Here is a 96200-nt window from a genome sequence, read left to right as displayed (position 1 = left end):
AGCGGCACGCCAGCCGCAGCGGCGCGACGCGCCAGCGACAGCAGCCGTGGTTCGCCCAGCCAGCATCGATGGGTCAAGTAGTGCGCCTGAATCCGATATTTACCGATCAGCTTGCGCGCAGCGCGGCGCGAACGCACAGCTACTGGTCTGGTTCGCCGCGCATGACCCGAGGCCGCCCCCGAACCGGCTGCGAGCACCGCGTTTTCGTAGGCGCGCCAGGCCAGCGCGACCGCATGCTGCCGTGGTGTGTTCGAACGGTTCTGCAATGTGGCGGTGCAGCGAGTCAGCAACGTCTGAGGTTGCGCGCAGCGCGCGGCGGCGCGCAGCCGCTTCCACGCATTCGGTGCACGCCGTCGTGAGGTGATGAAAAGGCCGCGCACTTCGCGAACCGACGTGAGAAAAAGTCCGCGCAGCACGACACCGCTGACTGACTCCGGAAAGCGTCCCGCATAAGCGAGCGCAAGTGCCGCGCCCCACGAGCCACCGAACACTCCCCACTGTGCGAAACCAAGTCGCTTACGAATGGCTTCCAGATCGTCGAGGAGGTTTTCAGTGCGGTTGTGACGCACGCTGCCATAGGGAGTCGAGGCGCCGGTGCCGCGCTGATCGACCAGCACCACCCGGAAGCGCGTGAGGTCGAAAAGCCGCAAGACCCCCGGCTGACTGCCGCTGCCTGGGCCGCCGTGCAGCACCACCACGGGTACGCCATCCGCAGCGCCGGCCACCCCAAAAGCCACGTGGTGGCCATCACGTGTATGCAGCGCATCGAACCGGAGTGGCGGCAATAGCTGCGGCGAAGCGCTGCGCATCATGCGTGTCTTCCTTGGTGTGCGACTGGTTGACGGACCGACAACGGCGGCGCCAGGGTTGAGTGCGCCACTTCATACGAAATGCTTTTCGCCCCCAATATAAGTTGAAATGGCGCGCCGTGCCAACCGCGTTGCATGGCAAAGTCGCGTGTCCATGGCGCATGCCGATGCTTCTCTGCGTGAAAGAGCGTGGCGAGAAAGGTGTGAAGGGCGAGGAGGCGCGGTTCGCCTGCGCAGCGCGCAAAGCGTAATGCGCCACGAGCACGGCGAGCGCAATGCCTGGGAGGACGAAGCCGGTTGCGCAGCGCTGCCGCCACCGTGGCCGGGCGATCCAACTGCCCGTAGCCAGTGTGGCAGCGCCGCGTAGCCAGGCAGCGCCGAGGTTGGCGGGAATGATTGCAACGCCGCGTAGCGCGGTTTAAGCGTGCTTAACGCGTGGCGATATACATTGTGATTTCAAAACCGAAACGCATATCGATGTAGCCAGGTGTCGTCCATTGCATAGTCGTACCTCCTTTTCGTGCCAGGACCTGATGACACCGCCGCAGTCCTGGACGCGGCGTCGGCGGACTTGAGCCATCGCGCCCGCGAATGGCACGCGTGCCCCGGGGCTAAAGCGCCGAGCAGCGCGTCGACAGCCGAACCACGCGGCCGCGACGCATTGCGAACCGCTCGATAATGCGCGCAATTTGCCGCCCGGTAAACCATCTGCGAGGCTGCCCAAAGGCGGATCGTCAAAATGCGCCATTCGCGCTAAAGACAGTCTGGAAAAGAGGGTCGCTTTGGCCTACGCTTAAATGCGCCGGCTTTTTGGTGAGAACGATTAGAGCATTGCCATCCCCACAACCGGCCCGCACTGATCTGCAAACGAAGGTGTGAAACTGGACGCGTTCTGCCCGGAACGCCGCCGACAGGGTTGTGCCATCCCACGCTCGACGCCGCCCGCGAGGCGAGCGATGCTGCGTTCGCATGACGAAAACCCTAAGCAATAAAAAAACAGGAGACTGTCATGCAATTCACCCGCACTACCTTCTCGATTTGCGTATGCGGCATGGCGCTGCTAACCGGCGCGCCGCTCGCGTTTGGCGCAGACGAGGTGCAAAACAGCGCCACGACGACGTCTGCATCAATGCCGGACGTACTGACACCCGTGAGCCAGCAGCAGCTCGATGCCGCCGGGGGGGCTACCGCTAACTGGCTCCATCCAAACGGGTCGTACGCCCAAACGCGCTACTACCCGGGCACGCAGATCAACAAGACTAATGTCGCGCGTTTAAGGCCGGCTTTCATTTTCCAGACGGCGGTGAACGAATCGATGGAAACCGCGCCGATTGTCGAGAACGGCGTCATGTTCATTACCACGTCGTTCAATCACGTCTACGCGGTCGATGCGGTAACCGGCAAGGAATACTGGCACTACAAGCATAAGATGGGCCCGATCACGACCTTTTGCTGCGGGCCGAACAACCGCGGTGTCGCGATCTCCGGCGACCGGCTCTTCATGGGAACTTTGGATTCCAAACTGGTTGCGCTCGATGCGAAGACCGGCAGCGTGATATGGGAAAAGCAGATCGCGGATCCTGAAGAGGGCTACTCCGAAACGATGGCGCCGACGGTGGTCGACGACAAGGTGCTGATCGGCACCAATGGAGGCGAGTACGGCATTCGCGGCTTTGTCAAAGCGTTCGATGCGGCCTCGGGCAATCTGCTATGGACCTTCTACACGATTCCGGACAGCGGCCAGGAGGGCGTCTGGGCGACCAGGGACGCAACCGGCCGCGACATGAAGCGCGATATCTCCGCCGAGAAGCAACAGCTTGCCGCCAAGGGCGGAGACTTCTACAAGACGCTGGGCGGCGGCATGTGGATGACGCCTGCGGTCGACAAGGCGTCGCGCACGGTGTTCTTCGCGGTGGGCAATCCGTCGCCGGACCTGTATGGGGCCGTTCGTCCTGGAGACAACCTCTACACCGATTCGCTGGTGGCGATCGACCTCGACAGCGGCAAATACAAATGGCACTACCAGTACATTGCGCATGACCTGTGGGACCTGGATGCGGTGAGCCCGCCGATTCTCGCTGACGTGCGCGACACCGACGGCAAGATGATCCCAGGCGTGCTGCAGGCGGGCAAGACCGGTCACGTGTATGTGCACGACCGCAGCACGGGCCGCCTGATCCGCTATTCGGAAGCAATGATTCCGCAGGAGAACATGTGGACGCTGCCGACGGCCGAAGGCGCGCGCATGCTGCCGGGCGCCAACGGCGGAGTGGAATGGTCGCCCATGGCCTTCGATCCGAAGCGGCGGCTCGCCTACGCGGCCAACCTGCATCAGCCAATGACATATCAGGTCGAGGACGCCTCCTATCCGGGCGGCAGCAAGCTGTGGCTTGGCGGCGCTTTCAAGACCATTCCGAGCGAGGCGCAGTGGGGCAAGCTGGTGGCGGTCAACGTCGACACCGGCAAGATTGCCTGGTCATATAAAACGGACCAGCCGCTGATTGGCGGCGTGCTCGCCACCGCGGGCGGTCTGGTGTTCAACGGCGAGGGCAACGGACTGTTCCGCGCCTTCGATTCGTCGACCGGAAAAATGCTCTGGCAATTCCAGTGCGGAGCGGGTGTCAACGCGCCGGCAGTGTCGTACATGGTCCACGGCAAGCAGTATGTAGCCGTGGCCGCAGGTGGCAACACGCAACTCGACTTCAAGCGCGGCAACACCGTTCTTGTGTTCGCGTTGCCGTGAGTCGCACTATCGCTCTCATTCTGCAACCCGTCCGTTCACGTCGCCGCCTGGCTGCGACGCGGACGGCCATGCTGCTCGCTTGCACGAGCGTCGCGGCGCTGCTCGCCTCGCTACCCGTCGATGCCCGTGCAGATGCAGCGGCAGGGCAGACCAAGGCACAGGTCTGCGTGGCCTGCCATGGTCCCATGGGTAATTCCACCAACTCCGACTATCCGATACTTGCCGGACAGAGCGCGCGCTACATTTACCTTGAGCTGAAAGATTTTAAGGAAGGACGCCGAAGCGATCCACGCATGTCGCCGATAGCGGCGACCTTGTCGCGCGACGACATGATGGACCTCGCGGATTATTTCGCAGCACAAAAACCCGTGCCGGTACAGTTCAAGGCCGATCCGGCCAGGATTGAAGCCGGACAGAAAAAGGCGGCGGAAGTGCTCTGCACGATGTGCCATCTAGGCGGCTTTACCGGCCAGAACGAGATTCCGCGCGTGGCAGGTCAGCACTATCAGTACATCGTCAAGGAGTTGCAGGATTTTCGCGCCCACAGGCGTACCAATGATGCGGGCAATATGACCAGTGTGACCAAAGGGCTGTCCGACGAGGACATCGAGAACCTGGCGGCCTATGTCGCCAATTTGCAGTAATGGCATTGTTTGACGGGGGAATAACCATCATGAGACGCACCGCAGGACTTCTCTTAGGCGTTGCGCTAGTGGCGAGCACTTTGGGCGCCATACCGGCAAGCGCACGCGCCGCGGATAGCGCGCTCAATCAGCAGCTGCTCGCCGCGGCGCGCAGTGGCGATGACGCCGGCGTGCAGGCCGCACTCAATGCGGGCGCGATGGTGGATTCACGCAACCGCGTCGGCGATACCGCGTTGATCACCGCGTGCAAGAACGGTAAGTCGGAGATGGCGCAGACCTTGATTGCTCATGGGGCGAATGTGCTGCAGGCCGACGTCGCAGGCGTCACGCCGCTGATGGCGGCGGCCTATGGCGGATACGACGATCTGGTGGCCTTGCTGCTGGCGCGTGGCGCAGATCTGAAGGCAACCGACCGGATTGGCAAAACAGCAATGGAATACGCGGCGGGGCAAGGGCACACCGCTGTCGTGCAGCGCTTGCTGGACGCCGGGGTGGAAGTGAATCGGCTTTACAAGAACGATCTCACGGCGCTCATGTGGGCTGCGGGCTACGATCATCCCGATACCGTAAAGCTGCTGCTGGCGCGCGGCGCGGACCCGTCGCTGCGCGACAACCGCGGCATGACGGCGAGCGATATCGCCACGCAAACCGGGTCACACCAGGTGGCGACGGTGTTGACGTCGCATTAGCGAAGCCGCTTAAGCCAGGCGTTCGATCATCGCTTTTGCAGCAGCCGGATTACGCTCCTTAAAGCCGCTGATGATGTAGAGATAGACATCGTGTGCGCCTTTTTTCGCAGCGGTGCGGACCTCGACCGATTGCAGATCGTGCGGCACCGCACCTGCCGCCAGCTGCCGCGCGCGTTCGGTCCAATCATCTAGCGCCTTTTTCGCGTAGCCTTGCGCCTGCTTGTCCGTGGTTCCCATGATGCGCGCATACACGAACGGCGCCGTGAGATTCGCGATCTGCGGGTATTCGCTGTCACCGGCAAGCACAATTGCTACGCCGTATTTATGTGCGAGCGCAACGAACGTTGCGTCGCGAAAGCTTTCGTGCCTGACTTCGACCGCATGCCTGAGCGTGTGTCCGTCAAGTTTCGTGGGGAGCAAAGCCAGAAACGCCTCGAAGTCTTCCGCGTCGAATTGCTTGGTGGTGGCGAATTGCCAGTTGATGGGACCGAGCTTTTGCTTGAGGTGCGTGAGGCCGCTGGCAAAGAAACGCTCGATACTATCGCCGGCCTCCGCCAGCACGCGCCGGTTCGTCGCATAACGTGGGGCCTTGAGCGAGAAGACGAAATCGTCCGGCGTTTCGTCATGCCACTTCATATAGCTCTCGGGTTTCTGCAAGCCATAGAAGGTGCCGTTGATTTCTATCGTGGTTAGCTGACGGCTTGCATATTCCAGTTCGCGCTTTTGCGTGAGGTCCTGCGGATAAAACACGCCTCGCCATGGCGCATACGTCCAGCCACCGATGCCGATCCTGATTCGCGGTTTTGTGCGTGTTGCCATGTGTCGTGTTTCCCTGATGTTCCCGTTTGCCTGAATAACCAGCTAGCAAGTACGATGCCGCGCGGGCGAGGGTGCGGGCGTTATCGCGGCCATGTAGCTCACTTGCGGCTTCGGGTTGTCTTCGCCTCCACTTCCTCGAACCGTCGGCTCGCCTCCGCCACTTCGTGCCGAAACTGCACCAGCGCGACAAGCGACGTATCCGGCGGCTGTAGCGCAGCCCACAGTACCTCAATCAGGCTGTCCGCGGTGGCCTCGATATCCGTGCGCCGGTTTGCAAGCGTCGCATCCCACAACACGTGCTCCATTGGGCCGAACACCATCGAACGCAGCAACCGCAGCGGCACGTCCGCGCGAATTTGTCCCGTCTCCTGGCCGCGTGCAAGCACGCGCATCAACGGGGCGGTGTAACGCCGCTGCAATTCCGTGAGCGCCTCGCTGAGCTCGTGATGCCGCGCGCGGCCTTCGGACAATACCAGTGCGCACAGATCCGTGCCGTGTACCAGCATCAACCGCAAGTGCATCCGCACAATGAACGCGAACTGCTGCCGCACGCTGCCGTCCCGTGGCAGGCCGGTTTCGATCGCGCCGATGATTTCGTCATACCAGTCGCCGATCACCCGCGCGCACAACTCACGCTTGCCGCGGAAATAGCTGAACACGGTGGCCTCGGAAATGCCCAGACGCTGCGCGATCTCGGCCGTGGTGGCGCGCTCGTAGCCCTTTTCGGAGAACACGTCGCGCCCCGCCTGAAGAATCTCCTTCACGCGCTGCTGGGACTTGCGCCCTGCCGGCGCACGGCGCGACGCCGGCAGTTGAGCCCGGGCGGCGGTCGGGGTTTTGGCTTTCAGTTCAGCCACGCTTTGGCCTTGATATGAGTGAAGTTCAGATTTGTAAGCGGGAAACTCCTTTCGGGTCGAGTCTATCATGTCAAATGAAGCATAAAAGGCGCTGAGACCATATCTGAGTGTCACTCAGAAATACCTATTGACGTATACGTAAATCTAGCGTGAAATTCGGCTTGAGACAGAGCAATCGCTGGTCGCCGCATCCGCAGGCGGGGCCTGGCGCGAACGAATTCCTGGAGACACCGCAATGAGTAACCTGCCCGGTTTGCAATTCCCCCTTGGCGAAGAAATCGAAATGCTGCGCGACAGTCTCGCGGGCTTTGCGGCGAAAGAAATCGCGCCGCGCGCGGCGGAAATCGACCGCACAGACCAGTTCCCGATGGACCTGTGGAAGAAATTCGGCGATCTGGGCGTGCTCGGCATGACGGTGTCGGAGGAATACGGCGGCGCGAACATGGGCTATACCGCCCACATGATCGCCATGGAAGAGATTTCACGGGCGTCGGCTTCGGTCGGGTTGTCGTACGGCGCGCACTCGAACCTGTGCGTGAACCAGATTCATCGCAACGGCACCGAAGCGCAAAAGCAGAGGTACTTGCCGAAACTGGTGTCGGGCGAACATGTCGGCGCGCTCGCCATGAGCGAGCCGAACGCCGGTTCTGACGTCGTCAGCATGAAGCTGCGCGCCGACAGGAAAGGCGAGCGCTACGTGCTGAACGGTACCAAGATGTGGATCACCAACGGCCCGGATTGCGACACGCTGGTGGTCTACGCCAAGACCGATCTCGAAGCGGGTCCGCGCGGCATCACCGCGTTTATCGTCGAAAAAGGCATGAAAGGCTTTTCGGTCGCGCAGAAGCTCGACAAGCTCGGCATGCGCGGCTCGCATACCGGTGAACTGGTCTTCGACAATGTCGAAGTGCCGGAAGAAAACATCCTCGGCCAGTTGAACGGCGGCGTGAAGGTACTGATGAGCGGCCTCGACTATGAGCGCGCCGTTCTGGCAGGCGGTCCCACCGGCATCATGGTCGCCGTGATGGATGCCGTGGTGCCGTATATCCACGATCGCAAGCAGTTCGGCCAGTCCATCGGCGAATTTCAATTGATTCAGGGCAAGGTGGCCGATCTGTACACCACGCTTCAGGCGTGCCGTGCGTATCTGTACGCGGTCGGCCGTCAACTCGACACGCTCGGCTCCGAACACGTCCGTCAGATGCGCAAGGACTGCGCGGGCGTGATTCTCTACACCGCGGAGAAAGCCACGTGGATGGCCGGCGAAGCCATCCAGATTCTGGGCGGCAACGGTTACATCAACGAGTACCCGGTAGGGCGTCTGTGGCGCGACGCGAAGCTCTACGAAATCGGCGCGGGCACGAGTGAAATTCGCCGCATGCTGATCGGCCGCGAACTGTTTGCGGAAACGGCCTGACTGACGCAAGCGGTCATGCAGCCATGACCGGGCGGCGAACCAAAACTGCGGCGAACAGGAGAGCCTCGTAATGCCGATCATCGAAACAAAGCTGAATCCGCGCTCGGATGACTTTCGCACCAACGCGGCCGCGCTCGAAGCGCTGGTCGCCGACCTGCGCGACAAGGTGGAGAAGCTTGCGCTAGGCGGTGGCCAGGCGGCACGCGACAAGCACGTCGGACGCGGCAAATTGCTGCCGCGCGAGCGCATTGCGCAACTGCTCGATCCGGGCACCCCGTTTCTGGAGCTGTCGCAACTGGCGGCGTTCGGCATGTACAACGACGACGCGCCGGGCGCCGGCGTCATCACCGGCATTGGCCGGATTGCCGGGCAGGAGTGCGTGATTGTCTGCAACGACGCCACCGTCAAGGGCGGCACGTACTATCCGGTCACCGTGAAAAAGCACGTGCGCGCCCAGGAAATCGCCGCGGAAAACCGCTTGCCGTGCGTGTATCTGGTGGATTCCGGCGGCGCGAATCTGCCCAATCAGGACGACGTGTTTCCTGATCGCGATCACTTCGGGCGCATCTTCTTTAACCAGGCCAATCTGTCGGCGGACGGCATTCCGCAGATCGCGGTGGTGATGGGGTCATGCACCGCTGGCGGCGCGTATGTGCCGGCCATGAGCGATGAGTCGATCATCGTGAAAAATCAGGGCACGATTTTTCTCGGCGGTCCGCCCCTGGTGAAGGCCGCAACGGGCGAAGTCGTGAGTGCCGAAGACCTGGGCGGTGGAGACGTGCATACGCGGCTGTCGGGCGTGGTCGATCATCTCGCGCAAAACGACGCGCATGCACTGGCGATCGCGCGCAGCATCGTCGGCAATCTGAATCGCACGAAGCAGGTGCCGGTTGCGCTGCAGGAGCCCAAGCCGCCACGCTATGACGCAAAGAGCATTTACGGCGTGATTCCCGTGGATACGCGCAAGCCTTTCGATATCCGCGAAATCATCGCGCGGATCGTCGACGACTCCGCTTTCGACGAATTCAAAGCCCGCTACGGCACCACGCTCGTCACCGGTTTCGCGCATATCTGGGGGCATCCGGTCGGCATCATCGCGAACAACGGCATTCTGTTTTCCGAGTCGGCGCTCAAGGGAACACACTTTATCGAACTGTGTTGTCAGCGCAAGATTCCGCTCGTGTTTTTGCAGAACATCACCGGCTTCATGGTGGGGCGCAAATACGAAAACGAAGGTATCGCGCGTAACGGCGCAAAGATGGTGACGGCCGTGGCTACGGCGAAGGTGCCGAAGTTTACGATGATCATCGGCGGCTCGTTCGGTGCGGGCAACTACGGCATGTGCGGCCGCGCGTATTCGCCGCGCTTCCTGTGGATGTGGCCGAACGCGCGCATTTCGGTCATGGGCGGTGAGCAGGCGGCCTCGGTGCTGGCTACGGTCAAGCGCGACGGCATCGAAGGCAAGGGCGGTTCATGGAGCGCCGAAGAGGAAGAGGCGTTCAAGCAGCCCATTCGCGACCAGTACGAACATCAGGGTCACCCGTACTATGCAAGTGCGCGTCTTTGGGATGACGGCGTGATCGATCCGGCGCAAACGCGCGACGTGCTCGGCCTGGGCCTATCCGCTTCGATGAACGCGCCGATCGAAGAGACGCGCTTTGGCGTGTTCAGAATGTGACGCCAAGGCCAGCGAAGGAGTCAGTCCAGATGCAATACGAATCCTTGAACGTCGCCTTTGCGGGCCAGGTGGCAACCATCACGCTCAACCGCCCGGATGTGCGCAACGCGTTCAACGAAACCATGATCGCGGAACTCACCGCCACTTTTGGCGCGCTGAACGAGCGCGATGACGTGCGCGCGGTGGTGCTGGCGGCAAACGGCAAGGCGTTTTGCGCAGGCGCGGATCTGAACTGGATGAAGAAGATGGCCGGTTATTCCGACGAGGAAAACCGCGCCGACGCGCTGCGTCTCGCCGCCATGCTCTCGGCCATTTACGGTTGCAACAAGCCGGTGATTGCGCGCGTCAATGGCGACGCCTACGCGGGCGGCTTGGGCCTGATCTGCGCATGCGACATGGTGGTGGCCGTGGATACCGCACGCTTCTGTCTGTCCGAAGCGCGTCTGGGTCTGATTCCCGCCACTATCGCGCCGTACGTGATTCGGGCATTGGGCGAGCAGGCGTCGCGCCGCTACTTCATCACCGCCGAGTTGTTTGAGTGCGCAACGGCTTTGCGTTTGGGGCTCGTCAGTGAAGCAGTCAGTGAAGCGCAACTGGATCAGGCCATTCAGCAACTGGCTGATACGCTCTGCGCAAACGGTCCGCACGCGGTACGCGCCTGCAAGCAACTGGTGCAGGATATCGCGGGGCGTGAATTGAACGAGGCGCTGATCCAGGACACGGCAGCACGCATCGCCCGCGTGCGTGCCAGTGCGGAAGGCCGCGAAGGCGTGGCATCCTTCCTCGAAAAGCGTACGCCCGCCTGGCGCAACGGCTAGAACAACAGTCCCACTACGAGACATCTCATGTTCAACAAGATCCTGATCGCGAACCGGGGCGAGATTGCCTGCCGCGTCGCTGCCACCTGCAAGCGTCTCGGCATTGCGAGCGTGGCCGTGTATTCCGATGCGGACGCCAACGCGAAACACGTGGCGGCATGTGACGAGGCGGTCCATATCGGCGGGTCGACGGCGGCCGAAAGCTATCTGCGCTACGAGCGCATCATCGCGGCCGCGCGCGCGACGGGTGCAGAGGCGGTGCACCCGGGCTACGGTTTTCTTTCCGAAAACGAGGACTTTGCGCAAGCCTGCGAAGCGGCGGGCATTGTATTCATCGGGCCGCCGGTCGAAGCCATTGCCGCGATGGGGTCCAAAGCGGCCGCCAAGGCGTTGATGCATTCAGCCGCAGTGCCGTTGGTACCCGGCTATCACGGCGACGATCAGGACGCGCTCGTGCTGCAACGCGAGGCTGATGCGATCGGCTATCCGGTGCTGTTGAAAGCGAGCGCGGGCGGTGGCGGCAAGGGCATGCGCGTAGTCGGGCGCAGCGAAGAATTTGCGGCAGCGCTTGCTTCATGCAAGCGCGAAGCGGCGAGCAGCTTCGGCAACGACCGGGTGCTGATCGAAAAATATCTGACGCGTCCGCGTCACGTGGAAGTGCAGGTATTTGCGGATCAACACGGTGGTGCCGTGTATCTGTTCGACCGCGATTGCTCGGTCCAGCGGCGCCATCAGAAGGTGCTCGAAGAAGCGCCTGCGCCGGGGCTCGCCGCGGAACTGCGTCATGCGATGGGCGAGGCGGCGGTCGCGGCTGCACGGGCGGTGAATTATGTCGGTGCGGGTACGGTCGAATTCATCATGACCGGCGCGAGCAACTTCTACTTCATGGAGATGAACACGCGCTTGCAGGTCGAACATCCCGTCACCGAAATGGTGACCGGCCTCGATCTGGTTGAATGGCAATTGCGTGTCGCGGCAGGCGAGCCATTGCCGCTCACGCAGTCGCAATTGAAGCTGGACGGTCATGCGATCGAGGCGCGCATCTATGCCGAGCATCCGGCACGCGGCTTCCTGCCTTCCACCGGCACGCTCAAGCATTTGCGCATGCCGGAAGGGGTCGAATTTACGATTGGCGCGGGCGCGATGAGAGCGCCGGTGCGGATCGATAGCGGCGTGCGCGAGGGCGACACCATCACGCCGTTCTACGATCCGATGATCGCGAAACTGATCGTGCACGGTGCGACCCGTGACGAAGCCCTGGCACGCATGAGCCGGGCCTTGCGCCTGTGCGAAGTGGTCGGGCCGCATACCAACGTGGAGTTCTTGCAACGCATCGTGACGAGCGAGCCGTTTTCAAGCGGCGATCTGGATACAGGTCTGATCGAGCGTCATCATGACGCGCTGTTCGCGCCGCTCGGCAAGCCGTTGCGCGAGGCTTTCGCGCTGGCCTGTGCCGCGTTGCTCACGCGTGAAGGCGGCGTCGCGCACGGTGCGTCACCGTGGGATGCGTTGTCGCATTGGCGCCTGAACAGCGGCTATACGCAGACGCTTGCATGGCGCGACGTGGACAACGACGAAGCGTTTGTCGCGACATTTGCGCGCGATGGCGCCACCCAGACCCTCGAATTTGCGGGCCAGCGCGAGAGCTTCACGTGGTGGAGCGGTGCAGGCGCGCATGAGTTCGGCGCGGCAATCGGTGATTCGCATGTGACGGGCCGCGTGTTTGTCGATGGTGACGTGTTTCATGTGTTCTGTCTGGGTGCGGCGCTCGCGTTCGAATGGCAGAACCTGCTGGCGCATGCGGCGGATGCGGAACACGGCGAAGGACGCCTGACTGCGCCCATGCCGGGCAAGGTCATCGCGGTGCTGGTTGAACCGGGCACGGTGGTCGAGAAGGGGACGCCGCTGCTCGTCATGGAAGCCATGAAGATGGAGCATACGATCGGCGCGCCGGCAGCGGGCACGGTGACGGAAGTGCTGTATGCGGTCGGTGATCAGGTTGCGGATGGCGCGCAACTGCTGGTACTGGATGTCGAGTGAGACCGCTCGACGTCAGGCGAGCCGCGCATAGCCGACGGCTCGCGCTTCGTTTTCCAGTTGCGTGATGCGGGCGTAGTCCTTCAGCGTCAACGTCGAAAAGCCCTTCAAACGCAGGCGTTTTGCACGTTCGGGTTGCGCGGCTCGAGCTTCCTCAAGTGCTGAGCGCAAGGCTTCGACTGTTGGCGCAGGCACCTGGCGCGAGGCGATCAAAGGCAAGCCGGGTGCAGCCGCGGTCGAGCCAATCGCACGCACCTGTCGGGCCAGTTCCGGCAGTCCATCGCGGATGAACGCGAACGTCACGCAGTCGATCGCGGCCACGTCCGCACGATTCTCGGCAACCGCTCGCAATGAACCCAGATGCGAGCCCGTGCGCAACACAGCACTAAAGAACCTGCCGCCTTCGGCCAACGGCGCGACGGCGTGCCGGAACACATTCATCCCGCTATTCGAATCGTCCTGGTTGTAAGCAGCGCGTGCGCCACGACAATCCGCCAGCGTGTTGAACGCCGCGTCCCCGCGCGTGATCAATACGCTCGAATAGTTTGCATCTGTGCAACCCGGTGCATCGAACTGCGGTGTCGCAATCAACTGGACGTGTTCGTACAGGCCGCTCACCAACGGATAACCGCAGGTCTGCGAGACGAGCAGGTCAGGGCTGCGCCATAGCGCGTGCAGATCGTCACCCGCCTCGACGCTTCGCGCGTGAGGATCGACCGCGCGCAATACGTCGTCCAGCAGGGCTCGCCAGTCGGCGGCGAGTGCGGGCGTCACGTTGTACATCGGGAGCGCGGCGAGGCGGTTCATGCCTGCGATTCTGGCATATCAACCGGTCAGGCGGGCGGAGACGTCGTTGCTGACAGCAACCGGAGACTCGACTGTGTGCAGGGCCGCGATGGCAAGCGCCGGATCCAGATCGTCGAATGGGTGCACGGCGGGGACGATGGGCGTCACCGCATAGCGCGTGAACCACTCCGAGTAACCTTGCACGAGAAAGCCGCCGTTGCGCGCCAGATAATCCCCGCGACGTGCGCGATAAACGCTGCCCAGCGCAAACCATGGCACGTGCGGCAGATCGTGATGCACGGCGTGAAAATTGTTGTTCAGGAACAGCAGACGCCAGAACCAGGATGCTTCGTTCAGGACAGTGCGATGTTCGACGGCTTCCACGGCGCGATGCTCGTGAAACGAGCGGATTGAACTGAAGGCCAGCGCGGCGTAACCGATTCCAGATATGAACAGCCAGGCCGGAATGCCGCACTCGGCATCGAGCCACGAGGCAAGCACGATCACGGACGCGACGTGAGCCACCCAGACCGGCACATCGCGCCAGTCGCCGCGCATGACCTGACGCACGGCTTCGACCAGCGTCGCGGCGATCGCGAACGCGGGTCCCACCAGCAGCCGGCCTACGAAGGTATTACGCAGGATCAACAGTGCGCGGGTCACGCCGCTCGCGCGATGCCACGTGTTTTCAGCAATGAAGTAACTCTCCGGATCATGCTCGGGCCGCGTCAGATGCGGATCGTCGTGATGGCGCAGATGCGACTCGCGGTAAATGCCATAAGGAAACCACACCGCGAGCGGCGCGAATCCGAGCAAGCCGTTGATGAAGCGTGAACGCGTCGGATGACCATGCAACAACTCATGCTGCAGGGACAGGTACCACGTGCTCAGCAGCGCAAGCAGCGCAGTCGTGAGCGGCAAGCCGAGGCTGCGCGCATGGGTCGCCACGCCGAACCAGCCGCCATAAATCGTCGCGATCAGCACCCAGGTCGGCCATTCTGTCCGCCACGTCCAGCTTACGCCGAGACGGGCGAGGGCTTTGCGTTGGGTGTCGTCGAGATAGATCGCCATCGGCTGGAGCAGTGGGGCCGGAAGACCGGTGATTAAACGCCAGGTGGCGCGTTAAGACCGATCGTACGGGGCCCCAGGCTCGCGACGAACCATTTTCTTTCGAAAAGCATCTGCAAAAAAGCGCAAAGCCCCGCCGGACGGGCGACGGCGAGCCTGCTACTGCGTGTCGGCCAGATGGCACCCGTGATCCAGCAGACCTTCGGCGGTGCCGCTGCCGTTGTCCACATCGAGCCCGCTGTTGACGACCAGCCAGCCGTCCTCAGCCGTGGAGGGCCCGGCGCCTGTGACGAGGATCGTCTGCGTCGCCATATCCTGCGAGTCCGGATGATCGCGGGCGACGATGCGAAACGGATTGTCGTCGTGCGTCAGACCGGTCACGCGCATGACGCGGTAGCGCGCGCCGTCGAGCGTGGTCCATTGCCATTGGCCGGGCGGTGCATGACGCCAGGCGCTGAGGGCATCGGTCACATCGACGCGCATGCAATCCATGTGGATATGCAGTTGCTGTTGCGAGCGGCGGTACTCCGAATTGATTTCGAGCCCGAACTGATTGGCGGCGAGCGTCCGTTTGAGCGAGCCTTCGACCGCCTTGCGCTCGTGCCAGCCGTCGGCCCAGTAGTCGGGCGCGTTGGCCGCCAGGATTTCCGGGCTTTCGATGCCGCTCACGCGCTCAGTCGGAATCAGCAGATGCTGCGTATGACCGCTGATGTCCTTGAGAATCGCGTAGCGGCCTTCAAGGTTGACGCTCGTGCATTGCCCGGGCCGGCCCAATGACTGCTCTTCGGGCACGCATTGTCCGCCGACGATTTTCCACAGCGCGTCGGGATCGAGCGCGGCGATGTGCGCACAACTCGTCGCCGCGATGGCGATGACCAATGCGCCCGCCGCGCGGCGCAAGACAAGGCGGGTACGATCGACCGGCCTTGGGGACACGGCGGCTGCAACGCGTGATCCGCGAAGCACGCGCTGCACAACCTCACGCGCGCCCATCAAAGGGTCGGCCCAGCCAGTACGCCGAGCCATTGCTCGAAGGCCACGCCTATTGCCAGCAGCCGCCGGTCGCTACCCAGCGGACCGTCCAGTTCGAGGCCGACCGGCAAGCCGTCGGCGGTCAAGCCGGCCGCTAGCGACAGACCTGGAATACCGGCATTGCTGGACGGGTCGGTATTGCGCAGATAGGCGTTCATTTCATTGATGGGCGCGCCGCCGTTGATGGTCACCGCCGACGAGCCGTTGATCTCGTCAATCGGCACCGCGCTCAGGCGCGTCGTGGGAAACAGCAGCGCGTCGAGCCGATGCGTCGCGAAGGTCTGCGCGTAATGTCGCTGAAGCTGCGGCCGCAGCACGGTGAGGGCGGTCTGATACTGATTGACGAACGGAGCGGCAAGGATCGCGTCATAGGCTTCGCGCACATCCGGGCTGGCGATGCGGGCCGCGACTTGCGCGAGGGTCGTGACCGGCGCCTGATTGGCGATGAGCCATGCGGGCACATCGTCGCGCGCCTCGTGAATCGCAATCACCGAGCCGACCCGCGCGTTCAGATCCAGCAGGTCGGGCATATCGACGGGTATCAGCGTCACACCGGCCGCTTCGAGTCGAACCAGCGCGGCGCGCGCCACGTCTTCGAGCGCGTCCTCCAGGCCGTCCCATAACGGCGTGGGCAGGCCAATGCGCAGGCTGTCCAGCTCCACGGTCGGCAACGGACCGGCGCCGGTGATGACGCCGTCGAGCAGCGCAATATCCGCTACGGTGCGCGCCATCGGGCCCACGGTGTCGCGTGTGTGGCTGATCGGTACGACCGCGTTCGGATCGTGATAACGGCGCTCGGCGCCGCCGTCGCCGACCGACGGGCGAAACCCCGCGATCCCCGTCAACGCGGCCGGAATGCGCGTGGAGCCGGCCGTGTCGGTGCCGAGTCCGGCGGGCACGATGCGCGCGGCGATCGCCGCGGCGGTGCCGCCCGACGAACCACCTGGAATCAGAGACGCGTCATACGGATTGCGCACCGGCCCCGCATGCGACGCAAAGTTGGTACTGGTGATGCCGAGGGACAGCTCATGCATGTTGGCCTTGCCGAGCACGATGGCGCCGGCGTCGAGCAGCCGCTGCACGGAGGGCGCGTTGGTCTGGGGCGCGAAGCCGTCCAGCGCGGGCGTGCCTGCGGACGTCAACAGTCCGCGCGTGTTGATGTTGTCCTTCACGACGATGGGCAGGCCCGCGAGCGGCAACGCCGCGCGTGCGGCGTCGGGCAGCGCGTCGATCTGTCTGGCGGCAGCCAGCGCGCCCTCCATGTTGAGCGCTGTCAGCGCGTTGAGCGTCGACAGCGCCGCGGCGCGGGCAAGCAGGGTGGCGATATAGTCCGTGGCTTTCAGGCGGCCGGTCTGGATTGCAGCAACGGCTTCGATTGCCGTCAGGGCCAGCTGTTGGTCGACGGTCCATGTCATGCGCGAGATCTCCTCATCTGCCAGTAGTACCTGCTCGGGCGGGACGCTTCTTCATTAAGCGTAACGCGAAGCGTACCAGCCTTGGCACCGCCGTGGGTCTGAGCAGTCGCGGATCGTAACCGCTCATGCGCCGCTCGTTTTCAGACAGGCACAGTTCGAAGAGTTCGCGCGCATCGAGCCCGTCGCCGAAGGTGTCGCTGCTGGCGGGCAGAAAATTCGAGTCCTTCTTGCCGCCGTCTGCATCCATGCCTTTGGCAATGCTCAGGCGCTCCCATACCAGATAGATCCAGATCGCGAATACGCGCACGGAATGCCACGGCCTGCGCCACCAGGGCATGGTGCGCCGATACCACGCGACCCAGTTGGCGAAAAACAGAATGTGGCGTGCCTCTTCCTGAATCACCGGTTCAAACGTCTCGACGAGTTCCGAGGGGAAGTAGCCCGATTGCTGAGCGGAGCGAAACAGACCAAAAGCAAAAAAGCTGTCAATGCACTCGCTGTAGCCCGTCAACATCCAGGCCCATTCGGCGTCGGGTGGCGGCAGATAGGCCGGCTCGGGAGCAAGTTCAATGCCGTACGCGGCCACCAGCTTCGACAGCACGAGCTTGTGGCGCGCTTCTTCGGCGGCGTCCATCTCGAGCGCTTCACGCAGCAGCGGATCGGTGATCAGCGTCGCATAGGTGGCCACGCGGATGGTGGCGCGGCCCTCGGTCTGCACCGCCATATCCCAGATGGGCAGCGTCGTGAGACGCGCGAGCACATCAGGCGGCAACGGCGGCCAGTCGATCACAGCGGGCTTATAGGGATTGTGGGTTTCGAGAAGCATGCGGCAGAACATCTGCTTGTGCGCTTCCGAGCCAACTTTTACGCTAGCGGGATCGCGAAACTTCCAGTGGCGCAAGGCGCGATCTTCGGCTGCATCTGTCAGGGTATCGGACATGGCGGCGAAAAAAGGACGAGCGGGAGGGGTCGCCCATTCTGGCACAGCCTTTTAAAACGCGCGTCGAGCGTGCGTGCGCCGCAGGCCGGGCAGTTTCGCCGGGGCAATTGCGGATAGACGCGCTGTTGCGATTCAACGCCTGAGTTGCAACGATGTGTGCGTATCAATACGACGCTGGCGCATTACTGATGACTATCGATCCAGATGCGTCCCCAGCGGAACGCATAGGCGAGGGCATGCTCTTCGTCGAAGAAAAAGTCGAGCGCGTCGAACGAATAGGCGCGGCTTCGCTCGGCGCTGGCTTTTTCGATGGTCAGATTGGCGGCAAACAGCCCGTTCGGAAGCCGCTGCGCCATGGGCGCGACCTCGTAGCCTTTGTACTGGATATGTTGAGTCATAGTGATGACGATGATCGTGCCCGCGTGCGTTGCGAAAAATCAGACGCATAGTGCCGATCGGAGAGTGAGCGGGCAGAGACAAGCGTAGGCCTGGCGGCCATGCGCGTGAACCAATCATTCGTCGCAAGCAAATCACGGTGGACCTGGAACGGTCAGCGCGGATTTAGATGAGGCGGTCCCGTATGCGTTTGCAGTGACTATCCGCTGCGCGGCAAAGCGAGTCTGTTGTTTGGCACACCAACGGTGCGCGATAGCGTGAAGGGCCGCGCGGCTGCTGGCTGTGCGAGCCGTTTTGAGCGGACGGCAAAAGATGGCAAAAGGCCCGTCGCCGGATGTTTCCGGAGACGGGCCTGGCTGTTTCGTGAAGCGCTCGACGCGCTCAGCTTGCGAGCGTCAGAACCTTGGCGGTGCGTGCTTCGGGCGCGGCCTTGCTGGGCGTCTGGGAAGGCTGCGCGCCGAATGCGAGCGCGAACTGCGCGGCCTGCTGGCCGACCGTCGCGAGCTGGTCGGCCACCTTCGGGTCGGAGCAGGTGTCGACGCTTTCGAAACGCGTCTCGAGCGTGTTGATACCCGCGCCAAACGGCGTGGGCCAGCCGCGCAACGCGTGGACAATCGAGCGCAGCGACGTGAGCACCGAACCGGCGGCCTGCCAGCCGTACGCGGTGACGATACAGCCCACCGCGCGGCCATCGAGGTAGGGACGCTCGTCGGCGCGCAATTCTTCCAGTGTGTCGAGCGCGTTCTTCACGAGACCGGACACGCCGCCGTGATAGCCGGGCGTTGCGATGATGAGCGCATCGGCGTAGCGCACGGCTTCGATCAATTCGGTCTGTTCGGCCGTGCGCTGCGGATCTTCAGGCGCGTAATGCGGCAGGCTGTGCAAAAAGGTGCCGCCGAACAGGCGGGTGCGGGCGCCCGCGGCTTCCGCGCCGCGCAATGCAAAACCCAGGGCGCGCTCGGTCGACGACGCAGCACGCGTGGTGCCGCCAATGCCAATGACGAGCGGGCGGCGGTGATGATCGAAACTGGTCAACGAAATGCTCCTTCGGTGGCGGCTGTCGGACGATGCGCGCAATGCGCGCAGACTGCCCGACGCAAACAGAACTCGAACCGCCATCTTAGTGACCGATGCGGGCAGCACGAAACGACTTTTCGTTCTAACGATATACGCGGCGAGGGGTATCGCCCGGCTACGCCCGTATTCCCGGCCTGAAATGCACCTCAGGGCGGCTTGGATAAGCATAGCTAAATCGCTTGGTTTGCGACGGCATGGGGCACGGCTATGATCGGCTCGTCTCCTCCATGACTACTCCTTGACATGGGACTCGGCCCCGATATCGCAAGATGTCGGGGCCATTTTTTTTGCGGCTGGGAAGCTGGAGACGATGCACTTGCGGCTGGGCGGGCGTGCCACAACTTACCGTCTTTTTGAAAGTCCCTCGCCGGCGGACGGTAAGTATTGCAAGATTACTTCAGGTCGACCGGTTTCTGTCACATCAATCTGGTAAATGGATAACAACAACCCGCGCAGGAGACTGATATGAGCACCCGAACGTCTGAGTTGCGCGCCACGCTTGCCAGGCATCCTTTCGAGAATTGCTTCGTGGATCTTGGCGGGCATTCGGCGGACAAGGCGCTGATCGCGCTGACCGACGCCGTCCACGCCGCACAGCGGGACATGAATGCGTATGACTGGATTACCCAGGCGCTGCCCGGCGCCACGCTGAAACCGGCGCTGGCGTTCGGTACGGTGGGAGAACTGTACCGCTCCTACACGCGGCCGGCCGAGCTGGGGAGATTGAAGGAAATCTGGCGTTCGTGAGCAAGGCGCGTCACGCGCGGCCGGGCAGCGCCCGACCACGCTCGATGCGCTCATGCATTGCTCAACCCTATTCGACGCTCACCGGCACCCGTTGCGTCACCGCGCACATCAGCTCATAGCCGAGCGTGCCGGCGGCGTGCGCGACGTCGTCGACGGGAATCGTTTCGCCCCATAGTTCGACCGGCGCGCCGAGGCCCGCGTGCGGGCAGGGCGTGAGGTCGACGGTCAGCATGTCCATCGACACGCGGCCCACCACGCGCGTCTTGACGCCGTCGACGGCGATCGGCGTGCCGGTTGGCGCGGTACGCGGATAGCCGTCGGCGTAGCCGCACGCGACCACACCGATGCGCATGGGTTGTTCCGCGACGAAGCGCGAGCCGTAGCCGACGGCGTCACCCGTCTTGAGCGTCTGCACTTCGATCAGTTTGCTGGTCAGCGACATCGCGCCGCGCAGACCGGTGCCGGCAATATCCGCCGTGACGCCGGACGGCGAGCCGCCATACAGTACGATGCCAGGCCGCACCCAGTCCAGATGCGACTGCGGATGCCAGAGCGTGGCGGCGGAGTTCGCGCAGCTTCGCTCACCAGGCAGCGCAGCGGTCGCGCGACGAAACGCGGCATACGGTTCTTCTATGCCCGCCGGGCCATCGGCATTGGCGAAATGCGTCATCAGCGTAATGGACCCCACATTGCGCATTTGCCGCGCATGTTCCCACTGATGCGCGGCGCGTTCCACACCGAAGCCGAGGCGGTTCATCCCCGTGTTGATCTTGAAGTAGAGCGAGATCGGCCGGGTCACATCGGCCAGTTCGATCATGCGCAATTGATCCGCGTTATGGACGGCCGTGGTCAGACCGTAACGGTCGATCAGCGCGAGATCGGCGGGTTCGAAAAAGCCTTCCAGCAGCAGAATCGGACCTTGCCAGCCGAGTTCGCGCACCTGAACGGCTTCCTGCAGATCCAGCAGTGCAAAACCGTCCGCCGAGCGCAAAGCCGGAAAGGCGCGGGCGATGCCATGACCATAAGCATTCGCCTTGACGACAGCCCAGACCTTTGAATGGGGCGCCTTGGCCCGCACGACGGACAGATTGTTCTGCAGTGCCTCTTGCGAGACGCGAGCGAGGATAGGACGCGGCATCGTAGTGGAATCTTTCTGGATGAAGAGAGGAAAACATCGCGGCGCAATGCACCGGCAGTGCCGCCCGGAACGCCTTGTACGATAAGGGAAGGCCGGAAGTTTTAATTAATGATTTTGTTGAATTTTTGGTTGAAAGTACGGGTAGCGGATGCCCAAAGCCTGACTCCGTCACGCGTCCCACCAGATGCCTTCGATCCGCTTTTGTTATCGCACCTTCCAATACTCGGATTGTTGAGGTATCAGCCGCGCCGTATATTCGCTGAAACAGGAGACAAAGCAATGAACCGAATCGATCTGGACGGGCGTGTCGTCGTGATTACTGGCGGCGCACGCGGAATCGGCTATGCAGTGGCGCAGCGCGCCTTGAACTCGGGCGCGGAGGTGGCGCTGTGGGATCTGGATGCCGCCCGGCTCGAACGCAGCCAGCGCGAACTGGCCGAGTTGGGCAAGGTCACCTCGGCGACCGTCGAGCTGACGGATGAAGCCTCGGTGAACAAGGCCGTCGCGCAGACGCTCGCCGCACACGGCAAGATCGACGTGCTGATCAACTGCGCGGGCATCACCGGCGGCAACGGTACGACGTGGGAGCTGGAGCCGGACGTGTGGCGCCGCGTGATCGACGTCAATCTGATCGGCCCGTATCTGACCTGCCGCGCAATCGTGCCGCAGATGCTCAAGCAGGGTTATGGCCGGATCGTCAATATTGCCTCGGTGGCGGGCAAAGAGGGGAATCCGAATGCCTCGCACTACAGCGCGTCGAAAGCCGGCTTGATCGGGCTGACCAAATCGCTCGGCAAAGAGCTGGCCACCAAAAACATTCTGGTCAACGCCGTTACTCCAGCAGCCGCCAAAACCGAAATCTTCGATTCGATGGCGCAGCAGCACATCGACTACATGCTCTCCAAGATCCCCATGAACCGCTTCCTGCTGCCGGAAGAGGCCGCTTCGCTGATCTTGTGGCTGTCGTCGGAAGACTGCGCGTTCAGCACCGGCGCGGTGTTCGATCTGTCCGGCGGACGCGCGACGTACTGAGGTCGCAGCGAGCGCGCAGCATGGCGCGTGGCCGTCATCATCAAGGTGATGGCCTGCTCAGCCCGCCGGCACACGATAAACCGGCGGCATAAATCAAACCGGCAACGAGCACGCCGCACGCCCGTATGACCGGAGCAGGAGCAGGAGACGTGATGAATCCGCATTCGCCCGCATCGATCGAGGCGATCAACAGCAAGGTCATGCGCAGGCTATTGCCGTTCCTGCTGCTGATGTACGTGCTGGCTTTTCTCGATCGCGCCAACATCGGTTTTGCGCAAAAGGCGCTGCAGCATGACACCGGTTTGTCGAATGCGGCATTCGCCTTCGGCGCGGGCGTGTTCTTCGCAGGGTATGCATTGTTCGAAGTCCCGAGTAATTTGCTGCTGCATCGGGTCGGCGCCCGGCTATGGATGTGCCGCATCATGGTGACATGGGGGCTCGTGTCGGCGTCGATGTGTTTCGCGCACACGCCCACGGCGTTTTACACGCTACGCTTTTTGCTCGGCGTCGCCGAAGCGGGTTTCTTTCCTGGCGTTATCTATTACCTCACTCACTGGTTTCCGCAGTCGGCGCGTGCGCGCGCAGTCGGCGTGTTCTATTTCGGTGCGCCGCTCGCGTTTATCTTCGGCAGTCCGCTGTCGGGTCTGCTGCTCGATCTGCACGGCGTGTTTGGCCTCGTCGGCTGGCAATGGCTGTTCCTGATTGAAGGCTCAATGGCGGCAGCGGTCGGCGTGTGGGCGTTCTGGTATCTCGACAATCAGCCGGAAGATGCGCGCTGGCTCGATGCGGCAGAACGCTCCGGCTTGCGCGCCGCCTTGAACGAAGACGCTCTGAGTGCCTCTGCGCACGGCCCGAAGCATATCGTCGCCGCGTTGCTCGATCGGCGTGTGTTGCTGCTGTCGGGCATCTATCTGCTGATCCAGATGAGCGTGTATGGCGTGATCTTTTATTTGCCGCAGCAAGTGGCGGCGCTGCTCGGTACGACGGTGGGCTTGCGCGTGGGTCTGGTTGCCGCGTTGCCGTGGCTGTGCGCGCTGGCGGTGACGTGGAGCGTGCCGCGTCGCGCAGACCGCACCGGCGCTCACCGCCGCTGGGCGGTCGCGCTGCTGGTGCTGGCGGGGCTGGGCATCGGCGCTTCGGGTCTGTCGCATAGCCCGTTGGTGGGGCTCGTCGCGCTGTGTTGCGCCGCGAGCGGGTTCATCGCTGCGCAGCCGCTGTTCTGGACTTTCCCGACGCGCTATCTGAGCGGCGCCGCTGCCGCAGGCGGCATTGCGCTGATCAACTCGCTCGGTGGCCTGGGCGGCTTTATTGCGCCGTCACTGCGCACCGCTGCGGAGCATGCGTTCGCGTCGACAGCGGCAGGGCTGCTCGTGCTCGGCGCCGCGAGTCTGCTCGCTGCCGTGCTGATCGGCACGCTGTTGCGCCGTGAGCGCACGCCGGCGGCGCAGCCCCTTTCGCCTCTTGTACACCACACCCGCTAATCCACTCGACGTACATGAACGGCAGCACTTTGCTGCACTAAAACGGAGCCCTTCTCATGGCCATGCCTACCATCAAGCACGTGCGCGCCTTCATTGTTCGTGGCGGCGGCGCGGACTATCACGATCAACCCGGCGGTCACTGGATCGACGATCACGTGTCGACGCCAATGGCGCGTTATCCGGAGTATCGCCAGAGCCGGCAGTCATTCGGCATCAACGTGCTCGGCACACTGGTGGTCGAAATCGAAGCGAGCGACGGTACCGTCGGCTTCGCGGTGACGACCGGCGGCGAGATCGGCGCGTTCATCGTCGAGAAGCATCTTGCGCGTTTTCTCGAAGGCCAACTGGTCACCGACATCGAGAAGATGTGGGATCAGATGTACTACGCCACGCTCTACTATGGCCGCAAGGGCGTGGTGCTGAATACGATTTCCGGCGTCGATCTGGCGCTGTGGGACCTGCTCGCCAAGATTCGCGAGGAACCGGTGTATCAGCTGCTAGGCGGTCCGGTGCGCGATGAGCTGGTGTTCTACGCGACTGGCGCGCGGCCCGACCTGGCCAAGGAGATGGGTTTCATCGGCGGCAAGCTGCCTTTGCAGCACGGGCCGGCGGAAGGCGAGGCTGGGCTCAGGCAGAACATCGAACGTCTGGCGGATATGCGCGGCAAGGTGGGCGACGACTTCTGGCTGATGTACGACTGCTGGATGAGCCTCGACGTGACCTACGCGACGCGGCTCACGCAGGCGGCGCATGAATACGGCCTGAAATGGATCGAAGAGGCGCTGCCGCCGGACGATTACTGGGGTTACGCCGAACTGCGCCGCAACGTGCCACGCGGCATGATGGTCTCCACGGGCGAACATGAAGCGACACGCTGGGGTTTTCGCATGCTGCTCGAAATGAAATGTTGCGATCTGATTCAGCCGGATGTGGGCTGGTGCGGCGGTATCACCGAATTGATCAAGATTTCGGCGCTCGCCGATGCGCACAACGTGATGGTGGTGCCACACGGCTCATCGGTGTACAGCTATCACTTCGTGGTCACGCGCCACAACTCGCCGTTCGCGGAGTTTCTGATGATGGCGCCCAAGGCCGATGAGGTGGTGCCGATGTTCACGCCGCTCCTGCTCGACGAACCGGTGCCGGTGAATGGCCGCATGAAGGTGCCGGACACGCCGGGCTTTGGCGTGCGCCTCAATCCGGAGTGCCCGCTGGTGCGGCCTTACCCGCGCTGAACTTCAGTCGCGCTGCGTGAGCCGCGATGAGCCACGATGAGCTAACGGCTCAAACGAGACGAACAAGGAGAAGGACGTGCTGCTGAAAGACAAGGTGGTGATCGTAACGGGCGGCTCGCGCGGCATTGGCCGCGCCATCGCAGTGGCGAGCGCGCGCGAAGGCGCCGATGTCGCGATCAACTACTGGGGTGATAACGACGCGTCGTACGGGCGCCGCTCCGCCGTCGAAGAAGTGCTGGGCGAAATTGAAGCGCTCGGCCGGCGCGCGATTGCCGTCGAAGGCAACGTCGCGGCGCACGAGACGGGCCAGGAACTGGTGCGGCGGACGGTGGAGGCGTTCGGCAAAGTGGATGTGCTGGCGAGCAACGCGGGCATCTGCCCGTTCCATGCTTTTCTCGACATGCCGCCCGAGGTGCTCGAGACGACGGTCGCGGTGAATCTGAATGGCGCGTTCTTCGTGACCCAGGCCGCGGCGCAGCAGATGAAGGCGCAGGGCACGGGCGGCGCGATTGTCGCGACCAGTTCGATCAGCGCGCTGGTGGGCGGCGGCATGCAGACGCACTACACGCCCACCAAAGCGGGCGTGCATTCGCTGATGCAGTCGTGCGCGATTGCGCTTGGGCCTTACGGGATTCGCTGTAACTCCGTCTTGCCCGGCACCATTGCAACGGATCTGAACGCCGCAGACCTTGCCGACGAAGCCAAGAAGGCTTACTTCGAAAAGCGTATTCCACTAGGCAGACTGGGGCGGCCTGACGACGTCGCGGATTGCGTGACGTTCCTCGCCTCGGACCGGGCGCGCTATGTGACCGGCGCGGCGCTGCTGGTGGACGGCGGCCTGTTCGTCAACCTGCAATGAGCACAGGCACGCCAGCGTCGGCTTCAGTGCGCGGGCAGCGACGCGGCGGCAACCGTGCCGGGAGCACCGGTGACGTCGCCGGCTGGCGCGGCGCTGGTAGCGGATTGCGCAGCCTCGGCAGGTGCGAGCTGGCGCGAGACGTTGTGCAGCAGGTCGATGAAGTGCTGCGCCGGTTCCGCGAGTGGTTCACCCTTGCGCGTGAGAATGCCGAAGCCGGGCAGGCTCTTGCCGATTTCGACCGGCAGCGCGACCAGCAGTTTGCCGCGCACATGATCGCGCACGACCGACTCAGGCAGCATCGCGACGGCATCGTAGTTTTCGAGCAGTTGCAGCGTGGCGAAGATCGACGCGCATTCGGTCAGGTTCACCGGCGTTGCCAGACCGGCCCGCGCGAGTTCTTCTTCGAACAGCACGCGCGCCGGACTGGTGACAGGCTGGGCAACCCACGGCCAGTCGATCAGCTCGCGCAACGTGATGGCCGCGCGCTGCGCCAGCGGATGCGCGCTGCGCACGACCAGCAGCAAGGTCTCGCGAGCGAGCGGCACGAAGCTGAAGTCGTTGTGTTGCAACGGGCTGGTCAGGCGGCCAAGGGCGAGGTCCACTTCGCGGCGGTGCAGCAATTGCAGCACCTGGTCGCTGGTTTCGCCGAGAATGCGCACATTCAGCAGCGGCCGCTCGGTTTTCAGCGCGGCCACGGCCATGGCCAGCAGGTCGGGCGCCGCGCCCATGATGGCGCCGACCGTCAACTGACCGTGTCCGCCGCGGCGTTTGACGTCGAGATCTTCCGCGAAGCGCGTCAGCTCGGCCAGCGCCCGGCGCGCGTAGGCAAGCGTGACGACGCCAAGCGGGGTGGGCTGCATGCCGCGCGCGTTGCGCTCGAACAGCAGAAAGCCGAAGGCTTCTTCAATGTCGCCCAGCATGCGGCTCGCGCTGGGCTGGGCCACATTGACGGCGTCGGCGGCTTGATGGAGATTGCGGGCATCGTCGAGCGCGACGAGCAGCGCGAGATGCTTGAACTTGAGCCGGTTGACGAGGGCGACGGTAGCTGCGTTCTGGCTCATTTTTGATGGTGCGATTCGGTTTCTGGATCGCCCAATCCCAACAACGGATTGAGATGCTATCGACGCAGGAATTATAGTCCGTTCAGACGCTTCGCCTGAAAAGCGCCCGGACTATAAGACTCGCATCGACGGGAGACAGGCTGCAATGGAGACAATCGCTTTCCGGATGATGCTCAACCCCGGCATGCACGAGGAGTACGAGCGCCGCCATCGGGAGATCTGGCCCGAACTGGTTGATGCATTGCGTAACGCCGGCGTGCGCGACTATCGGATCTTCTTCGACCCGCAAACGCACCACCTCTTTGCCATTCTGACGCGCACCCGCGATCATCGGATGGACCACCTGCCCGAGCTGCCCGTCATGCGCAAATGGTGGGATTACATGGCGGACATCATGCAGACAGCGCCGGATCACACGCCTGTGCAACAGGCACTGGAACCGGTCTTCCATTTGACAGCGCCGAACTAGCCGACGGACACGGAGAACATCTCATGCAAGTTGTCGACCCGCATATCCATCTGTGGGATCTGAAGACGCATCACTACCCGTGGCTTGCGAATCCGGGCGTGTCGTTCGTCGGCGACGCGCGCGAGTTGCAGCACGACTATCTGATCGGCGATCTGCTCGCCGATGCCGGTGAGATCGAAATCCTGAAAACGGTGCACGTCGAGGCGAATCACGATCTGACCGATCCGGTTGAAGAAACGCGCTGGTTGCAGAGCGTGGCGAGCGAGGCGAAGGCGCGCGGCATGCCGAACGGTATCGTCGCCGCCGTGGATCTGGCGGCGGCCAACGCGCCGGAGATTCTCGAAGCGCATGCAAGCTTCGCCAATACGCGCGGCGTGCGGCAGATTCTCAACGTGCATCGTGACCCGCTATTTGATTACATCGGCCGTCATCTGATGCGCGAACCGCTGTGGCGGGAAAATTTTGCGCTGCTGCGCCGGCATGACATATCGTTTGATCTGCAACTGTATCCGTCACAGATGGACGAAGCGGCGGCGCTCGCCTGCAAGCATCCGGATACGCAGTTCGTCATCAATCACGCCGGCATGTTCGTGGACCGCTGCAGCGTTCCCGGTTATCGTGCGTGGCGCGACGGGATGCGCAAGATGGCGGGATGTCGAAACGTGGCCGTGAAAATCAGCGGCCTCGCGATGTTCGATCATCAGTGGACCGTGGAGAGCCTGCGCCCGTATGTGCTCGAAACCATCGACACGTTCGGCGTCGAGCGTTCGATGTTCGCATCTAACTTCCCGGTCGACCGGCTGTTCGGCACGTATGAGAAGCTTTGGCACGCCTATGCGTCGATCGTCCGGGACGCGAGCGAGGCCGAACAGGACGCGCTGTTTCGCCGCAATGCGGAGCGCGTCTACCGGATCTGAAGTTATCCGAAGCAAGTGAATCAGACAAAGCAGCATCCCCGGTAAAACGCGGCGCGCCTATGACGCCGCACGATGGAGGAGACAGGCTGTGCAGGAACAGACAACCGCTGCGCCCCGCCTTGAATTGCGGCATGCGAGCAAATCGTTTGGCCGGGTCCGCGCGTTATCCGATGGCGATCTCAAGCTGTGGCCCGGAGAAGTGCACGCGCTGCTCGGCGAGAACGGCGCGGGCAAATCGACGCTCGTGAAGATTCTCGCCGGCGTGCATCAGCCGGATACCGGCGAGATTCTCGTCGACGGTATCGCGCGCCACTTTGCGACACCCGCCGAGGCGCGCGATGCGGGGCTGGCGGTGATCTATCAGGAACCGACGCTGTTCTTCGATCTGTCGATTGCCGAGAATATTTTCATGGGGCGTCAGCCGGTGGATCGCATCGGCCGCATCCAGTACGACGCGATGCGCCGCGAGGTGGACGGCCTGCTCGCTTCGCTCGGCGTGGATCTGCAAGCGGATCAACTGGTGCGCGGCCTGTCGATTGCGGACCAGCAGGTGATCGAGATTGCCAAGGCGTTGTCGCTGAATGCCAACGTGCTGATCATGGACGAGCCGACCGCGGCGTTGTCGCTGACCGAAGTGGAGCGGCTCTTTGCCATCGTTCGCAAGCTGCGCGAGCGCGACGTGGCGATCCTCTTCATCACTCACCGCCTCGACGAAGTGTTTGCGCTCACGCAGCACGTCACCATCATGCGCGACGGCGCCAAGGTGTTCGACGGTCCAACCGCCGAACTGACCACGGCGTCGATCGTCGCGAAGATGGTGGGACGCGATCTGGAGAGCTTCTATCCGAAGGCGGAGGTCACGCCGGGCGAGGTGCGTCTGTCGGTGCGCGGCCTGACGCGGATTGGCGTCTTCAAGGACATTTCATTCGAGGTTCGCGCCGGCGAGATCGTCGCGCTGGCGGGCCTCGTGGGTGCCGGGCGCAGCGAAGTGGCGCGGGCCATCTTCGGTATCGATCCGCTCGATGCGGGCGAAGTCCGCATCGCGGGCAAACCGCTGGCGCCGGGACGACCCGCCGCAGCCGTGCGGGCGGGCCTCGCGCTGGTGCCGGAAGACCGCCGCCAGCAGGGCCTCGCGCTGGAACTGAGCATCGCCCGCAATGCGTCGATGACCGTGCTTGGGCGTCTGGTCCGGCACGGGCTCATCTCCGCGCGCAGCGAAACGCAACTGGCCGCGCAATGGGGCACGCGCTTGCGTCTGAAGGCAGGCGACCCGAACGCGCCGGTGGGTACCCTGTCGGGCGGCAATCAACAGAAGGTCGTGCTCGGCAAGTGGCTCGCGACCGATCCCAAGGTATTGATCATCGACGAACCGACCCGCGGCATCGACGTCGGCGCAAAAGCCGAGGTCTATAGTGCGCTGGCGGAACTCGTCAAGGGCGGCATGGCCGTGTTGATGATTTCGAGCGAACTGCCGGAAGTGCTCGGCATGGCCGACCGCGTGCTGGTGATGCACGAAGGACGTATCAGCGCCGACATTGCACGCGCCGATGCGAACGAAGAACGGATCATGGGCGCCGCGCTCGGCCAGCCCGTGGCCCCACTAGGGCACGCAGCATGATGCGCCACTCTCATACTCATCCCCATGCTGCGCCGGTGCAGCCTCCCGTCAGCGGCTCGCCCGCTAAAAGCGGCGGCCTGGCCACCACCCTTGCGAAAAGTCGCGAAACCACGCTGTTCGTCGTGCTGGTGCTGCTGATTGCGGGAACGGGTCTCGCACGGCCGCAGTTTCTCAACCTGCAGAACCTGCGTGACGTGCTGCTGAATGTGTCGATCATCAGCCTGTTGACCGCCGGCATGACGGTGGTGATCCTGATGCGCCATATCGATCTGTCGGTGGGATCGACGGTCGGGATCAGCGCGTATGCGGTCGGCAGTCTGTATGTCGCGTTTCCGCATATGCCGGTGCTGGTGGCGCTGGCGGCGGGGCTCGCCATCGGTCTGGTCGCGGGCGGCATCAATGCATTGCTGGTGGCCGTGGGACGGGTGCCGTCGCTGGTCGCGACACTCTCGACGCTCTATATCTTTCGCGGCGCTGATTACGCATGGGTCCACGGCGGACAGATCAACGCAACGAGCCTGCCGGACGCGTATTCGAAGCTCGCGACCGGCGTGATCCTCGGCGTGCCGACGCTTGCGCTGATTGCGATCGTCGTGCTGCTCGGCCTGGCTGTGTACCTCAAGCAGTTCCGCGGCGGCCGCGAGCACTATGCAATCGGCTCGAATCCCGAAGCTGCGCGGCTTGCCGGTGTGAATGTCGAAAAGCGCGTGATGTCGGGCTTTTTGCTGTCCGGGGCGATTGCGGGCTTTGCGGGCGCGTTGTGGCTTGCGCGCTTCGGTACCGTGGATGCCAGCACGGCAAAGGGCATCGAACTGCAGGTCGTCGCAGCCGCCGTGGTGGGCAGCGTCGCGATCACCGGCGGGGTCGGCACGATTCTCGGCGCAACCCTGGGCGCGCTGGTGCTCGGCGTGATCAGTATTGCGCTGGTCGTGCTGCGCGTGTCGCCGTTCTGGGAGCAGGCGATTCAAGGCGCACTGATCGTCGCCGCCATTGCAGCGGATACGCTGCTGGCCCGCTCCGTCGCCAAACGCATGATGAGGAAACGCGATCATGGCTAAACCCGATTCCGCGCTGTTGACCCGCAAACGCACAACGCCGTTGCGCTGGGAAACGCTGCTTGTCATCGTGCTGGCGTTGTCGCTGGTGCTCGGCCGTGTGCTGTCGCCGGTGTTTCTGACCGGCGCCAATATCAGCAACGTGCTGGCCGATCTCACGGAGATCGCCCTGATGGCGTTGCCCATGACCTTGATCATCGTGGCCGCCGAGATCGATCTGTCGGTCGCGTCGGTGCTGGGTGCGTCGAGTGCATTGATGGGCGTGCTCTGGCATATGGGCTTGCCGATGCCGCTCGTCATCGTGCTCGTGCTGGTGGTCGGCGCGCTGGCCGGCTTGCTGAACGGACTCGTGATCGTGAAGCTCAACCTGCCGTCGCTGGCGGTGACGATCGGCACTCTGGCACTGTTTCGCGGCCTCGCGTACGTGCTGCTCGGCGATCAGGCGGTCGCCGATTTTCCGGCGGCTTATACGGCCTTCGGCATGAATACGCTCGGCGCGACGTTCATTCCGTTGCCGTTTGTGATCGTGATTGTCTGCGCGGTGCTGTTCACCGTGCTGCTGCAAGCCACGGCGTTTGGCCGCAGCCTCTACGCGATCGGAGCCAATCCGACGGCCGCGACCTTCTCCGGTATCGAGGTGGCGAAGATTCGCCTGCGCCTGTTCGTACTGTCCGGCTTGATGAGCGCGCTCGCGGGCATCGTCTATACGCTGCGGTTTACCAGTGCACGCGGCGACAACGGCGAGGGCTTCGAGCTGTCGGTGATCGCGGCGGTGCTGTTCGGCGGCGTGAGTATTTTTGGCGGACGCGGCTCGATGGTCGGGGTGCTGCTGTCGTTGCTGATCATCGGCGTGCTGAAAAATGCGCTGACACTCGACGACGTCTCGAGCGAAACGCTCACCATCGTCACCGGCGTGCTGCTGCTGGCCTCTGTGCTGATTCCCAATCTGGTCGCGCGGTGGCGCGCGATGCGCGACCGGCGTTTCATTGCAAGGTCGGCTGCTTCCCAGGCTGCTTTGCAACGTCAGTAACCGTGCGATACACCGCGCGGCGTGATGTTCCTGATATCAACAACCCGGACGCTCTTACGTCCGATTATTCAGCCAGGAGACACTTCATGTTCAAACCCCTACGTCACGCGGGAGCGGCGGCGCTCTGCGTCGCCCTGCTGGGCATCAGTTGCGCCGCGGGCGCGGCCGACATCAAAAGCGGCCTGAAGATCGCCTTCATTCCCAAGCAGATCAACAACCCGTATGAGGTCATCGCCGACAACGGCGGCATGTCCGCAATCAAGGAATTCGGCGGGGTCGGCAAGGTGGTGGGGCCGTCGGACGCGGGCGCGTCGTCGCAGGTGCAGTACATCAACACGATGATCACGCAGCACCAGGACGCAATCGTGATTGCGGCGAATGATGCAAACGCGGTGGTGCCTTATCTGAAGAAGGCCATGTCGCAGGGCATCAAGGTGGTGACTTTCGACTCGGACACGGCGCCGGAAGGCCGCCAGCTGTTCGTCAATCAGGCCAACGCCGAAGGCATTGGGCGCGGCCAGGTGCAGCTGGTTGCGAAGCTGATGGGCGGCGAGGGCGAGTTTGCGATTCTGTCCGCCACGCCGAATGCGACGAACCAGAACACCTGGATCAAGTGGATGCAGGAAGAGCTGAAGAAGCCTGAGTACTCGAAGATCAAGCTGGTGAAGATTGCGTACGGCAACGACGACGATCAAAAGTCGTTTACCGAGACGCAAGGTCTGTTGCAGGCGTATCCGAATCTGAAGGCGATCGTCGCGCCGACCACGGTAGGTATCGCGGCCGCTGCGCGTTATATCTCGTCGTCTTCGAGCAAGGGCAAGGTCGACGTGACCGGCCTCGGTACGCCGAACCAGATGCGCGCCTTCGTCAAGAACGGCACGGTGAAGGCGTTCCAGTTGTGGGATCCGAACCAGTTGGGCTACCTGGCGGCCTATGCAGCGGCGGCGTTGTCCTCGGGCACGATCACCGGCAAGGAAGGCGAGTCTTTCGATGCCGGCAAGCTCGGCAAGCGCGCGATCGGGCCGCAAGGCGAGATCATTCTCGGACCGCCGACCACGTTCGATTCCAGCAATATCGACAACTTCAATTTCTGACGGCGGATGTCGCAAGCGGCTTCTGAACGAGCCGCTGGCAATTCGAAAAAGCGGGCATGTTGCCCGCTTTTTTCGTTGCAGTGATTCATTCGCACGCTTCTTTCGTCGTCGATCCCGGTGTTCGGTCGCATACGACGCTACCCTACAAGTTGTATGGCAAAATCCTGCGCCGGGTAAACGCCTAGGAAGGGTGAAGTTCGGCAATCATCTGCAAACTATCCGCCAAGTAAGGAAAAAACACCTGCAAAATTCAAAATATGCGATTGTCATAGGAATAATCCGAAGGAATGTTGCTTGACAACTATTCCGCCGCTTGATTATCTTGGTGCCCATGGTGAGATACGACGCGGTCCGCGCCGCGCGAGCCACATTACACCGCACGCCAGCACATGGCGGCACATTGGAGGAGCACATGGGCAAGGTAAGAGGCATGCGCTGGTGGATGATCGGGCTGGTCACATCCGGTCTGATCGTCAACTACATTGCGCGCAATTCGCTGGCCGTGGCCGCGCCGGAGATGAACCGGCTGCTGAGCATTTCGACGGCGCAGTACTCGTATATCGTGGCGTCGTTCCAGGCCGCCTACATGGTGATGCAACCGGTCGCGGGCTACGTGCTGGACGTGATCGGCACCAAGCTCGGTTTCGCGCTGTTCGCCATCCTCTGGTCGGGCGCGTGCATGCTGCACGGCACGGCTAACGGCTGGCTCTCGCTCGCGCTGTTCCGCGGCCTGCTGGGCGTGACCGAAGCCGCCGGCATTCCTTCGGGTCTCAAGGCGACCTCCGAGTGGTTCCCCGCCAAAGAGCGGTCCATCGCCACCGGCTGGTTCAATATCGGTTCGTCGATTGGCGCCGTGATCGCGCCGCCGCTCGTGGTCTGGTGGATTCTGCATGGCAACTGGCGCATGGCGTTCGTTTCGATCGGCGTGCTCGGCCTCGTATGGAGCGTGCTGTGGCTGCTGTTGTATCGCGCGCCCAAGGATCAGCCGCGCCTGTCCGATGCGGAGCGCGACTACATCCTCGAAGGTCAGGAGGCGCAATACAAGACCAGTACTGCAACGAAGCCGTCGTGGCGCGCCATCGTCAAGCGCCGCGCCTTCTGGGGCATCGCGATTCCGCGCTTTCTCGCCGAGCCCGCGTGGCAGACCTTCAATTTCTGGATTCCGCTCTACATGGTGAGCGTGCGGCACATGAATCTGAAGGAAATCGCCATGTTCGCGTGGCTGCCGTTTCTCGCCGCGGACATTGGCTGCGTGCTGGGCGGCTATCTGGCGCCGTGGTATCAGAAGCGTTTCAAGACGTCGCTCATCACGTCGCGCAAACTGGTGGTGGTGACCGGGTCGCTGTGTATGATCGGGTCGGCTTGTATCGGCCTCGCGACGAGTCCGTATGTCGCGATTGCGCTGTTCTGCATTGGCGGTTTCGCACACCAGACGCTTTCGGGCGCGCTGTACACGCTGGCTTCTGATGTCTTCGGCAAGAACGATGTGGCGACCGCCACGGGTCTGACCGGCATGGCAGGCTACGCGGGCGCGACGCTGTTTTCGCTGGCGGTGGGGGTGCTCGTGGCGCTGGTGGGTTATGACCCGCTGTTCGTTGCGCTCGCATGCTTCGATCTGGTGGGGGCGGTCGTTGTATGGTGCGTGCTGAAGGAACCGGCTGAGCCGCAGCGCGCATCGGAAGCAGGTTCGCGCGTGGCCGACACGGCGCGCGCCTAGGCAAGGTGTCGCCGGTCCGGCAACGGCTTGCCGGGCGGCGACAGCAGAACGGGAGAAGCAAGGATGAGCAACACACAAGCGACGGGCAAGCCGTTCAGGCGGCTGCTGCTGACCGGCGCGGCCGGCAACCTCGGCCGCCAGTTGCGCGGTGCGCTGGCGCCATGGGCCGACACGGTGCGCCTGTCGGATGTCACCTCCATGGGCGAAGCCGCGCCGCATGAAGAACACGTGGTACTGGATCTGGCGGATCGTGACGGTGTGGAGGCGCTGCTGGAAGGCGTCGATGCCGTCGTCCATCTGGGCGGCATCTCGGTTGATGCGCCGTTCGACGCGCTGCTGGAGGCGAACATTCGCGGCGTCTATAACCTGTATGCGGCGGCCCAAAAGCATGGCGTGAAGCGCGTGCTGTTCGCGAGTTCGAATCATGCGATTGGGTTTCATCCAACCACGACCGTGCTCGACGCCGATTCGCCCACGCGTCCCGACAGTCTCTATGGCGTCACGAAGTGCTTCGGCGAATCGCTGTCACGTTACTACTTTGACCGCTTCGGGCTGGAGACGGTGTGTCTGCGCATCGGCTCGTCGTTCGAGGAGCCGAAGAACCCGCGCATGCTGGTCACGTATCTGAGCTATCGCGACTTCATCGAACTGGTGCGCTGCTCGCTGTTCACGAATCGCGTCGGACACGCCATCGTGTATGGCGTGTCGAACAATCGCGTCTTGTGGTGGGACAACGGCAAGGCGTCGTTTCTTGGCTATCGGCCGCAGGATAGCTCGGCGCAATTCGAAGGACGTTTTCCTGTCGCTGCACCGACCGACAATTTCGACGATCCGGCGCAGCGGTTTCAGGGCGGTGCGTTCGTGGTAGGTATGCCGCAATCCTGACTGTCTGTGGCAGCGGGCCAGACCGGCAATCGTCTGGCAATGCCGTCATGTTGTATTACAAAAATTACTTGCGAAACCGCGTGACGGCATAGGGACTGGCCGTCACGCGCGCTGATGCAAGCCGGGCCTCACCAATTACGCCGCCACTGCCGCATCGCTATAGAACGGGTAGTCCGTATAGCCGACTTCCGTGCCGCCGAAGAACGTCGGGCGATCGTACCGGTTCAGCGGCAGCTTGTTGAGCAACCGTTCAGGCAGATCCGGGTTGGCGATGAAGTCCCGGCCAAAAGCCACCAGATCGGCGTCTCCCGCGTTCAGGATGGCTTCCGCCGAATCGCCCTTGAAGCCGCCCGCCGCGATGATCACACCCTTGTAGTGCTTGCGCATCAATTGCGCGGCGACCGGGTTCTGATCTTTCGTATCGTCCTCGACGTTCCCGAGAATACGCGGCTCGATCAGATGCAGATAAGCCAGATCCAGCTTGTTCAGTTCGGCAGCCACGTAGCTGAAAAGCCCCACCGGATCACTGTCCGACATGTCGCCCCACGTGCCGCTCGGGCCAAGACGCACGGCCACCTTGTTGCTGCCCCACACCGAAATCACCGCGCGGGTCGCTTCCAGCAGGAAACGCGCGCGGTTTTCGAACGAGCCGCCATAGATGTCCGTGCGCTTGTTGCTGCCGTCCTGCAAGAACTGGTCGAACAGATAGCCATTGGCGGCATGCAGTTCGACGCCGTCGAAGCCGGCTGCCACGCCGCGTTGCGCCGCGCTGCGGAAGCTTTCCACGAGCTGTGCGATCTCGTCGATCTCCAGTGCGCGGTTCGGCGTATTCGGCACCCAGCCGGACTGGGTATAAGCGACGCCGCCGTGCGCAATGGCCGACGGTCCAACCGGCTGGCTGCCCGCCGGTTGCACTTCGGCATTCGACTGACGGCCCGCGTGATACAGCTGCAGGAAAATCCTGCCGCCCTTGGCGTGCACGGCATCCGTGACCAGCCGCCAGCCGGCGATCTGGCTGTCGTCGAACAGACCCGGCGCGCCGAGGTAGCCATTGCCGTTGGCAGCGGCGATGGTCGCTTCGCTGATCAGCAACGCACCTGGCGAGGTGCGCTGCGCATAGTATTCGGCCATCAGGCGGCCGGGCACGGCGCCGCCTTCGGCGCGCATGCGGGTGAGCGGGGCCAGCACGACGCGGTGCGAAAACTCATAAGGGCCGACTTTGACGCTTGAAAAGAGCTTGGACATGATTTCCTCTGACTATAACGATCCGGTTTAGCAATGTGGACGTCCGTATTGATTGTGTGGCCAAAAAAACGGCGTCCGTCGCCTTGAGATGAACTGTATCTGCGCTGGGCCAAATGAAAAACAGGCTGGCGGTTCAAACATTCCGGACATCAGAGTCACAAATGGCCTGCTCAGGCCTGCGCATGCTCGTCGCCGCGCGAGGCGCGCCGGATCATCTGCGGCGACTGGCCGAAGGCGCGCAGAAAGGCGCGGCGCATGCGTTCGCGGTCGCCGAAGCCGGTGTCGCGGGCGACGATTTCAATCGGGTGCTGACCGGATTCGAGCATCAGCCGTGCCGCTTCAATGCGCAGATGTTCGACCGCTTTGGCCGGCGACTGGCCGGTCTCGGCGCGGAACGCGCGGCTGAACTGACGCGGGCTGAGGTGCGCCGCTTCGGCCAGCTGGTCCACCGAGAGTTCGGTATGCAGATGCTGCCTGGCATAGGCGAGGGCGTTCTGGATGCGATCCGAGCGCGGCTCCAGTTCGAGCAGCGCCGAATGCTGCGACTGGCCGCCCGCGCGGCGGTGATAGACGACCAGCTTTTTCGCCGCCAGCCGCGCGACTTCGGTGCCGGCATCCTTTTCGACGAGGGCCAGCGCGAGGTCGATGCATGCGGTCATTCCGGCGGAGGTCCACACCGGCCCGTCGATCATGAAGATGCGGTCCTCCTCCAGCTTCACCGCCGGAAACTCGCGCCGTAGCCGCGCCGCAAAGAACCAGTGCGTGGTGGCGCGCCGACCGTCGAGCAGACCCGCTTGCGCCAGATTGAACGCGCCGGTGCAGGTCGAGCCGATCCGCCTGCAGTCGCGCGCCGAACGCTGCAAAAAGGCGATGAGCCCGGGCGACGGATCAATCACCTCGTTGTCGCCTACCACCAGCACGGTGTCGAAGCGGCTGTCGTCGAAAGCCTCGGTTGCGACTGAAAATCCGGCCGAGGTCGGTACCGGGCCACCGTGTTCGGAGAGCAGCGCGACTTCGTAAAGCGGCTTGCCGGCCGTGAGATTGGCCATTTCGAACACAGTGGTCACGGCCAGGTTGATCACCTGAAAGCCGCTATACAGCACGATTCCGATACGCAACATGAGAGTGTCCTCGGGTAGATTCAGGCCGCTTTGCACCGATGGCCGAAAAGGTGGCATCTATGACATTGGAGACGTCCGAGTATGCGCTTATTCTCCGTTTCATGCAGACCGACAAGGGGTCGGTGCTAACGGAGAAATGCAATGAACACCACGATACACAAGGGTACGGCTCTCATCACCGGCGCTTCCACGGGCATCGGCGCGATCTATGCGGACCGCCTCGCGCGCCGCGGCTACGATCTGATTCTGGTGGCGCGCAATCGCGAACGGCTCGATGAACTGGCCAATCGTCTGACCACTTCGACAGGCCGCTCGATCGAGGTGGTGGTCGCGGACCTGGGCGCGAAGGCGGACGTGCGCCGCGTCGAAGACATCCTGCGCCGCGATTCGAGCATCACGATGCTGGTGAACAATGCGGGCTTTGGCGGCGCGGGGCCGTTGCTCGTGTCGGATGTGGACAAGATGGAAGCGATGATCGAGCTGAACGTCACCGCGCTGACGCGCTTGACCTATGCGATCGCGCCGGGGTTCGTGGCACGCGGCGCCGGCACCATCGTCAATATCGCGTCGGTTGTGGCTGTGGCGCCGGAACTGCTGAATGGCGTGTATGGCGCCTCGAAGGCGTTCGTGCTGGCGTTCAGCCAGTCGCTGCAGCATGAGCTGGCCGCGCAGGGTGTGCGGGTGCAGGCAGTGTTGCCGGGCGCGACGCGCACCGAGTTCTGGGACATCGCGGGTCGGCCGGTGGAGAATCTGCCGGAAAGCATTGTGATGAGCGCGGACGATCTCGTCGATGCCGCGCTTGCCGGGCTCGATCAAGGTGAAGTCGCAACCATTCCGTCGTTGCCGGATGCGGCGGACTGGAACGCGTTTGAGGCCGCGCGTGCCGCGTTGGGGCCGAATCTGTCGCGCAGCCAGCCGGCTGCGCGGTTTGGAGTGGGGGTGGCTTGAGGCCCAGTTTCTAAGGCCTGGTTTTAAGGCCTGGTTTTCAGAGGCTGGCTTTGAAGGCCCGGCGCGGCGCGCCAGGCCGGGTTACAAGAGCCGCGGTGCGCCGCGGCTCTGCGCTTAGTGCAAGGCCTGCAAGGCTGCGAACTCCGCGTCGCTCAGCTCAATCGACGCGGCCGCGACATTGTCGCGAAGGTGCGGACGCTTCGACGTGCCAGGAATAGGCAGCATCACCGGGCTGCGTTTGAGCAGCCATGCCAGTGCAATCTGGCTTGCGCTAACGCCGCGCGCTTCGGCTGCCTTGACGAGCGGCGAGCCGGGCTGCATGAGCGCGCCAGCCGCCAGCGGATACCACGGAATAAAACCGATGCCATGTTCCTCGCAATACCTGAGCACGTCCTCGGCGGCACGATCGGCCAGGTTATAGCGGTTCTGCACCGTCGCGACCTTGAAGTACTTCGAGGCCGCCTTGATGTCGTCCACCGACACTTCGCTCAAGCCGGCAAAGCGGATCACGCCTTCGTCCTGCAACGACTTGACGGCGTCGAACTGTTCGTCGCGCGGCACTTTCGGATCAATGCGATGCAGCTGCCATAGCGCGATCTGCTCGACGCCCAGCTTCTGCAAACTCTTTTGCGCGCGCTGACGCAGATATTGCGGATTGCCGTCCGGTTCCCAACGGTCCGGTCCGGCGCGACGCAAGCCCGCTTTAGTTGCGATCAGCAGATCAGTGTACGGATGCAAGGCTTCGCGAATCAGCTGTTCCGACACATCGGGACCGTAGGAGTCGGCGGTATCGATGAAGTTGACGCCCAGTTCGGGAAGGCTTTGCAAGGTGCGGAGTGCTTCGGACGGATCGTCCGGCGGTCCCCAGATGCCGGGCCCGGTGATACGCATGGCGCCATAGCCAAGACGATGAATCTCGACTTCACCGCCGAGCTTGAAGATTCCCGACGCTTGCGCAGACGGACTTGCCAGATCGCCCATTTCATCAACTCCTCTAGTTGGATGCCGCGAGTTTAGGGAAGGACAGTATCAGGATATAGATGCGCAACCTGAAGACACTTGTTTCGAGCACTGAACAATGCAATGGTTCGGCGCAAATGGATCGATCAAGGCAAAAGTCGCGGGACTTCAAGGCCCTGGATTCGTCTCGGGGAAAAGATGCGCACCCATGAAATCGACGAAGGCGCGAATCCTTGGCGAAAGATGGCGCCCAGATGGCCACAATGCCCGAAACACAGCTCGCGGTACGGGGAGATCCTGCAGCACGCGTACCAACGAACCGCGCTTTAACTGCTCTCGAACCGTAAAGTCGGGGACGCAGGCAAGGCCGAGACCCTGTTCGGCCATCGAGATGAGCGGTTCGATATTGCTTACCACGGCAGTGGTGGGCAGCTCGATGTTGAGCGTTTCGCCGTTGCGCTCGAGCGGCCACGCGCGCAGCTTGCCGGTGGACGGAAAGCGATGCTGCAGGCAGGCGTGTCCCACCAGGTCCTCGGGCTTCTCGGGTGTGCCGTGCCCGGCCAGATAAGCGGGCGAGCCCACGATGATATGAATGTAGCTGCCGAGTGAGCGCGTGATCAGTTGCGAGTCGCCGGCCTCGCCTGTGCGCATCGCGACGTCGAAGCCTTCGTCGATCACATCCACGAGACGGTCGGAGAATTCGAGGTCCAGCACGATCTCCGGATAGGTGCGCATGAAGGCGCCGAGCACCGGCATCAGCAGCATGCCGACCAGCGGCAAGCTGACGCGCAGGCGCCCGCGCGGCGTGGAGTGCGCGAGCGCAAGCTCGGTTTCCGCCGCTTCGATTTCCTCGATGATGCGCAAGCATCGTTTGAGGAATTGCGCGCCTTCCGGGGTCAGCGTGACGCTGCGCGTGCTGCGATGAAACAACCGCACACCGAGGCGCTTTTCCAGCCGCGAGATTGCCTTGCCGACCGCTGAGGCGGAAATTCCCATCTGACGCCCGGCTTCGGTGAAGCTGCGGGTTTCGGCGGATCTGACGAACACGTTGAGCGCGCCGACCCGGTCGAGTGCGGCCGCTCCCGACACATCATCACCATGGTTTGCAACAACTGCCGATGACGCCGCCGGCGTGCCGGAGAGTGAGCGATCGTTCATGTGTGATCGAAATCCCGAGGAGGCATCGCTCACGAGGTCGGGAGCGCGTGCCGTTGCGACGCTGGTATCTTATGCTGATTTTTCGCTCGGGTTCCGGCGGGTCAGGCTGGGCCGCTTCAGTATCAGTACGTGCTGAGCGGATGCAGATTGCCCGTCACCGATTCGACGATCTCGCGATTGCGCCGTTCCGCAGCCCTGCTGCTGGACTCGTGCGCCGCAATGCGTTGCTGGCTGAGGTCGTTGGCCGAATGCGTGGCTGAAATCGCTTGCTGATCGTGCGAACCGCTTTGACTGGTTGGCTCGATGGGATCGCTTTGTTCGGTTTGCGGGCTGCCTTCGGCAAGGGCATCTAGCGCGATCATGCTGAACGTGACGCTCAGGATTGCGGCGAGAGATACGCGAAGCATGGTGCTCGGCATGGTGAAGCTCCTTTCAGGTGCAAGGCGCGTCGTGCAAACACGCTCGACGGCAGAGCAAATCCTAGGCGGCACGTCATCCGCGATAAAGACGGGCGCGCCGTTTATACAATTTGGATCTGCCAAACAATCCTGATGCCGGTCCGGCGTGGGTTTTTGCTGCGTCAGCTTTGCCGGCTGCCCGTGCAATGGGGATCTTGCGCGGCACGTAGCTGCGCGAGGCAAACGGAGCAAACGAGGCAAACGAGGCGGTGCTGTCGCTGCGCCTCGTTATGCGTGATGGGGTTGGGGGCGTTACCGCAAAATCTTCGCAAACAACAAACGCTTGAGTCGCACGAGCGGTTCGGGACTTCGCTGCACCTTGGCGAGCAGGATGGCCCCTTGCAGCGACGCGATCATAAAGCTCGCCACTTCGCTGCATTCAAAGTCTTTGGGCAGATTGCCCGCTGCGACCGCCGCTGTGAGGCAGTATTCGAGCGCTGTCTGCACTTCAGCGAAGATCTCGACCAGACGATGGCGAATCGGCTCGCTGTGCTCGCTGGCCTCGAGGGCGAAGTTACCTAGCAGGCAACCATTGCGCGTCTCGTTCTGGCAGATGCGCGCGCGGTTCGCGTCCATATAGGCATCGAGTCGCGCGAGCGGCGCCAGGGCTTCGTTGTACAGCGTGTCGCCCAGAATGTGGCGGTTGTTGGAAAAGTAGAGATCGAGCACCTCCAGCCCAAATGCCTCTTTCGAAGCAAAGTGGTTGGTAAACGATCCTTGCGGAACGCCGGCGGCCTGGACGATGTCGCGCACGCTCGCGCCTGCGAAGCCTCGTTCATGGACGACCTTAAGGCCTTCGGTGAGGATTTTTCCGCGGTGTGAGGGTCTTGGCATGATGGGCAAATTGTACGTTCGTCCGTATTGGAGCGTCAAACTTCGAGTTCAGGATCTCCACCGCCACGCGGCAGCGGCAACCGGCCGCAGACCAAGGCTGATGGGCCTTAGGGCACAATCGAGGCCCCCCGTGCAGTAGGGGAATCCTTGACTTTCCATTACAGTTCCATTTTAATACGGACAGTCGTATTAGTTTGGCGGCAGGGCTCCGTTTTTCCGTAATAGATGGCCCTGTCTTTCGTCAGCAAAGTAAAAACAGCAAAAAGCCGCTTGGACCCTTGAGCGGCATTTTTATTCATAGGACGTGGATATGGACCGGCTGCAAGCAATGAAGGTGTTCACGCGAGTCGTCGACACGAACAGCTTTACCCGCGCCGCTGACACGCTGGACCTGCCGCGCGCGTCGGTCACCACGATCATCCAGAATCTCGAAGCGCATCTGAAGGTGCGGCTGTTGCAGCGCACGACGCGGCGTCTGAGCCTCACACCGGACGGTGCTGCTTACTACGAACGCTGCGTGCGGATTCTGGACGACATCGAAGAGACCGAGAGTTCGCTTTCGCAGGCGCAGCGTGCGCCGCGCGGCAGACTGCGCGTCGACATGCCGAGCGCGCTGGGCAAAATGGTGGTGATGCCCAAGCTGGATGAATTTCACGAGCGGTACCCGGATATCGAGCTGATGGTCGGCTTCGGCGACAAGCCGGTCGATCTGATCCAGGAGGGTGTGGATTGCGTGATCCGCATCGGTACGTTGCAGGACTCCAGCCTCGTGGCGCGTCGTATTGGCGTGTTTCAGCGCGTCACCGTGGCGAGCCCGCTGTATCTCGAGAAAAACGGCACGCCGCAGAGTATCGAAGATCTGCAGAATCATACGGCCGTCAATTATTTCCTCGGCCGCAGCAGCCGCGTGATGGATCTGACCTTTGTGGTCGACGGCCAGACCACCGAAGTGAAAATGCGCGGCAATATCGCGGTGAACGACGCGGAGGCGTACGTTGCGAGCGGCCTGAAGGGCGTCGGGCTGCTGCAGGCGCCGCGCTTCATGGCGTTGCCGCATTTAAGCTCCGGCGAGCTGGTCGAAGTGATGTCGCAATGGAAGCCGTTGCCGCTGCCGATTTCGGCCGTGTATCCGCACAACCGTCATTTGTCGCCTACCGTGCGGGTTTTCGTCGACTGGGTGGCCGAGCTGTTTGGCCGCTGCCCGTTGTTTTCCGGCCAGGCCGACGCAGAGCGGCGCTGTCTGCCGACTACCGAGGCCGAAACCGCGCGCGCGCCCACGGTGCGGCGCAGTGTGGCGGTGTCCGGCGCGCCCGTGGAAGCGCTGGAGATGGCCGTTTAAGCGTTTATTCGCGCGGCGCGAATCATTGCGTCTATACCGCGCTCCTGTGCTTCAACAGCGGAATGGGTAGCGCTCTCGCCTCGTTAGCAGGTGCAGTGCGCGCCCACGCCTCGAGTATTCCCACCTCGTCAACGAACTGCGCGACCGCTGAGCGGTCCGCAGTCGCTTGCTTCACCTAACCGGCTATGCGGTAATCTCCAGACGCCCGCTTCGCGCATCGCAGGAAGAGGGTGCGTGGCCCGCCAGAACAGGGCTCATGTTGAGCACGACATCACAGGTGCCGTATGGATTATCTGGAGAGTTTGCGAGTCTTTCGCGCGGTGGTCGAAGCCAAAAGCTTTACGCGCGCCGCCGATATGCTGGGGCTGACCACGCCCATCGTGTCGCGCTCGATCTCGGGCCTCGAACGCCGTCTGGGAAGCCGCCTGTTTCATCGGACCACACGGCAGGTTTCGATGACCGAGGCGGCCGAGCGCTTCTACGAAGGTTGCGCGCGCATCCTTGACGATCTGGACGCGCTCGAAGCCGAAGCATCGACGCAAACGCGCGAACCCAGCGGTGTATTGCGGCTCGTCGCGCATACCACGGCCACCGTCAACCGCCTCGTGCCGCTGATGTCCACGTTCAAACGCAAGCATCCGAAAGTGACGCTCGATGTGACCTTGACCGAACGTCCAGTCGATCTGGTGGCGGACGGCTTTGACCTGGGCATCGTGCTGCCCTTCATGCTGACCAGCGATACGATCGTCACGCGACTGCTGGAGCGCATGTCGTTCGTCATCGTCGCGTCACCCGACTATCTGCAGCAGTATTCGATGCCGAAGCATCCATCCGAGCTCGCCAGCCATACGTTCGTGGCGACCTCGCCGGAGCATCGCAAGCCGCAGCTGACGTTTCGCATCGGCACCGAGGACGTCACCGTGCCGCTGAGATTCGACATCGCGTCGAATAACCCCATCTTCAATCGCGAGATGGTGCTGCAGGGGTTCGGTATCGGCGTGGTGCCCGAGGCGATCGTGCAGAAGGAACTGGCGGAAGGCAGGCTGGTGCGTCTGCTCGACGACTTCGAACTGGTCGACTACTCGATCGATCTGCGGCTCGCGTACAACACGCGGACCTTGCTGCCGGCCAAGGTGAAGGCGTTTGTCGAGCACGCGGCGGCATTTTTCGCCGAGGTTTCTGCGCCGGCAAGCGCGCCCGATCTAAAGATATGATGATTCGATTGCGCGCCCGGACGGGACTGCGCACGTAGTCATTCTTGTCGCCATCACAACAATCAGATGTCAGCGGGAGATTGATCGCAGACCTTGCCCTCTCTAATCTGTGCACATGCACACAAACCCACCTGATCCGCCTGATCACGACGACTGCTTCGCGATTCGACAGGCCGCCCGGCACATTTCCCAGCTTTACGAACGGCACCTGTCCGAAGCGGAAGTCACGCCGACGCAGTTCAGCATTCTCTGGGCACTAAGACGCGGTTCGAGTCTGACGATGCTGGAACTGGCGCAGGCGATGGTGATGGACCGAACCACGCTGGTCCGCGCGCTGCGGCCCTTGTTGCGCCATGGTCTGGTTGCCGGCGAACCGGATGGGCAGGGCCCGCGGCGGCTGAAAGTGAGTTTGACGCGCGACGGCCAGGTGCGGCTGGACGAGGCGATGGCGTTCTGGCGCGCCGCGCAGGATGAATTCGAACGCAAGTTTGGGCCGCAGCAGGCGGCGAGTCTTAGACGAGAGTTGTTCCGCGTGACGCGCGACGTTTCCAAAGCTTGAAGAAAAATCGGGCCGATGGCCCACGCAGTTAGCGCAGTCTTTTATTTATTTCGGTGCATATACACAGGTGAACACATGTCGAGTCCTTCCACTCCCGTTGCAGATCTGCCCAAGCCGTTCGCCGAGGCCGCGAGCACGAAGCGCATTCCGTGGATGCGCCTCGCATATGGGCTCGTCGCGATCGTCCTGGCCGTTGCGGCCGGTTACTGGTTTTTCGTGCTGCGTTTCGAGCAATCCACTGACGATGCGTATGTCGGCGGCAATGTCACGGTGATGGCGCCGAAGGTCAACGGCTTTGTCGCCGACATCTTCGTGCAGGACAACCAGCACGTCACGGCCAACCAGGTGCTGATCCGGCTCGATTCGCGCGACTACGACGCGAAGCTTGCCCAGGCCACCGCCGAAGTCGACAGCGCCCGCGCGGCCGTCACCGAGCTGCAGGCGAGGCAGGTTTTGCAGGCGGCGGTGATCAATCAGCACCAGGCGGAAGTGCGCGCTTCATCCGCTGAGCTGACGCGCAGCGCGCAGGATCAGACCCGTTATCGCGAACTGGTGAAGGACGACGCGGTTTCCAACCAGATCGTCGAACGCGCGGACGCCGACTTCTCCAAGGCGCAGGCTGCCGTGCAAAGCAGCAATGCGGCCGTGCTCGCGGCGCAGCGTGAGCTGTCCGTGCTGGGTGCGCAGATTGCCGACGCACAGGCCCGCGTCAATACGGCGCTCGCCGCACAGCGCGTCGCGCAACTGAACGTTGAATACACAACCATCCGTTCTCCTGTCGACGGTTATGTCGGCAATCGCACCGCGCGCGTCGGCATGCTGGCCAATGTCGGCGTACCGCTGTTGACCGTGGTGCCGTCGCAAGACTTGTGGGTGGATGCCAACTTCAAGGAAGACCAGTTGAAAAAGATGCAGATCGGCGACAAGGCGGACATCGTGCTCGACGCCTCGAGTCTGCCGCTGAGCGGCTACGTCGAGAGTCTTGCGCCGGCAACCGGAGCGACTTTCAGTGTGCTGCCGCCCGAAAACGCCACCGGCAACTTCACCAAGATCGTGCAGCGCGTACCGGTGCGTATCCGTCTGACTGTGCCGAACGGCATGGCAAACGTGTTGCGTCCGGGCCTGTCGGCCACCGTCGAAGTACATCTCGCCGACGGCACGCAAGTGTCGAACGGCCGCTAGACGCACCGGGTGCAGATCATGACAACCTCTGTTCCGCTCGATCCCGCGTCACAGCCCATGCAGCAACGCGTGCTGGCATTTGCGCTGATGTGCCTCGGGTTTTTCATGGCCACGCTGGATATCCAGATCGTCGCGTCGTCGCTGCGTGATATTGGCGGTGGACTCTCCGCGAGCCAGGACGAGTTGTCCTGGGTGCAGACGGCTTACCTGATTGCGGAAATTCTGGTGATTCCGATGTCCGGCTGGCTCTCGAAAGTGTTCTCGACGCGCTGGCTGTTCGTGGCTTCCGCCGTGGGCTTTACTGTGACGAGCATGCTGTGCGGCATCGCCTGGGACATCAATTCGATGATCCTGTTTCGCGGCCTGCAAGGCGCAATGGGCGCAGCGATGATCCCAACGGTGTTCACCACTGCCTTCGTGCTGTTTCCGGGCAAGCAGCGCATCGTTGCGTCGACAACCATCGGCGCACTGGCGTCGCTCGCACCGGCGATCGGTCCGGTGATCGGCGGCTGGATCACGGATCAGTGGTCGTGGCACTGGCTGTTCTACCTCAACCTCGTGCCGGGTCTGGCGGTGGCCGTGCTGGTGCCGAAATACGTGAACATCGACAAACCCGATCTCTCGTTGCTGAAGAAGGGCGATTACCTCGGCATCGTGCTGATGAGCGGCTTTCTCGGCTGCCTTGAATATGTGCTTGAAGAAGGTCCGCGCAAGAACTGGTTCGGCGACCACGTGATTGTGGCGTGTACGTGGATATCGGCGATTTGCGGCTTTCTGTTTCTGGTTCACGCGCTCACCACCGACGAACCCATCGTGGATCTGCGGGCGCTGCGCGTGCGCAACTTCGGCATCGGCAGTCTGCTGTCGTTTATCACCGGCATCGGCATCTTCGTGGCGGTGTTTCTCACGCCGCAGTTCTTGAGCCAGGTGCGCGGCTTCAGTTCGCTGCAGATCGGTGTTGCGTTGCTCTCGGTCGGTGCGTTTCAGCTCGCCGCGTTGGGAGCCTACGCGTTCGCGACGCGCTTCGTCAGCATGCGTGTGCTGCTGGTGTTTGGCCTGATCTGTTTCGGACTTGGCTGTTACCTGTATGTGCCGCTGACACACGACTGGGGCTGGCAACAGCTGTTGCTGCCGCAGGCGTTGCGCGGGATTGGACAGCAGTTTGCCGTGCCGCCGATCGTCACCATGGCGCTCGGCTCGCTGCCGCAATCGCGGCTCAAATCAGCCAGCGGCCTGTTCAACCTGATGCGCAATCTTGGCGGTGCGATCGGTATTGCGGTGAGCGCCACCATGCTGAACGACCGTCTCAACTTCCACTATCTGCGGTTGAACGAAAACGTGACCGTGGGCCGTCCGCAAGTCGAGTCGTTGCTGACGCAACAGACTGCACATTGGACCGCCGTTGCGGGCGATGCACTGAACGCCACGCAAACGGGGCTCGCCAATCTGCATGCCCTGGTGCTTCGCGAAGCGCTGGTGCTGACGTACTCCGATACCTTCTTTGTGCTGTCGCTGTGCTTCGTGATTGCGATCGCGAGCCTGATTTTTTCGCAACCCATTTCGAACGGTGCGCCGCCGCCCGACGCGCATTGAGGTGAATCATGAAAAAGCTTCTGATTGCAACGCTTGCCAGTCTGACCTTGGCCGCCTGCGCCGTTCAACCCGCCTCGCATGACGATCTGCCGGCCACCGTCAAGACGGTGGCACCCGTGGACTGGAACGTCGGGGCGCCGCAAGATGCCGTCGACGCCAAAACCTGGTGGTCGCAATTCGGCGATCCGGTGCTGGACGATCTGGTGAGTTCGGTGCTGACCGGCAACCTCGATTTGCAGGCCGCAGCCGAGCGCGTCAAGCAGGCGCAAGCCATCACGACGCAAAAACGTGCCGTGCTGTTGCCCGAACTGGATGCCACGGCCATCGCCGCCGATACGCGTCAAAACGCACCGCCGCCGCTGGGTTACGTGCGTGAAGGGGGCGTGGGCCTCGCGTTGAACTGGTCGCCCGATGTGTTCGGCGGCGAAAGGCTTGACCTGCTTGCGGCGCAAGCACAGCTGGTCGGGCAACAACATGCGGAAGACGAACTGCGGCTCGCGCTGGCGGCGAATACGGCATCGGCGTACGTCGATCTGCGCTGGGCGCAAGCGGAATTGCAGATCTTGCAGGACAACCAGCGGATCCGGCAGCGCGCCTTGCAGCTGACGCAGGAGCGCTTGAAATACGGCTTGTCGACGCAACTTGACGTGGCGCGCGCACAAAACCAGCTCGACGAATTGCAGGCCAGAATTCCGCGCGCGCAATCCACGATTCAGCATCAGCTGAGCCTGATTGCCGTGTATTCGGGCCGCACGCCGGAATCGGTCGACAAGCTCGTGCTGGCGACGCCCGCGCCAATTCCGAGTCCGGCCGGCACCGTGCCGCAGACGCTGCCGTCGGAGGCGCTGCTGCGCCGTCCAGACGTGCTGGTGGCTTACGCGACGGTGGAACAGCGGGCCGCGCAAGTGGGTGTGTCGAAGGCGGAGCGCTATCCGAAGTTTTCGCTCAATCTGAGCGATGGTTTGCTGGCGGCCTCGTATGTCGGCATGCCCGCGCTCACCGACAATCTGTTCAGCGCGGCTTTGAGCGCCACGAGTCCGATCTTCAACGCTGGGCGAATCACCGCGGATATCCAGCAGAGCGAAAGCAGGATGCGTGAATCGCAACTGAACCTGCAGCAGACCATGCTGCAGGCGCTCAGGGAAGTGGAGGACAACCGCAGCGACCTCGTCAGCACTACCGAGCAAACGCATCGGCTGAGCGATGCGTTGGGGGCGTCGGATCAGTCGCTGAAACTGGCGAACCAGCTGTACAAGGGCGGTGCGACGGATTTCCTCGACGTCCTGTCCGCCCAGCAGACCTATCTGCAAGACTCGGATTCGCTAAATCAGGCGAGGCGCGAGCACGCACTCGCGGCGGTGGCGTTGTACCGCTCGCTGGGCGGCGGCTGGAGCCAGGCCGCGCCGGCGCTCGCTTCCAGTAACCGTGCAGCGGGCGCTTGAGATTGGTATGACGTTTTCGTCGTAGAACGGGTGCCGGCGCGGCACATGAGGCAAAGCGGGCGAAGCCACTGGTTTTGCCCGCTTTGCGCTTTGCGCCTCTATGAATTAGATTGAATAGGCTTGCCGCCCCATCCGTGCGCGCATTCATGGTGAATATCTCGCACACTTGCAGCACAAGACAGGAGAAGAAGATGAAGACAGTCAGAATGTTGAGCGTGAGCGCCCTGTGTCTGAGCGCGGCGCTGGCCATGCCGCTTTACGCTTACGCGCAATCCAGCGATGCAATGGCCAACATGGACTCCGCGCCCACCCCCGCGTCGAAGAAGGCGGCCTCGAAAGCGGACCGGACGCTCGCGCGTGCCGTACGCAAGGCGCTAGCCAAAGCCCAGGGGTTTGATGTCTCGAACGTGTTCGTCAAGGCGCGCAGCGGCGCGGTGACCTTGTCCGGCACGGTGGAAAGCGGGGACCAGATCAGCCAGGCCGAACAGGTCGCGCGCGGTGTCTCGGGTGTGACGTCCGTGAACAACAAGCTCTCGCTGTTTCACGGCGGCAACGGCTAAGTGGCCAGCAGGCAGCACGACCGCGCCGAACGGAGGAATCGAATCTCAGGATTCCACAGGGTATTGGCTGCGGAACGACTGAAGAGACAAGGCTTGCCGCCGCTACCCATTCAAGGCGGCGCTCGCGCTTGTCTCTTTCAGAAACGTCACGGGCATCCTTGGCCGGATGCCGATCATTCGATAAACGACACCGCCCGCTGGATGGCGTTGCGTCGCAGCATCCCAAACTTCAAAACCGGACGCGCGCGATGGTCTGGCGCGTGTCATGCGTGGATGCCGAAGCCTTTGAGATAGGCGGCCGGATCGCTGCCGTCCCAAACCCGGTCGTCGATCAGAACTTGCGACACATCATCGGACGGAATGGCGATGCCCATGCGCGTCGCCGCATCGCGATACAAGTCCGTCTGATTGATTGCAGCCGCAATCTCATGGTAATCACCGCGCGGCCGGATCATGCCCCAACGCTCGTATTGCGTGAGAAACCACACGCCGTCGGCTGGCCGGGGATAGTTGACCGCCCCGTCATCAAAGAAGCGCACGGGTAGCCGACCGGGCGCCGACGCTGCGGTGTCATTGCCGAGCCGCTCGGCGATCAACGCTTCATTGATGCCGATATAGTCCGGCCGCGCGAGCCAGCGCGCAATCTCGCTGCGATGACCGGCGCCGTCCAGCCAGCGGCACGCTTCAAGCATGGTCTGCACCAGCGCTCGCGCCGTGTGTGGATGACGGCTTGCAAAATCGCGCCGGCAGGCCAGCACTTTCTCCGGGTGATCGGGCCAGACTTCGCTGCTATAGGCGATCGTGCGTCCGACGCCGCGCGCCTGTGCAACCGTATTCCACGGTTCACCCACGCATAGGCCGTCGAGCCGGTCCTCGGCGAGCGCCGCCACCATCTGCGGCGGCGGAATCACCACGCTTTCGATATCGCGCAACGGATGCACGCCTTGCGCCGCCAGCCAGTAATACAGCCACATTGCATGGGTGCCGGTGGGGAAAGTCTGCGCGAAGACGGGCTTGCGGCCGAGTGTGGCGAGCGCTTGCGGCAGCGTGCGATGTTCGCTGAAGGCATGCGCCAGACGGTTCGACAGCGTGATGGCCTGGCCATTACGGTTGAGTACCATCAGCACGGCCATGTCCGTTTGCGGACCGCCCAGGCCGAGTTGCACGCCGTACGTGAGGCCGTAGAGCGCGTGAGCGGCGTCCAGATCGCCCGCCAGCAGTTTGTCGCGCAACGCGGCCCACGACGGCTGGCGCGCCAGCTCCAGCGTCAGGCCATGGGCATGGCCGAACTCCAGCAGCTTCGCGGCGACGAGCGGTGCCGCATCAGTGAGCGACACGAAGCCGAGCCGCAGATGGGTTTTTTCGAGCGCCGGCGCGGACGTTTGGGTAAGGGGAGCGGGTTGGTTCATAAGCCAGGCTTCATTTGGGCGTATCAGCGGCCACGACGATCTGCCGTGCGACTTCGGCCAGCTTGATGCCCTGGTCCATCGCACGCTTGCGCAGGCTCGCATAAGCGGCAGGTTCGGTCATTCTCTGCTGATCCATCAGCAGACGTTTGGCGCGGTCGATCAGCTTGCGCTCGGCCAGTTCGTTTTCGGCCTGCGCGAGCCGTTCGCGCAATTGCGATTCCTGCGCAAAGCGGGCGAGCGCCACTTCGAGAATCGGCGCAAGCCGTTCGGTTGCGAGGCCTTCGACCAGATAGGCCGTCACGCCGGCGCCGACCGCGTCGCGGATCAACTGTTGATTGGCGTCGTTGCTGAACATCAGCACAGGGCGCGGCGCGGTGGCGTTCATCACCGCGAGTTGTTCGAGCGTGTCGCGCGACGGCGATTCCGTGTCGATGATGATCACGTCCGGCCGTTCGCTTTGGACCATACGGTGCAGCGCGTGCGGCGTGGCGGTACCGGCCAGCATGTCGTAGCCGAGCCGCGCAAGGGCGTCGCGCAGATCGCCAATCGGTTTGTCGGTGTCGGTTACGAGCAATACGCGCAGCATGGTTGGGCTGAAGTCGACGGCATTGGATTGTTTTCGGGGCGAGCTTTGGCGGGCGTTAAAGAGGGGAAGGGTCGCGGCTGCGCGCCTGCGATGCCGTTCAAGTGGGGGCCGTAGCGGTATCTTCGAAGCGCCGTTACCATTCATGCCGCACCGCACCGCACCGCACCGCACCGCACCGCACCGCACCGCACCGCACCGCACCGCACCGCACCGCCCCGTTGCAGGGGCAAGTTCAATATTAAGCAAGCTTGGTGCCAGTTGCTCCAAAGCCGTGCAGAGGTTTGCAAAGGAGCGGATACCGCCGCGCCGTGGCAATCCGGAATGAGCCGCAGCGGTGCGCGCCGGATCGGCGCGCACCGAACTGGCGCAAGCAATGCGCGTCGTCCAGATGACCGCTGTGCAATTCGCGAGTCCCGGCACCCAGGCGGGCGGTTGCTGTTGGGCAATGGCTGGGTCGGCCGCGCGTTGAGGGTGTTTAACGGTGGGCGGGAAAGTTGTGCAGGAGAAGTTGGGCGAACCTATCCGGCACGATGGCTACGACATGTCGTTCGGGAAATCCAGCGCGGAGATTGAGAACAGTTAGCCGCCGATGCTTTCGGCAGCACAGCCGCTTGCCGGCACGTCTACGCTGGCTGGGCCGCGTTCGCGTGTCGACGAAGCACTGATGCGACGGATGAGACAACCGATGCTGGAGACCTCGAACGAGGCCAGTGAACAGCCCGGCGGTGCTGCGACCCCGCTGCGCGCCGCTCTGGCGTGCTGTTGCCGGAGAAGGCGCGCGAAAAGCTACGCTAGCGGGTAGCGGCCGTCACTGGGACGGCGGATGTCGACGGTTTAACGACGACGAAACTGCGTATTGCGGGCGCCGCCGCCGCCGGAGGCGCGTTCGTCCTTGTGACGGAAATTGATCCGTCCTTTGGTCAGATCGTAGACCGACAATTCGAGCGTCACGCGGTCGCCCGCGAGAATGCGAATGTGATTCTTGCGCATGCGTCCGGACGCATAAGCGCCAACCACGACGCCATTGTCGAGCGTCACGCGGTAACGGCTATCCGGAAGTACTTCGTCGACGATACCGTCAAGTTCAAGCAGTTCTTCTTTCGCCATGCATAACTCCTGGTCGATGGGATAAAGGGGGCTTTGCTTAACGGCAAAGCCGGTGATGCGGTAGGACGGGCGCTCAAACGGCGCGCCCGCAGAGAAGGGAACTGCGCGTCACGCCCGGAGAGGACGTGCGATCGCGCACGTGTCGCGCTGTTGGCCGCGCGCTGGCTGATCAAAGATCGGCTACCGACTGGCCGTCAACCCGGCCGTCGATCAATTGTTCTGCGTGCGCCATGCACGCAATACGGGCCTTACCCGTGCCTTCGAACGGCCACAGATAGGGCAGGCGAAACACCCGGCCGTCTGCCGCCGCGTTGGCGCCGACGCGGCAGATCCGCACCGAAGCGTCATAGCCGGCGTCTGCGTTGCGACTGGTCGTGCCGTCTGCAGGGCGGCGCGGATACACGAGCGGGTGGATTTCGTAGCCCTTGTAGGTCTTGACAACTGAATTCATAAAGTACTCGTCCTGTAATACGTGGCTGGCATGTCACGCGTGTTACGCGCGGCAAGACAGACCCGGCGGCGCAGCACCTTGGGGCGCGCCGCCATGGAAAAGAGTGGCACAGGCCCGATGATCATGGGCTTGAGCGCAGCCGCGCAAAATCGCGGATTCGATGGAGAAGAAACACGCTAATGTCGCGCGGACATCAGGCGCATGAAAAGCTGCACAACTCGCGACGGCGAATGCGTGCTGCGCATTGCCGGAATGACGGGATCGCCGACGAGCAGCGGTCGAACAGTCGGGGGTGGTGCGGAGAAGCCCGAGGGATAGCCCGCAGGGATGTCCCTCAATGCTGCCGGTACTGCAGAAGCGGAATACAGCTATTCCAATATGATGCACTAAATAGGGCTGATTGGATAGCAAAAACTGCCGGACGAGCACCGACGGACCGCCAGCCGGTGGCCGGAGAGGGCTGGTGAGGCATGCTCAATGAAGCGAGCGCCTTATTGGAGAAGGGCGGCGGGCTACCGGAGGTTTTATGGGGCGTTATCGGGTGGTTTCCGCGGTGCGTTTTTGCAGTTCGCGCGACGCGGCGAGCGGTATGCGGGCGTCATCCCAGTCCGCCAGCCATTCGACTTCCTTCGACGTGAAAATCTGGCCGTGATTGCGCAGCGTGTACTGCAATGAATCGATGATGTGATTGCGGATGATCTCCGGCGTGCCTTGATCGTCAAGCACTGCGCGAAGGGCTTCGAGCGTGGCCATCGGTTGCTCCGTGAAATGGATGAGACTTTTATCGCACGACAAAAGTCTGCCCGCCAAGCGGACAAAAATGCGCTGGTGTTCGCAGCCCGGCGTGTCTCCCGGAGCACGTAGACCGAGGCGCGCGGCCCCCGCACGGGGTCAGCGCCTCACTCGAAGCGTTCGGCGCGGTAGGGACGCACGTCGGTGAACGGCGTGGCGCCGGTCATCATTTCCGCGAGCAGGCGTCCCGTGACGGGGCCGAGCGTCAGCCCGTGGTGGTTGTGGCCGAATGCAAACCACAGTCCAGGATGGCGTGGCGCGGGCCCGATCACCGGGCGCATGTCCGGCGTGGACGGGCGCATGCCGAGCCATGGCTGCGCATCGAGTCGCGCACCGAGGCCGAAGAGCGGCCTCGCCAGCCGCTCGGCGCGTTCGAGCTGGACGCCGGTGGGCGGCGTGCCGCGCACCGCGATCTCGACGCCCGTGGTGAGGCGCAGCCGTTCACCTTCCATCGGCGCGATCACGTAGCCCTGTTCGCTGTCTACGACAGGCACCGACAGCATGGCGCGGGCCGGCTGGTAGTGCATGTGATAACCGCGTTTGCCGCGTAACGGGATGCGATAGCCGAGTGGTGCGAAGACCGTATCGGACCATGGACCCAAGGCCACTACGACTTCTTTGGCGCTGACGCGTCCCTGCGCCGTCTCGACGGTCCACGCGCCGTGTTCCGCTCGCAACGTCGTGGCCTCGCCATTCAGGAATGTGCCGCCGCCGGCTTCGAACAGGCGCGCGTAGCCTTGGGTCAAGGCACCGGGATTGGCGACGCTCTTCGGATCCAGCCAATGCAGCGCGCCACAGAAACCTTCGCCAATCGCCGGTTCACGCGCGCGCAAAGCAGCGCCGTCGAGCGCAACCATGCGCAAGCCATGTTCACGTGCCGCGATTTCTGCGTCCGCGGCCTCACGCTCGAATGTGGCGCGGTGATGGAAGGCTTCGATCCAGCCGCCGTCATGCACCAGTTCACTCACACCCGCCCGCGCGATCAACGCGTCGTGTTCGGTGACGCTGTGGCGAATCAGCGGCAGCATGTCGCGCGCGGCAGCCGCGAGGCGCGGTGGCGAAGACTCCCACCAGTAGCGCGCAAGCCAGCTGGCGAAGGCGGGCAGCGCCTTGTAGTCCCAATAGAGATCGGTGGACTGGTTGCGCGCGTAGCGCAGCAGCGTACCGAGCTTGCGCGGCATTCCATACGGGACGATCGACGAACGCTCGATCAGTCCGGCATTGCCGAAGCTGGTTTCTTCGCCAGCGCCGCGCCGGTCGATCAATGCGACACGCCGGCCGCGATCCTGCAGGTGCAGCGCCGAAGACACGCCGACAATGCCGGCGCCCAACACGATGACGTCGAAATCCATGGTCTCCCGAGCCGTTCTGGTTGCGACTGAACCGGTTTGCGCCGGCTGCCGTAATGGCGCATGCATGCAGTGCGAAGCGTGTGACTCTAAAGCATAGACCGGTGAATTCGCAATCAGGGCGCGTTGATAATGCCGGCACGGCGACGTGCAGTCTTCGTCGCGCATGACCAGCGGTTCGGCCAGGGATCCCGTCAGGCTAAACAATGTAGATACAGCGGCTTGACGATGGCTTGGCCGCGTATCTACAATGAGTCTACTCAAAGTGCATGGGGTCTTGCCGTGGAAATCTCAATCCAGAAATGGGGCAACAGTGCCGCAGTCCGCCTGTCGGCAACCTTGCTCGAGCAACTCGGCGTGGCGCTGGGCGACAAGCTCGAAGTCGAAGTGCTGCCGGAGGGCGTAATGCTCAGGCCTGCTCGGCATAGATATGCGCTCGCGGATCTGATCGCCCAGTGCGATCCGAAGGCGCCGCTCCCGGGCGATGCCGAAGCATGGAACAACAGGGCTCCAGCGGGCCACGAGATATGGTGAGGCGGCCGAAATTCGAGCGTGGGGACATCGTGCGTGTGAGCTTGAATCGAACAGCCGGGCGCGAGCAGCAGGGCGATGTTCGTCCGGCGCTGGTGCTGTCGCCAGCGGCCTTCAACGCGCTGGGTATGGCGCTGGTTGCGCCCATTGCGCAAGGCGCCGACTATGCGCGGTTTGCGGGATTCGCGGTACCGCTCGCCGGCTCCGGCACGGCAACTCAAGGCGTGGTGCTTGCGAATCTGGCGGGCCCGCTCGACTTGCAGGCGCGCGAGGCGAAGCGTATCGAACGCGCGCCGTCAGTCGTCGTCGACGAAGTGCTCGCCCGGCTGCACACGCTGCTGGACTAAGATCCATCCCACCAAAACCGCTCGCCCGGGCGGCGTGGCGTCCTCATACCGAAGGTTGCGATTTCCCATGCGCAAGAAGCAAGATTCAGTTGTCAAAGACCTGCTGCTGACGCGTTATGCGCCCATCGCGGATAGCATTGCCGCGCTGCTGTTTCCGTACGCCGAAGTCATCATCCACGACCTGCACGATCAAACCGTGCTGTACCTCGCGAATAATCTGTCGAAACTCGAGGTGGGCGACGAGTCGCCGCTCGAAGAGCTGGAATATCCAGAGGGCGAACGCCTGATCGGTCCTTATGAGAAGGTCAACTGGGACGGCCGGCGCATGCGCAGCGTCAGCACTGTGCTGGTTGACGATGACGGGCAGCCCGTGGGCATCATGTCCATCAACTTCAATATTGCCGTATTCAAGGACATGCGCGCCACGCTCGACCTGTTCATCAAAGGCGCGGGCGTCGCGGCACCGCCTGAAGAGTTGTTCAGGGACGACTGGCAGGACCGTATCAATACCTTTTTGCATGGCTGGCTGAGCGAGCGTCAGATCGGGCTCAACAATCTGACGCGCGAACACCGTCGCGAACTGGTCGAGGCCTTGTATGCACAAGGTGCGTTTCGCGGCCGGAGTTCGGCGGACTATGTTGCAGCGGTGCTAGGCATGGGGCGCGCGACGGTCTACAAACATCTGAAGCAAATGAAAGAGGGCGGCTGAGCTGTCGCGCGGCCAACTCACGCGGCCAGCCCGCGTTGAGTTGTCGCGCGGGGTCAACTGCCTCAAACGACAAAAATCTTAACCGTCATCACACTCACAAGGACCCAGCCGTGCGCTATCGACACTACAAAGGCGGCATCTACGAAGTGATTTGCGAAGCGACGCTCGAGTCGGACCCCAGCGTCACGATGGTCGTGTATCGAGCCGCGAATGGTACGATCTGGACGCGTCCCGCCTCGGTTTTTTTCGAGCTGATCGAGCACGAAGGCGTGAAGGTGCAGCGCTTCGCTCCCATCAACTGATCCTGCCAGCCGGGTCCCAGGTCCATGCCGGCCAGCCGGACCTCATAAGGAAATCTGCATGCGCCTGTTGCTTGCCATCATCCTGCCGTGGTTTCAGTTCTTCACGATCGGCCGCCCGTTCGCCGGCATCCTCTGCCTGATTTTGCAGATCACCCTGATTGGCTGGATTCCGGCCGCAATCTGGTCGGTGTACGCGCTGAGCCAGTACACGACGGACAAGAAAATCGAGCGGGCATTCGGTTCGCGGCGATAGATTCAGCGGCCCACCTCAGTGGTTATGGGCGCAGGCTGGTCTCGTAAGGCACGGTGTTTGCTAAGTCAGGCTACCGAAGAATATAACGAGAACCACCATGCGCCCAAACCACACGATTGCCGACTACGCCGCATCCCGCTCAGGGCCTCCCGTCACGCCGCCGGAGCTCGCCGGCGAAGCGCAGCCCGTCCCGCCGCGACCGCTCACTCGCGTCACATTCTGCTTTGCATGGCTGTTCGGACTCGAGCCATTCCTGACCGGTAGCACAGCCGAGCCGCCGCGCCCGGACAGCGACCGGCGCGCTTGACGCGATCCGGTTGGCGGCGCGCTTTGCCGCGGCGTTTTGCAAAAAATGGATTCGACGGTAGCAGCTTTTACATTCCATGCGGCGCGCCCGCAACTTGCGACGACACGCAAACGAATCCCGCGATGCGAACTCCGCTCTCTGCTATTCGGTGTCCTTGAAGTGTCCGGTTATCGGGTTGATGCGACGCGCGAATCCAATCAGCGCGAGTATGCCGATTGGCGACAGGATAAAAAATGCGAGCAGCATGATCGTATTCGGGATGGTGCAGTGCCGTCAGTGTAGCCCGCTATCCAGGATAGAAAATCACCCGAAACGGCAACACAGTGTTCGAGTCACGCGAACGAACGAAGTCATGGCATTGTGCAATTCTGTCTTCCTCATTCCGGCCCAGTGTCGTAGCCGCTTGCGATCGGGCCATGGCGAAATCTTCTGTAAAAACGGTTTGTTTTTTAAGCTACGGAAAATTCATCCGCAAACGTTAAAGTAGGACCACATAGCGAGGATGCGATTTCGATGAATGCAAATGATGGATTCAACCGCGCAGAGGACCTGCCGGTCGTGTGGATGACGGGCTTGCCCGGAGCCGGCAAAAGCACGATTGCACGGGCGCTGCAGGCTGCGCTGCTGGACGAAGGCGCGAAGGTGGTGGTGCTCGACGGAGACACGCTCAGGGAGGGACTGTGTTCCGACCTCGGGTTTTCGGACGCCGACCGCATCGAAAACGTGCGCCGGATTGCGCACGTTGCGAGGCTTTTCCAGCAATCAGGTCACCTTGTCGTCGTGGCGACCATTTCGCCGCTGGCGGTGCAGCGGGAACTGGCGCGCGAGATCATTGGCGGCGGTTTCCTCGAAACATTTATCTCGGCATCGGCCGAGGTCTGCGCGCAGCGCGATCCGAAAGGCATGTACGCCCAGGCACGGCTCGGCAAGATCGCGGGGTTCACGGGGGTGTCTTCGCCATATGAGGCACCGGTGAACCCTGACCTCGTGATCGAAACCGCGCGCAGCCGGGTCGAAAGCGCGGTCGCTACCATCGTGTTGCGTCTGGGGAAAAGCGTGCGCGCGGCGGTCGCGCAAACCGGAGCCCGAAATTCGTAGGCCGAATTCGTAGGCCGAAAGCGTACCCCGAAAGCGGGCGAAAACCTTGGTCGATGTCGTGCGCTTAACCCCGCGGCGCGCCAATCTCCAGCGCGTCCGGAACCTCGATCACCAGATCCGACTGCGCGATTGCCACACAGGGCAAGATGAAACCTTCTGCTTTTTCTTCGCGCGAAAGGCCGGGCCATTCGATCGTATAGGACACCGCGCCGCTGACGAGGCGGCACAGACATGTGCGGCAGGTTCCGTTGCGGCACGAACGCGGCAGGCGCAGGTCGGCGAACCCGGCGGCTTCGAGCAGGGTCAGCGAAGCGGGTGCTTCGAAAGTGCGGCCAAGCGGTTCGATGCGCACCGAGAAGGGGGCAGTGATATCGGACATGGTTTCAGTCGGGAGCAGGCCTGCCACGATAACCCAGACTCACCGTCTCTGCGCACCGCCTTCCAGGGCTCACGAAATCGATACGCCCTGCAGACGTCCGACGCCAAACGTCAACGCCGCTGCAATCAGGCCGATCACGATCTGCCGCAAGGCTGAAAAAGGCGCGCCGCGTCCATTGGTCCGTTGAACAAAGACGTCGACATACCCACCGCCACCAGTCCGAGTCCGCTGAACGCTACGCACTGAACGATCGCGGCAACGCCATGCGGCCACGCGCCATCGAACAAGCGCCCGCAACCAGCCCGGCCAGGCCGGTCAGCAGGATCGCTTTGTTGCCCGTGCCCGTGCCCGCGCCGGCCACGCCCATGATCAGACAGAGTTGGACACGGGGCCGTCGTTTGCGCCGAGCACGGCTGCGCGCAGATCGTTGCCGGACGCCGCGCCCTGGTGCCACGCCTCGGCATTGGCGATCTGCGCGGCTTTCACAAGGCTTCTAATTGACGTACGCGTGTCCGGCAATCCAGCCATCAATGAATGCGACCAAGCCGCAGATAGCGGTAGACCGTGTTGCGCGCGAGGCCCAGTTCGCGAGCCGCCGCCGACACATTGCCGTGATGGCGCGCGAGGGTCTGCTCGATCAGGGTGGTGCGCACATCCTCCATGCGCACGGGCGACGCAGGCGGCCGTTCATGCGGCGGATGCGGCCGATTTTGCTGCCGCGGCTGCCCGGTTTCGTGCGTGCTGGCCGCCGCATGCGGAGTGTCCACTGGCCGGGCCGCCTGCATCCTGTCCGGGGCGCCGCAGTCGTGCAGGAAATCATCCGGCAGATGCTCGAGATCAATCTCCTGCGCGCCTTCGGCCATGATGCCCGCGGTGCGCAGCACGTTGGCCAGCTGGCGCAGATTGCCGGGCCAGCGGCATTGGGTGAAACGTTCGAGCACGGCGGCGGAAACGCGCGACGGCACCCGCTCGCTTTCGCCGTGCATTTCGAGTATGCGCGCCACCAGGCGAGGCAGATCGCTTCGTTCGCTGAGCGCGGGCAGCGTCACGACAAGGCCGTTGATCCGGTAGTACAGGTCCTCGCGGAACGTGCCGGCTTCGATCATCGCGCGCAGGTTGCGGTGGGTCGCGCAGATGATGCGCAGGTCCACCGGAATCGCCCGCGTGCTGCCCAGCGGCGCCACGCTGCGCTCCTGCAGGACGCGCATGAGCCGCACCTGCTGCGCAAGCGGCATATCGCCGATCTCGTCGAGAAACAGTGTGCCGCCATCCGCCTGCACGATCTTGCCGACGCTGCCCCGCTTTTTCGCGCCGGTAAACGCGCCGTCCTCGTAGCCGAACAGTTCCGCTTCGATCAGCGTGTCGGGCAGCGACGCGCAATTGAGCGCGACAAACGGCGCCGCGCCGCGCGGCGAATCCTGATGGATGGCGCGCGCGAGCCATTCCTTGCCGGTGCCGGTCTTGCCGAGTACGAGGATCGGAATGTCGCGGCCGCGGACCTTTTCGACGCGGCGCAGAATCGCGGCCATTTGCATATCGCCGGTGTCCAGCGAAGCGAGCGTGACTTCGCGTTCGGCAGGCCGGACGGAGCGCGTGCACGGCGCCGTACCAGGGCGCCCGTTGAATTGCGCCGCGGCCGGCACGAGCGCACGAGGCGCCGTGTATTCGCCGCGCGCAATCACGCGCACGCCGCTTGGCAGCGTCAGCGTCGTACAGTCGCCGGGCGCGCGCAGCGTCTGCTGCAGCAGCGCAGGAAACGCGGTGCCGAACAAGGCCTCGAACGTCTGGCGCTGCAACTGCACGAGCGGCTGACCCAACTGGAACAGCGCGCTACGGTTCGCCGACAGGAACGTGCCGTCGGTCGCAAACGCCGCAAGCCCTTCATACAAGGTGCCAATGAATTCGGCGCGTGCGTGAAAATGGATCCGCACGGCGTCGGCGAACTGGTTGGAAAACAGGTGATTCTCGATCATCTGCGCCGACATCCGCACGAGGGCCAGAGTGTGCTTGTGAAAACCGCGCGTGTCGCCGCTGACGTCGAGCGCGCCGATCATGCGGCCGTACGGATCCACGATGGGCGCACATGAGCAGGTGAGAATGCGATTCGCGTGAAGAAAATGCTCGTCGGCATGGACGACGGTGGGTTGACCCTCGACCAATGCGGTACCGATCGCATTCGTGCCGCGATCGGCCTCGGCCCACGACACACCCGGACACAACGCGACGCGATTGGCCTTCTCGACGAAATCGCTGTCGCCGAGACTATGCAGGATCACGCCGTGGTCGTCGGTGAGCAGCACCATGCTCTGGGTATCGACGATCTGCGCGTGCAGCGTTTCCATTACCGGTAGCGCGTGCGTGTACAGCGATTGATTGCGTTCGACCAGATCGCGCAGCGCAAGTTGGCGCAACGGATGGAAATCCGGGGTTTCGCTTGCGCGCAGTCCCACTTGCAGCGAACGCGCGTGAGCTTGCGCAATCAGGTCCGGCTGGCCAGAGGGCGGGCGGCCAGCCAGGGGAGCCGTAGAGGGCGTGCCTGGACTTTGAGTCACTGCGTGTCTCCGGTTGGATTCCGACGCGACGGGTGCGTTGCCCGCCTGCTGTCATCCTGCAGCGCAGCATGGCCGCGCCGCCGAAGTTTCATCTTACAGGATCACGCCGCGCGGCTGTCGGTGGCGCCGTCCGCGTCCATTCACAAGACTTTTTTGCTGATGTCCGCACCCCTTTAGCCCAGACAAAAGGAAAACTTGCGGCGCGGCGGAACTCGTCTAAAGTGAATGAATTCAAGCGCGGATTGCGTGTTTGTGCACATCCGGCGGTTGTTGTCAGCCCGCGCCTCGACCATCACGGAGGCAACCAACAACAGGCGTGCGCGGCCACCCGAGTGATCCACCGTCAACCCAAGGCGAATCCCATGCAGATCATTTTCCCGAACGAAACCCCTGAATATTCAGGGCGCGAACTTACCCTGGCGTTCCCGGCAATGGTTGATGGAGAGAGGGTGGAGTGCATGATCACCGCCGAAGCACTCGAAGACCACTTTGGCGCAGCGTCGCCGCGCCTCGAAGACATGATCGGCGCGTTCGCCGCGCATCGTGCCCGGATTGAGGCTGCGACGCGCCGGCTATTGTCGGAAACCAGTGCGCAATGCCTGGTTTTACGCAGCGGATACGTGCGCTTCTATGAGGCGAACTGGCGCAATTAAGGGCCACGCTGCGGGCGGTTGGCCGGTCAGTGGGCCGCCCGCCCGTCAGGTTCCTGTTCTTCGCCCGTTGCTGCTGCGCCGCCTTATTCCGCGCCCAGGTAGAAGTAGCGGAACAGGAAAATCGCCGCGATGATCCAGACCACCAGCTTCACCTGACGGGCGCGGCCAGTCAGCAGTTTGAGCCCCGCGTACGAGATAAAGCCGAATGCCACGCCATTCGCGATGGAGTACGTGAACGGCATCAGCAAGGCGGTCAGCGCGGCGGGGACAACTTCGGTGGCGTCATCCCACGGCAGACCCGCCATCTCACGCAGCATCAGACACGACACATACAGCAGTGCCGGCGCGGTCGCGTAACCGGGCACCACGCCTGCCAGCGGCGCGAAGAACAGCGCCGCGAGGAACAGCACGGCGACCGTGACGGCGGTGACGCCCGTGCGCCCACCCGCTTGCACACCGGACGCGCTTTCGATATACGCCGTGGTCGACGAGGTACCCAGCAGCGAACCCGCCAGGATCGCGGTGCTGTCGGCGAGGAGCGCCTTGTTCAGACGGTGCATCTTGCCTTCCACCAGCAGACCCGCGCGATTGGCGACGCCCATCAGCGTGCCGGTGGCATCGAACAGTTCGACAAGGAAGAACACCATGATGACGTTGAGCACGCCGGTGGAGAGCGCCCCGCGAATGTCGAGATGAAATAGCGTCGCGTCGATCGACGGCGGCGCGGACACCACGCCGTGGAACTGGTTGCCGCCGAAGAAAAAGCTCAACACCGTCACGCCGACAATGCCGATCAGGATCGCGCCGCGCACCCGCAGAAAATCGAGCGTGACGATCGCGAAGAAGCCGATGATCGCCAGAATGGCGTGCGGATCGTGCAGATTGCCGAGCGTAACCAGCGTGGCCGGATTGCCGACCACCACGCCCGCGCTCTTGAGCGAAATAATTGCGAGGAAGAGACCGATACCCGCGGTAATGGCGATGCGGATGGAATGCGGAATGCCGTTGACGATCACTTCACGCACCCTGAACAGCGTGACGATCAAAAACAGGCAGCCGGAAATGAACACAGCGCCAAGCGCCGCCTGCCAGGTGAAACCCATCCCCTTGACCACCGTGTACGCGAAGTACGCGTTCAGCCCCATGCCCGGCGCGCAGGCAATCGGATAGTTCGCGTAGAGGCCCATGATCAGCGAGGCGAGTGCGGCCACGAGGCAGGTCGCCACGAACACGGCGTCCTTGGGCATGCCCGCGTCGCCGAGAATCGCCGGATTGACGAAGATGATGTAGGCCATCGTCAGGAAGGTGGTCAGGCCCGCGAGCAGTTCGGTGCGCAGGTTGGTGCCAGCTTCGTCGAAGCCGAAATATCGTTTTACGGAGTCCATGAGGCGGGTCTCGGGTCGTGATGAAGTTGTTTGTTGTAGAGGTCGAGTCGACGGGCGTTGCCGCTTTTCGCCGAGGCGGGCGCTCGTCCAGCGCTACGGGCGGATTGTAGTCACGAATGGCGCAGAAGTACCGCTTAAGTCGCGTATTGGCGGAGTGGGCGTCGAGTGAATGCAACAGTGTGCGATTGTGCTGCAGTGCGAGATGCGAGTGTCACGGGCTCGTCGCCGGAGTGGGACGTGGGGGCTGGCGGGCCAGCCAGCGGTCGAGTTCGCCTGCGAACGTCTTGCTGTCGCGCGGGCTGAAAGCGGCGGGGCCGCCGGTATCCACGCCGCTGCTGCGCAGCTGGTCGAGCATCGCGCGCATGCGCAGCCGCTCTTCGATGGTGCCGGGCGTGTACCAGTTGCCGCGCGGATCCAGCGCCTCGGCGTGCCTGGCCAGTACCGCGGCGGCGAGCGGGATATCGGCGGTGATCACGAGGTCGCCGCTGACGACGCGCCCGGCAATCAGCGCGTCGGCGGCGTCGAAGCCGGCCGGCACCTGAATGGCGCGGATCAGTGGCGAAGGCGGCACACGCAGAAACTGGTTGGCGACCAGCGTCACGGGCATGCCGGTGCGGCGCGCGGCACGAAACAGCATCTCCTTGATGGCGACCGGACAGGCGTCGGCGTCTACCCAGATTGGCATGGTGTCGGCTAGATGTATCGAAGGGGCGAGATGATACCTTGCCAGCAGGCGGGGCTAGCGGCAAGCGCAGCCGGGCGGGATCGGACGCACACGGAGCGATGGGACGAGCGCGGAGACACGCCGACTCATGTGCCGGCAGTCTTCAAAGCCGCGGGTGCTTCAGTATTCGCCCTGGCTTGTTGCACCACAGGGCGGCCGGAACTCCGGCTACTGCGGGCAAGCGCCGTGATTGTCGGCGGCAGCGCGCTGCTGCGAGACGATACGGCCTGCGCGTTGCGCGTTGTCGGGATAGTCGAGCCAGTCAAGCGGGTCGTAACCGGCCGCAAGCCACTGGGCGAGATCCGCCTTGACCTCGGCGCGCGTCTTCGGCGCGGACGGGTCGCACGAGCCAGGCGACGCCTGCGCAAAACCCGACGTCACACACCACGCGCCGAGCGCTGCGCCCAGCATCACACGAGACATGAATTTCATAGCAAGCTCCTTTGGAGCGGTAAGTACAACCCCTCTATGTCAGGTACCGCGTCCCTGACCGGCGCGAACCGGCCATGCGGCGTGACGGATGCCGGGCTGGCGCCTCAAAAACCGGCCGGCTTGCCGATCCGCTCCAGCACGGCATTGAGCAGGTCGATCGGCAGCGGGAACACGATGGTCGAGTTCTTGTCGGCGGCGATCGTCGTCAGCGTCTGCAGGTAGCGCAACTGCATCGCCTGCGGCTGCCGGGCCAGCGTCTGCGCGGCCTCCAGCAGATGCTGCGAAGCCTGCAATTCGCCTTCCGCGTGAATCACCTTCGCGCGCCGCTCGCGCTCGGCCTCAGCCTGACGGGCAATCGCGCGGATCATCGTCTCGTTGATGTCCACGTGCTTGATCTCGACAATCGCCACCTTGATGCCCCATGCATCGGTTTGCGCGTCGAGCACCTTCTGGATATCCGCATTGAGCTGTTCGCGCGCAGCCAGCAGATCATCCAGTTCATGTTTGCCGAGCACCGCACGCAGCGTGGTCTGCGAAAGCTGGCTGGTCGCTTCGAAGTACTTCGCGACCTGAATCACGGCGCGCTCCGGATCGACCACACGGAAATACACCACCGCATTGACCTTGACCGACACGTTGTCGCGCGTGATCACGTCCTGCGGCGGCACGTCGAAGACGACGGTGCGCAGATCCATGCGCACGACCTGCTGGACGATCGGCAGGATCAACACGAGTCCCGGCCCCTTGACCTTCCAGAAGCGGCCCAGCATGAACACGACGCCCCGTTCGTACTCGCGAAAGATGCGTACCGACGACACGATCAGCACGGCCACCAGCACGATCAGGATGCTGCCAAAGCCGAATGTGAAACCCATCATGAGCGTTCTCCCGCGAAAGAGGGGTGTTGTTGTGAGGGTTCGACGGGCACGACGGTCAGCGTGAGCCCGCGCCTCGCGGTCACGCGAACCGCGTGCCCGGCTGTGAGCGGCACCGCGCTCTCCACCTGCCAGCGCTCTCCATGCACCCGTGCCCAGCGCTCCCCGGCGCCGCTGCCGTCCGGCGCGGGGCCGTCGTCGAGCACGACGCCGAGGCTGCCGATCAGCGCCTCCGAGCCCGTGACGACCGGCCGGCGCCGCGCGCGCAGCGCCACGCTCGACACCGTGAAAATGAACAGCGCGCTGAACGCGGTGACGGCGGCGATCATGGGTAGCGGAATGCCGTAACCGGGCACGTCGGTATCGATCAGCATCAGCGCACCGACCACGAACGCGACGATGCCGCCGAAGCCCAGCGTGCCGAAAGTCGGCAGAAAGGCTTCGGCGATCAGAAACGCAAGCCCCAGAAAAATCAGGCCGAGCCCGACGTAGTTGACCGGCAGCATCTGCATGGCGAACAGGCCAAGCAGCAGACTGATTGCGCCCACCACGCCGGGCAGCACGAAGCCCGGATTGGCGAACTCGAAGAACAGGCCGTACATGCCGAGCATCAGCAGGATCAGCGCCACGTTCGGGTCCGTGATGACCGCGAGGAAGTGGCTGCGCCAGTCGGGTTCGAGCGTGACGACAGGCGCGCTCGACGTGCTCAGGTGCTGGTCGCCGGACGCGGTGTTGACCGTGCGGCCGTCGAGCTTGCGCAGCAGGTCCGGCACGTCGCGGGCATTGACGTCGACCACGTGCTGCACCAGTGCTTCCGATGCCGACAGGCTCACTGCTTCACGCACCGCGCGTTCGGCCCAGTCGGCATTGCGGCCACGCAATTGCGCGAGGCCGCGGATATAGGCGGCCGCGTCGTGGACCTGCTTGCGCAGTTCGGTCGACTGCGAATCCAGCGGCATCGAGCCGGCCGCGCCCGATCCGCCGGCCACACCTGAGGCTCCCGCTTCAGGCCGCGCTGCTCCCGGCAAGCCGGGAGCGTTTTGCCCCGGCGGCTCGGCCCCGCCGCCGATGCCCATCTGGATCGGGGTGGCCGCGCCGAGATTGGTGCCCGGCGCCATCGCCGCGATATGGCTTGCGTAGACGATATAGGTACCCGCGCTCGCGGCGCGCGCGCCGCTCGGCGCGACGAACGCGGCCACCGGCACCGGTGAGCCGAGAATCGCCTTGATGATCTGCCGCATGGACGTATCGAGCCCGCCGGGCGTGTCGAGTTGCAGCACGGCGAGTTGCGCGTGTTGCTGGGCAGCGCGCTGCAAGCTGCGCACGATAAAGTCGGCGCTCGCGGGGCCAATCGCGCCATTGACCGGAATGACGATGACGTCGCCGGGCGCCACGGCGGCTTGCGTCGCAAAGCCGCCGGCGAAACCGATGGGAAGCGCGCCGGCGAACGCCAGCAGGAAGCCGAGCGCGGCAACGCCGCGCAGAAACCGGACCATTGGACTGCCGGGAAGATGCCGGCGGCCTGGACCGGATTGCCGAAACGGGAGACGTGGATACGTTCTCATCGCTGACGGCCGGCGCGCCGCATCGAAGGGTATCGGGCGGCGCGGGCCGGAAAGGGCTAGTAAGCCTGCTACTAATAGCTTAGTCCGATTCCGCGGGATGCGTGAGGCTCGCGCGTGCGAGCCGGTAGTCGGTGGGCCGCATGCCGGTCCATTTGCGAAACGCCCGGTGGAACGCGCTCGGTTCGGCAAACCCGACACGCATCGCGATCTCGGCGATGGTTCGCGTGCTGTCCTGCAGTTCGCCGATCGCGATGTCGCGCCGCAGGTCGTCCTTGATCGACTGGTAGGTATAGCCTTCCTGCTTCAGATGCCGTCGCATGGTTGCTTCGGCAGCGTGCAGGCGCTGCGCCATCTGATCCGCGGCGGGCCAGCTGCTCATGGGCAGCGCGCGCAGCATCTTGCGGATGCGAGCCGCCAGCGATTCCGGATTACGGTACTTGACGACGAAGCTGCCAGGCGCATCGCGCAGAAACGGCTTGATCGACTTCGTGGTCTGGATCACCGGTAACGCCAGAAATTGCGCCGATAGATCGACGTAGGAGTGCGCCTGCCCAAAGCGCATGTCGTCGCAAAACATCAGCCGGTATTCGTGTGCGGCGGATGGCGCGGCGCAGCGAAAACGCGCGCCCAGCAGTGGAATACGGCGGCCTACCAGCCAGCACATCAGGCCGTAGATGACGATGAAATACGTGGCGTAGGCGAACATCGTCGGCGGTGGCTTGTCTTCGCGATGCGTGAAGGTGATCCGCACGCGCCCGGTATCCGCGGTGACGTGCGCACTCAGATCGTCGAGCACGAGGCGCATGAAACCGACCGCGCGAGCCAGCGCCTGTGCGCCGGTGCGTGCCGTCAAGGCGGTCTGCGTCATGGCGATGAAGCTGCCGCAGCGCATCGGATGCGAGTCCTGGCCGAAGAACTCGTCGTCGAGCGCGCGGGCGATGCCGGCCCACAGTGCGCCGTATTGCGCCGACGAGACCCGGCTTTTCGGCGTCTTCAACATATGCGGCGCAATGCCGGCTGCGACCAGCAGCGCATCCACATCGACGCCGCGGGCACGCGCGAGCGCCAGGGTTTCTTCAACCAGTGCGACGGAGATCGTCCCTTTGTCGTTTCTGAGGGTCATGGGGTAAACGTGAAGCGTGGAAGATGGCGGATGCTGGCAAATGCGCTCATCTTGTCCACTGCTGGATTCAGTTGCAGTTGCCACGTCCAGCCTGAAATTACCGCAGTTTCAGCCCGACATGGCAAATGCGCTCATGCAGAATGATCGGCCAGAGCATCGAACCTGTCCAGCGGCTTGCCTACACTTGCCGCACAGGCTGGCAAGACAACCGGAGATACCAACCCGCTCATGGACGACTTCTACACCGACGAACAACGGATGATCCGCGATGCGGCACGCGAGTTCTCCGTGGGCCGGCTCGCGCCGTACGCCGCTCAATGGGACCGCGACGCCCATCTGCCCGATGAGGTCGTGCGGCAAATGGGCGGACTGGGTTTGCTCGGCATGATCGTGCCGGCGGAGTGGGGCGGCTCGTACACCGACTACGTGGCCTATGCGCTCGCGCTGGAGGAAGTCGCCGCCGGCTGCGCCGCCTGCGCGACCGTGATGAGCGTGCACAACTCGGTGGGTTGCGGGCCGATCCTGAACTTCGGCTCGAATGCACAAAAGGACCGCTATTTGCAGGACCTCGCCACCGGCCGCCGGATCGGCGCGTTCTGCCTGACCGAGCCGCAAGCCGGCTCCGAAGCCCATAATCTGCGCACCCGCGCCGTGCTGCGCGACGGCCAGTGGATTCTCAACGGCAGCAAGCAGTTCGTGACCAATGGTGCGCGCGCCGACCTTGCCATCGTGTTTGCGGTGACCGATCCGGCACGCGGCAAGCGCGGTCTGTCGGCCTTTATCGTGCCGACGGACACGCCCGGGTTCAACGTGGGGCGCCCGGAGCACAAGCTCGGCATTCGTGCCTCGGACACCTGCCCGATTTCGCTCGACGAGTGCGCGGTGCCCGAAGCCAATCTGCTTGGCGAGCCCGGCGAAGGGCTGCGCATCGCGCTGTCGAATCTCGAAGGCGGGCGCATCGGCATTGCGGCTCAGGCGGTTGGCATCGCACGGGCGGCTTTCGACGCGGCGCGGCTTTACGCCAACGAGCGCATCCAGTTCGGCAAGGCGCTGCGGGAACATCAGACCATCGCCAATATGCTGGCCGATATGGCCACACGCCTGAACGCCGCGCGCCTGCTCGTGCATCATGCGGCGCGGCTGCGCAGCGCGGGCAAGCCGTGTTTGTCGGAGGCTTCGCAGGCGAAGCTTTACGCCTCGGAACTGGCCGAGGAGATCTGTTCGAACGCGATCCAGATTCACGGCGGCTACGGTTATCTTCAGGACTACGCGGTAGAGCGGCACTATCGCGATGCCCGCATCACGCAAATCTACGAAGGGACCAGCGAAGTGCAAAGAATGGTGATTGCGCGGCACGTTTGAGTGCAGAATGATCCGCGAGGAGAGCGCATTCGCGCCAATCGCGACCATTTTGGATGGGCGCGCAAGCAGCTTGCATGAGACGGAGACGACGATGACCGAGAGAACCGCTTCGGCGCAGGGCTTTTTCGACGCGCGTGACCTGCTGTGGCGCTATCGAACCGATTACGAGCGCGCGTATCGGGAGTTTGCGTGGCCGGTGCTGGATCAGTTCAACTGGGCGCTCGACTACTTCGACGTCATTGCGCAAGACAACCACAATCCAGCGTTGTGGATCGTCGACGATCCCGCAGGCCTGGGCACGCGCTACTCGTACGCGCAGATGTCCGAGCGCTCGGCGCGCATGGCCAATTTTCTGCGCGGCGTGGGCGTGGGGCGCGGCGACCGTCTGCTGCTCATGCTGCCCAATCGCGTCGAACTGTGGGACGTGATGCTGGCGGCCATGAAGCTCGGCGCCATTGTGTTGCCCGCCACCACCCAGCTTTCCGCAGACGACGTGCGCGACCGCGTGCAGATCGGCGGCGCAAGGTTTGCCGTGGTGGATAGCGCGGAGCTGGCCAAATTCGACACGCTCGAGGTGCCGTTGACGCGCCTCTCGGTCGGCGCGCCGCGCGCTGGCTGGACGGACCTCGCCGCCGCCTGCGATGCCGCGCCGCAGTTCACCCCTGATGGCCCGACGCGCGCCACCGATCCGCTGCTGCTGTACTTCACGTCCGGCACGACCTCCAAACCGAAGCTCGTCGAGCATACGCATCAGAGCTATCCGGTCGGACATCTTTCGACGATGTACTGGATCGGTCTGCAGCCCGGCGATATCCACTGGAATATCAGTTCGCCCGGCTGGGCCAAACACGCATGGAGCTGCTTCTACGCACCCTGGAATGCGCAGGCCTGCGTGTTCGTCTTCAACTTCGCGCGCTTCGTGCCGAAGGAAACGCTTGACGTGCTGGTCCGCTGCAACGTCACCACGCTGTGCGCGCCGCCAACTGTGTGGCGCATGCTGGTACAGGAGCCGCTCGCGGAGTATCCGGTCAAGCTGCGCGAAATCGTCGGTGCGGGCGAGCCGTTGAATCCGGAGATTATCGAGCGCGTGCGGCATGCGTGGGGCGTGACGATCCGCGATGGCTTCGGCCAGACCGAGACGACCTGCCAGCTCGGCAATTCGCCGGGCCAGCCGGTCGTGGCCGGCTCGATGGGCCGGCCTCTGCCGGGCTACACCATCGAACTGGTGGACGCCGACGATCATCCGGTCAGCGAAGGGGAAATCGCGTTGCCGCTTGCGCAGCGGCCACTGGGTCTGATGACGGGCTACGCGAACAATCCCAACGCCACGGTCCAGTCCATGCGCAACGGTTACTACCACACGTCCGATGTGGCGCTGCGGCGCGACGATGGCTACTACGTGTATGTGGGCCGTGCCGATGACGTGTTCAAGTCGTCGGACTATCGGCTGAGTCCGTTCGAACTGGAGAGCGTGCTGATCGAGCACGAGGCGATTGCCGAAGCCGCCGTGGTGCCGAGTCCCGATCCTGTGCGACTGTCGGTCCCCAAGGCGTTCGTCACGGTGCGCCACGGTTATGAGGCGAGTCCGGAGCTTGCGCGCAGCGTGTTTCAGTTTTCGCGTGAGAAGCTGTCGCCCTACAAGCGGATCCGGCGCCTCCAGTTCAGCGAGTTGCCCAAAACCATTTCCGGCAAGATCCGGCGCGTGGAATTGCGGCGCCGCGAACTCGAACGTGAAGCCGAACCTGCACGTTTGACGGACGAGTACTGGGAAGAGGATTTTCCGGAGCTGACGAACGCGAATGGCAAGTAGCGCGAACCATATGAATCACGAACGGGAGAGCCGGCGCATGAAGATCGCTTTGATCGGAGCGTCGCTCGAAATAACGGCACGGGATGGAGCAAGACAATGATTGACCTCGACTACGCGCACGACGGCGCGATTGCGCTGCTCACGCTCAAGCGGCCACCGGCGAATGCGTTCACGCCGGATGGCCTGCTGCAACTGCAGCATATCGTCGAACGTCTGAACGGCGAAGCGCGCGTGCGTGCCGTCGTCGTCACCGGCGATGGCCCGAAATTCTTTAGCGCGGGCGCCGATCTCAACACGTTCGAAGACGGCAATCGCGAAGTTGCGCGAAGCGCGGCCGTCCGTTTCGGATCGGCCTTCGAAGCGTTGCAAAACGCGCGTCCTGTGGTGATTGCGGCAATCAACGGCTATGCGATGGGCGGCGGTCTGGAATGCGCGCTGGCCTGCGACATCCGCATTGCCGAACAGCATGCGCAACTTGCCTTGCCGGAAACAGCGGTGGGCTTGTTGCCGTGCGGTTGCGGTACGCAGACGCTGCCCTGGCTGGTTGGAGAAGGCTGGGCCAAACGGATGATTCTGACCGGCGAACGGGTCGATGCGGCTACGGCATTGCGTATTGGACTGGTCGAAGAAGTGGTGGAGAAGGGCGCCTCACGCGAGGCCGCACTGGCGATAGCCATGCGTGTGACGAGCCTCAGTCCGCAGGCGGTGTCGTTCAGCAAGCAATTGATCCATCAGGCGCGTCATGGCGTGCCGCGCTCGGCCGCGCTCGCGGTGGAGCGCGAACGCTTTGTCGATCTGTTTGACGGTCCTGACCAGCGGGAAGGGGTTCAGGCGTTTTTGGAGAAGCGCCCTGCGCGATGGGCGGGGATATAGGTTTCGTTTTAAGGCAGACACGATGGACAAACGATATCCGGACGGCACGTTCACGTCCTGAGTCTGCTCCGGCAAAAAATCTCGCCTTCCGATTGCCACGCCGCGCAACGTGCGTCTGGCGGTCAAGCCATTGCTGGGCCGCTTCCGTCATGCAACATTGATTTGTCATGTGTGAGAGAGCCGGCTTCTAACTTCCGTTCGAAGGCTTGTCCGAGACACAGTCGTGCTCGCTAAAGCGCGCACCAATCGTCTGCCTTGCGCGCGATAACCGGCTCATGATCGTTCCGATAGGTACACCCAATACTTCCGCTGCCTCGCCGTAGCTAAGACCCACGACTGCTACCAGAAGCATGACGGTGCGTTGAGCTTCGGGCAGCCGTTCGACCGCTTCAATGATTTGCCCGTTCATCATGTCTTGCTCGGGCGTGCGCGTGGTCGGGTCGGCGACTGTGTCGAGAAGCGCGTCATCCCAATCGACACGACCTTGGCTGCGGATCTTGCGCGCTCGCAGCTCATTGATCCATATGGAGTGGATGATGGAAAACATCCAGCTCAACGGTGCGGTGTCCGGGCGAAGCTGATCTGGCCGCTCTAACGCCCGAAGGCAAGCGCGTTGCAGCAAGTCCTCGGCGTCATGCTGATTGCCGCATAAGCGTAATGAAAAGGCCCACAGTCTTGGCAGCAAGTCTGGCAGCAACTGGGGTAAATCGTCTTCGGCGCCCATCTACATAGTTCCTCGCCAGGTCGTGTACTACCGCACATCAGTGTGACCCTGAGAGATTTTTCGGGGCACGCTTCGACGCCGCCAGTGGTTGTTTTTCTGGCGGCGCGTCGAAACGAAATAGTCATGTTCGTTGAAACCCGCGGCGACAAACCACAGCGAGCGAGCCAACTTTCTTGAGCCAATCGATCAGTGATAGCGTGGACCAGACAGGATAAAGCTTTGTATTCGTTGCGAAGCTTGACACTTTTACCGTAATGCCTGTGCTGCCGAAGATAGCAAATGCAAATCTTTCCGTTGCCACACCGTGGAGCGTTAGCCACGCCACCTATGCGAACAAAGGCGTTGCAATCGCCACCGGGATTGAGCGTTCAGCCTTGCTAAGCGTGCTTGCAACATCGCCATTTTGGGGCAGAACGTGAGTCGTCGTAGTGAATCGAAGCATATCGTTATGCGACGAACGACTGAATGACTGAATGACGTGATTTTCGAAGCCGCCAGGACGGCCGTATGGAACGATGTGGAGCACGGCTATAGCGCTTCGCGATGCGGAATAAAGCGGCGATCAGAGATGTTCTGCTTACGTAGGCGGATTCACCGGAGCGGCTCGGACATGAATTGCATCCTCGAATTGCATCCGTTGCGCGACGTTGGTTCGGCGAACTGGAACATCATCTTTACTGATTGAGGAGCTTTGATGTCACGTACTTCTCCGGCTAGACGCGCCGTTATCATCGGCGCAGGAATAAGTGGACTGGCCGCAGCGCAAGCGCTCGCCGATCGTTTCGAGCAGGTCGTCGTGCTGGAGCGGGATTACCTGCCGTCGCTGGCGATTCCACGCCCTGGCGTACCGCAAGGCAGACATCCTCACGGACTGCTCTCTGGCGGACTCAGTGCGCTATGCGATCTGTTCCCTGACTTTGCATCCAGCATTGCGCAAGCGGGAGCTTACGTCGGGGACTGTGGCCTTGATCAGCAATTCGAGTTTCCGGGGCAGGAGGCCCTTCCGCGGCGCGATCTCGGTGTGGCCTTCTTCCTGATGACACGTCCGTTGCTTGAACTGACTGTGCGTCAGCGTGTTACGGAGCGCAAGAATGTGGTAATTCGCAGTGAATGCCGCGTGGTCGAAATTGTCGCTACGTCCGACGGAGAGGCGGTCGATTCGGTCTCCTTCATGACTAGCGAAGGGACGCTGGAGGTGATGTCCGCTGACCTCGTGGTGGACGCATCCGGCCGTGGAGTCCCCACACTGAACTTCCTTAAGTCGACGGGTAGACCGGTCCCCGAAGAAACGGTCATCGGTGTCGATCTCGGCTATTCGAGCGCGGTCTATGAAATTCCCGCTGAAGCACAACCTGACTTCAAGGCTCTGGCAACGTTGCCGGGCGCACCGAAGCGCAGCCGCATTGGCGTGATGCTGCTGCGTGAAGATGGTGACTGGTCTGTCGTGCTGGGCGGGCGCGGAACTGATTTTCCGCCCGCTGACAGCAAGGCATTTCTAGCTTTCGCTGCGGGTCTCGAGACACCCACCTTCTACCACGCCATCAAGGGCGCGACGCTTCGCGGCGAGATCATCCAGTATGGATTCCCCGAAAGCCGCCGGCGGCACTTTGACCGTCCAGGAGATTTTCCGCGCGGCCTGATCCCGATCGGGGATGCAGTGTGCCGCTTCAATCCGGTTTATGGACAGGGAATGAGCGTCGCACTACAGGAAGCGGTTGTACTTCGAAACCTTGTTGACGCGCAAGAAACGCAAGACGAAACGTTTGCGACGCTTGGTCAGCAATATCTCCGCGCGATACAACCGTTCATCGAAAGCCCATGGGCCTTGTCGGCGCTTCCCGACCTCGCATATCCCGACGCGCGAGGCGAACGTCCAGCCGACCTGGAAGAGGCGCTTGACCATCTGGTCGCGCTCAATCGTGCGGCGTGCCATAGCGCCGACGTCCACAAGCTGCTGTTCGAAGTCTTGCACCTGATCAAGCCTGTAAGCGCGTTACATTCACCGGACATCATCCGGAAAACGACGGGACGCCAGGGGCCGACGCGGGAAGTCTCTCTGGTTGATACCGATTGAAGGCACCGGTCATGACCTTCCCGCAATGGATACGTGCGTGCCTCGATCGCGTGGAAATAGCGCTGCAAAATGGCTTGCCGGAAGTAGACTGCGCGCCAGCAAAGCTGCATGAAGCCATGCGCTATGCAGTGCTCGGCGGCGGCAAGCGGGTCCTTCCGCTGCTATGTCACGCGACCGGCGAACTGGTCGGTGCCGGTTCGCAGGCTCTTGTGGTCGCGAGCGTGTCGCTTGAATTGATTCACACCTGTTCGCTTGTGCACGACGACATGCCGGCCATGGACAACGACGCTTTGCGTCGTGGGAAACCAACGGTACATGTGCAATATGGTGAAGCTATCGCGCTGTTGGTAGGGGATGCGCTGCAGTCGCAGGCATTCATCGCGCTAACGGCAGACGACAACGGTTTGAACGCCGTACAGCAGGCGGCATTGATGCGCGAACTGGCACGGGCAAGCGGTTCCCTCGGTATGGCGGGCGGGCAGGCCATTGACCTGGAGAGCATCGGCACCCAGTTGTCGCGCGCCGAACTCGAAACCATGCACGGCAAGAAAACCGGCGCCCTGATTCGCGCGGCCGTGCGAATGGGAGCACTCTGTGGCGTGACACCGGAGGCGTCCGCCATGAGCGCGCTGGACGCCTACGCCGAGGCAATCGGTCTGGCATTCCAGGTAGTGGACGACATTCTGGACATGACCGCCGACTCGGCGACGCTCGGCAAGACGGCGGGCAAGGACGCGCAGCACGACAAACCGACCTACGTGTCGATGATCGGACTCGATGCATCGCGCGACCTGGCTCACCAGCTCGGACGCGATGCACGTACTGCGCTGGACCGCTTCGGCCCGCAAGCTGCGTGTCTGCGCGAGCTGGCCAATCTGGTGGTCAATCGTGTTCACTGATCGGCACGGCACGTCGGTGATTACACGCAACGGCCCGGTGCTGCGGCAGGGCATGCCTCGATCAGGGGCGCGTTGCGCCCCATGTTTCGGTCGGCACCGCCTGGCTTCACAAAAGAATTTTGCAGTGAACGGAATGTTCCCGGCGAGAGTGTGTTTGTCCCTGCGTACACCAGAGCGATTCATCCGTACGCGGGCGATCGTCTGGGTATGGTTCGTCTATCGACTCGCCACAAAGGGGGGCGAAATTCACGAATCTCGTCCCATACCATTTCGGAGAAGTCTCATGAAGTTGAGTTCGTTTGTCCTCGCGGGTTTCGCCTGCGCCACGGTGCTGAGCGCCGCGACCTCATTCGCGCAGGACAGCACCGTCGCCGCGTCCGGGCCCATCAAGAACGTCGTACTCGTTCACGGGCTGTTTGCAGATGGTTCGAGCTGGCAAAAAGTGATTCCGCTGCTGCAGGCCAAAGGCCTGCACGTCACGGCGGTGCAGAATCCGACGACCTCGCTCGACGCGGACGTGGATGCGGTCAAGCGAGCGCTTGCGCAACAGGATGGCCCGACGCTGCTGGTCGCGCACTCGTACGGCGGCATGGTGATCAGCCAGGCCGGCGACGATCCGAAGGTGGCCGGCCTTGTGTACATCGCTGCGCGGGCGCCAGATGCCGGCGAGGACTACCCGGCGTTGACGAAGAAATACCCGCCTGCACCTGCGTCGGCGGGCTTGCAGTGGTCAGCCGACGGTTACGGCAAACTCTCCGAGCAGGCCTTCGTGAATGACTTCGCCGGCGACCTGCCGAAGGCGGAAGCAGAGACGTACTACGCGGTTCAGCAGCCGATCGGCAAGGCGATCACGATGGCGAAGACCAGCGTCGCCGCGTGGCATGACAAGCCGACCTGGTATGCGGTGTCGACTGAAGACAGGACCATCAATTCGGATCTCGAGCGCTTCATGGCAAACCGCATGCACGCGCATACCATCGAACTCGAGTCGAGCCACGTGTCGCTGCTGTCGCATCCGACCGAGGTGGCGAACCTGATTCTCGAAGCGGCCGGTGTGCAGAAGTAACGCGGCGGGCACGTCGCCCGGGTATTGCCGGTCCGGGCCTCAGCACGCAAGTGCCGTCGGGCGAGGTCCGAACGGACCTTGAGCTGCCCGAACCACGCCAGGCTAGAACATGCGCAGTCAGGTGACGTTACCGAGGATTGCTGCCGCAAATACCAGCGTCGCCGCAGCGCCCACAACGAAGGCGAGCGTGCGGACGACTGGAATGCCGGCGGCGTAGACGACGTAGTGGACCAGTCGTGCAATGAAATAAAGTTTTGCCGCAAAGACGGTCGCCGGTGTGCTCACGCCGATTATCGCTGCGATGAGCACAAGAGGCGCGAAGACAGCCAGGTTCTCGATTGCATTGGCATGGGCGCGCCGTGCCCGTTCGGCCCAGGCGGGGTCCGGCGGAAGCGAAGGATCGGGGTTGCTCAGCGCCCCCATCAATCCGCGCGTCATGATTCTGGCGAGTGTGTATGGAACCCACATCAGGATCGTGGCCACGGCCACGAGTGTGAGGAAATAGAGTTCGGGGATGAGTTTCATTGCGTCGTGCTCCAGCGGATCGATTGTTCGGCCAATGCATCATCACGGCTGCATCGCTTCTCAGTCTAGCCGTCGCATCTGTCACGAGCTAGTGTTGCTAATGACATTAATAGACTCATTTGTGACATGAGACTCGCATTTTCGCGCTTGATGGGGTTTCGATACCGGCCTGACGGGGCTGACGGGTCTGCTGGACACCGCGCTAAAAGTCCGAATGGAGTAACGCAAATGACAGAAAATCTCCTGACAGGAAAGGAGTACGAAGTGAGCCGATTGTGCCTCTTTCTGTTTGATAGCTGGTGCGAACGAAGAAGTATCGTCCCCCTCGCGTATCTCATGCATGCGTGGCCCGTCCTGATCATGGATCAGTCTGGCGTAGGGCGGTTGGTGAGCGTCTTGCGGGAACTGCAGGCGTTTCATCCTGATGCCTTGACGCAGGACGAGCGCGTTGCAATCGAAGACGTGATGTCGATCTCCGTCGAGCTGGACCTGTAACGGACCCGTCATACGTCATGCCGGGCTGCCCGTACGTCATGGCGTGGCCTTTCCACGCCTGTTTGCGTCGCGGTTCGGCTATTGGTCGGCCGTTGACCAGCCAGGCGGCGTGTTCGGCGTCTTGCCGAGCATGACCCTGCCGAACACCTCCATGGTAGTCGTAGTGCAAATGGCGCCGTGAAGCCCTGCCACCCGCACATCGCGCCATAAGCGGCTTAGCGGGCTGCCGGCGTTGGCGATCGCGCCGCCCGAGGCTCCCGCCATCAGATCCACGGCTTCCCAGATCAGTTCGCTCGCGAATCCCGCATCGCGCCAGATGCGTATGCGTTGTTCGAGCGACATCGGCGCGGCGCCGGCGGCGATTGCTTCGAGCGCGTCGACCGAGCGGCGGAGTATGGCTTGCGCGGCATCGATCCTGGCCGACACTGTCGCGATTTGCACATGCGTGACGGCCGCTTCATCCTGCTTGTCATACGCCGTGAACGCGATGCCTCGCCTCGCGGTTCCTTCGGCAAACAGATCGAGCATGGCCATTGACATGCCCAGGGCTGGCAACACGAGGTTGGTGGCGAAGAACGGAAGAAATGGCGTACGGTATAACGGCACCTCACCAGTATGAGTACCGGCATGATCGTCGCTCAGGGGGTTGCGCAACACCGCAATCCGCGGGTTCGGGACGAACACGTTTTTCACGGTGACACTGGTACTCCCGCTGCCCCTCAGGCCGATCGTGTCCCAGTCGTTTAGCAATGTTATCTGCGAGATGGGAATCAGCGCGCAACCGCGACCGGTAATCCGACCCGCGTCGTCAAGGATAGGAATGCAAAGAATATCCCACTCCGCATGCGACACACCGCTGTTGAAAGCCCACGTCCCGTCTTCGATCACGACGCCACCCTCCACCCGACGCGTCTTCACCACGCTGCGCGGGCCCAGCACGCTTGCGATCCGGAACTTCCCGCTGGTTGCCTGGACCTCGTCGACAACATGCTGCGGATAGGACGACATCAGCATCCATGTGGCGGCTGCACGCAAGGCGACCACCCACGCGACCGACCCGTCACCCTGCCCAAGCTGCACTACCGCGTCCATCATTGTCCTGATCGAGCATTGCAGTCCGCCGTAAATCTTCGGCACCATCATGTCGAAAAGACGCGCACTTTCGAGCTCCTTGATAGTGGCGTCCGGCAGCTTCGCGAGCCTGTCGGTTTCGGCCGCACGCGAACGCAAGGCGGGTGCGAGCGATGCCGCGGCCGCTACGACGTCGACCTCGATGGAAGGCGACGTCTCGTCTCTGAAAATGTGCATGAGTAGTCCTGGAAGCAGGGTGGTGAACCGTGCAGCTCCAAACGTCGCCATTTCGAAAACGCGAATGCGCGGCAGTGAAGCGCTCTGGGATGAAAAGTCCCTATGCGGTAAACAGCCTGGGAACCGGTTTATTCCCTGGACTCTGAACCGGTCTCTCCGCATGCAAGGCGCGAGCGTGTGCGGCAGACACCGCTACACCGATCGTCCTCGAAGGGGCTGGAATATCTCGCTGCTGCGAACTGTTTTCGAATAGTGACCGAGTGACCCAGTGACCCGTGCCATCGCACGGACGGCTCGTATTCCGCCAATCCAACGGATGCTGCGGGCAGTGCTTCTTTACGACAGACGAGGAAACGCGATATGTGTGGAATTACAGGTTGGGTAGATTACGAGCGCAATCTCAACGATCGGAAGTCCATCATTGATGCGATGACCGAAACGATGGCATTGCGCGGCCCCGATGCGCAGGGTGTCTGGATCGATCGCCATGCAGCGCTCGGCCATCGCCGCCTCTCGGTGATCGATCTGAAAGGCGGTGCACAGCCGATGCAAGCGACATCGCAAGGCAAGCCCCTCGCTTGCCTGACCTACAGCGGCGAAGTGTATAACTTCGTCGAACTCCGTGAGGACCTGGTCAGACGGGGTCACTGTTTTGAAACGAAGAGCGATACGGAAGTCGTGTTGCTCAGCTATCTGGAGTGGGGCGAAGACTTCGTCGACCGGCTGGTCGGCATCTACGCGTTTGCCATCTGGGATACTCGCAAGCAGGAACTTCTGCTGGTTCGCGACCGCATGGGCGTCAAGCCGCTTTTCTACCAGCCGTTCGGGCACGGCGTCCTGTTCGGTTCTGAACCGAAAGCCATTCTTGCGCATCCCGACGTGTCGGCGCGAGTCGGGCTCGATGGCCTGCGCCTCGCGCTGACCAATATCGCCATCGCGGGCCGGGCAATCTACGAGGGCATGTACGAAGTCAAACCGGGACACGTCGTACGCGTCTCACGTGACGGCCTGTCGTCGCGCTGCTACTGGAAACTGGAAGCGCGCGAGCACGAAGACTCGCTCGACAAAACCGTCAAAACCGTGCGCGAACATGTCGAACGGATCATCCGGCAGCAGACGGTCGCTGATGTTCCGCTGTGCAGTCTGCTGTCGGGTGGCCTGGATTCGTCGTTCGTGACCGCAATGGCCGACCGTGTGCTGCGCGAACGCAATGGTGAAGCCGTGCGTTCGTATTCAGTGGATTTCACCGATCACGGTGTCGCGTTTGTCCCGGACGAACAACGCGCCACGTCGGATACGCCATTCGTCCGCGAGTTCGTGAAGCAGGTGCAGACGCATCATACCGAAGTGGTCCTCGACAACGCACAACTCGCAAGCAACACCGTGCGCCGCACGGTCATGAACGCGCTGGACCGCGGCTGGTCCGCAGGAGGCGACATGTATCCGTCTCTCTACCTGCTGTTCGCCGAGGTACGCAAGACCTCGACGGTTGCGCTGTCCGGCGAAGCCGCGGACGAGGTATTTGGCGGCTACCGCTGGTTCCACTCCCCTGAGACGGTCAACGCGGCAACTTTCCCATGGATGCCTGCCTTCCCGGGCCTGTTTTCCGTGTTGTCGCCGTCTGTCGCGAACGAGCTCAACCTCGCCGAATACGTGGCCGATTCCTATAGCCAGGCGATCAACGCCGTACCGGCTCTGCCTGGACAGAGCGGGCACGAGAAACGCATGCGGGAAATCTGTTTCGTCAACCTGACCAATTTTCTGCCGATCTTGCTGGACCGCAAGGATCGTATGAGTATGGCGGTGGGGCTCGAAGTGCGGGTGCCGTTCTGCGATCACGAACTGGTCCAGTATGTCTTCAACACGCCATGGAGCATGAAGACGTTCGACGGGCGCGAGAAGAGTCTGCTGCGGGCGGCCGCTGAAGGCATCGTGCCGAGGCAGATCCTGCAGCGCGTGAAGAGCCCGTATCCGGCGACGCAGGACCCCGCGTACGAGCGCGCCTTGCGGCTGTATATGCAGGACTTCATCTCGACGCCTTCAGAGCCGCTCAGGAAGGTATTTGACGACGCGGCGCTGCGTCGCCTGATCGACAAGCCGCTGGGAGTGACCAGTATCGGCTGGGAGCGCAGCGAAATCGATCACGCGCTCGCAGTCGGCAACTGGCTAAAGGAGTATGACGTGGCGTTGTCGGTGTGAGCGGCACGAGTTCCTTTGCCATATTCCTGAAATATAACCACACAGAGTCGTCTGGTTCATCAGGTTAGAGCGGATGGAAGGAATAAACACGTCTGGTGGGTGTTATGGATAGCGTAATTTCGTTGTCCAGTTCCGGCGCCCACGAGCTGAAGCTGCCGGCTCGACCGGCTAGCCCGAGGCCTACCTTCCACAATAAAAGTGCGGCAACTCAGGTGCGCGCAATGAGCGAATCAATCGGCTTTTACGGCAAGCTGCCGGATGCGGGCGGCTTCGTCCAGCAACACCTTTGCTCCGCCTTCGTGGCGGCCTGGGACCGTCATTTTCAGCGCGCCGTCGAAACGGCGCGCCACGAGCTGGGCGAGCAATGGTGCGCAGCCTGGGAGCGCGGCGAGGCATGGCGCTTCGTCCTGTCGCCGGGGGTCTGCGGCAGCAGCGCCTGGTGCGGCCTGACCGGCCCGTCCGTCGACTGTCTTGGCCGGGGCTTCCCAATGGTGCTGGCCGCACCTTGCGTGGGCGAGATCGGCAACATTCTTCGCGATGCCGCGTGGTTCGATTCACTTGAACGGGTCTATCTCGCCGCCCGTCACGACACGGTCAGCGTCGAGTCCTTTGCCGCCCAGGTGGCATCGTTACCGCGTCTGCGGAGCGGCACGACGGACGTAGCCGCGGTGTTGGGAGTGCCCGACGGCGAAGGTGAAGAGGGGCGGACGTCGCTGCCGCATGGCGGCGCGATGGTCATGCTGCTCGCCGACCTGTGGCGGCAGTCCGCCATGCAGGGCGGCACACGGTGTCTGTGGTGGACGCGTGGCGCGTCACGCATGCTCGCGACATGGGGCCTGCCGAACAGCTACGCCAGCCTCCTCGCTCCGCTGTCGGCGGACACGCAGGTCGGGTAGTCCGCTATCGGTGCGGAGCCGTAGCAGTGGCCGTAGAAGTGGCAGCGGTGAGCAACCCCGCGGTGAGCAACCGGAACTCGCCCCAGGGTGCTGACCTGTGATGTATGCGCCGCGAGCGGCGCCCGTCTTGACGCATCGAGAACGATTCCCTCGCGCGCGATGGTCGCTCCGCCGGCGCGTGGGTTGTCCGGTCGAGGCTGTCATTCTGGCAACACGTCATGGGCGGCCTTCATTCCGGACGTTCTGGTCGCGTCGCCGCGGCAAACCACAACGAGTGCCCCGAGCTTCGTGATCAATTCGATCAACGATAGCGCGAACCAGACCGGATAAAACGTCATGTCCGATGCGAAGCTCGAGACGATGACCGCAATGCTCATGCCGCAGAAGATGGCGAATACGAAGCGTGCCCACGCTACGCCGTGCAGCGTCAGCAACGCAACCAGTGCGGACAGGAGCGTCTCGATCAGAAGCAACGCAGCAGCGGTCGAGTTCTGGGCAGCAAGCAGTTCGAACGGAAGCTCAACGAACGCCCAAACAATCGTTGCTGCGACGATACAGCAGCCCGCGCGAGTCGGCGCGGTATCCGCAAGGGTGGTTTTCGGCAGGAAGTCGGGAAGCTTGGATAGTCGAAGCATATCGTTCTGAAATGAAGGAACCCAATCTATCGGTTAGGCAGGCCATGGCCAGACGGTCGCGATGCGCTTGCTTCATCTTCGCTTCGACTCGAAACCACCCGAATTTCCTGAGGTGCGAGTCACCGACCACGCGTTTCGAATGCATCTACCTAAACAGTTGGCACGTCGATCCTATTCCAGGCTTGCTGCGTTGATTTTCCCGTAGCCGACCCCACGCTGCGTCTGCACGTGAACGGGATGAAGGTTCGCTTAGTCGTCGAGGTTTTCGTGGACCGCTTCGGCGCCCTGTTTCCAGTAGGCGGCGGCACGAATGCGCGACTTGTCGACGCCGCGTTCGGTGCACAGGTGGTATCGCACCGCGCGCATCGTCGCTGCTTCGCCTGCGGCCCACACGTAACCTTCTCCCTCGGGTAGATAGGTGTCGCGGACTGCTTGCAGCAGCGCGTCGCCGCGGTAGGGCGATTCACTGCGATAGCGCCACACGGTGTGCACGTCGGCCTCAGTATCGAATTCGATGCGCGCCGACGGATCGGCCACTTCCAGCACGGTTGCCACGCGCGTGCCCTTGGGCAATTCCTGCAGGCGGCGGGCGATGGCCGGCAACGCGGTCTCGTCGCCGATCAGCAGATGCCAGTCGAAACCGGTGGGGATCACCAGCGAACCGCGCGGGCCGCCGATCCCGAGATATTGTCCGACCGAGGCCTGTGCCGCCCACGTGGCAGCCGGACCGGCTTCGTGCATCGCGAACTCGATATCCAGTTCGCGCGCCTCGCGATCGTAGCGGCGCGGCGTGAAATCGCGTGCGACCGGCCTCGACTGGCCCTCGGCGAACACCGGACCGTTCGGGCCGGCGCTCGGCAGAGCGGGTTTATCGGCACCCGGCTCAGGGAAAAACACCTTCATGTGATCGTCGAACGACGCTGAGACGAAGTCGTCAAGATCGTCGCCGGTGAAGGTGACGCGAATCAGATGCGGCGTGAGCGGTTGAACACGCTTGACTTGCAGCAAGCGGAATTTCAGAGGATGGCGTACGCGGCTGACCGCGAGATCGGACCTGTCTTGCATGTGTGTTCTCTCCAGTATGTTGGGTGACGGCGCGAGGCGACGACGTTGCAGCGGGAAATCTCAGAGCTCGTCGGCGCCGCTTTTGCCTTCGGTCGTACCTGCGTTGGTGCGTTCGTTTGTGCCTTCGATTTCCGCCGTGGCGCGTGCAAGGATCGCGGCAATCCGGCGCTGTTCGGCCGCCGGCGCGTTGTCACGCCGCAGCAGCGCATGCTTGAGCCCGCGCCGTGCTTCGATCAGTTCGGGCAGCCAGCCGCCTTCGGCCGGATCGAGGGGCTCTTCTCCAGCAAACGCACGGCGCACGGAATCCATCTTGCGGGCGATGTGGGTCAGTTTGGCGAGCATCAGTTCGACGCGTTCGCGGTTTTCGGTCAGATACTCGCGGCCCGCCTCGGCCAGGTTGTAGCGCTTGCGGTTGCCTTCGAGTTGCACCGTCACGTAACCCAGTTCTTCGAGGTAGGTCAGCGCGGGGTACACCATGCCGGGGCTCGGACTATAGAAGCCGTTCGAGCGCGTTTCGAGCGCCTTGATCAGTTCGTAGCCATGGCTCGGCTGGGCGTCCAGCAGGGCCAGCAGCAGCAATTGCAGATCGTCCGAGGTGAATTTGCGGCCGCGCGGAAAACCCTCGCCGTCCCCACCGCCGAAGCCGCCGGGTCCGCCCTGGAAGCGTCCGCCGCCGGGACCGCCGCGATGATGATGATGGCGGCCAATCGCATGCCAGAGCGCATGGAGCGAGAAGCGGTCCAGATGGGCGAAGCCGCGCGCGGCGCCGTCCATCCCGTCAAGACCGCGCTGAAAGTCGCTTTGTCCCCGTTCGCCGCGGCCATGTCCGTCATGGCCGCGCGAGCGGCCTTCGGCGTGATGATGATGGCGGCCAAAGGCGTGCCAAAGGGCATGCAGCGAAAAAAGGTCCGTAGAGGCAAAGCCGTGGCGCTCATGGCGGCGGCCATGATGTTGGGCATCGTGTGTGTGACGTGAGTGACGCATCGGGTACTCCATTATGTCTTAAGATGTGTCGTAAGATATATATCTAAAGATAGTCTGTCAAAGGGAAAATTCGGGGAACGATGGGACGGGGTGAGTTCGAAGCCGGGCGCTCCAAAGAGCGCGTCGCCGGCAAAAAGGGGTATGCGAGGGTGCTGACCGGAGGGGCCAGACGGGCGGAACACCGGAATAAGAAGGCGGCGGAGGGGGGGCGCGGACGGTTTGAGGGCTGTTCGCGCCCGGTTTTATTTGAGGCGGGAGGCGCTAGCGCAGGCGCACGCTTCAGCCCGCTTGAGGCCGCTCAGAAAATCGACCACCCGATGTGCGTCGTCAACCGTTCGTCATCTCGGCAAGCAGTGCGGCTATGCGAGTCACCACCTGCTTCCCGAAGGTACCCGGTCTTAGCGCCAGCCGAGGCCGGGTGCGACATGCGTAAGAATCGATTCGATAAGGTGCGCGCAATAGGCGACGCCCAACTGGTTGGGCACGGTGAGCAGCAAGGTATCGGCCGCGGCGATCGCCTCGTCCCTGGCCAGTTCAGCGATGAGGACGTCAGGTTCTGCGGCGTAGTTTCGGCCGAAGACCTTTCGAACATCGTCATCCAGAAAGCCGACCGTGTCGTTGCTCTGCGCGTTGCGGCCAAAATACATGCGGTCCTGCTCGTTCACGAGCGCGAAGATACTGCGGCTGACCGACACGCGCGGCTCTCGCGTATGGCCAGCCTCTTTCCAGGCGTCGCGGTAGGCGCGGATCTGTTCGGCTTGCTGGATATGAAGCGGGCGCCCCGTTTCGTCGTTCTTCAATGTCGAGGTCTGCAGGTTCATGCCCATCTGCGCGGCCCACACTGCTGTCGCGTCGGAGCCGGAGCCCCACCAGATGCGCTCGCGAAGTCCCGCGGAATGCGGTTCGATCCGCAGAAGCCCAGGCGGGTTGGGAAACATGGGTGTTGCATTCGGCTGTGCAAAACCTCTGCCTCGCAGCACTTCATAAAAAACTTCGGTATGGCGGCGCGCCAGGTCGGCGTGAGTCTCGCCCTCAACGGGCGCGTAGCCGAAATGGCGCCATCCGTCCATCACCTGCTCGCCGGAGCCTCGGCTGATGCCGAGTTGCAGGCGTCCGCCGGCAATCAGATCGGCTGCGCCTGCATCTTCGGCCATGTACAGCGGATTCTCGTAGCGCATGTCGATGACGGCCGTGCCGATTTCGATCCGGTTCGTTTTTGCGCCGACCGCTGCGAGTAGTGGAAAAGGGGATGCCAACTGCTGCGCGAAGTGATGGACCCGGAAAAAGGCTCCATCCGCGCCGAGTTCTTCGGCGGCGACCGCCAGTTCGATGGATTGCAGAAGCACATCAGCCGCCGACCGTGTCCGCGAATTCGCGGAATTGGTCCAGTGGCCAAACGAGAGAAAGCCAATCTTTTTCATAGAAACATCGGACGAGGGAGCGAATACACAGGGTAGCAGGGTGATTATGATCCGGCCGATGGTGCTCAGACTGAAAGCGCCACAAACATCACAAACATCACAGACGTCACACTCTTCGCATCCAGGCGTCGCGAGGCTGCGGTCTCGCAGCGCGGGTGCTGTCAGAAGATCGACCGTCCGCTAAGCGTAGTCAATTGTTCCAAGGCACGGGCGCCCGCCAGCGAATTTCCGTTCGGGTCGAGCCCCGGCGACCACACACAGACGGCCATTTCGCCCGGCAGCACCGCGACGATGCCGCCGCCCACGCCGCTTTTCGCGGGCAGGCCGACGCGAAACACGAAGTCGCCGGCGGCGTCGTAAGTGCCGCAGGTGAGCATCAGAGCCGACAGGCGTTTGGTCGAGCTCACGTCGAGGATGCGCTCGCCCGATACCGGCGCCACACCGCCGTTGGCAAGAAACAGCGCCGCCTGCGCCAGTTCGACGCAACTCATCGAAATCGCGCATTGCCGGCAATACGCGTCGACCACCGCATGGACGGGCATTTCCATATTGCCGAAGCTCGCCATGAAATGCGCCATCGCCTGATTGCGGTGCGCATGTTGCAACTCGGACTGCGCGACGCGCGAGTCGTAGTCGATCGACGCCTCGCCGGTCAGCCGCCGCATGAAGTCCACGAGCGCCGTCTCCGCCTGCACGAAGCGGCGGCACAGCACGTCGGTCACGACGAGCGCACCGGCGTTGATAAACGGATTGCGCGGCTTGCCCTGTTCGGCTTCCAGTTGCACCAGCGAATTGAACGGCGTGCCCGATGGCTCGCGGCCCACGCGTTTCCATAAGTCGTCGCCGAGCAGCCGGAACGCCATCGTGCAGGCGAACAGCTTCGAAATGCTCTGGATCGAGAAGCGCGTATCGGCTTCGCCAATCCGGAAGACTTCGCCGGCGGTCGTGACGAGGGCCATGCCGAAGCTGCTGGCGGGAATTTTCGCGAGTTCGGGAATGTAGTCGGCGACGCGGCCGCTGCCGAGGTACGGCTGCACATCGCGGTGAATCTGTTCGAGGATGCCTGAGTAGTTCATAAGCATGGACGAGCGTGGAAGCGGCGATTTTACTGGCAAGCGCCGACAAATGGCGGATGGACCGCGCTGACATGTGCCGTCGAATTGTCTATGCTAGTCTCGCTGCGGTTTGATACCAGACAGGCCAAAACGGACAAAACAATGGAAGCCGTCGATCCGGACACGGTCGAGCAAGACGTCGTCGTGCTGGCCCAGCGGCATGACATGCTGGACGAAGCCTGGCATACCCGCCGGCGCATCCGGCTGATCCACGCAAGCGATGGCGTGCTGACCGTGCACACGGAGTCGGGCCGCTGGGTCGTGCCGCCGCAACACGCCATGTGGGTACTGCCGGGCGTGTTGCACCGGCTGTGTTCGGCCGTACCGCTGCGCCTGCACACGCTGTATGCCGAACCGCAAGCCCTGCAAGCACCCGGACAGTGTGGCGTGGTCGTGTTCGACCGTCTCGCCGAAGAACTGCTGGTTGCGGCTGCGGGGCTTGCCGGGCACTACCCGCCCGACGGCCGCGAGGCACGGCTGGTGCGGGTTCTGCTCGACCGGCTGCCGGAGCTGGCCGCCGCGCCATTGGGACTGAAATACCCGCGCGATCCGCGTGTCCAGCAGATTGCCGGGACGTTGAGCGCGAACCCCGCCGAAGCGGGCATTCTGGACGAGCTGGCGCAGGCCGCAGGCGTCACCGGGCGCACAGCGGCACGACTTTTCGTGAGGGAAACCGGCCTGACTTTCGGTCAGTGGCGCCAGCAACTCAGGCTGCTAGCCGCGCTCGAACGTCTTGCCGGCGGCGCGAGCGTGACACAGGTGGCACTCGAAGTGGGCTATAACGACGTGTCGTCGTTTATCGCTGTTTTCAAAGACGCGTTCGGCGAAACGCCCGCGCGTTATTTTCGCTAGATGCGCTAGATGCGTCATGCGCGCTACGCGCGCTGCCTGCACTGGCTGCCGGACAACGGCAGCCAGAACCCGGGGGCGAACCGTTCAATGGGCGCCAGCCGCATCCGCGCCACCGCCGCCCTTCGAAGGACGCGTAATCCAGATCAGCGGAATGATCAGGATGAAGATGATGGCCGAGATGAAGAAGATGTCGTTCAGGCCCATCATCGCAGCTTGCGTATTCACCGTGAAATCGAACAGCGCATGCGCCGATTGCGTGTCCATATGCAGCAGCGACTGGGTCGAAGTCATCTGCTGGTTGAAGAGCGGATTATTGATGCTGGCTTGTTCCGTCAGCCGCTCATGATGCAGCACCGTGCGGTTATTCCACTCGTTGCCGGCGATCGACGTGCCCACCGCGCCGCAAAACACCCGCGCGAAGTTCGACAGACCGGCCGCCGCCGGAATCTTTTGCGGCGGCTGGCCGGACAGGATGATCGCCGTGAGCGGCACAAAGAACATGGCCATCGGAATGCCCTGCAGCAGCGTGGGTATCACCAGATGCCAGGTGTCGATCTCGATCACATATCTCGAGCGCATATAGAACACAATCGCAAAGCCGATAAAGGCGAGCGTCGCGATGATGCGCGCGTCCGAGCGCGGCAGGACGCGGCCCATCACCGGTGCGAGGATCACCGCGAACACGCCGAGCGGCGCGGTGACGAGGCCGGCGTCGACCGAACGGTAGTTCAGGTACTCCTGCATCCACTGCGGCAACAGCACCAGGTTGCCGAAGAACACGCCGTACGCGACCGAAATCGCAATCGTGCCGCCCAGAAAATTGCGTTGCGCGAAGAGCCGCAGATCGACGATCGGATTCTGTTCGGTCAGCTCCCACACGAGGAAGAACGCGAAGCTGATCACCGCGGTGATGCCCAGGATCACGATCACCGGCGAGGCAAACCAGTCGAGGTCCTTGCCCTTGTCGAGCATCACCTGCAGCGACGCCACCCACGTAATCAGCAACGCGAGTCCTACGATGTCGATAGGGGGCTTGCGCGTCGGCGTTTCGCGGGTGCGATAGATCATCCACGTGACGCCCGCCGCGAAAATGCCCACCGGAATGTTGATGTAGAAGATCCACGACCAGCTATAGCTGTCCGTGATCCAGCCGCCGAGCGCAGGTCCGGCAATCGGGCCGACGGTGGCGGTCATTGCCCATAACGCGAGCGCGGTGGACGATTTCTCCTTCGGATACGAACCGAGCAAAATGGCCTGCGAGAGCGGGATCAGCGGCCCGGCCACGGCGCCTTGCAGGACCCGCGCGACCAGCAGGATCGGCAAGGTGGGCGCGATGCCGCACAGCCACGACGACAGCACGAACATCAGGATGGCGCCCACGAACAGCTTCACCTGGCCGATGCGCTGCGTGAGCCAGCCGGTCAGCGGAATCGATACCGCGTTGGCCGCGGCGAACACGGTGATGACCCAGGTGCCTTCGTCGACCGACACGCCCAGGTTGCCCGAGATGGTCGGAATCGCGACGTTGGCGATCGACGTGTCGAGCACGTTCATGAAGGTGGCGAGCGCGACGGCGATGGTCGCCAGAACGAGTTGGCCGCCCTGCAGCGGCGGTGGAGGCGGCCGTGGGGACGAGGCTGGCGCAGGAGCAGACTGGCTCAATCGATTCTCCGGAGCGAAAACTTGAATGACGATGCGTGAGGCGAGACAGGTCGAATCATTGAAGGCCGGGGAGCTGGATCAGGAAGCCGCGATGATTGACGAAGGCCGCACTGTACGCCTCGCGCTGTGCCGCTGCGACCCGCACACGGCAGGCACTTGACGCATGCGCAGTGGGCGTAGGGCAGTAGTCGAAGGAAAGGCAAAAGGATACCTGCAATCGTGCGGCGGCGTGCCCGGCGTGCCCAATATCCCTGCATTCAGCAGCGGCAAAAAATCAGCTGCAAGCGTATCCTCGCGGCTGTGAACCGCACGCCGCCGCGCCGTCATGTCCGCGCGCCGTCAAAGCGGATATCGAACCAGATACGGGAACAGAAGGAAGGAATCTCTATGGCCTGGGAACAATTCGAACATGGCTGGCGTCTCGCGCCGCTGCAGGCACCCGTTGCTGCGCCGGCCACCGCACTGGTCGTGTTGCTGCATGGGGTGGGCAGCAACGCGCAGGACCTCTTGCCGCTTGCCGACGCGTGGAGCCAGACGTTGCCCGGCGTAGCCTTCACGTCGCTGGATGGCAGCGAGCGCTTCGACGGCGGCTTCGGCGGCCGTCAATGGTTCAGCCTGAGCGACATCAACGAGAGCAATCGCGAGGAACGCGTCGAACACGCCTACCCGGCGCTGCGTCGCATGATCGAAAGCGAGCTGGCATGGTGGCAGCTTTCTTTCGATAAGCTTTCGCTCGTCGGTTTTTCTCAAGGCTCGATCATGTCGCTGCATCACGTGGCGACGAGCGACGACGCGCTCGCCGCCGTGGTGGCTTATTCAGGGCGCCTCGCATCGGCCATCACGGCGCATACGCGCACACCCTTGACGCTCGTGCACGGCGTTGAGGATACGGTGGTTCCGGTTCACGAACTCGAGCGCGCGGCCCATGCATTCAGCGACGCGGGCTATGCGGTCGGGGCATTTGCACTGCCTGGCGTTGGTCATACGATTTCCGGCGACGGCATGGTGCTGGGACGCGACGCCCTGGTGCGCGCGTTCTCGCCGCCGCGTCCGTGACAAGAACGGAATGACAGGAACGGAATAGATGAAGTCGACCTAAAGAATCTGCTCTGCTTGCCGTTAATGGTTCATTAGCGTGAAAATCACGCGCGCCGCCTGATCCCGATGTGGCACCCGCCAGGGCGCGACATCCGATCCGGGCGGTCGGGGGAATCAACGCAACGCCCAACGGGGCGATAACGACATACACAGAGCCTTTCTATGGCCAGACCGAAGCCGCACCATCCGCTCTTTAGGGGCCTGTTCCGTCACACCGTGGCGGTCGATCTCGGCACGGCCAATACCCTGATCTATACCGACGACGGCGGCATCGTACTCAACCAGCCCTCGGTGGTCTGCTTTCAGAAGCACGTCGCCGCCGGCCAGAAGAGGGTTGCCGCAGTGGGCAGCGAAGCCAAGCAGCTACTCGGGCGCGCGCCCAATAATCTGGAGACCATCCGGCCCATGCGGCATGGCGTGATCGCCAATTTCTCCGCCGCGGAGCAGATGATCCGCCAGTTCGTCGATATGGCGCGCCCGCGCCAGCTCTTCGGCCGGCGTGCCGCATTCACCATTTGCGTCCCGGCAGGGGCCACCCAAGTCGAGCGCCGCGCCATCAAGGAGGCGGCTGTCGCAGCAGGGGCGTGGAAAGTCAGCCTGATCGGCGAATCGTTGGCATCGGCAGTGGGCGCGGGGCTGCCGGTGTCGTCGGCAACCGGTTCGATGGTTGTCGATATCGGCGGCGGCACCACCGAGGTGGGCGTGATCGCACTGGGCGGCGTGGTGTACAGCGGCTCGGTGCGCGTCGGCGGCGACCAGTTCGATTGCGCCATCGTCAACTATGTGCGCAATCTGTACGGTGTCGTACTCGGCGAGCAGACCGCCGAGCACGTCAAGAAGACCATCGGCTCGGCGATGCGCGACGTGCCGATGGAACGCATGAATGCCACCGGCCGCAGCGTCGACGACGGCTTGCCGCGCACGGTCGAGCTGAACAATCACGATATCGCCGATGCGATCGACGGCCCGCTGCGCCAGGTGATCGGCGCAGTGAAGGCGGCGCTCGAAAACGCCCCGGCCGAACTGGTGACCGACATCGCCGACAGCGGCATCGTCCTGACCGGCGGCGGCGCGTTGCTCGCCAATCTCAGCCGTCGTCTGACCGCGGAACTGGGTCTCGAAGTGCGGATTGCCGACGAGCCGCTGACCTGCGCGGTGCGCGGCGCCGGCGCGGCCGCGGAAGCCGGCCTGCTGGACGAACTGGTATTCGAATAGGCGCTGCGCCTGGCTGCGGGCCGCGGCGCTGTCACGCGACCTGTGTGACAATGGCGCCTTCATTCGCTGAGCCTGCAACACGAACGGTTGCACGGCGCCACTCGCTCCACTGCAACCTTGAAAACCGGTACGCGTTGCTGATGCGTGCCGCGTGTCCCCGAATCGACCGTGAATCATCCGACTTCCGTTGCCTCCCCCCTTTATCTCGAACTGGCGAGCGGCCTGCGCATGCCTTACGTGGTCGAAGGCGAGGGCGAACCGTTGCTGTTCGTGCACGGCTCGTTGTGCGACTACCGTTACTGGCAGCCGCAACTCGCCGGGCTGGCGAAGTCCTATCGCTGCGTGGCCGTGAGCCTCACGCATTACTGGCCGGTGACCGACACGCCCGCGGACATGCCGTTCAGCTGGAGCCGTCATGCGGACGAGGTGGGTGAATTCATCGAACGTTTTGGTGCCGGGCCGGCCCACGTGGTGGGTCATTCGCGCGGCGGCTGTGTGGCGTTTCATTTCGCGCGGCGCTATCCGCAGCTCCTGCGCAGCTTGACGCTCGCCGACCCGGGCGGCCCGCTGCAGATTGCCGGTCGTCCGGCGACCGCGCGGCTGCCGGAAACCGTGAACGCGTTGCGTGCCCGTGCCGCCCAGCTGATCGAAGAGGGTGACGTGGATGCAGGCCTGCAACTGTTCGTCGACTCGGTGAGCCGTCCGGGCTTCTGGGCGAAAAGCACGCACGCGTTTCGCACCATGGCGATCGACAACGCGCATACGCTTGCCCGCCAGTTCCGCGATCCGCTGCCCGCATATGTGGAGGAGGACGCGGCCGACGTCCGCTGCCCGGTCTTGCTGATCGACGGCGAGAAGAGCCCCGACATGTTCAAACGAGCCGCCGCCGCGCTTGCATCGTGGTTGCCGGACGCGCGTCGCGAGACGGTGCGCGGGGCATCGCACGGCATGAATCTCGCACACCCTGGTGCGTTTAATCGCTATATCGACGAATTCATTCGCAGTGTGACCACCCCGAATCAGGCGTGATGCGTTTGCATCACTGATGCGCGGTGCGCCTGTTGCGCTCAGGGCGCGCCTGGTGCCTGGCTTGCGCGTGAATGTTCGCGCTGGCTGGGTTCAGGCTGCGCTCAAGCTGCGCGAAGGCCTGGGGCTTAGCCCTTGCGATGCGCGTCGGCGTCGAGCTGCTGTTCGGCTGCTTCACCGACGAGGCCGTGATAGTACAAATGCACGCCGATCGCGAGCGAGTCGTTACGGATTTCCTGGAATGCGCGCCATGCCTTAACGGGATCCTTGAAGATCAGATAGTGCGCTTCTTCGGCGATCAGGCGTGCCACCCGATGCAGGCCATGGCTATGCAGCTTTGCGACCAGCGCGTCGAGACTGTGATGCGTGCGTGCGTCCGTGCGCGGATAGAGCATATGCAGCACAGCGACGTTTTGCGTCTTCAGTGCCGCCGACAACGCCACCACAATGTCCTGATGGTTCAGCGCGGTGACGATGCTGTCTTCGGTGTGGTTGTGATCCGGAAACAGCGTTTCAAGCGAGGCGTTCATCTGGTAGTCCTGTGTTTCTGTACTGACAATGAGCCGGATAAAAAAGCCCGCCGCTAAACGGCGGGCCAAAACAGCGATGTGTGTTGCAGGGGAAGCAATACACGCAAGCAGTATCTCAGAGGGCGCGCTTTTCTGCTGCCTGGCCACAGCAAAACATTGTTGCATTAATCAGGTGCCTTTCATTTGGCTGGCGGCGCGTTGATGTTTTACGCGGCAATCAAGGTATGAGATCTGACGCATCAAGCGACGATTCAAACGCGGTCTGCAACGAATGTTGCTTGGGTCGAGATGGATTGTTGTGGCCAATCGTCGCAATCAATGGACGTCTGGGCCGTAAAATGCGTAGCTGAAGCCGGAGCATGTCGAGTAACGGCAGGACGGAAGCGCCTGAGCGCAGAATGAAGCCGCGCCTCGCAACTGAATCCCTCCTCTAAAAGGCACTCGTGGTCCGGCACGTGTGCGATGTGATAGTGAAAGGAAAGCGCAGATGAATGACTCGAAGACACACGCAACGCTGAAGTTTTCAGACAGCGACCAGACGATTGATTTGCCGATCTACAAGGGCACGCTGGGCCCGGATGTGATCGACATTCGCAAGCTTTATGGCCAGACCGGCAAGTTCACGTACGACCCGGGCTTTATGTCCACGGCCGCCTGCAACTCGGCCATTACCTACATTGACGGCGACAAGGGCGAGCTGCTGTACCGCGGCTACCCGATCGACAATCTCGCGCAGAACGCCGACTTCCTCGAGTCCTGCTATCTGCTGCTCAAGGGCGAACTGCCGAATGCGCAGCAGAAGGAAGAATTCGTGAAGACCGTCACGCAGCACACGATGGTGCACGAGCAGATGCATTTCTTCTTCCGTGGCTTCCGTCGTGACGCACACCCGATGGCCATCCTGGTCGCGGCGGTGGGCGCGCTGTCGGCGTTCTATCACGACTCGCTCGACATCACTAACCCTGAGCACCGCGAAGTCTCGGCGATCCGTATGATCGCCAAGCTGCCGACGCTGGTGGCAATGGCGTACAAGTACACGGTGGGACAGCCGTTCGTTTATCCGAAGAACGATCTGTCGTACAGCGCGAACTTCATGCGCATGATGTTCGCGAACCCGGCTGAAGAGTACAAGGTCAACGACGTGCTGGTGCGCGCCCTCGACCGTATCCTGATCCTGCACGCCGACCACGAACAGAATGCGTCGACCTCGACGGTGCGTCTGGCCGGTTCGTCGGGCGCGAATCCGTTTGCGTGTATCGCC

The 96200-nt window shown here is 62.8% G+C and carries 93 protein-coding genes and 1 pseudogene; 50 read left to right on the top strand and 44 right to left on the bottom strand.

Features of this window, described 5'->3' with window-relative positions:
• Together VGH41_RS18740 and pqqA are read right to left on the bottom strand one after the other, a co-directional pair.
• On the bottom strand, positions 1-812 hold an 812-nt coding region (locus VGH41_RS18740), incomplete at its 3' end, for an alpha/beta fold hydrolase (RefSeq protein ID WP_331599016.1).
• 425 nt (positions 813-1237) lie between these two features.
• Entirely contained in the window at positions 1238-1312 is a 75-nt protein-coding gene (pqqA, locus tag VGH41_RS18735) for a pyrroloquinoline quinone precursor peptide PqqA (protein ID WP_109483689.1), read from the bottom strand.
• A 506-nt stretch (positions 1313-1818) separates the two neighbouring features.
• On the opposite strand from pqqA, the gene VGH41_RS18730 reads away from it, so the two are divergent.
• The 3 genes from VGH41_RS18730 to VGH41_RS18720 all read left to right on the top strand — a co-directional run bounded on the left by VGH41_RS18730 (position 1819) and on the right by VGH41_RS18720 (position 4885).
• Positions 1819-3552 (top strand): pyrroloquinoline quinone-dependent dehydrogenase, encoded by a 1734-nt coding sequence (locus tag VGH41_RS18730; RefSeq protein WP_414696682.1) that lies wholly within the window; start codon positions 1819-1821, stop codon positions 3550-3552.
• A gap of 68 nt (positions 3553-3620) precedes the next feature.
• A complete protein-coding gene (locus VGH41_RS18725; protein WP_331599015.1) occupies positions 3621-4196 on the top strand; it encodes a c-type cytochrome in 576 nt (191 codons plus the stop codon).
• A gap of 29 nt (positions 4197-4225) precedes the next feature.
• Positions 4226-4885: an ankyrin repeat domain-containing protein gene (locus VGH41_RS18720; RefSeq protein WP_331599014.1), complete on the top strand. Its 660-nt coding sequence runs from the start codon at positions 4226-4228 to the stop codon at positions 4883-4885.
• A 9-nt stretch (positions 4886-4894) separates the two neighbouring features.
• Here VGH41_RS18720 and VGH41_RS18715 read toward each other — a convergent pair whose 3' ends face one another.
• Both VGH41_RS18715 and VGH41_RS18710 read right to left on the bottom strand, forming a co-directional pair.
• Positions 4895-5704 (bottom strand): DUF72 domain-containing protein, encoded by an 810-nt coding sequence (locus tag VGH41_RS18715; RefSeq protein ID WP_331599013.1) that lies wholly within the window; start codon positions 5702-5704, stop codon positions 4895-4897.
• Positions 5705-5802: 98 nt separating this feature from the next.
• Positions 5803-6561 (bottom strand): TetR/AcrR family transcriptional regulator, encoded by a 759-nt coding sequence (locus tag VGH41_RS18710; RefSeq protein WP_331599012.1) that lies wholly within the window; start codon positions 6559-6561, stop codon positions 5803-5805.
• Positions 6562-6796: 235 nt separating this feature from the next.
• Here VGH41_RS18710 and VGH41_RS18705 point away from each other — a divergent pair, with 235 nt between their 5' ends.
• The 4 genes from VGH41_RS18705 (at position 6797) to VGH41_RS18690 (ending at position 12514) form a co-directional block, all read left to right on the top strand.
• Complete coding sequence (locus tag VGH41_RS18705) at positions 6797-7978, top strand: isovaleryl-CoA dehydrogenase (RefSeq protein WP_331599011.1); 1182 nt, start codon at positions 6797-6799, stop codon at positions 7976-7978.
• Between the two features lie 70 nt (positions 7979-8048).
• Positions 8049-9656, top strand: a complete 1608-nt coding sequence (locus tag VGH41_RS18700; RefSeq protein ID WP_331599010.1) for a carboxyl transferase domain-containing protein — start codon at positions 8049-8051, stop codon at positions 9654-9656.
• 29 nt (positions 9657-9685) lie between these two features.
• Positions 9686-10474, top strand: a complete 789-nt coding sequence (locus VGH41_RS18695; protein WP_331599009.1) for an enoyl-CoA hydratase/isomerase family protein — start codon at positions 9686-9688, stop codon at positions 10472-10474.
• Between the two features lie 27 nt (positions 10475-10501).
• Positions 10502-12514, top strand: coding sequence for an acetyl/propionyl/methylcrotonyl-CoA carboxylase subunit alpha (locus tag VGH41_RS18690; protein WP_331599008.1), 2013 nt, complete (start codon positions 10502-10504; stop codon positions 12512-12514).
• A gap of 12 nt (positions 12515-12526) precedes the next feature.
• Here VGH41_RS18690 and VGH41_RS18685 read toward each other — a convergent pair whose 3' ends face one another.
• The 7 genes from VGH41_RS18685 to VGH41_RS18655 all read right to left on the bottom strand — a co-directional run bounded on the left by VGH41_RS18685 (position 12527) and on the right by VGH41_RS18655 (position 19183).
• Positions 12527-13318, bottom strand: a complete 792-nt coding sequence (locus tag VGH41_RS18685; RefSeq protein ID WP_331599007.1) for a phosphate/phosphite/phosphonate ABC transporter substrate-binding protein — start codon at positions 13316-13318, stop codon at positions 12527-12529.
• Positions 13319-13336: 18 nt separating this feature from the next.
• Positions 13337-14368 (bottom strand): fatty acid desaturase, encoded by a 1032-nt coding sequence (locus tag VGH41_RS18680; RefSeq protein ID WP_331599005.1) that lies wholly within the window; start codon positions 14366-14368, stop codon positions 13337-13339.
• A gap of 156 nt (positions 14369-14524) precedes the next feature.
• The gene (locus VGH41_RS18675; RefSeq protein ID WP_331599004.1) at positions 14525-15301 is read right to left on the bottom strand and encodes a CDP-diacylglycerol diphosphatase; all 777 of its coding nucleotides are present in this window, start codon (positions 15299-15301) and stop codon (positions 14525-14527) included.
• 56 nt (positions 15302-15357) lie between these two features.
• On the bottom strand, positions 15358-16812 hold the full coding sequence (gene iaaH / locus VGH41_RS18670) for an indoleacetamide hydrolase (protein WP_331599003.1): 1455 nt from the start codon (positions 16810-16812) through the stop codon (positions 15358-15360).
• A 13-nt stretch (positions 16813-16825) separates the two neighbouring features.
• On the bottom strand, positions 16826-17752 hold the full coding sequence (locus tag VGH41_RS18665; protein ID WP_331599002.1) for a ferritin-like domain-containing protein: 927 nt from the start codon (positions 17750-17752) through the stop codon (positions 16826-16828).
• A 182-nt stretch (positions 17753-17934) separates the two neighbouring features.
• The gene (locus VGH41_RS18660; protein ID WP_331599001.1) at positions 17935-18150 is read right to left on the bottom strand and encodes a transcriptional regulator; all 216 of its coding nucleotides are present in this window, start codon (positions 18148-18150) and stop codon (positions 17935-17937) included.
• Positions 18151-18529: 379 nt separating this feature from the next.
• Positions 18530-19183: an NAD(P)H-dependent oxidoreductase gene (locus VGH41_RS18655; RefSeq protein ID WP_331599000.1), complete on the bottom strand. Its 654-nt coding sequence runs from the start codon at positions 19181-19183 to the stop codon at positions 18530-18532.
• Positions 19184-19690: 507 nt separating this feature from the next.
• Here VGH41_RS18655 and VGH41_RS18650 point away from each other — a divergent pair.
• A complete protein-coding gene (locus tag VGH41_RS18650) occupies positions 19691-19972 on the top strand; it encodes a hypothetical protein (protein WP_331598999.1) in 282 nt (93 codons plus the stop codon).
• A 67-nt stretch (positions 19973-20039) separates the two neighbouring features.
• Here the strand turns inward: VGH41_RS18650 and alr are convergent, their stop codons facing one another.
• The gene (gene alr, locus VGH41_RS18645; protein WP_331598998.1) at positions 20040-21110 is read right to left on the bottom strand and encodes an alanine racemase; all 1071 of its coding nucleotides are present in this window, start codon (positions 21108-21110) and stop codon (positions 20040-20042) included.
• A 279-nt stretch (positions 21111-21389) separates the two neighbouring features.
• Here alr and VGH41_RS18640 point away from each other — a divergent pair, with 279 nt between their 5' ends.
• The 4 genes from VGH41_RS18640 (at position 21390) to VGH41_RS18625 (ending at position 25717) form a co-directional block, all read left to right on the top strand.
• A complete protein-coding gene (locus VGH41_RS18640) occupies positions 21390-22142 on the top strand; it encodes an SDR family NAD(P)-dependent oxidoreductase (RefSeq protein ID WP_331598997.1) in 753 nt (250 codons plus the stop codon).
• A gap of 152 nt (positions 22143-22294) precedes the next feature.
• The gene (locus tag VGH41_RS18635) at positions 22295-23623 is read left to right on the top strand and encodes an MFS transporter (protein WP_331598996.1); all 1329 of its coding nucleotides are present in this window, start codon (positions 22295-22297) and stop codon (positions 23621-23623) included.
• A gap of 56 nt (positions 23624-23679) precedes the next feature.
• A complete protein-coding gene (rhmD, locus tag VGH41_RS18630; protein WP_331598995.1) occupies positions 23680-24858 on the top strand; it encodes an L-rhamnonate dehydratase in 1179 nt (392 codons plus the stop codon).
• A 76-nt stretch (positions 24859-24934) separates the two neighbouring features.
• Complete coding sequence (locus VGH41_RS18625) at positions 24935-25717, top strand: SDR family NAD(P)-dependent oxidoreductase (RefSeq protein ID WP_331598994.1); 783 nt, start codon at positions 24935-24937, stop codon at positions 25715-25717.
• A gap of 23 nt (positions 25718-25740) precedes the next feature.
• On the opposite strand, the gene VGH41_RS18620 is transcribed toward VGH41_RS18625, so the two are convergent.
• Positions 25741-26778 (bottom strand): LysR family transcriptional regulator, encoded by a 1038-nt coding sequence (locus VGH41_RS18620; RefSeq protein WP_331598993.1) that lies wholly within the window; start codon positions 26776-26778, stop codon positions 25741-25743.
• Between the two features lie 145 nt (positions 26779-26923).
• Between VGH41_RS18620 and rhaM the strand changes: the two genes are divergently transcribed.
• From rhaM to VGH41_RS18580, 8 genes are all read left to right on the top strand, one after another.
• Positions 26924-27247: an L-rhamnose mutarotase gene (rhaM, locus tag VGH41_RS18615; RefSeq protein WP_331598992.1), complete on the top strand. Its 324-nt coding sequence runs from the start codon at positions 26924-26926 to the stop codon at positions 27245-27247.
• Between the two features lie 23 nt (positions 27248-27270).
• On the top strand, positions 27271-28164 hold the full coding sequence (locus VGH41_RS18610) for an amidohydrolase family protein (RefSeq protein WP_331598991.1): 894 nt from the start codon (positions 27271-27273) through the stop codon (positions 28162-28164).
• An 88-nt stretch (positions 28165-28252) separates the two neighbouring features.
• The gene (locus tag VGH41_RS18605) at positions 28253-29782 is read left to right on the top strand and encodes a sugar ABC transporter ATP-binding protein (protein ID WP_331598990.1); all 1530 of its coding nucleotides are present in this window, start codon (positions 28253-28255) and stop codon (positions 29780-29782) included.
• A complete protein-coding gene (locus VGH41_RS18600) occupies positions 29779-30840 on the top strand; it encodes an ABC transporter permease (RefSeq protein WP_331598989.1) in 1062 nt (353 codons plus the stop codon). The genes VGH41_RS18605 and VGH41_RS18600 overlap by 4 nt, the downstream gene beginning before the upstream one ends.
• A complete protein-coding gene (locus tag VGH41_RS18595) occupies positions 30833-31867 on the top strand; it encodes an ABC transporter permease (RefSeq protein ID WP_331598988.1) in 1035 nt (344 codons plus the stop codon). Before VGH41_RS18600 ends, VGH41_RS18595 begins: the two co-directional genes overlap by 8 nt.
• An 86-nt stretch (positions 31868-31953) precedes the next feature.
• Positions 31954-32961, top strand: coding sequence for a rhamnose ABC transporter substrate-binding protein (gene rhaS / locus VGH41_RS18590; RefSeq protein WP_331598987.1), 1008 nt, complete (start codon positions 31954-31956; stop codon positions 32959-32961).
• Between the two features lie 412 nt (positions 32962-33373).
• Positions 33374-34678 (top strand): MFS transporter, encoded by a 1305-nt coding sequence (locus VGH41_RS18585; protein ID WP_331598986.1) that lies wholly within the window; start codon positions 33374-33376, stop codon positions 34676-34678.
• A gap of 63 nt (positions 34679-34741) precedes the next feature.
• On the top strand, positions 34742-35563 hold the full coding sequence (locus VGH41_RS18580) for an NAD(P)-dependent oxidoreductase (RefSeq protein WP_331598984.1): 822 nt from the start codon (positions 34742-34744) through the stop codon (positions 35561-35563).
• Between the two features lie 135 nt (positions 35564-35698).
• Here the strand turns inward: VGH41_RS18580 and VGH41_RS18575 are convergent, their stop codons facing one another.
• Positions 35699-36808 carry an alkene reductase gene (locus VGH41_RS18575; RefSeq protein WP_331598983.1) on the bottom strand — a complete coding sequence of 370 codons (1110 nt, stop codon included), beginning with the start codon at positions 36806-36808 and terminating at the stop codon, positions 35699-35701.
• A gap of 170 nt (positions 36809-36978) precedes the next feature.
• Positions 36979-37929, bottom strand: a complete 951-nt coding sequence (locus tag VGH41_RS18570; protein ID WP_331598982.1) for a GlxA family transcriptional regulator — start codon at positions 37927-37929, stop codon at positions 36979-36981.
• A gap of 141 nt (positions 37930-38070) precedes the next feature.
• On the opposite strand from VGH41_RS18570, the gene VGH41_RS18565 reads away from it, so the two are divergent.
• On the top strand, positions 38071-38877 hold the full coding sequence (locus VGH41_RS18565; RefSeq protein ID WP_331598981.1) for an SDR family oxidoreductase: 807 nt from the start codon (positions 38071-38073) through the stop codon (positions 38875-38877).
• 114 nt (positions 38878-38991) lie between these two features.
• On the opposite strand, the gene VGH41_RS18560 is transcribed toward VGH41_RS18565, so the two are convergent.
• The 4 genes from VGH41_RS18560 to VGH41_RS18545 form a co-directional block, all read right to left on the bottom strand.
• Positions 38992-39858: an aldo/keto reductase gene (locus tag VGH41_RS18560; RefSeq protein WP_331598980.1), complete on the bottom strand. Its 867-nt coding sequence runs from the start codon at positions 39856-39858 to the stop codon at positions 38992-38994.
• 147 nt (positions 39859-40005) lie between these two features.
• On the bottom strand, positions 40006-40995 hold the full coding sequence (locus tag VGH41_RS18555; RefSeq protein ID WP_331598979.1) for a LysR family transcriptional regulator: 990 nt from the start codon (positions 40993-40995) through the stop codon (positions 40006-40008).
• A gap of 122 nt (positions 40996-41117) precedes the next feature.
• Entirely contained in the window at positions 41118-41414 is a 297-nt protein-coding gene (locus VGH41_RS18550; protein ID WP_331598978.1) for a hypothetical protein, read from the bottom strand.
• A gap of 291 nt (positions 41415-41705) precedes the next feature.
• The gene (locus VGH41_RS18545) at positions 41706-42287 is read right to left on the bottom strand and encodes a TetR/AcrR family transcriptional regulator (protein ID WP_331598977.1); all 582 of its coding nucleotides are present in this window, start codon (positions 42285-42287) and stop codon (positions 41706-41708) included.
• A gap of 310 nt (positions 42288-42597) precedes the next feature.
• Here VGH41_RS18545 and VGH41_RS18540 point away from each other — a divergent pair, with 310 nt between their 5' ends.
• From VGH41_RS18540 to VGH41_RS18510, 7 genes are all read left to right on the top strand, one after another.
• Entirely contained in the window at positions 42598-43626 is a 1029-nt protein-coding gene (locus VGH41_RS18540) for a LysR family transcriptional regulator (protein WP_331598976.1), read from the top strand.
• A 284-nt stretch (positions 43627-43910) separates the two neighbouring features.
• The gene (locus tag VGH41_RS18535; RefSeq protein ID WP_331598975.1) at positions 43911-44840 is read left to right on the top strand and encodes a LysR family transcriptional regulator; all 930 of its coding nucleotides are present in this window, start codon (positions 43911-43913) and stop codon (positions 44838-44840) included.
• Positions 44841-44955: 115 nt separating this feature from the next.
• Complete coding sequence (locus VGH41_RS18530) at positions 44956-45399, top strand: MarR family winged helix-turn-helix transcriptional regulator (protein WP_331598974.1); 444 nt, start codon at positions 44956-44958, stop codon at positions 45397-45399.
• A gap of 75 nt (positions 45400-45474) precedes the next feature.
• Positions 45475-46581, top strand: coding sequence for an HlyD family secretion protein (locus VGH41_RS18525; protein WP_331598973.1), 1107 nt, complete (start codon positions 45475-45477; stop codon positions 46579-46581).
• Positions 46582-46599: 18 nt separating this feature from the next.
• Positions 46600-48174: a DHA2 family efflux MFS transporter permease subunit gene (locus VGH41_RS18520; RefSeq protein WP_331598972.1), complete on the top strand. Its 1575-nt coding sequence runs from the start codon at positions 46600-46602 to the stop codon at positions 48172-48174.
• 8 nt (positions 48175-48182) lie between these two features.
• A complete protein-coding gene (locus tag VGH41_RS18515) occupies positions 48183-49616 on the top strand; it encodes an efflux transporter outer membrane subunit (protein ID WP_331598971.1) in 1434 nt (477 codons plus the stop codon).
• A 191-nt stretch (positions 49617-49807) separates the two neighbouring features.
• The gene (locus VGH41_RS18510) at positions 49808-50176 is read left to right on the top strand and encodes a BON domain-containing protein (RefSeq protein WP_331598970.1); all 369 of its coding nucleotides are present in this window, start codon (positions 49808-49810) and stop codon (positions 50174-50176) included.
• Positions 50177-50439: 263 nt separating this feature from the next.
• On the opposite strand, the gene VGH41_RS18505 is transcribed toward VGH41_RS18510, so the two are convergent.
• The 6 genes from VGH41_RS18505 to VGH41_RS18480 form a co-directional block, all read right to left on the bottom strand.
• Complete coding sequence (locus VGH41_RS18505) at positions 50440-51585, bottom strand: CmpA/NrtA family ABC transporter substrate-binding protein (protein ID WP_331598969.1); 1146 nt, start codon at positions 51583-51585, stop codon at positions 50440-50442.
• Between the two features lie 10 nt (positions 51586-51595).
• Positions 51596-52171, bottom strand: coding sequence for an ANTAR domain-containing response regulator (locus VGH41_RS18500; protein ID WP_331598968.1), 576 nt, complete (start codon positions 52169-52171; stop codon positions 51596-51598).
• Between the two features lie 834 nt (positions 52172-53005).
• Complete coding sequence (infA, locus tag VGH41_RS18495) at positions 53006-53278, bottom strand: translation initiation factor IF-1 (RefSeq protein ID WP_042325066.1); 273 nt, start codon at positions 53276-53278, stop codon at positions 53006-53008.
• A gap of 169 nt (positions 53279-53447) precedes the next feature.
• Complete coding sequence (locus tag VGH41_RS18490) at positions 53448-53729, bottom strand: hypothetical protein (protein ID WP_331598967.1); 282 nt, start codon at positions 53727-53729, stop codon at positions 53448-53450.
• Between the two features lie 534 nt (positions 53730-54263).
• Positions 54264-54482, bottom strand: coding sequence for a hypothetical protein (locus VGH41_RS18485; RefSeq protein ID WP_331598966.1), 219 nt, complete (start codon positions 54480-54482; stop codon positions 54264-54266).
• A 146-nt stretch (positions 54483-54628) separates the two neighbouring features.
• Positions 54629-55873 carry an FAD-binding oxidoreductase gene (locus VGH41_RS18480; RefSeq protein WP_331598965.1) on the bottom strand — a complete coding sequence of 415 codons (1245 nt, stop codon included), beginning with the start codon at positions 55871-55873 and terminating at the stop codon, positions 54629-54631.
• 279 nt (positions 55874-56152) lie between these two features.
• Between VGH41_RS18480 and VGH41_RS18475 the strand changes: the two genes are divergently transcribed.
• The 7 genes from VGH41_RS18475 (at position 56153) to cysC (ending at position 59417) form a co-directional block, all read left to right on the top strand.
• The gene (locus tag VGH41_RS18475) at positions 56153-56404 is read left to right on the top strand and encodes an AbrB/MazE/SpoVT family DNA-binding domain-containing protein (RefSeq protein ID WP_331598964.1); all 252 of its coding nucleotides are present in this window, start codon (positions 56153-56155) and stop codon (positions 56402-56404) included.
• Positions 56398-56748: a type II toxin-antitoxin system ChpB family toxin gene (locus VGH41_RS18470; protein WP_331598963.1), complete on the top strand. Its 351-nt coding sequence runs from the start codon at positions 56398-56400 to the stop codon at positions 56746-56748. Before VGH41_RS18475 ends, VGH41_RS18470 begins: the two co-directional genes overlap by 7 nt.
• 67 nt (positions 56749-56815) lie before the next feature.
• Positions 56816-57457, top strand: coding sequence for a helix-turn-helix transcriptional regulator (locus VGH41_RS18465; RefSeq protein ID WP_331598962.1), 642 nt, complete (start codon positions 56816-56818; stop codon positions 57455-57457).
• A gap of 110 nt (positions 57458-57567) precedes the next feature.
• Positions 57568-57759, top strand: a complete 192-nt coding sequence (locus tag VGH41_RS18460) for a DUF1653 domain-containing protein (RefSeq protein WP_331598961.1) — start codon at positions 57568-57570, stop codon at positions 57757-57759.
• A gap of 58 nt (positions 57760-57817) precedes the next feature.
• Positions 57818-58012 (top strand): YqaE/Pmp3 family membrane protein, encoded by a 195-nt coding sequence (locus VGH41_RS18455; RefSeq protein ID WP_331598959.1) that lies wholly within the window; start codon positions 57818-57820, stop codon positions 58010-58012.
• A 97-nt stretch (positions 58013-58109) separates the two neighbouring features.
• Positions 58110-58319 carry a hypothetical protein gene (locus VGH41_RS18450; protein WP_331598958.1) on the top strand — a complete coding sequence of 70 codons (210 nt, stop codon included), beginning with the start codon at positions 58110-58112 and terminating at the stop codon, positions 58317-58319.
• 513 nt (positions 58320-58832) lie between these two features.
• The gene (gene cysC, locus VGH41_RS18445; RefSeq protein WP_331598957.1) at positions 58833-59417 is read left to right on the top strand and encodes an adenylyl-sulfate kinase; all 585 of its coding nucleotides are present in this window, start codon (positions 58833-58835) and stop codon (positions 59415-59417) included.
• Between the two features lie 64 nt (positions 59418-59481).
• On the opposite strand, the gene VGH41_RS18440 is transcribed toward cysC, so the two are convergent.
• The 3 genes and pseudogenes from VGH41_RS18440 to VGH41_RS18430 all read right to left on the bottom strand — a co-directional run bounded on the left by VGH41_RS18440 (position 59482) and on the right by VGH41_RS18430 (position 62348).
• Entirely contained in the window at positions 59482-59796 is a 315-nt protein-coding gene (locus VGH41_RS18440) for a 2Fe-2S iron-sulfur cluster-binding protein (protein ID WP_331598956.1), read from the bottom strand.
• A gap of 69 nt (positions 59797-59865) precedes the next feature.
• Positions 59866-60285, bottom strand: a pseudogene (locus VGH41_RS18435) (VIT1/CCC1 transporter family protein); the annotation flags it as partial.
• A gap of 38 nt (positions 60286-60323) precedes the next feature.
• Complete coding sequence (locus VGH41_RS18430; protein ID WP_414696681.1) at positions 60324-62348, bottom strand: sigma-54-dependent Fis family transcriptional regulator; 2025 nt, start codon at positions 62346-62348, stop codon at positions 60324-60326.
• Positions 62349-62710: 362 nt separating this feature from the next.
• Between VGH41_RS18430 and VGH41_RS18425 the strand changes: the two genes are divergently transcribed.
• Positions 62711-63001 carry a DUF1488 domain-containing protein gene (locus VGH41_RS18425; protein WP_331599019.1) on the top strand — a complete coding sequence of 97 codons (291 nt, stop codon included), beginning with the start codon at positions 62711-62713 and terminating at the stop codon, positions 62999-63001.
• An 83-nt stretch (positions 63002-63084) separates the two neighbouring features.
• On the opposite strand, the gene VGH41_RS18420 is transcribed toward VGH41_RS18425, so the two are convergent.
• The 6 genes from VGH41_RS18420 to VGH41_RS18395 all read right to left on the bottom strand — a co-directional run bounded on the left by VGH41_RS18420 (position 63085) and on the right by VGH41_RS18395 (position 69105).
• Positions 63085-64386: an NCS2 family permease gene (locus VGH41_RS18420; RefSeq protein ID WP_331598955.1), complete on the bottom strand. Its 1302-nt coding sequence runs from the start codon at positions 64384-64386 to the stop codon at positions 63085-63087.
• Between the two features lie 211 nt (positions 64387-64597).
• Positions 64598-65071 (bottom strand): YaiI/YqxD family protein, encoded by a 474-nt coding sequence (locus VGH41_RS18415; RefSeq protein WP_331598954.1) that lies wholly within the window; start codon positions 65069-65071, stop codon positions 64598-64600.
• 207 nt (positions 65072-65278) lie between these two features.
• The gene (locus VGH41_RS18410; RefSeq protein ID WP_331598953.1) at positions 65279-65542 is read right to left on the bottom strand and encodes a DUF4148 domain-containing protein; all 264 of its coding nucleotides are present in this window, start codon (positions 65540-65542) and stop codon (positions 65279-65281) included.
• A 104-nt stretch (positions 65543-65646) separates the two neighbouring features.
• Positions 65647-66420: a slipin family protein gene (locus VGH41_RS18405; RefSeq protein WP_331598952.1), complete on the bottom strand. Its 774-nt coding sequence runs from the start codon at positions 66418-66420 to the stop codon at positions 65647-65649.
• Positions 66417-67982 carry a nodulation protein NfeD gene (locus tag VGH41_RS18400; RefSeq protein ID WP_331598951.1) on the bottom strand — a complete coding sequence of 522 codons (1566 nt, stop codon included), beginning with the start codon at positions 67980-67982 and terminating at the stop codon, positions 66417-66419. Before VGH41_RS18400 ends, VGH41_RS18405 begins: the two co-directional genes overlap by 4 nt.
• A 79-nt stretch (positions 67983-68061) precedes the next feature.
• The gene (locus tag VGH41_RS18395; RefSeq protein WP_331598950.1) at positions 68062-69105 is read right to left on the bottom strand and encodes an AraC family transcriptional regulator; all 1044 of its coding nucleotides are present in this window, start codon (positions 69103-69105) and stop codon (positions 68062-68064) included.
• Positions 69106-69333: 228 nt separating this feature from the next.
• Between VGH41_RS18395 and VGH41_RS18390 the strand changes: the two genes are divergently transcribed.
• The 3 genes from VGH41_RS18390 to VGH41_RS18380 all read left to right on the top strand — a co-directional run bounded on the left by VGH41_RS18390 (position 69334) and on the right by VGH41_RS18380 (position 73150).
• Complete coding sequence (locus VGH41_RS18390) at positions 69334-70467, top strand: acyl-CoA dehydrogenase (RefSeq protein WP_331598949.1); 1134 nt, start codon at positions 69334-69336, stop codon at positions 70465-70467.
• Positions 70468-70558: 91 nt separating this feature from the next.
• Positions 70559-72277: an AMP-binding protein gene (locus tag VGH41_RS18385; protein WP_331598948.1), complete on the top strand. Its 1719-nt coding sequence runs from the start codon at positions 70559-70561 to the stop codon at positions 72275-72277.
• Between the two features lie 96 nt (positions 72278-72373).
• Positions 72374-73150 carry an enoyl-CoA hydratase gene (locus VGH41_RS18380; protein WP_331598947.1) on the top strand — a complete coding sequence of 259 codons (777 nt, stop codon included), beginning with the start codon at positions 72374-72376 and terminating at the stop codon, positions 73148-73150.
• A gap of 187 nt (positions 73151-73337) precedes the next feature.
• Here VGH41_RS18380 and VGH41_RS18375 read toward each other — a convergent pair whose 3' ends face one another.
• Entirely contained in the window at positions 73338-73874 is a 537-nt protein-coding gene (locus VGH41_RS18375; protein WP_331598946.1) for an RNA polymerase sigma factor, read from the bottom strand.
• Between the two features lie 694 nt (positions 73875-74568).
• Between VGH41_RS18375 and VGH41_RS18370 the strand changes: the two genes are divergently transcribed.
• The 3 genes from VGH41_RS18370 to VGH41_RS18360 all read left to right on the top strand — a co-directional run bounded on the left by VGH41_RS18370 (position 74569) and on the right by VGH41_RS18360 (position 77913).
• A complete protein-coding gene (locus VGH41_RS18370; RefSeq protein ID WP_331598945.1) occupies positions 74569-75948 on the top strand; it encodes an FAD-dependent oxidoreductase in 1380 nt (459 codons plus the stop codon).
• An 11-nt stretch (positions 75949-75959) separates the two neighbouring features.
• Positions 75960-76847: a farnesyl diphosphate synthase gene (locus VGH41_RS18365; RefSeq protein ID WP_331598944.1), complete on the top strand. Its 888-nt coding sequence runs from the start codon at positions 75960-75962 to the stop codon at positions 76845-76847.
• Between the two features lie 283 nt (positions 76848-77130).
• The gene (locus tag VGH41_RS18360; protein ID WP_331598943.1) at positions 77131-77913 is read left to right on the top strand and encodes an alpha/beta hydrolase; all 783 of its coding nucleotides are present in this window, start codon (positions 77131-77133) and stop codon (positions 77911-77913) included.
• A gap of 117 nt (positions 77914-78030) precedes the next feature.
• Here the strand turns inward: VGH41_RS18360 and VGH41_RS18355 are convergent, their stop codons facing one another.
• Positions 78031-78438 carry an MAPEG family protein gene (locus tag VGH41_RS18355; protein ID WP_331598942.1) on the bottom strand — a complete coding sequence of 136 codons (408 nt, stop codon included), beginning with the start codon at positions 78436-78438 and terminating at the stop codon, positions 78031-78033.
• Between the two features lie 228 nt (positions 78439-78666).
• On the opposite strand from VGH41_RS18355, the gene VGH41_RS18350 reads away from it, so the two are divergent.
• A complete protein-coding gene (locus VGH41_RS18350; RefSeq protein WP_331598941.1) occupies positions 78667-78933 on the top strand; it encodes a hypothetical protein in 267 nt (88 codons plus the stop codon).
• Between the two features lie 78 nt (positions 78934-79011).
• Here the strand turns inward: VGH41_RS18350 and VGH41_RS18345 are convergent, their stop codons facing one another.
• Positions 79012-80241: an acyl-CoA dehydrogenase family protein gene (locus VGH41_RS18345; RefSeq protein WP_331598940.1), complete on the bottom strand. Its 1230-nt coding sequence runs from the start codon at positions 80239-80241 to the stop codon at positions 79012-79014.
• 360 nt (positions 80242-80601) lie between these two features.
• On the opposite strand from VGH41_RS18345, the gene asnB reads away from it, so the two are divergent.
• Both asnB and tagF read left to right on the top strand, forming a co-directional pair.
• Complete coding sequence (gene asnB, locus VGH41_RS18340) at positions 80602-82440, top strand: asparagine synthase (glutamine-hydrolyzing) (protein WP_331598939.1); 1839 nt, start codon at positions 80602-80604, stop codon at positions 82438-82440.
• Positions 82441-82661: 221 nt separating this feature from the next.
• Positions 82662-83336: a type VI secretion system-associated protein TagF gene (gene tagF / locus VGH41_RS18335; protein ID WP_331598938.1), complete on the top strand. Its 675-nt coding sequence runs from the start codon at positions 82662-82664 to the stop codon at positions 83334-83336.
• A 200-nt stretch (positions 83337-83536) separates the two neighbouring features.
• Here tagF and VGH41_RS18330 read toward each other — a convergent pair whose 3' ends face one another.
• The 5 genes from VGH41_RS18330 to VGH41_RS18305 all read right to left on the bottom strand — a co-directional run bounded on the left by VGH41_RS18330 (position 83537) and on the right by VGH41_RS18305 (position 88517).
• On the bottom strand, positions 83537-83971 hold the full coding sequence (locus VGH41_RS18330) for a hypothetical protein (RefSeq protein ID WP_331598937.1): 435 nt from the start codon (positions 83969-83971) through the stop codon (positions 83537-83539).
• A gap of 249 nt (positions 83972-84220) precedes the next feature.
• Positions 84221-85036 carry a siderophore-interacting protein gene (locus VGH41_RS18325; protein ID WP_331598936.1) on the bottom strand — a complete coding sequence of 272 codons (816 nt, stop codon included), beginning with the start codon at positions 85034-85036 and terminating at the stop codon, positions 84221-84223.
• A gap of 60 nt (positions 85037-85096) precedes the next feature.
• Entirely contained in the window at positions 85097-86020 is a 924-nt protein-coding gene (locus VGH41_RS18320) for a PadR family transcriptional regulator (RefSeq protein WP_414696680.1), read from the bottom strand.
• Between the two features lie 398 nt (positions 86021-86418).
• The gene (locus VGH41_RS18310) at positions 86419-87441 is read right to left on the bottom strand and encodes an LLM class flavin-dependent oxidoreductase (protein WP_331598933.1); all 1023 of its coding nucleotides are present in this window, start codon (positions 87439-87441) and stop codon (positions 86419-86421) included.
• 161 nt (positions 87442-87602) lie between these two features.
• A complete protein-coding gene (locus tag VGH41_RS18305) occupies positions 87603-88517 on the bottom strand; it encodes a glutaminase (protein ID WP_331599018.1) in 915 nt (304 codons plus the stop codon).
• Between the two features lie 141 nt (positions 88518-88658).
• Between VGH41_RS18305 and VGH41_RS18300 the strand changes: the two genes are divergently transcribed.
• Entirely contained in the window at positions 88659-89408 is a 750-nt protein-coding gene (locus tag VGH41_RS18300) for a helix-turn-helix transcriptional regulator (protein ID WP_331598931.1), read from the top strand.
• Positions 89409-89492: 84 nt separating this feature from the next.
• On the opposite strand, the gene VGH41_RS18295 is transcribed toward VGH41_RS18300, so the two are convergent.
• Entirely contained in the window at positions 89493-91070 is a 1578-nt protein-coding gene (locus tag VGH41_RS18295; protein WP_331598930.1) for a DHA2 family efflux MFS transporter permease subunit, read from the bottom strand.
• Positions 91071-91457: 387 nt separating this feature from the next.
• Here VGH41_RS18295 and VGH41_RS18290 point away from each other — a divergent pair, with 387 nt between their 5' ends.
• The 3 genes from VGH41_RS18290 to VGH41_RS18280 all read left to right on the top strand — a co-directional run bounded on the left by VGH41_RS18290 (position 91458) and on the right by VGH41_RS18280 (position 94412).
• Entirely contained in the window at positions 91458-92126 is a 669-nt protein-coding gene (locus tag VGH41_RS18290) for an alpha/beta hydrolase (RefSeq protein WP_331598929.1), read from the top strand.
• A gap of 204 nt (positions 92127-92330) precedes the next feature.
• Positions 92331-93383, top strand: a complete 1053-nt coding sequence (locus VGH41_RS18285; protein WP_331598928.1) for a rod shape-determining protein — start codon at positions 92331-92333, stop codon at positions 93381-93383.
• Between the two features lie 228 nt (positions 93384-93611).
• Positions 93612-94412 (top strand): alpha/beta hydrolase, encoded by an 801-nt coding sequence (locus VGH41_RS18280; RefSeq protein WP_331599017.1) that lies wholly within the window; start codon positions 93612-93614, stop codon positions 94410-94412.
• A 125-nt stretch (positions 94413-94537) separates the two neighbouring features.
• Here VGH41_RS18280 and VGH41_RS18275 read toward each other — a convergent pair whose 3' ends face one another.
• Positions 94538-94939 (bottom strand): hypothetical protein, encoded by a 402-nt coding sequence (locus VGH41_RS18275; RefSeq protein ID WP_331598927.1) that lies wholly within the window; start codon positions 94937-94939, stop codon positions 94538-94540.
• 487 nt (positions 94940-95426) lie between these two features.
• Between VGH41_RS18275 and VGH41_RS18270 the strand changes: the two genes are divergently transcribed.
• On the top strand, positions 95427-96200 hold a 774-nt coding region (locus VGH41_RS18270), incomplete at its 3' end, for a citrate/2-methylcitrate synthase (RefSeq protein ID WP_331598926.1).

It is taken from the genome of Paraburkholderia sp., from assembly GCF_036488795.1.
Lineage (GTDB): Bacteria > Pseudomonadota > Gammaproteobacteria > Burkholderiales > Burkholderiaceae > Paraburkholderia.
This window is presented reverse-complemented; position numbering and strand designations above follow the sequence as displayed.

What these genes read in the sequence shown, in the direction of transcription:
- VGH41_RS18730 (WP_414696682.1), top strand. Translation starts at nt 1,819, where the DNA reads ATGCAATTCACCCGCACTACCTTCTCGATTTGCGTATGCGGCATGGCG.
- VGH41_RS18725 (WP_331599015.1), top strand. Translation starts at nt 3,621, where the DNA reads ATGCTGCTCGCTTGCACGAGCGTCGCGGCGCTGCTCGCCTCGCTACCC.
- VGH41_RS18720 (WP_331599014.1), top strand. Translation starts at nt 4,226, where the DNA reads ATGAGACGCACCGCAGGACTTCTCTTAGGCGTTGCGCTAGTGGCGAGC.
- VGH41_RS18715 (WP_331599013.1), bottom strand. Translation starts at nt 5,704, where the DNA reads ATGGCAACACGCACAAAACCGCGAATCAGGATCGGCATCGGTGGCTGG.
- VGH41_RS18705 (WP_331599011.1), top strand. Translation starts at nt 6,797, where the DNA reads ATGAGTAACCTGCCCGGTTTGCAATTCCCCCTTGGCGAAGAAATCGAA.
- VGH41_RS18700 (WP_331599010.1), top strand. Translation starts at nt 8,049, where the DNA reads ATGCCGATCATCGAAACAAAGCTGAATCCGCGCTCGGATGACTTTCGC.
- VGH41_RS18695 (WP_331599009.1), top strand. Translation starts at nt 9,686, where the DNA reads ATGCAATACGAATCCTTGAACGTCGCCTTTGCGGGCCAGGTGGCAACC.
- VGH41_RS18690 (WP_331599008.1), top strand. Translation starts at nt 10,502, where the DNA reads ATGTTCAACAAGATCCTGATCGCGAACCGGGGCGAGATTGCCTGCCGC.
- VGH41_RS18685 (WP_331599007.1), bottom strand. Translation starts at nt 13,318, where the DNA reads ATGAACCGCCTCGCCGCGCTCCCGATGTACAACGTGACGCCCGCACTC.
- VGH41_RS18680 (WP_331599005.1), bottom strand. Translation starts at nt 14,368, where the DNA reads ATGGCGATCTATCTCGACGACACCCAACGCAAAGCCCTCGCCCGTCTC.
- iaaH (WP_331599003.1), bottom strand. Translation starts at nt 16,812, where the DNA reads ATGACATGGACCGTCGACCAACAGCTGGCCCTGACGGCAATCGAAGCC.
- VGH41_RS18665 (WP_331599002.1), bottom strand. Translation starts at nt 17,752, where the DNA reads ATGTCCGATACCCTGACAGATGCAGCCGAAGATCGCGCCTTGCGCCAC.
- VGH41_RS18660 (WP_331599001.1), bottom strand. Translation starts at nt 18,150, where the DNA reads ATGACTCAACATATCCAGTACAAAGGCTACGAGGTCGCGCCCATGGCG.
- VGH41_RS18650 (WP_331598999.1), top strand. Translation starts at nt 19,691, where the DNA reads ATGAGCACCCGAACGTCTGAGTTGCGCGCCACGCTTGCCAGGCATCCT.
- alr (WP_331598998.1), bottom strand. Translation starts at nt 21,110, where the DNA reads ATGCCGCGTCCTATCCTCGCTCGCGTCTCGCAAGAGGCACTGCAGAAC.
- VGH41_RS18640 (WP_331598997.1), top strand. Translation starts at nt 21,390, where the DNA reads ATGAACCGAATCGATCTGGACGGGCGTGTCGTCGTGATTACTGGCGGC.
- VGH41_RS18635 (WP_331598996.1), top strand. Translation starts at nt 22,295, where the DNA reads ATGAATCCGCATTCGCCCGCATCGATCGAGGCGATCAACAGCAAGGTC.
- rhmD (WP_331598995.1), top strand. Translation starts at nt 23,680, where the DNA reads ATGGCCATGCCTACCATCAAGCACGTGCGCGCCTTCATTGTTCGTGGC.
- VGH41_RS18620 (WP_331598993.1), bottom strand. Translation starts at nt 26,778, where the DNA reads ATGAGCCAGAACGCAGCTACCGTCGCCCTCGTCAACCGGCTCAAGTTC.
- rhaM (WP_331598992.1), top strand. Translation starts at nt 26,924, where the DNA reads ATGGAGACAATCGCTTTCCGGATGATGCTCAACCCCGGCATGCACGAG.
- VGH41_RS18610 (WP_331598991.1), top strand. Translation starts at nt 27,271, where the DNA reads ATGCAAGTTGTCGACCCGCATATCCATCTGTGGGATCTGAAGACGCAT.
- VGH41_RS18600 (WP_331598989.1), top strand. Translation starts at nt 29,779, where the DNA reads ATGATGCGCCACTCTCATACTCATCCCCATGCTGCGCCGGTGCAGCCT.
- VGH41_RS18595 (WP_331598988.1), top strand. Translation starts at nt 30,833, where the DNA reads ATGGCTAAACCCGATTCCGCGCTGTTGACCCGCAAACGCACAACGCCG.
- rhaS (WP_331598987.1), top strand. Translation starts at nt 31,954, where the DNA reads ATGTTCAAACCCCTACGTCACGCGGGAGCGGCGGCGCTCTGCGTCGCC.
- VGH41_RS18585 (WP_331598986.1), top strand. Translation starts at nt 33,374, where the DNA reads ATGGGCAAGGTAAGAGGCATGCGCTGGTGGATGATCGGGCTGGTCACA.
- VGH41_RS18580 (WP_331598984.1), top strand. Translation starts at nt 34,742, where the DNA reads ATGAGCAACACACAAGCGACGGGCAAGCCGTTCAGGCGGCTGCTGCTG.
- VGH41_RS18575 (WP_331598983.1), bottom strand. Translation starts at nt 36,808, where the DNA reads ATGTCCAAGCTCTTTTCAAGCGTCAAAGTCGGCCCTTATGAGTTTTCG.
- VGH41_RS18570 (WP_331598982.1), bottom strand. Translation starts at nt 37,929, where the DNA reads ATGTTGCGTATCGGAATCGTGCTGTATAGCGGCTTTCAGGTGATCAAC.
- VGH41_RS18565 (WP_331598981.1), top strand. Translation starts at nt 38,071, where the DNA reads ATGAACACCACGATACACAAGGGTACGGCTCTCATCACCGGCGCTTCC.
- VGH41_RS18560 (WP_331598980.1), bottom strand. Translation starts at nt 39,858, where the DNA reads ATGGGCGATCTGGCAAGTCCGTCTGCGCAAGCGTCGGGAATCTTCAAG.
- VGH41_RS18555 (WP_331598979.1), bottom strand. Translation starts at nt 40,995, where the DNA reads ATGAACGATCGCTCACTCTCCGGCACGCCGGCGGCGTCATCGGCAGTT.
- VGH41_RS18550 (WP_331598978.1), bottom strand. Translation starts at nt 41,414, where the DNA reads ATGCCGAGCACCATGCTTCGCGTATCTCTCGCCGCAATCCTGAGCGTC.
- VGH41_RS18545 (WP_331598977.1), bottom strand. Translation starts at nt 42,287, where the DNA reads ATGCCAAGACCCTCACACCGCGGAAAAATCCTCACCGAAGGCCTTAAG.
- VGH41_RS18540 (WP_331598976.1), top strand. Translation starts at nt 42,598, where the DNA reads ATGGACCGGCTGCAAGCAATGAAGGTGTTCACGCGAGTCGTCGACACG.
- VGH41_RS18535 (WP_331598975.1), top strand. Translation starts at nt 43,911, where the DNA reads ATGGATTATCTGGAGAGTTTGCGAGTCTTTCGCGCGGTGGTCGAAGCC.
- VGH41_RS18530 (WP_331598974.1), top strand. Translation starts at nt 44,956, where the DNA reads ATGCACACAAACCCACCTGATCCGCCTGATCACGACGACTGCTTCGCG.
- VGH41_RS18525 (WP_331598973.1), top strand. Translation starts at nt 45,475, where the DNA reads ATGTCGAGTCCTTCCACTCCCGTTGCAGATCTGCCCAAGCCGTTCGCC.
- VGH41_RS18520 (WP_331598972.1), top strand. Translation starts at nt 46,600, where the DNA reads ATGACAACCTCTGTTCCGCTCGATCCCGCGTCACAGCCCATGCAGCAA.
- VGH41_RS18515 (WP_331598971.1), top strand. Translation starts at nt 48,183, where the DNA reads ATGAAAAAGCTTCTGATTGCAACGCTTGCCAGTCTGACCTTGGCCGCC.
- VGH41_RS18510 (WP_331598970.1), top strand. Translation starts at nt 49,808, where the DNA reads ATGAAGACAGTCAGAATGTTGAGCGTGAGCGCCCTGTGTCTGAGCGCG.
- VGH41_RS18505 (WP_331598969.1), bottom strand. Translation starts at nt 51,585, where the DNA reads ATGAACCAACCCGCTCCCCTTACCCAAACGTCCGCGCCGGCGCTCGAA.
- VGH41_RS18500 (WP_331598968.1), bottom strand. Translation starts at nt 52,171, where the DNA reads ATGCTGCGCGTATTGCTCGTAACCGACACCGACAAACCGATTGGCGAT.
- infA (WP_042325066.1), bottom strand. Translation starts at nt 53,278, where the DNA reads ATGGCGAAAGAAGAACTGCTTGAACTTGACGGTATCGTCGACGAAGTA.
- VGH41_RS18490 (WP_331598967.1), bottom strand. Translation starts at nt 53,729, where the DNA reads ATGAATTCAGTTGTCAAGACCTACAAGGGCTACGAAATCCACCCGCTC.
- VGH41_RS18485 (WP_331598966.1), bottom strand. Translation starts at nt 54,482, where the DNA reads ATGGCCACGCTCGAAGCCCTTCGCGCAGTGCTTGACGATCAAGGCACG.
- VGH41_RS18480 (WP_331598965.1), bottom strand. Translation starts at nt 55,873, where the DNA reads ATGGATTTCGACGTCATCGTGTTGGGCGCCGGCATTGTCGGCGTGTCT.
- VGH41_RS18470 (WP_331598963.1), top strand. Translation starts at nt 56,398, where the DNA reads ATGGTGAGGCGGCCGAAATTCGAGCGTGGGGACATCGTGCGTGTGAGC.
- VGH41_RS18465 (WP_331598962.1), top strand. Translation starts at nt 56,816, where the DNA reads ATGCGCAAGAAGCAAGATTCAGTTGTCAAAGACCTGCTGCTGACGCGT.
- VGH41_RS18455 (WP_331598959.1), top strand. Translation starts at nt 57,818, where the DNA reads ATGCGCCTGTTGCTTGCCATCATCCTGCCGTGGTTTCAGTTCTTCACG.
- VGH41_RS18450 (WP_331598958.1), top strand. Translation starts at nt 58,110, where the DNA reads ATGCGCCCAAACCACACGATTGCCGACTACGCCGCATCCCGCTCAGGG.
- cysC (WP_331598957.1), top strand. Translation starts at nt 58,833, where the DNA reads ATGAATGCAAATGATGGATTCAACCGCGCAGAGGACCTGCCGGTCGTG.
- VGH41_RS18440 (WP_331598956.1), bottom strand. Translation starts at nt 59,796, where the DNA reads ATGTCCGATATCACTGCCCCCTTCTCGGTGCGCATCGAACCGCTTGGC.
- VGH41_RS18425 (WP_331599019.1), top strand. Translation starts at nt 62,711, where the DNA reads ATGCAGATCATTTTCCCGAACGAAACCCCTGAATATTCAGGGCGCGAA.
- VGH41_RS18420 (WP_331598955.1), bottom strand. Translation starts at nt 64,386, where the DNA reads ATGGACTCCGTAAAACGATATTTCGGCTTCGACGAAGCTGGCACCAAC.
- VGH41_RS18415 (WP_331598954.1), bottom strand. Translation starts at nt 65,071, where the DNA reads ATGCCAATCTGGGTAGACGCCGACGCCTGTCCGGTCGCCATCAAGGAG.
- VGH41_RS18410 (WP_331598953.1), bottom strand. Translation starts at nt 65,542, where the DNA reads ATGAAATTCATGTCTCGTGTGATGCTGGGCGCAGCGCTCGGCGCGTGG.
- VGH41_RS18405 (WP_331598952.1), bottom strand. Translation starts at nt 66,420, where the DNA reads ATGATGGGTTTCACATTCGGCTTTGGCAGCATCCTGATCGTGCTGGTG.
- VGH41_RS18400 (WP_331598951.1), bottom strand. Translation starts at nt 67,982, where the DNA reads ATGAGAACGTATCCACGTCTCCCGTTTCGGCAATCCGGTCCAGGCCGC.
- VGH41_RS18395 (WP_331598950.1), bottom strand. Translation starts at nt 69,105, where the DNA reads ATGACCCTCAGAAACGACAAAGGGACGATCTCCGTCGCACTGGTTGAA.
- VGH41_RS18390 (WP_331598949.1), top strand. Translation starts at nt 69,334, where the DNA reads ATGGACGACTTCTACACCGACGAACAACGGATGATCCGCGATGCGGCA.
- VGH41_RS18385 (WP_331598948.1), top strand. Translation starts at nt 70,559, where the DNA reads ATGACCGAGAGAACCGCTTCGGCGCAGGGCTTTTTCGACGCGCGTGAC.
- VGH41_RS18380 (WP_331598947.1), top strand. Translation starts at nt 72,374, where the DNA reads ATGATTGACCTCGACTACGCGCACGACGGCGCGATTGCGCTGCTCACG.
- VGH41_RS18375 (WP_331598946.1), bottom strand. Translation starts at nt 73,874, where the DNA reads ATGGGCGCCGAAGACGATTTACCCCAGTTGCTGCCAGACTTGCTGCCA.
- VGH41_RS18370 (WP_331598945.1), top strand. Translation starts at nt 74,569, where the DNA reads ATGTCACGTACTTCTCCGGCTAGACGCGCCGTTATCATCGGCGCAGGA.
- VGH41_RS18365 (WP_331598944.1), top strand. Translation starts at nt 75,960, where the DNA reads ATGACCTTCCCGCAATGGATACGTGCGTGCCTCGATCGCGTGGAAATA.
- VGH41_RS18360 (WP_331598943.1), top strand. Translation starts at nt 77,131, where the DNA reads ATGAAGTTGAGTTCGTTTGTCCTCGCGGGTTTCGCCTGCGCCACGGTG.
- VGH41_RS18355 (WP_331598942.1), bottom strand. Translation starts at nt 78,438, where the DNA reads ATGAAACTCATCCCCGAACTCTATTTCCTCACACTCGTGGCCGTGGCC.
- VGH41_RS18350 (WP_331598941.1), top strand. Translation starts at nt 78,667, where the DNA reads ATGACAGAAAATCTCCTGACAGGAAAGGAGTACGAAGTGAGCCGATTG.
- VGH41_RS18345 (WP_331598940.1), bottom strand. Translation starts at nt 80,241, where the DNA reads ATGCACATTTTCAGAGACGAGACGTCGCCTTCCATCGAGGTCGACGTC.
- asnB (WP_331598939.1), top strand. Translation starts at nt 80,602, where the DNA reads ATGTGTGGAATTACAGGTTGGGTAGATTACGAGCGCAATCTCAACGAT.
- tagF (WP_331598938.1), top strand. Translation starts at nt 82,662, where the DNA reads ATGAGCGAATCAATCGGCTTTTACGGCAAGCTGCCGGATGCGGGCGGC.
- VGH41_RS18330 (WP_331598937.1), bottom strand. Translation starts at nt 83,971, where the DNA reads ATGCTTCGACTATCCAAGCTTCCCGACTTCCTGCCGAAAACCACCCTT.
- VGH41_RS18325 (WP_331598936.1), bottom strand. Translation starts at nt 85,036, where the DNA reads ATGCAAGACAGGTCCGATCTCGCGGTCAGCCGCGTACGCCATCCTCTG.
- VGH41_RS18320 (WP_414696680.1), bottom strand. Translation starts at nt 86,020, where the DNA reads ATGCGTCACTCACGTCACACACACGATGCCCAACATCATGGCCGCCGC.
- VGH41_RS18310 (WP_331598933.1), bottom strand. Translation starts at nt 87,441, where the DNA reads ATGAAAAAGATTGGCTTTCTCTCGTTTGGCCACTGGACCAATTCCGCG.
- VGH41_RS18305 (WP_331599018.1), bottom strand. Translation starts at nt 88,517, where the DNA reads ATGAACTACTCAGGCATCCTCGAACAGATTCACCGCGATGTGCAGCCG.
- VGH41_RS18300 (WP_331598931.1), top strand. Translation starts at nt 88,659, where the DNA reads ATGGAAGCCGTCGATCCGGACACGGTCGAGCAAGACGTCGTCGTGCTG.
- VGH41_RS18290 (WP_331598929.1), top strand. Translation starts at nt 91,458, where the DNA reads ATGGCCTGGGAACAATTCGAACATGGCTGGCGTCTCGCGCCGCTGCAG.
- VGH41_RS18285 (WP_331598928.1), top strand. Translation starts at nt 92,331, where the DNA reads ATGGCCAGACCGAAGCCGCACCATCCGCTCTTTAGGGGCCTGTTCCGT.
- VGH41_RS18280 (WP_331599017.1), top strand. Translation starts at nt 93,612, where the DNA reads ATGCCTTACGTGGTCGAAGGCGAGGGCGAACCGTTGCTGTTCGTGCAC.
- VGH41_RS18275 (WP_331598927.1), bottom strand. Translation starts at nt 94,939, where the DNA reads ATGAACGCCTCGCTTGAAACGCTGTTTCCGGATCACAACCACACCGAA.